The organism is Pseudomonas faucium (genome assembly GCF_021602585.1).
Classification (GTDB): Bacteria; Pseudomonadota; Gammaproteobacteria; order Pseudomonadales; family Pseudomonadaceae; genus Aquipseudomonas; species Aquipseudomonas faucium.
Genome location: NZ_BQIP01000015.1, coordinates 1 through 111158 on the forward strand (window position 1 = coordinate 1; position 111158 = coordinate 111158).

Sequence of the window (111158 nt, forward strand, 5' to 3'; positions counted from 1 at the left end):
CAGGCCCGCGCCAGGCACTGGTGATCGGCGCCGGGCTCGCCGGCAGCGCCACGGCCGCCAGCCTGGCCCGCCGTGGCTGGCAGGTCACCGTGCTGGAGCGCCACGCCGCCCCTGCCCAGGAAGCCTCGGGCAACCCGCAAGGGGTGCTGTACCTGAAGCTGTCGGCCCATGGCACGGCGCTGTCGCAGATGATCCTGTCCGGCTTCGGCTACACCCGCCGCCAGCTCGAACGCTTGCCCAAAGGCCAGGACTGGGACGCCTGCGGTGTGCTGCAACTGGCCTTCGACAGCAAGGAAGCCGAGCGCCAGGCCAAGCTCGCCGAGGCTTTCGACAGCGGCCTGCTGCGCACGCTGGAGCGGGCTGAAGCCGAGGCGATTGCCGGTGTGGTGCTGCCTGCAGGCGGGCTGTTCTATCCGCAGGGCGGCTGGGTGCACCCGCCGGCCTTGTGCCAGGCACAACTGCAGCACCCGAACATTCAAGTGCGGCTGCATCAAGACGTGGTCGAGCTTCGCAAGGTCGACGGCCTCTGGCAAGCCTGGGAGGGCGAACAGCTGCTGGCCAGCGCGCCACTGGTGGTGCTCGCCGGTGCCGCCGACGTGCGGCGCTTCGAGCCGTGCGCGGCATTGCCGCTCAAGCGCATCCGCGGGCAGATCACCCGCTTGCCGGCCACTGCGGCAAGCCGCGCACTGCGCACCGTGGTCTGCGCCGAGGGCTACGTGGCGCCGCCACGGGGCGACGAACACACCCTGGGCGCCAGCTTCGACTTCCACAGCGACGACCTGACGCCGACCGTGGCCGAGCACCAGGGCAACCTGGCGATGCTCGACGAAATTTCCCTCGACCTGGCCGAGCGCCTGGGCACGGCGTCACTGGCACCCGAACAGCTCCAGGGGCGCGCGGCGTTTCGCTGCACCAGCCCGGACTACCTGCCGATCGTCGGCCCGCTCGCCGACGCTGGGGCCTTCGCCGAGGCCTATGCCGCGCTGGCCAAGGATGCACGGCAGGTGCCCGAGGTGCCGTGCCCGTGGCTGGAGGGTTTGTATGTGAACAGCGGGCATGGCTCGCGCGGGCTGATCACGGCGCCGTTGGCCGGCGAGCTGATCGCGGCGTGGGCCAGTGCCGAGCCGTTGCCGCTGCCCCGCGCGGTGGCCGAGGCGTGCCACCCGAACCGCTTTGCGCTGCGCAAGTTGATTCGCGGTAAGTGAACGGGGCTGCTTGGCAGCCCAATCGCCGGCAAGCCGGCTCCACAGCGGTTCCATATGCCTGTGGAGCCCCCTGTGGGAGCCGGCTTGCCGGCGATTGGGCGGCAGCGCGGCCCCTTCCATATAACAGATCGATCTAAAACTCTCGCAATTCACCCAGGTCAGTTCCTTACACGTGCCCTAATCCGGGGCACTGATTCCCCAACGGAAAAACCGGTAAGGACCTATGTGCGGATTAGCAGGAGAGTTGCGTTTCACCCCCATCGACCAAGCCCCTCGCCCGGCGGACCTCGCCGCGGTAGAGCGCATCACCCATCACCTGGCGCCTCGCGGCCCGGATGCCTGGGGCTTCCATAGCCAGGGCCCGATCGCCCTCGGCCATCGACGGCTGAAGATCATGGATTTGTCCGACGGCTCGGCGCAGCCGATGGTCGACAACCCCCTGGGCCTGGCCCTGGCCTTCAACGGCGCCATCTACAACTTCCCGGAGCTGCGCCAGGAGCTGCAGGAGCTGGGCTACAGCTTCTGCTCCGACGGTGACACCGAGGTGCTGCTCAAGGGCTACCACGCCTGGGGCGCGGCCTTGCTGCCCAAGCTCAACGGCATGTTCGCCCTGGCCATCTGGGAGCGCGACAACCAGCGCCTGTTCCTGGCCCGCGACCGCCTGGGCGTCAAACCCCTGTACCTGTCGCGCAACGGCGAGCGGTTGCGCTTTGCCTCGACCCTGCCGGCGTTGCTCAAGGGTGGTGACATCGACCCGATGATCGACCCGGTGGCGCTCAACCACTACCTCAACTTCCACGCCGTGGTGCCCGCGCCGCGCACCCTGCTGGCCAATGTGCAAAAGCTCGAGCCCGGCACCTGGATGCGCATCGACCGCCATGGTGAAGTCGAGCGCCAGACCTGGTGGCAGCTGCACTACGGCCCCCACCCGGACGAGCGCGACCTCGATCTGGAAGGCTGGACCACCCGCGTGCTCGACGCCACCCGCGACGCCGTGGCGATCCGCCAGCGCGCCGCCGTGGACGTTGGCGTGCTGCTCTCCGGCGGTGTCGACTCGAGCCTGTTGGTCGGCCTGCTGCGCGAAGTCGGCGTGGATGACCTGTCGACGTTCTCGATCGGCTTCGAGGATGCCGGCGGCGAACGCGGCGACGAGTTCCAGTACTCCGACCTGATCGCCCGCCACTACGGCACCCGCCACCACAAGCTGCGCATCGCCGAAAGTGAAATCATCGACCAGCTGCCGGCCGCCTTCCGCGCCATGAGCGAACCGATGGTCAGCCACGACTGCATCGCCTTCTACCTGCTCTCGCGGGAAGTGGCCAAGCACTGCAAGGGCGTGCAAAGCGGCCAGGGCGCCGACGAGCTGTTCGCCGGCTACCACTGGTACCCGCAGGTGGACGGCGCCGAAGACGCCTTTGGCGCCTACCGCGCGGCCTTCTTCGACCGCAGCCACGACGAATACCGCGACACCGTGCAAGCGCCGTGGCTGCTGGAAACCGACGCCGCCGGCGATTTCGTCCGCGAGCATTTCGCTCGCCCCGGCGCGCCGGATGCCGTGGACAAGGCGCTGCGCCTGGACAGCACGGTGATGCTGGTCGACGACCCGGTCAAACGGGTCGACAACATGACCATGGCCTGGGGCCTTGAGGCGCGCACGCCGTTCCTCGACTACCGCCTGGTGGAGCTGTCGGCGCGCATTCCGGCCCGCTTCAAGCTGCCCGATGGCGGCAAGCAGGTGCTCAAGCAGGCCGCACGGCGGGTGATCCCCCACGAGGTGATCGACCGCAAGAAAGGCTACTTCCCGGTCCCCGGCCTCAAGCACTTGCAAGGCGCCACGCTGGACTGGGTGCGCGAGCTGCTGACCGACCCAAGCCAAGATCGCGGGCTGTTCAACCCGGCCATGCTCGACCGCCTGCTGAGCAACCCGCACGGCCAGCTCACCCCACTGCGCGGCTCCAAGCTGTGGCAGCTGGCGGCGCTGAACCTGTGGCTCAGCGAACAAGGAATCTGACCGATGAAAGCCCATGAAATCGCTTACGGCCAGCGCCTGCTGCGTGGCCAGGCGCCGTCCTACGAGCGCCTGCAGGCGCGCCTGGCCGGCGACGGCAGCGAGCCCCACGACCAGCCGCGTGCCCTGCACTGCGGCTGGGGCCGCCTGCTGATCGGGCACACCTACCCGGACCCGGCGAGCCTGGCCGAGGCGCTGCAGCAAGAGCAACCCGGCGAGCGCGACATCGCCCTGTACGTGGCGGCCCCCCAGCAACTGCTGGCCCAGGCGCCGCACCAGCTGTTTCTCGACCCCTCCGATACCCTGCGCCTGTGGTTCACCGACTACCGCCAGGCGCAGCGGGTGTTCCGCGGCTTTCGCATCCGCCGCGCGCAGGCCGAGGCCGACTGGCAGGCCATCAACGGCCTGTACCAGGCCCGGGGCATGCTGCCGGTGCAGCCCGAGCTGCTCACCCCACGCCACCTAGGCGGGCCGGTGTACTGGCTGGCCGAGGATGAAGACAGCGGTGCGGTGATCGGCAGCGTGATGGGCCTGAACCACAGCAAGGCGTTCGACGACCCGGAACACGGCAGCAGCCTGTGGTGCCTGGCCGTGGACCCGCAGTGCACCCGCCCGGGCGTCGGCGAAGTGCTGGTGCGCCATCTGATCGAACACTTCATGAGCCGTGGCCTGGCCTACCTCGACCTGTCGGTGCTGCACGACAACCGCCAGGCCAAGCGGCTGTACAAGAAGCTCGGCTTTCGCGACCTGCCGACCTTCGCCGTCAAGCGCAAGAACGGCATCAACCAGCAACTGTTTCTCGGCCCGGGCCCGGAGGCCACGCTCAACCCCTATGCCCGCATCATCGTCGACGAAGCCTACCGACGCGGCATCGAGGTGCAGGTCGACGACGCCGCCGGCGGCTTGTTCACCCTGAGCCTGGGCGGGCGCCGGGTGCGTTGCCGCGAATCGCTCAGCGACCTGACCAGCGCGGTCAGCATGACCCTCTGCCAGGACAAGCGCCTGACCCAGCAAGCCCTGCATGCGGCCGGCCTGCAGGTGCCGATGCAGCAACTGGCCGGCAATGCCGACGACAACCTGGCCTTTCTCGACGAGCATGGCGCGGTGGTGGTCAAGCCGGTGGATGGCGAACAGGGCCAGGGCGTGGCGGTGAACCTAACCAATTATGACGAAGTCAGCCAGGCCATCGACCAGGCCCGGCGCTTCGACAGCCGGGTGCTGCTGGAGAGCTTCCACCCAGGCCATGACCTGCGCATCGTGGTAATCGGCTACGAGGTGGTGGCCGCCGCCATCCGCCACCCGGCCCAGGTGGTGGGCGACGGCAAGCACAGCGTCAAGGCGCTGATCGACGCCCAGAGCCGCCGCCGCCAGGCCGCCACCGGCGGCGAAAGCCGCATCCCGCTGGACGACGAGACCGAGCGCACGCTGCGTGATGCCGGCTTCGACTACGCCAGCGTGCTCCCCGCCGGCCAGCGCCTGGCCGTGCGCCGCACCGCCAACCTGCATACCGGCGGCACCTTGGAAGACGTGACCGAACGCCTGCACCCGGTGCTGGCCGACGCCGCCGTGCGGGCGGCCCGGGCGCTGGAGATTCCGGTGGTGGGGCTGGACCTGATGGTGCGCGATGCCGAAAGCCCGGACTACGTGATCATCGAAGCCAACGAGCGGGCCGGGCTGGCCAACCACGAACCGCAACCTACCGCCGAACGCTTCGTCGACCTGCTGTTCCCCCATAGCCGGCCGTTGGCGTGATCTTCACTGGCCCTATCGCCGCCACAAAGGCCCCGCCCAACCCTGTGGGAGCCGGCTTGCCGGCGATAGGGCCAACGCTGAACCAAGGAGTACCCATGCCTGAACACCTCCCCGAACCCGACCTCGACTACCTCAAGCGCGTGCTCCTGGAGATGCTCGCGATCCCCAGCCCCACCGGCTTCACCGACACCATCGTGCGCTACGTGGCCGAACGCCTGGACGAGCTGGGCATCCCCTTCGAGCTGACCCGGCGCGGCACCATCCGCGCCACCCTCAAGGGCCGGCAGAGCTCGCCCGACCGCGCCGTCTCGGCCCACCTCGACACCATCGGCGCCAGCGTGCGCCAGGTGCAGGACAACGGCCGGCTGGCCCTGGCGGCGGTGGGCTGCTGGTCGAGCCGCTTCGCCGAAGGCAGCCGGGTCAGCGTGTTCACCGACACCGGCGTGTACCGCGGCAGCGTGCTGCCGCTGATGGCCAGCGGGCACGCCTTCAACACCGCCATCGACCAGATGCCGATCAGCTGGGAGCACGTGGAAGTGCGCCTGGATGCCTACTGCACCACCCGCGCCGACTGCGAGGCGCTGGGCATCGCAGTCGGCGATTTCGTCGCCTTCGACCCGCTGCCGGAGTTCACCGAAAGCGGCCACATCAGCGCCCGCCACCTGGACGACAAGGCCGGCGTGGCGGCCTTGCTGGCAGCGCTCAAGGCGGTGGTGGAAAGTGGCCGCCAGCCGCTGATCGACTGCCACCCGCTGTTCACCATCACCGAGGAAACCGGCTCTGGCGCTGCCGCCGCCCTGCCCTGGGACGTCAGCGAATTCGTCGGCATCGACATCGCCCCGGTGGCGCCCGGCCAGGCCTCCAGCGAACACGCCGTGAGCGTGGCGATGCAGGACTCCTCCGGCCCCTATGACTACCACCTGTCGCGCCACCTGCTGAAGCTCGCGGGCGACCAGGACCTGCCGGTACGCCGCGACGTGTTCCGCTACTACTTCAGCGACGCCCATTCGGCCGTGACCGCCGGCCACGACATCCGCACCGCGCTGGTGGCGTTCGGCTGCGACGCCACCCACGGCTACGAGCGCACCCACATCGACAGCCTGGCCGCGCTCAGCCGCCTGCTGTCGGGCTACCTGCTGAGCCCGCCGGTGTTCGCCAGCGATTCGAACCCGGCCAATGCCTCGCTCGAGCGCTTCAGCCACCAGCTCGAACACGATGCGCAGATGGAGAGCGACACCCGGGTGCCGGCCGTCGACAGCCTGGTGGGGAACAAGGGATGAGCAAGGGGTACCGGGTTTGGCGTAGCATTGGCCGATTCTTCCACGAAGCCGAACGCTGCCATGCTGATCCCTTATGACCAACTGCAAGCCGAAACCCTGACCCGCCTGATCGAGGATTTCGTCACCCGCGACGGCACCGACAATGGCGACGACACGCCGCTGGAAACCCGCGTGCTGCGGGTGCGCCAGGCGTTGGCCAAGGGCCAGGCGTTCATCCTCTTCGACCTGGAGAGCCAGCAGTGCCAGCTGCTGGCCAAGCATGATGTGCCGCGCGAGTTGCTCGACTGATCAGTGCCGGCCCTTTCGCTCCACAGGCACCCCACTGCCCTCAAATGCAGCGGTGAACCTGTGGGAGCCGGCTTGCCGGCGATGGCGCCATCACTGACACACCTAGCCCGGCTTGCGCCCCTCCCCCGCCTTGATCCGCTTGTACACCTCGGCCCGATGCACCGACACGTTGCGCGGCGCACTGACGCCGAAGCGCACCATGCCATCGCGGGTTTCCACCACCTTGATCTGGATGTCGTCACCGATGGTGATGACCTCCCCCACTTCGCGCCCTATGACCAACATGCTGCACCCTCCGGCAACAGGAAAAACCGGAGATTGCATGGGTAAATTCCGCAACTCAACGCCTCCAGGGAAATCCAGAAGCGCCCTACGCGCGCGGGTAAAATTCCCTACAGACGCTTCCTGCAATCAGCGTGTTTGCGCCTTGGCGCGCATCTTCACGGCCATGTCCGCCATCTCGTCGTACAGCTTCTCCGGCGCCTGCCGCTTGAGCTGCCACGCCTGGCGCCCGGCCTCGTGGGGCAGGATCAGGAACTCGCCCGCCGCCACCTGCTTGTGAATGTAATCGGCGATATCCGCCGCGCTGATGGGCGAGCCTTCGAGCAGTTTGCCAACCTGGGCCTTCATCGCCGGGTTCGGGCCGCGGAACGAGTCGAGCAGGTTGGTCTGGAAGAACGACGGGCACACCACATGCACCGCCACTTCCACCTGGCGCAGCTCCACCAGCAGGCTTTCCGACAGCGCCAGCACGCCGGCCTTGGCCACGTTGTAGTTGCTCATGCCCGGCCCCTGCATCAACGCGGCCATGGACGCCACGTTGACGATGCGCCCTTTGCTGCGCTCGAGCAGCGCCAGGAAGGCCTTGCAGCCCTTGACCACGCCCATCAGGTTGACCGCGATCTGCCAGTCCCAGTCCTCCAGCGACAGCTCGGCGAAGAACCCGCCCGAGGCAACGCCGGCGTTGTTGACGATCACATCGATGCCGCCGAACTTCTCCTCGCAGGCCTGGGCCAGGGCCGTGAGCTGGCTGTAGTCGCGCACATCGCAGCGCTGCACGAAGCCCTCGCCGCCTGCTTGGCGCACAAGCTCCAGGGTGTCGCGCAGGCCAGGCTCGTTGACGTCGGCCAGCGCCAGGCGCCAGCCCTCGCGCGCCCAGCGCAGGGCGATCTCGCGGCCAAGGCCGGACCCGGCGCCGGTGATCATGATGCGGTTGTGCATGGTGGCAAGCCTTGTGCTGATGGGTTGTCAGGCCAGTCTAATCAAGGCGTTGGCGCGTGGCAGGGTCCATCAGGGTAGTGAATGGGCGAGCATGACCTGGCGGTCAGTGCCTTGCCGATGGAATCTTTCGCAAGCGGCACCGGTCCGAATTACAAGAGGCCAGTTGTACGAGGCCCTGCCCCCCCACCACGCAAGGACTTCGCCCATGACCACGATCCTCATCATCATCCTGATCCTGCTGCTGATCGGCGGCTTGCCGGTCTTCCCCCACTCGCGCAGCTGGGGCTACGGCCCATCCGGCATCGTCGGCGTGGTGCTGGTGGTGCTGTTGGTCCTGTTGTTGCTCGGCCGCATATGACCGAGGGCAGGCCTGGGCTGGCTCACCGCTGGCCAGCCCAGGTCAGCCCATCGGCTTGGCCGGCTTCTGCCGCAAGTTGGCCTGATAACGCCGCACGCGAACCTCAAGGCAGATGACCGCATTGATCAGCTCGCGCAGCTTGCAGGCCACTTCGGCGTTCACCTGCGACACCTCTTGGCACACGGCTTCGAGCCCCTCGCAGGCATCCATCACCTCCTGCGCACGAATCATCCTGACCGCCCCCTTGATCCTGTGCGCCATGGCCGCCAGGCCTCCAAGGTCACGCCGGGCCAGGTACTGACGCAAACGGCGCAGGTCATCGCGGTTGACCCGCAACAGTTCCTGCAGCAGCGTGCCCAGCACGCGCCGGTCCCCTCCTGTCAGCCGCCTCAACTCATCAAGGTCGAAACCCAGGCCCTCGGCCCGTGCCGCCACGTTGCGCTGCGGCGGGCGCCTCAGCTTGGCCAAAGGCGGTGGCTTGAAGCAGCACACGTCCATGCCTGCCCCCAGACAGCATTGTTCACTCAAATCACGCCGTTGCGGCGCGCGAAGTCGGCCAGGTCGATCAGCGAGGCCACCTTGAGCTTCTCGATCAGGCGGGCCTTGTAGGTGCTGATGGTCTTGTTGCTCAGCAGCATGGCCTCGCCGATCGCCTTGTTGCTCATGCCCTTGGCCAGTTGCTGCAGGATCACCAGTTCGCGGTCGCTCAAGCGGGCGATGCTTTGCGCCTCGTCGTCCTCGAGCTCGCGGCGGTTGACCGTGCTCAGCGCCACCGCCGGGAAGAAGGTGTAGCCCGATAGCACCGCCACCACGGCCTTGCTCAGGGCAACCAGGTCGTCGGTCTTGGAGACGAAGCCCGAGGCGCCGGCCTTCATGCAGCGCAGCGAATAGTTCTCGGCCGGCTGCGAGGTCAGCACCAACAGCTTGCAAGGCCGCTCCAGCCCCTTGATCCGGCTGATCACCTCCAGGCCGTCCAGGCCTGGGATGAGCAGGTCGAGAATGACGATGTCGGGGCTGCATTCGCGGGCCAGGCGCACGGCATCGACGCCATTGTCAGCCTGGCCGACCACCTCATGCTGGTCCTGGCGCAGTTGCATGCACACGCTGGCGCGTATGAAGGGGTGATCATCGACGACCAGGACCTTGGACATGGGCACCCCTCAGCCGCCGATCGCCAGTTCACGCCGGCGATCGCCCTCGATCAGCTCGAACTGGTAGGCCCAGCCGGCCTGGCGCGGGAACACCCGGTCGCGGCCCGGCAGCAGGTGGTGCTTGGTGGTGGTGTCGCAGCGCTGGCCATCGTTGCTGCAATGGCGAACGTGGTCGAGGATCACCGTGCTGTTGCCGCTGTTGCGCACGGAGAACTGCGCCGGCTGCTCGTCGATCGGGGTGTCGAAACGCATCTGGTTGGGCCGCACGAACAACAGCGTGCCATAGCCGGCCAGCAGGTTGACGCCGGCCTTGAGCCCTTCGCGGTACTCCTCGGCCTGCGCCTCGGAGAGGTTGAAGCCGTCCTGGGTTTCCGGGAGCACGGGCACGAAGCGCAGGCGGAAGTAGCGCTCGGCCTGCCGGTCGCCGCGGTACAGCAGGCGTACCGCCTGCATACCCTTGGCGGGCACGATCAGCCGTGCCGGGCTCGCCACCACGCCACGCTCGGCCAGGGGCAGGCTCTCCTGGTCGATTTCCCGCGGGTTGCCCTCGCGGTCGTAGACCAGCTCGGCAACGCTGACCTTGACGAAGGCAGTGGTATCGCCACCATTGCGCACGCGCTTGAGCAGGGTGCTCTTGCCTGCGCCGAGGTAGTCATACAGCGCACCCACATTGATTTCGGGCGCGGCCAGGGTAATCGAGGGCAACCACAGCAGAACAGCGATCATGCAACGGGCATTCATTTCAAGCCTCCAGCGAGAACGAGTGATGTCATATTGATATTATCGAGTGAATTCGCCCGAGCGTCCCTTGCGCACCAGTAGGAAAAGTCGCCCACGCGAGTAGGACGGATCCCAAACTGCCCCTCACATCTCGGCATCGAACACCACCGTCACATCACCGCGATACGTACTGCCCGGGTGCTCGAGCATCTCTTGCACATGCTCGCGCTCCACCTCGAAGTTCAGCTGCCCGGCACGGTTGAACACGGTCGCCACCGCCTCGAACGACAGCGCCGAGCCACGCCCGGTGGGCAGGTCGAGCTTGCGTACGTCATTGCCGGCGTGGCGCACGCCATTGGGCATGCTCACCCCCACCTTGACCGGCACCTCGTGGTTGGCCGCATTGCGGATCCCGCAGCGCTCGCCCACCGGGTACTGGCACATCTTGTAGGCGGTGAACGGCCCGCTCGACCAGATCTGGAACAACAGGTCGCGCGACAGGCGCTGCGGCGGCTGCCCGCGCGACAGCCAGCCCGACCAGCCGCCAGGCGGCTCGAGCACCGCACGTTCCGAACCAGGGGGGAAGTCGATGACGAAGGCATGCTGCACGTCCAGCTCGAAGTTCAGGGTCATGCTGTTGGTGTTAAGGCTTTCGACGTTGTTGCCGAAGTCGAAGTCCATGCCCGCGCCGACCGTGTAGGTTTCGCTGCCCTGATACAGGCCAGGCTTCATGGCCAGGGGCGAAGGCATGCTCAGGCGGTAGGCCACTGCCAGATCGCTCACGTAGGTGCGCACGGTTTCGCCGTAAGCGGCATCCGTGGCGTGCGAGGTACAAGGCTGGGGCTGTTGCGGGGTGCGCACATCCCACAGGTACATGGTCCAGCCTATATCGGTCCAGTAGGTGACCTTGTAGCTGCAGCCACCTTGGGGGTAGCGCGTGAATACCGGGTTCTTCTCGCTCGCCTCGTACACCCTCTGGCTGACGGACAAGATCTCGAAGGTCATCGGATACGAGTCGCCTGTCTGTGGGTTGGTCACCTGGATCGTGCGCCGGCCCGGCAACTTGACGTAGTACTGGTCGCGCAGGTCCGGTGCACGGGCGATCGACGTTTTCATATAGGAGACCGGCAGGCCGACCGTCTGCACACCCATGCAGTGGGTGGGCCACTGGCCACAAAAGCCCGCCTGGCGCGTGGTGTTCTCGAAGCGGCCACTGGCTTCGCCGCGGTACTTGGCGGTGAAGGTGACCTGCGCCGCGTCGGCTGGCAGCAGCGCCGACAGGCCGAGCAAGGCCAGGAGCCAGCGCGCCAGGCGCGGGCGTGGTACAGGTACAGCGGGCATCGGCAGGTTCCTTGTGTGTGCGATGGCGTGCGGGGCTCGGCCCGGCACTGGCTGGGCGCCAACGGTAAGCAGCCTCATCAGCTCTCCCCTCCCTCGCCGTTGGCCGCCGTGCTGGCCCAACCTTTGGGCACGCAGCGCAAGTCGCCGGCCAGCAGTACGTCGTCTTCGCGCTGCAGGCCCGCCGGGTCGAGTTTCAGCAGGCAGGCAGCGGCGCCAGCGCTGCGGATCTCCAGGGTCGGGGTGGACTCGCTCATTTCCACGGTGAAGTGCCCGTCCACCTCGCTGACCCCGCGGCTGGCGTGGTTCATCACCAGCGCACCGCGCATGGGTTGCCCCTGGGCATCGAGCAGGCGCCCCAGCACGGTGACCGTGCGCATCACGTGCAGTTGGCGATACTCCACGCCGCCGCGGTTGAGGTGGTAGTCGACGCTCGAGGGCTGGATCACCGCCGCCGTGCTCTCGCCTTCTTCGAAGTCGAACTGCACATGGCCCGATTTGAACGCGGTGACCGGGATGATGTTGCGCCCTGGATGCAGCCGTGCGCTGCTTCCCAAGTGGTCATCGGCACGCAGGCGCAGGTCGGGCAAGTCGGTGTCGACGTCGACGATCAGGCCGGCTTCGTGGGGCAGGTACTGGCCGCTCATGGCCACCTTGCCAGCGCCGACCGCCACCATGCTTTCCAGGTTCAGCCCGCCACTGACCTCGCCGTTGTAGGACGACTGCTGGACATAGGCATCACCATGCAGCAACGGGTTCTCGAAGTTGGCATGGCCCGCCAGGCCTGCGCCGTAGCGGTCCAGCGTGGTGGTGGCGGTGAGCGTTCGCAGCGCGCCGAGCTCGACGTCCTGCTGGTACGACACCGAGGCGTTCTGGTCGCGGCCACCATCGCGCGAGGTACGGCTGCCGACGCTCGCCGAAATGCGCTTGCCCGGCTCGCCCAGGCTCATGCTCAGGCTCAGGTTGACGCCGCGGCTGCGCTGCTCGTCGGTGGCACGGGTACCCGGCCGGTCGAACAGCGACAAGCGCCAGGTGGCATCGGAGCCGCCGAGCTTGCCGAAGTACGACCAGCCCACGTCATAGCTCATGCCGCTGGACTCACCGCTGCTGCGCGCCACCCGCACGGTCGCGGTGTGGCGTGAGTCCAGGCGCTGGTTCAGCGACAGCGAGGTCTGGCTGTTCTGCTGGCGGATCGGGCCGCCATCGAGGTCGCGCGCCGCTTCGATCCACGAGCGGTTGTGGCTGAGCACCAGCGACCCCAGGTCGTGGCTGAAGATGCCCTGCAGGTCGTATCCGGTGCCGTAGCCTTGGGTCTCGAAGACGTTGGCGTACAGCGTGGTGCGGTCGCGCGGGGTCCAGTCCAGCGAGGTGCCGTATTGCAGGCGATCGTCGATGCGCTGGGCCGAAAGCCCCAGCACGGCGCGCGGGTGCAGCAGGTAGTTGGCCATGAGGCCGGCGCTGAGGCTGTCCTGGTAATCGTCCTGCCAATTGTTCAGCAGGCTGTCCTGGCGCCCGAGGTACGCGTTGTAGCGCCAGCGTGAATCGGTGGCGCTCCAGTTGGACGGCTTGTAGATGAATTCCTGGGTGCGTGAACTGACCTGGCCATCTTCGACCAGGCGCACCTCGACCTCGTAGATGCCGCCGGGCAGCACCCGCGTGTCCAGGGTCTGCAGGCCGGGTTGTACCGGCTGGCTGTTGATCAGCACGCCATTGCGGTAGATCTCCACCACGCCCGGGCGGTCCGGGGTGACGTAGATGGGGGTGGCGCTGGGGCTGGCGATGTCGATGGCAAGGCTGTCGCTGCTGCCGAACATCACGCCCAAGGTGGTATCCGGGCTGCTGCCGAATGAACGCGGTTGGCGCGCCAGGCCTTGAGCGGCCGGGGTGAAGTAGCCCAGGCGGTAGAAGTGGTCCTCGTGCAGCCGTTCGCTGTACAGCTGGTCGAGGCGGTAGCGGGTGCCCTGCTCGCTGTCGCTGCCGCGGTCGAGCTGGCCATCGGCGACGCCGGTCCAGTTGCCGAGGCTGGTCTGGCCTTGCAAGGCATAGCGGCCGCTGGTCTCGCGGCCATCGCCAACCAGGTTGAGCTGGTTGCGCAGCAGCAGGCCATGGCTGCCCTGTTCAGGCAGGCGGTGATAGCGGGCGGCAACGTCCTTGGCTTCGGCCTGGTCGGTGAGCACCGACAACTGCGAGTTGACCAGGCTGTAGTGCAAGGCACGCAAGCCATCGACGCAGTCGCTTTGGCAATCGCCCAACGGCCGGCCGTCAGCCAGCCGCTCCTGCCAGCGACGGCGCAGGCTTTCAGGCTCGGTGCTGTCCAGGGTTTCGGTGAATTCGAGCAGTTGCACGCGCTGGTCGCGCGACAGCACCACCATCGCGTCGCCCAGGTAGCGGCCATCGAGGTCGACCCGGACCGCCAGCGGCACCTCGAAAAAGTGCCCTTCGAATTCGCGCGGCAGGCCCTCGGCCTGAACCAGGCCGGGGACCACCGAGCGGGGTGCATCTGCCCACGCAGGCAAGGCAGCGGACAACGCGCCTACGCCAAACAAACCGCGCAGCGCAGCGATGAATGAGTTCTTGGTCATTTTCTTATTGGCAGGCAGGCCCCACCTTCACCGCCGAGGCAACCCCCGGGGTGAAGGACGGGTAACACAACGAATGAAAGGTTGAGCCGTCGCAGGCCTTACGGCGCGGCGGTTTCGAACATCATGCTGACAAGGCCTTGGTAGCTGCCCGGTACATAGCCGGTGGAAGGTGCCGCTTGAGCGGCGATCTCGAAGCCAACCAGCGCGCCCGGTGCAGCCTGGGCTTGCGAGATCACTTCGGTGGGGGTGGTGGACAGGGTGGTGTCGGCCACTTTCACATCCAGGCCGATGCTGTTGACGCCACTGGTGATGGCTGCAGGCGACAGCAGGTAGGCCGAGATCGGGCCGATGGTGCTCTTGACCTGCAGCTGCTTGCTGACCGGTTGCAGCTCGCTGCGGAACGAGTTCCAGGCGAGTTCCTGCGGGTCGTTCATCCAGTTGCCGCCCACCGGCTCAACGTAGAAGCTGTCGGTCGGTACCTGGGCAGTGACTTGAACCTGCTTTTCGATGGGGTCAGCGGCATGGGCGGCGGCGGCGGTGAACAATGCCAGGGGAAGGGCCATGAAAAGACGTTTCACGAATAGATCTCCTTGAAAGGGGGTGTTGGTGCAACTGCGTTATTGCAGTTGGCAAGGCGAATTATTCGTGGTTGCCCAGGTGCGTTGAGTAAGACCGTTCCCAGCGAATGTAAGAAATTTCCCAAGCGATGCAAAATGCCACCACCCAGAAACGACAACGCCCCGGCAAGCCGGGGCGTGGTTCAGGTGCAGCCAGGTATCAGTGCGAAACCGCGCCACTGGCCCCAAGGCCGGTTTGCGAGCGGACGAACTGCGGGTAGAACAGCGCACGCTCGTCGTCGGCCGCCTTGGACTTGTCGGTGACCGAGAAGAACCAGATGCTGACGAAGGCGATGGCCATCGAGAACAGCGCCGGGTACTCGTAGGGGTAGATGGGCTTCTCGTGGCCGAGGATCTGCACCCAGATGGTCGGGCCGAGAATCATCAGCGTCACTGCACTGATCAGGCCCAGCCAGCCGCCGATCATGGCGCCGCGGGTGGTCAGTTTCTTCCAGTACATCGAAAGCAGCAGCACCGGGAAGTTGCAGCTGGCGGCGATGGAGAACGCCAGGCCTACCATGAAGGCGATGTTCTGCTTCTCGAACAGGATGCCCAGGCCGATCGCCAGCACGCCCAGGGCGACGGTGGTGATCTTCGACACGCGGATCTCGTCCTTGTCGTTGGCCTTGCCCTTGCGCCATACGCTGGCGTACAGGTCATGGGACACCGCCGAGGCACCGGCCAGGGTCAGGCCGGCCACCACCGCCAGGATGGTGGCGAAGGCTACCGCCGAGATGAAGCCGAGGAAGATGCTGCCACCCACGGCATCGGCCAGGTGCACCGCCGCCATGTTGTTGCCGCCCAGCAGGGCGCCGGCGGCGTCCTTGAAGTCCGGGTTGGTGCTGACCAGCAGGATCGCGCCGAAGCCGATGATGAAGGTCAGGATGTAGAAGTAGCCGATGAAGCCGGTGGCGTAGAGCACGCTCTTGCGCGCTTCCTTGGCGTCACTGACGGTGAAGAAGCGCATCAGGATGTGCGGCAGGCCAGCGGTACCGAACATCAGCGCCAGGCCCAGGGAGAAGGCCGAGATCGGGTCCTTGACCAGGCCGCCCGGGCTCATGATCGCCTCGCCCTTGGCGTGCACCTTGATTGCCTCGGAGAACAGCGTGTTGAAGTCGAAGCCCACGTGCTTCATCACCATCAGCGCCATGAAGCTGGCACCGGAGAGCAGCAGCACCGCCTTGATGATCTGCACCCAGGTGGTGGCCAGCATGCCGCCGAACAGCACGTACAGGCACATCAGGATGCCCACCAGGATCACCGCCACGTGGTAGTCCAGGCCGAACAGCAGCTCGATCAGCTTGCCGGCGCCGACCATCTGCGCGATCAGGTAGAAGGCCACCACCACCAGCGAGCCGGAGGCCGACAGGGTGCGGATTTCCTTTTGCCCGAGGCGGTACGAGGCCACGTCGGCAAAGGTGTACTTGCCCAGGTTGCGCAGGCGTTCGGCGATCAGGAAGAGGATGATCGGCCAGCCGACCAGAAAGCCGATCGAGTAGATCAGGCCGTCGTAGCCGGAGGTGAACACCAGCGCGGAAATACCCAGGAACGAGGCCGCCGACATGTAGTCGCCGGCAATCGCCAGGCCGTTCTGAAAACCAGTGATCTTGCCGCCGGCGGCGTAGTAGTCGGCGGCCGACTTGTTGCGCTTGGAGGCCCAGTAGGTGATGCCCAGGGTGAAGGCGACGAAGGCCACGAACATGGCGATCGCGGAAATGTTCAGCGGCTGTTTCTGCACCTCGCCGCTGATGGCATCGGCGGCCCATACGGCGGGTGCGAAAGCGCCGCAGGCCAGGACGGCCAGGGCTTTGGCGTGGCGAATCATTGTTGCGCCTCCTTCAGGATGGCCTTGTTCAGCTCATCGAATTCACCGTTGGCGCGGCGCACGTAGATGGCGGTCAGGACGAATGCCGAAACGATCAGGCCGACGCCCAGGGGAATGCCCCAGGTAATCGACGACTCGGGGCTGAGCTTGGCGCCCAGCAGATGAGGACCGTAGGCGATCAGGAGGATGAAGGCGCAGTAGAGGCCGAGCATGATCGCCGAGAGGACCCAGGCGAACCGTTCGCGTTTGCTGACCAGCTCCTTGAAACGGGGGCTGTTTTGTATCGAGAGGTAAATGCTGTCGTTCATTGTTTTTGTCCTAGCAGCACAGGTAGGGGATGGAACCCACACCGTCACTTTATGCTGCCGTTGAACGCCAACCAGACGACCTTAGTCTTAGATGCAACACTGTTTTACAGGATCAGTAACAAAGTAGCGGCCAGTTTGGCCTTATCGCCGGCAAGCCGGCGCCCCCAATGCGGGAGCCGGCTTGCCGGCGACAAGGCCACACTGGCCCTCGAATCAATTACTTACCCGTCCACTCCTTGACCCGGTCCGGGTGCTTGGCCACCCAGTCCTTGGCCGCCTGCTCAGGCTTGGCGCCATCCTGGATCGCCAGCATCACTTCGCCGATCTCATCCTTGGACTGCCACTGGAACTTCTTCAGGAACGCGGCAACTTCCGGCGCCTTCGTGTCCAACTCTTTGCTGCCGATGTTGTTGACGGTTTCCGCCGCGCCATAAACCCCTTTAGGGTCATCCAGGAACTTCAACTTCCACTTGGCGAACATCCAGTGCGGCACCCAGCCGGTCACGGCAATCGACTGCTGCTTGGGGTAAGCGCGTCCAAGTTCGGCGGTCATGCCGGCGCCGGAGCTGGCCTGCAGTTTGTAGCCGGTGAGGTCGTAGTCCTTGATCGCCTGTTCGGTCTTGATCATCACACCCGAGCCTGCGTCGATGCCGACGATCTTCTGCTTGAAGCTGTCGTCGGTCTTGAGGTCGGCGATGCTGGTGGCCTTGACGTACTCGGGGACGATCAGGCCGATCTTGGCGTCCTTGAAGTTGGGGCCGTAGTCGACCACCTTGTCCTTGTTCTTGGCCCAGTACTCGCCGTGGGTGACCGGCAACCACGCCGACAGCATGGCATCGAGCTTGCCGGTGGCCACGCCCTGCCACATGATCCCTGCGGCCACCGCCTGCAGCTTCACGTCATAGCCGAGCTTCTGCTTGATCACTTCGGCAGCCACGTTGGTGGTCGCCACGCTGTCGGCCCAACCATCCACGTAACCGATGCTTACCTCTTTGGCCATTGCCTGCGCAGTGCTCATGGCCAATACCAGGGCAGTACCCACCCCCAGGAAACGTCGCACTTTCTTCGTAGTCATCAAACCATCCCCTCGTCAGGTCTTGGAGATTGCATCATGTGCCTGCAACTTCGCTCGACCTGCTCCAGCTGCGACCTGTACCCCACCCCATTGCGACAGCACTGTGCCATTAGCGGCACCGCACCAGGGGGTTCTGCGCGATCCTTGCATGCCAAAGGTTTGGCGCCGGGCTACTATCTACCGTTTTGCGCCTGACGATGGACCGCCCGATGCCAAACCCTGCCCGTCTGCTGTTGCCGCTCTACCTGCTCGCCTGCCTGCTCGCCCTGCTCGGGCTCGGGGCGCTCTGGTACGGGTTGGGCAAGCCCGTGCAGCTGCCCGACGCCGCCAGCCCCACGCACAAGCTGCAGTGCGCCTCGTACACCCCGTTCGACAAGGACCAGTCGCCCTACGACCAACCCTTCCGCCTGCGCCCGGCACGCATGGACGCCGACCTTGCGCTTTTGGCCGAGCGATTCCAGTGCATCCGCACCTATTCGATGACCGGCCTTGAGGCAATCCCGGCGCTGGCGCGCAAGCACGGCCTGAAGGTGATGCTCGGCGCCTGGGTGAATGCCAACCCGGTCGATACCGACAAGGAAGTGCAGCTGCTGATCGACGCGGCCAATGCCAACCCGGACGTGGTCAGCGCGGTGATCGTCGGCAACGAGGCGCTGCTGCGCAAGGAAGTCACCGGCGAGCGCCTGGCCGCGCTGATCGGCCAGGTCAAGCGCCAGGTCAAGGTGCCGGTGACCTATGCCGATGTCTGGGAGTTCTGGCTGCAGCACCCGCAGGTGGCGCCGGCGGTGGACTTCCTGACCATCCACCTGCTGCCCTACTGGGAAGACGACCCGCGCGGCATCGATGACGCCCTGGCGCATGTGGCCGAAGTGCACCAGGTGTTCGCCAACCGCTTCGCGCCCAAGGACATCTTCATCGGTGAAACCGGATGGCCCAGCGAAGGCCGCCAGCGCGAAACCGCCACCCCCAGCCGGGCCAACGAAGCGCGTTTCGTGCGCGGCTTCGTCGCCATGGCCGAGGCCAACGGCTGGCACTACAACCTGATCGAAGCCTTCGACCAGCCCTGGAAGCGCGCCAATGAAGGGGCCGTGGGCGGCTACTGGGGGCTGTTCGATGCCGACCGGCAAGACAAGGGCGTGCTCGAAGGGCCGGTGAGCAACCTGCACTACTGGCCGCAGTGGTTGCTGGCCAGCGCGGCGCTGATGGCGGCCATGCTGGTGTTCGCCGGGCGCCCCGCCACGGCTGCGGGTGCCCTGCTGCTACCGCTGCTGGCGGCGTTTGGCGCAGCTTGCCTGGGGTTGTGGGGCGAGCTGATGCGCACCCATGCCCGCTTCGCCGGGGAATGGCTGTGGGCGGTGTCGCTGGCCGGGCTCAACCTGCTGGTGCTGGCCCACGCGGTGCTGGCCCTGGCGCGCCGTGCCGGCTGGCGCGAGCGGCTGTTCGCCGGCTTGCAAGCGCGTGCCGGGTGGCTGTTGCTGGCGGCAGGTTTTGCCGCGGCGGTGAGCATGCTGGCGATGGTGTTCGACCCGCGCTATCGCAGCTTCCCCAGCGCGGCGCTGGCCTTGCCGGCCGTGGTGTACCTGCTGCGGCCGGTGCCGGCGGCGCGCGCCGAGGTGGCATTGCTGGCGCTTATCGTGGGGGCTGGGGTGATGCCGCAGCTTTATCGGGAGGGCTTGGAGAATCAGCAGGCCTGGGGCTGGGCGCTGGTCAGTGTGCTGATGACTGCCGCCTTGTGGCGCAGCCTGCGATTGCGCAAGGCCTAGGCACCGCAGGCGAGGACTGCGTACTCGATCGCCGGCAAGCCGGCTCCTACCCCTCTCAATGTGGGAGCCGGCTTGCCGGCGAATGGGCTGCAAAGCAGCCCCTCTCAGCCACGCCGCGGTTGCCGAACCAGGCGCAACCCCGCCAGCACCACCGCAAATACCGCAATGCTCGCGGTATACAAGACCAATGCCGGCACGCCGAACACCAGCCCCAGCACCGCCAACCACCAGCCGGCCCGGCCCGCCACCAGCTGCGCCAGCAAGGCCAGGCCCAACCCGGCCCAGGCCAGCACCTGGAAATGAATCCCCAGCCCCAGCAGCGCGCGCACCTGGCACTGCCAGTACTCCCCAGGCGCGCTACACAGCCCGACCCACTGGCCATCTTCCATCAAGCCATAGCGCACGCCATAACTGGCAGCGAGCCAAAGCGCCAGAAACAGCAGCAGCACAGCGGCCGGCAGCGAACGAGACATCCAGTTCTCCCAATGCGGTGAGCAAAAACAAACATGATCGCCCAAGCCCTGCACTAAGGCAAAATCATGGCCTTGCAGCTATGTTGCAGATAACCCGCACACCAAAGGCCAGCGCACTTGGCAACTTTGATGGCACACCGGTGGTCCTAGCCTGCGTATTGCACGACCTTGTTCCTTCTGGGGGATTACATGCTTCGATCTTGGCGCCTTGCCGCCCTTCTTGGCGGCCTGCTCATGGCTGCAGCCGCATCGGCGCGTGATATCGACGCCGCAAGCTACGGTTTCCCCTTGACCAACCCGTTCGAGGCGACCATCGCCACCACGCCGCCCGACCAGCGGCCGACGCTGCCCAGCGACGATGAAATCGACCAGTCCGACTACAGCCTCAACCTGCGCCCGGAGCGCGAATTCACCCTGCCCGACAACTTCTGGTCGGTGAAGAAGCTCAAGTACCGCCTGGCCCGCCAGGACCACGAGGCGCCGCTGATCTTCCTCATCGCCGGCACCGGCGCGCCCTACTCCAGCAGCATCAACGAATACCTCAAGAAGCTGTTCTACCAGGCCGGTTTCCACGTGGTGCAGCTGTCGTCACCGACCAGCTGGGACTTCATGAGCGCCGCCTCGCGCTTCGCCACCCCCGGCATCAGCCAGGACGACGCCGAAGACATGTACCGGGTGATGCAGGCCGTGCGCGCCCAGCATCCGCGGCTGCCGATCAGCGAGTTCTACCTCACCGGCTACAGCCTCGGGGCGCTGGACGCGGCGTTCGTCAGCCGCCTGGACGAAACCCGGCGCAGCTTCAACTTCAAGCGCGTGCTGCTGCTCAACCCGCCAGTCAACCTGTACACCTCGATCAACAACCTCGACAAGCTGGTGCAAACCCAGGTCAAGGGCATCGACCGCAGCACCACCTTCTACGAGCTGATGCTCAACAAGCTCACCCGCTACTTCCAGGACAAGGGCTACATCGACCTCAACGACGCACTGCTGTACGACTTCCAGCAGTCGCGCCAGCACCTGTCCAACGAGCAGATGGCGATGCTCATCGGTACCTCGTTCCGCTTCTCGGCGGCCGATATCGCCTTCACCTCCGACCTGATCAACCGCCGTGGCCTGATCATTCCGCCGAAGTTTCCGATCACCGAAGGCAGCAGCCTGACGCCGTTCTTCAAGCGTGCCCTGCAGTGCGACTTCGACTGCTACCTGACCGAGCAGGTGATCCCGATGTGGCGCGCGCGCACCGACGGCAACAGCATCCTGCAGCTGGTCAACCAGGTGAGCCTGTACGCGCTGGAGGACTACCTGCGCGACAGTCCGAAGATCGCCGTGATGCACAACGCCGACGACGTCATCCTCGGCCCTGGCGATATCGGTTTCCTGCGCAAGGTGTTCGGCGATCGCCTAACCCTCTACCCCCATGGCGGCCATTGCGGCAACCTCAACTATCGCGTCAACAGCGACGCCATGCTGGAGTTCTTCCGTGGTTAACAAATGCCTCCTCGCCGCTGCCCTGCTGGTTGCCGGCAACGCCCTGGCCGCCGAAACCGCACCCCGCGCCAGCGTGATCGAAGCCGACCCGCAAGTGACCGCGCAGCCCCTGGCACCGGAGCCCGACGGCTTCATCGACCCACTGCGCGAACTGAAATTCAACCCAGGGCTGGACCAGCGCGAATTCGAGCGCTCGACCCTGGAAGCGCTGAACGTGTACGACCCGCTGGAGTCGATGAACCGGCGCATCTACCACTTCAACTACCGCCTCGACCAATGGGTGCTGCTGCCGCTGGTAAGCGGCTACCAGTACGTGACGCCAAGCTTCGTGCGCACCGGGGTGAGCAACTTCTTCAACAACCTGGGCGATGTGCCCAACCTGTTCAACAGCGTGCTGCAGCTCAAGGCCAAGCGCTCGGCGGAAATCACCGCGCGGTTGATGTTCAACACCATCATCGGCGTGGGCGGTTTGTGGGACCCGGCGACCAAGATGGGCCTGCCGCGCCAGAGCGAAGACTTCGGCCAGACCCTGGGCTTCTACGGTGTGCCGGAAGGGCCGTACATCATGCTGCCGGTGCTGGGGCCTTCGAACCTGCGCGACACCACCGGGGTGGTGGTGGACTATGCCGGGGAACAGGCGATCAACTACCTGGGCGTGGCCGAAGCCAGTACCGACCACCCGGAGATCTTCCTGCTGCGGGCGGTGGACAAGCGCTATACCACCAAATTCCGCTATGGCCAGCTCAACTCGCCGTTCGAGTACGAGAAGGTGCGGTATGTGTATACCCAGGCGCGCAAGTTGCAGATAGCCGAGTGATGTGCCGGCTTCGCCTGTAGGAGCGGCCTTGTGTCGCGAAAGGGTCGCGAAGCGGCCCCAGTTTCAATGCTGCTGCAAGGATTGCTAGGGTCTTCTGCTGCAAGGATTGCTGGGGCCGCTTCGCGGCCCTTTCGCGACACAAGGCCGCTCCTACAGCAGGCATCACAGCGCGGCTCAAATCCCCAGAAACTGCTCCAGCTCCCGGCGCTTGGCCAACGCATCGCGCCGCCCCAGCTCGATCAGCTCGCTGCAGTAGCTGGCCTCGAACAGCAGGTAGCTCAACACCCCCGCCCCACTGGTGCGCGTCGCCCCCGGCCCACGCAGGAACAGGCGCAACGCCGCCGGCAACTCACGCCGGTGGCGCGCCGCGATCTCGTCCAGCGGCTGGCTGGGCGCCACCACCAGCACCTCGATCGGCGCCAGGCCCAGGCGCCGGGCATCCAGGTGCGCGGGCAGCAGGTGGCTGAGGTGGTTGAGCCGCTGCAGCAGCTCGATGTCGTCTTCCAGGCTGTCGATGAAGGTGCTGTTGAGCATATGCCCGCCAATCTGCGCCAGGCTCGGTTGCTGGCCGCTGAACACGCGCTGGGATGGCGAGGGCGGCGCCGGCCGCTGCGGGTTGCCGCTGACCCCGACCACCAGCACGCGGCTGGCCCCCAGGTGCAGCGCCGGGCTGATCGGCGCCGACTGGCGCACCGCGCCGTCCCCGTAGTACTCATCGCCCAGGCGCACCGGCGCGAACAGCAGCGGAATCGCCGCGCTGGCCAGCAGGTGGTCGATGCTCAGCGGCGTGGGCACGCCGATACGTCGGTGGCGCAGCCAGGGGTCGATGGTGCCGCGGCCCTGGTAGAAGGTCACCGCCTGCCCGGATTCGTAGCCGAACGCGGTCACCGCCACCGCGCGCAGGTGCTCGGCGGCCAGGGCATGGCCGATGCCATCCAGGTCCAGGCGTGATTCCAGCAGCTGGCGCAGCGGGCTGCTGTCGAGCAAGGCGACCGGTGCGTGGCCGCCCAGGCCCAGCAGGCTGTGGCCGACGAAGCGGCCGGCCTGGCGGATCACCCCTGGCCAGTCGCTGCGCAGCACCAGGTGGCTGCGAAAGGCCTGCCAGAACTGGGTGAGCGCCTGCACCGACTCGCTGAAACGCGTGGCCCCACTCGCCAGGGCCACGGCGTTGATGGCGCCGGCCGAGGTGCCGACGATGACCGGGAACGGGTTGGCCGCGCCAGGAGGCAGCAGGTCGGCGATGCCGGCCAGTACGCCGACCTGATAGGCGGCTCGGGCGCCGCCGCCGGAGAGGATCAGGCCGGTGGTTGGGGTCATCGATTCCTTCCTGGATTCAAGTGGTCAGCACCGGCCCTATCGCCGGCAAGCCGGCTCCCACAGTTACCCGACACTTTTCAAAACCTGTGGGAGCCGGCTTGCCGGCGATCGGGCCGGGCCTGCAAACGCGCCCTCAGCGCTTTTTCTTGTCATACAGCCGCGGCGCACCCTCGGGCCGCGACTTGAAGCGCCGGTGCGCCCACAGATACTGCTCGGGGCACGCGCGCAGCACACCTTCGATCCACTGGTTGATGCGCAGGCAATCGGCCTCTTCGCTTTCACCGGGGAAGTCCTCGAGCGGCGGGTGGATCACCAGACGATAGCCGCTGCCATCCTCCAGGCGCTTCTGGGTGAAGGGAATGACCTGTGCCTTGCCCAGGCGGGCGAACTTGGTGGTGGCGGTCACCGTGGCTGCCGGGATGCCGAACAGCGGCACGAACAGGCTCTGCTTGGCGCCGTAGTCCTGGTCCGGTGCGTACCAGATGGCGCGGCCGGCGCGCAGCAGCTTGAGCATGCCGCGCACGTCCTCGCGCTCCACCGCCAGCGAATCGAGGTTGTGCCGCTCGCGGCCGCTGCGCTGGATGAAGTCGAACAGCGGGTTGCCGTGCTCGCGGTACATGCCGTCGATGGTGTGGGCCTGGCCCAGCAGCGCGGCGCCGATCTCCAGGGTGGTGAAGTGCACCGCCATGAGGATCGCGCCCTGCCCGGCCTGTTGCGCCGCCTGCAGGTGCTCGATGCCCTCGATGTGCGCCAGGCGTGCCAGCCTGGCCTTGGGCCACCACCAGCTCATGGCCATTTCGAAGAAGGCGATGCCGGTGGAGGCGAAGTTCGCCTTCAACAACCGGCGCCGTTCGTCGACGGACAGTTCCGGGAAGCACAGCTCCAGGTTGCGCGCAGCGATGCGCCGACGCTCGCCGGCCACGCGGTACATCAGCGCGCCCAGGGCACTGCCGAGCCACAGCAGGGCCCGGTACGGCAGCTGCACCACCAGCCACAGCAGGCCCAGGCCAAGCCACAGGCCCCAGAACCGTGGGTGCAGGAAATAGGGACGAAAACGCGGGCGTTCCATTGAAGCTTCCGGTAGGACAAAGGCCGAGCATTCTACATCGGATCTGCGCCGGTTGCGGCCAACCGGTCTTATCGTTATAAGTCAGGGCACTTTTTTCGCAACTTGCCGTCTATGCAGACCATGAGCCCAAACCACACACCCGACACCGCCTCCGTGTTCCAGCTCAAGGGCAGCATGCTCGCCATCACTGTGCTGGAACTGGGGCGCAACGACCTGCAAGCCCTCGACCGCCAACTGGCGGCGAAAGTGGCCCAGGCGCCGAACTTCTTCAGCAACACGCCGCTGGTGCTGGCCCTGGACAAGTTGCCGGCCGACGAAGGCGCCATCGACCTGCCCGGGCTGATGCGCATCTGCCGCCACCACGGCCTGCGCACCCTGGCCATCCGCGCCAACCGCATCGAGGACATCGCCGCGGCGATCGCCATCGACCTGCCCGTGCTGCCGCCCTCCGGCGCCCGCGAGCGGCCGCTGGAGCCGGAACCTGAAGTGAAGAAACCCGAACCTGCACCGGCCCCGGCGCCGGTAGTGGAGCCGGAAATCCGCCCGACCCGGATCATTACCGCGCCGGTGCGCGGTGGCCAGCAGATCTACGCCCAGGGTGGCGACCTGGTGGTCACAGCCTCGGTCAGCCCCGGTGCGGAACTTCTCGCCGATGGCAACATCCATGTGTACGGCCCCATGCGCGGCCGCGCCCTGGCCGGCATCAAGGGCAATACCAAGGCCCGTATCTTCTGCCAGCAAATGACGGCCGAAATGGTCTCCATCGCTGGGCAGTACAAGGTCTGCGAGGACCTGCGCCGCGACCCGCTGTGGGGTGCCGGCGTGCAAGTCAGCCTGTCCGGTGATGTGTTGAACATCACCCGTCTTTAACGGATACTTGCCGTCATTTTTAGAGCAACTTTTTTATCTGTTGCCGTTTTTTGCATTTTGCTGGGACACGTGTCCCGACTTATTTAGGGGTGAAACACCTTGGCCAAGATTCTCGTCGTTACTTCCGGCAAGGGGGGTGTGGGCAAGACCACCACCAGCGCCGCCATCGGCACCGGCCTCGCACTGCGCGGCCACAAGACCGTCATCGTCGACTTCGACGTCGGCCTGCGTAACCTCGACCTGATCATGGGCTGCGAACGCCGCGTGGTGTACGACTTCGTCAACGTGGTCAACGGCGAAGCCAACCTGCAACAGGCCCTGATCAAGGACAAGCGCCTCGAGAACCTGTTCGTGCTGGCCGCCAGCCAGACCCGCGACAAGGACGCGCTGACCAAGGAAGGCGTCGAGAAAGTGCTGATGGAGCTCAAGGAGCAGTTCGACTTCGTCGTCTGCGACTCCCCGGCCGGTATCGAAAAAGGTGCTCACCTGGCGATGTACTTCGCCGATGAAGCCATCGTCGTGACCAACCCGGAAGTGTCCTCGGTACGTGACTCCGACCGCATGATCGGCCTGCTGTCGAGCAAGTCGCGTCGCGCAGAGCAAGGCGATGATCCGATCAAGGAGCATCTGCTGATCACCCGTTACCACCCGGAGCGGGTCGAGAAAGGCGAAATGCTGGGCGTTGAAGACGTCAAGGAAATCCTCTCGGTCGAGCTGCTGGGTGTCATCCCCGAATCTCAAGCGGTTCTCAAGGCTTCCAACCAAGGTATTCCGGTCATCCTCGACGACCAGAGCGATGCTGGCCAGGCGTACAGCGACACTGTCGACCGCCTCCTGGGCAAAGAGAAACCCCTGCGTTTCATCGAAGTGCCGAAGCAAGGATTCTTCGCGCGCCTGTTTGGAGGCAAGTAAACCATGAACCTTTTTGACTTCTTTCGTGGCAGACAGAAACAGACCAGCGCGTCGGTAGCGAAAGAGCGTCTACAGATCATCGTGGCGCATGAGCGCGGCCAGCGCAGCGAGCCGGACTACCTGCCGGCGCTGCAAAAAGAACTGCTCGAAGTGATCCGCAAGTATGTGAACATCGGCAGCGATGATGTGCACATCGAACTGGAAAACCAGGGTAGCTGCTCGATTCTGGAACTGAACATCACCTTGCCGGATCGCTGATCTGGCTGAAGCTGGGGCTGCTTTGCAGCCCTTTCGCGACACAAGGCCGCTCCTACAGGGGACTGCGAATACCTGTAGGAGCGGCCTTGTGTCGCGAAAGGGCCGCACAGCGGCCCCAGTCCGTATTTACAGAGAACCCGCAATGCCGCTGTCGAACGTGCAGATCCTCCATGAAGACGCCGCCATCCTGGTGGTCAACAAGCCGACTCTGCTGCTGTCGGTGCCAGGCCGTGCCGACGACAACAAGGACTGCCTGATCACCCGCCTGCAGGAAAACGGCTACCCGGACGCCCTGATCGTGCACCGCCTGGACTGGGAAACTTCCGGCATCATCCTGCTGGCGCGTGACGCCGACAGCCACCGCGAGCTGTCGCGCCAGTTCCATGACCGCGAAACCGAGAAGGCCTATACCGCCCTGTGCTGGGGCCAGCCGGCGCTGGACAGCGGCAGCATCGATTTGCCGCTGCGCTACGACCCGCCAACCAAGCCGCGCCACGTGGTGGACCATGAACAGGGCAAGCATGCCCTGACCTTCTGGCGCATCGTCGAGCGTTGCGGCGATTACTGCCGGGTCGAGCTGACGCCGATTACCGGGCGTTCGCACCAGTTGCGCGTGCACATGCTGTCGATCGGCCATCCCCTGCTGGGCGACCGCCTGTATGCCAACCCCGAAGCGCTGGCGGCCCACGAGCGGCTGTGCCTGCATGCATCGATGCTGAGCTTTACCCACCCGGTTTCCGGGGAGCGGCTCAAGTTCGAGTGCCCGGCACCGTTCTGAGCCCGCGAAGGGCCCGACACAATTTGTATTCCATCTGCGCTAAACTCGCGCCACTGCTGTCTGGAGTGAGTTATGCGCGAAGCACTGAATACCGGCCTGATCGATTTCCTCAAGGCCTCCCCCACGCCCTTCCATGCCACCGCCAGCCTGGCCCAGCGCCTCGAGGCCGCCGGCTACCAGCGCCTGGACGAGCGTGACAGCTGGGCCACGGTGCCTGGCGGGCGCTACTACGTCACCCGCAACGATTCCTCGATCATCGCCATCAAGCTGGGCAAGCAAGCGCCCCTGCTGAGCGGCATCCGCATGGTCGGCGCACACACCGACAGCCCGTGCCTGCGGGTCAAGCCGCAGCCTGAGCTGCAGCGCCAGGGCTTCCTGCAACTGGGTGTGGAAGTGTACGGCGGTGCCCTGCTGGCACCGTGGTTCGACCGCGACCTGTCGCTGGCCGGGCGCGTCACCTTCCGCCGTGACGGCAAGGTCGAGAGCCAGCTGATCGACTTCAAGCTGCCGATCGCGATCATCCCCAACCTGGCCATCCACCTGAACCGCACCGCCAACGAAGGCTGGCAGATCAACCCGCAGAACGAACTGCCGCCGATCCTCGCCCAGGTGGCCGGCGACGAGCGCATCGACTTCCGCGCCCTGCTCACCGAGCAGCTGGCCCGCGAGCACGGGCTCAACGCCGACGTGGTGCTGGACTACGAGCTGAGCTTCTACGACACCCAGGACGCCGCCCTGATCGGCCTGAACGGCGACTTCATCGCCGGCGCCCGCCTGGACAACCTGCTGTCGTGCTATGCCGGCCTGCAGGCGCTGCTGGCGGCCGACAGCGACGAAACCTGCGTGCTGGTGTGCAACGACCACGAAGAAGTCGGCAGCTGCTCGGCCTGTGGCGCCGACGGCCCGATGCTGGAGCAGACCCTGCAGCGCCTGCTGCCGGAGGGCGACGCTTACGTGCGCACGATCCAGCGCTCGCTGATGGTGTCGGCCGACAACGCCCACGGCGTGCACCCCAACTACGCCGACAAGCATGACGGCAACCACGGGCCCAAGCTCAACGCAGGCCCAGTGATCAAGGTCAACAACAACCAGCGCTACGCCACCAACAGCGAAACGGCCGGTTTCTTCCGCCACCTGTGCATGGCCGAGGAGGTGCCGGTGCAGAGCTTCGTGGTGCGCAGCGACATGGGTTGCGGCTCGACCATCGGCCCGATCACCGCCAGCCACCTGGGCGTGCGCACCGTCGACATCGGCCTGCCGACCTTTGCCATGCACTCGATTCGCGAGCTGTGCGGCAGCCATGACCTGGCGCACCTGGTGAAGGTGCTGACCGCGTTCTACCGCAGCCGCGAATTGCCTTGATCCGGTAGCGCCCAAATCGCCGGCAAGCCGGCTCCCACAGGTACAGCATGCATCGCGCCTGTGGGAGCCGGCTTGCCGGCGATTGGGCCAATGAGCTGCCACGGATCAATCCCGCTTCGCTTCCACCCGCTATGCTTAAGGCATGCCCCCACGCAAAAGGATTGCTGTCCATGTCCCCGTTCCTGTCCCTGTTCGTACCGGTGTTCCTGTTCCTGCTGCTGCTGACCATCGGCTTCAGCATGCGCGAGCGCAACATCGGCGTGCTGATGATGTGGATCGGCACCCTGGGTATCTTCGGCCTCACCTGCTGGAAGATCCTTGAGAAACTCCCCACATAAACCTCTACACTCGGTCAATCGTTTGACCTGAGGTAGATTTCCCGGTGCCTGCACTCCTGCGTTGCCTTGCCCTGCTGCTGTTCATCGCCCTTTCCCCGGCCCAGGCGGCGGGGCTGCCGAGCCTGCTCGGCTCCAGTACCCCTGCCCAGCCCGAGGCCACCGAGCCCCTGGGCAAGTCGCTGGACGAAGTGATCAAGAACCTGGAAAACGACCAGCAACGGGCCAAGCTGCTGGCCGACCTGAAAAAGCTGCGCGATGCCACCAAGCAATCGCAACCGGCCGCCGAGCAAGGCGTGCTGGGCCTGATCGGCGGGGCGTTGCATGACCTGGAGAAGCAGTTCAGCGGCGACGCCAGCCCGTTCAACCGCTGGTCGCAGGAAATCGACCAGGCCCAGGCCGAACTCAGCGAACTGATCGTGCCCGTGCACCAGTGGCCGGCGATCCTCTTCGGCTTTGCCGCCATCATCGCCGTCTGGAGCCTGCTGGCCTACGCCTTCAACTGGATCGGCCACCGCGTGCGGGTGCGCTTCGGCCTGACCGAAGAACTGCCCCAGCACCCGCGCACCTGGGACCTGGTGCGCTTCGCCCTGCGCAAGCTCGGGCCGTGGCTGGTGGCGCTGGTGTTCACCGTGTACCTGAGCTTTGCCCTGCCCTCCTCGCTGGGCAAGTCGATGGCCATGGTGCTGGCCTATGCGCTGGTGGTGGGCACCTGCTTCTCGGCCATCTGCGTGATCGCCTTCTCCCTGCTCGATGGCCCGCACCGCCACCGCGCCTTGTACATCCTGCGCCATCAGGCGTTCCGCCCGCTGTGGCTGATCGGCAGTTTCGCCGCCTTTGGCGAGGCGATGAGCGACCCGCGCATGACCGTGGCCCTGGGCACGCACCTGGCGCATGCCCTGGCCACCCTGGCCAACGTCATCGCCGCGGTGTGCACGGGGCTGTTCATCCTGCGTTTTCGCCGCCCGATCGCCCACCTGATCCGCAACCAGCCCCTGGACCGGCGCCTGACCCGGCGCACCTTGAGCGACACCATCGAACTGCTCGGCAGCTTCTGGTTCGTGCCGCCGCTGATCCTGGTGGCGATTTCGCTGATCGCCACCTTCATTTCCGCCGGCGACACCAGCACCGCCCTGCGCCAGTCGCTGATGTGCACGGTGCTGGTGGTGGTGTGCATGGTGCTCAACGGCCTGGTGCGCCGCCACGCCGCCAACCCCAAGCGCGCCAACAAGCGCCAGGCGGTGTACACCGAACGCCTGCGCAACTTCGCCTATGCCCTGCTGCACCTGGGCATCTGGCTGCTGTTCATCGAACTGGGGCTGCGGGTGTGGGGCCTGTCGATGGTCGGCTTCGCCGAAGGCGACGGGCATGAGGTGAGCATGCGCCTGGCGGGGCTGGCTGGCACGCTGATCGCCGCGTGGCTGGTGTGGATCCTCGCCGACACGGCGGTGCACCACGCCCTGGTGCGCTCGCGCCGCGGCCTGGCCAACGCCCGCGCGCAAACCATGATGCCGCTGATCCGCAACGTGATGTTCGTGGCCATCTTCATCATCGCGGTGATCGTCGCCCTGGCCAACATGGGCATGAACGTCACGCCGCTGCTGGCCGGTGCCGGTGTGATCGGCCTGGCCATCGGCTTTGGCGCACAGTCGCTGGTAGCCGACCTGATCACCGGCCTGTTCATCATCATCGAGGACTCGCTGGCCATCGACGACTACGTCGATGTCGGCGGCCACCTGGGCACGGTCGAGGGCCTGACCATCCGCACCGTGCGCCTGCGCGACATCGACGGCATCGTGCACACCATCCCGTTCAGCGAAATCAAGAGCATCAAGAACTACTCGCGCGAGTTCGGCTATGCGATCTTCCGCGTGGCGATCCCGCACAGCATGAACATCGACCAGGCCATCACGCTGATCCGCGAGGTGGGGCAGAAGCTGCGCACCGACCCGCTGATGCGCCGCAACATCTGGTCGCCGCTGGAGCTGCAGGGGGTGGAAAGCTTCGAGTCGGGCTCGGCGATCCTGCGGGCGCGGTTCAAGACGGCGCCGATCAAGCAGTGGGAGGTGTCGCGGGCGTTCAACCTGGCGTTGAAGCGCCAGCTCGATGAGGCGGGGCTGGACCTGGCGACGCCGCGGCTGTCGGTGCAGGTGGTGACCGCCGGGGGTGGCGGGATGACAGAAGCCGGTTCGTCCAGTTAGGTCCCAATCGCCGGCAAGCCGGCTGCCACAAGCTGTGGGAGCCGGCTTGCCGGCGATTGGGCTGCAAAGCAGCCCTACCCCGCCTGGGCACGAATGCAGATCGCATCATGGCGCCAATACTCCAGGTCGCAGTCGATCAGGTGGCCATGCTGGTCACTGTTGACCCGGGTGATGTGCAGCCCCGGGCTGCCCGCCGACACCTTCAAGGCCGCTGCCGCGTCCACCGGCAAGGCGGTGGGCAGGATCTCAAAGCGCACCTGCCCATATTCGATGCCATACACCCGCCCATAAATCTCGGTCAGTGACTGCGCCAGGTCCTGGTCGAGAATCCCCGGGAAGTAGCGCGGGTTGAGGTAGTGCTCGGCATACAGCACCGCCCGCCCATCGATCCGCCGCAACCGGCAGATTCGCACCACGCTGGACAACGCCGGCAGGCACAGGCGCGCGCAGATGGCCGCCGGGGCCGGCTGCAGGCGTGCCGACAGCAGTTCGGTGGTGGGCTGGCGGCCCTGGTCGCGCACCATCGCATGGAAATGGCTGCGCTCGATCAGGTCGTAGGTCAACCGCTGCGGGGCGACGAACCAGCCGCGCCGTTCCTCGCGATAGATCAGGCCCTGGGCCTCCAACTGCACCAATGCCTCGCGCAGGGTGATACGGGTGGTGTCGAACACCTCGCTGAGCTTGCGCTCGGCCGGCAATTTGCCGCCCGGCGCCAGCAGGCCATGCTCGATCTGCTCCTGCAGGGCATGGCAGATGGCTGTTACCGCACGCGGTGGCATCGACTGCATCAAAGGTTACCTATCTGGACTAGTCCAGCCCCAAAACAGGGCATCTGGAGAATAGTGCAAGCCTAGGCACGGCTGATGAACATCCTGTGACAAGGCCTTGGCCAAGGCCCTGCCAGAAGCGCGCCAAGCCCGCAAATTCAAGGGTGTGAACTGGTCTACGCTGTACCTTCAGGCAACCGTGGCCGGCCGCGGCAAGGGCCTCTTACATCAAACTGTCACGCAAGCGGCCTACCTTGGCGCAAGGTTTGCTGACCTAGACCAACGGTTTCCAGCAACGGTTACATGCACGACCACGATCGCTTAAGGCACCCACCCAAGGAGCTTCGGATGAAAAAGTTCTTCATGGCGTCACTGCTCGGTTCTGCTATTGCCCTGTGTACCTCGGCCATGGCCGCAGGCCCTGACCTCACCGCCCTGGAAGCCGCCGCCAAGAAAGAAGGCCAAGTCAACAGCGTGGGCATGCCCGATGCCTGGGCCAACTGGAAAGGCACCTGGGAAGATCTGGCCAGCAAATACGGCCTCAAGCACACCGACACCGACATGAGCTCGGCCCAGGAAATCGCCAAGTTCGACGCCGAGAAAGACAACGCCAGCGCCGATATCGGTGACGTCGGCGCAGCCTTCGGGCCGATCGCCGTGACCAAGGGCGTGAGCCAGCCGTACAAGCCGAGCACCTGGGACCAGGTGCCGGAGTGGGCCAAGGACAAGGACGGCCACTGGGCGCTGGCCTATACCGGCACCATCGCCTTCATCATCAACAAGGACCTGGTCAAGGAAGATCAACGGCCCAAGTCCTGGCACGACCTGGAAAAAGGCAAGTACAAGGTCGCCATCGGCGACGTCAGCACTGCCGCCCAGGCGGCCAACGGCGTGCTCGCCGCCGCGATTGCCTACAAAGGTGACGAAACCAATATCGCACCGGGCCTGCAGCTGTTCACCAAGCTGGCCCAGCAGAAGCGCCTGTCGCTGGCCAACCCGACCATCCAGACCCTGGAAAAGGGCGAAGTGGAGGTCGGCGTGGTGTGGGACTTCAACGGCCTGAGCTACCGTGAACAGATCGACCCCAAGCGCTTCGAAGTGCTGATCCCATCCGATGGCACGGTGATGTCCGGCTATACCACCATCATCAACAAGTACGCCAAGCACCCCAATGCGGCCAAGCTTGCCCGCGAATACATCTTCAGCGATGCCGGGCAGATCAACCTGGCCAAGGGCCACGCCCGGCCGATTCGCGCCGAGCACCTGAAGCTGCCGGAGGATGTGCGGGCCAAGCTGCTGCCTAACGAGCAGTACAGCGCTGCGCAGCCGATCAAGAATGCCGAGGCGTGGGAAAAGACCTCCAAGGAACTGCCGCAGAAGTGGCAGGAGCAAGTGATCATCGAGATGGAGTGAGGGCCTGGTTTTTCTAGTGCCTGAAGCGGCCTCATCGCCGGCAAGCCGGCTCCCACAGGTACAACACCTGTGGGAGCCGGCTTGCCGGCGATGAGGGCAACGCAGTTATTGACTGGAGCCAACATGCAACACAACGTCATCCTGGTCCTGCTCGACGGCCTCAACCACCAGGTAGCCCACCACGCCATGGGCCACCTGCATGCCTATGTCGAAGCCGACCGCGCCGCGCTGTACCGCGTGGAATGCGAGCTGCCTTCGCTGTCGCGCCCCCTGTACGAATGCATCCTCACCGGCGTGCCGCCGATCGACAGCGGCATCGTGCACAACAACGTCAACCGCCTGTCCACCCAGCGCAGCGTGTTCCACTACGCCCGCGAAGCGGGCCTGGGCACTGCGGCGGCGGCCTATCACTGGATGAGCGAGCTGTACAACCGCTCGCCCTTCGACCCGCTGCGCGACCGCCACACCCACGCGCCGAAGCTGCCGATCCAGCATGGCCTGTTCTACTGGGCCGACCACTACCCCGATTCGCACCTGCTGGCCGACGCCGAATACCTGCGCCGGCGCCATGCGCCGAACTTCCTGCTGGTGCACCCGATGAACATCGACGACGCCGGCCACCGCCACGGCCTGGACAGCAGCCAGTACCGCAACGCCGCGCGCAGCGCCGACATCCTCCTGGCCGACTACCTGCCGCGCTGGCTCGAAGAGGGCTACCAGGTGCTGGTGACCGCCGACCATGGCATGAACAACGACCGCTCGCACAACGGCCTGCTGGCCGAGGAACGCGAAGTGCCGCTGTTCGTGTTCGGCGATGCGTTCAGCCTGGACCCGGCCGCCAAGCCGCTGCAGACCGAGTTGTGCGGCACCATCTGCGAACTGCTCGGCGCCGCCCACGACAAGACCGTGTGCCGGGAGCTGCTCAAGTGACTGCCGCCAAACGCAGCCGCGCCAGTGGCCGCTACCTGGCCCTGCTGTGCCTGCTGCCCTTCGCCGTGTTTTTCATCATCTTCCAGATCGCCCCGCTGGCCTGGGTGGCGATCAACAGCGTGCAGTCAGAGGCGGGCTGGGGCCTGGACAACTTCAGCAAGATCTTCGCGTCCAAGTTCTACCTGCAGGCGCTGCAACGCAGCCTGGAGATCAGCTTCTGGTCGAGCCTGTTCGGCATCGTCATCGCCACCCTCGGCGCCTATTCGCTGCGCCAGGTGGACTCGCGCCTGCGCGACTTCGTCAGCGCCTTCGCCAACATGACCAGCAATTTCGCCGGCGTGCCGCTGGCCTTCGCCTTCATCATCCTGCTTGGCTTCAACGGCGCGCTGACCCTGCTGCTCAAGCAGATGGGGCTGCTCGAAGACTTCAGCATCTACTCCAAGAGCGGCCTGATCCTGGTGTACACCTACTTCCAGATCCCGCTCGGCGTGCTGCTGCTCTACCCGGCCTTCGACGCGCTGCGCGAAGACTGGCGCGAGTCGGCCGCGCTGCTCGGCGCCAACCACTGGCAGTACTGGCGGCATATCGGCCTGCCGGTACTGACCCCAGCGCTGCTCGGCACCTTCGTCATCCTCCTGGCCAATGCCCTGGGCGCCTACGCCACGGTGTATGCACTGACCACCGGCAACTTCAACGTGCTGCCCATCCGCATCGCAGGCCTGGTGGCCGGCGACATCAGCCTCGACCCGAACCTGGCCAGCGCCCTGGCCATGGTGCTGGTGGGCTTGATGACACTGGTCACGGTGGTGCACCAGTGGCTGCTCAAGAGGAGCTACCATGCGCGCTGAAAAAAACGCCGCCGGGCTGTACCACCGGCTGATGGTGTACCTGCTGTTTCTGATTTTGCTGCTGCCACTTGCCGGCACCCTGCTCTACTCGCTGGCCACCAGCTGGTCGGCGAGCCTCTTGCCCAGCGGCCTGACCTTCAAGTGGTACCTGGCGCTGTGGAGCGAGCCGCGCTTTCTCGCCGCCTTCGGCCAGTCGCTGCTGGTGTGCGTCGGCGCCCTGCTGCTGTCGGTGGTGCTGATCCTGCCGCTGCTGTTCGTGGTGCACTACCACTTCCCGCGCCTCGACGCGCTGATGAACATCCTCATCCTGCTGCCCTTCGCGGTGCCGCCGGTGGTGTCGTCGGTGGGCCTGCTGCAGCTCTATGGCAGCGGGCCGATGGCCATGGTCGGCACGCCGTGGATCCTCATCGGCTGCTACTTCACCATCGCCCTGCCGTTCATGTACCGGGCGATCACCAACAACCTGCAGGCGATCAACCTGCGCGACCTGATGGACGCCGCCCAGTTGCTGGGCGCCAGCACCTGGCAGGCAGCGTTTCTGGTGGTGCTGCCGAACCTGCGCAAGGGGCTGATGGTCGCCCTGCTGCTGTCGTTCTCGTTCCTGTTCGGCGAATTCGTGTTCGCCAACCTGCTGGTCGGCACCCGCTACGAGACCCTGCAGGTGTACCTGAACAACATGCGCAACAGCAGCGGCCACTTCAACAGCGCCCTGGTGATCTCGTACTTCGCCTTCGTGCTGGTGCTGACCTGGGTCGCCAACCGCTTGAACAAGGACAAGACCTGACATGAGCTTCGTCAGCGTACAGAAACTGCACAAAAGCTATGGCGGCACCCCGGTGTTCGAGCACATCGACTGCCAGATCGAACGCGGGGAATTCGTCACCCTGCTCGGCCCGTCCGGCTGCGGCAAGTCGACCCTGCTGCGCTGCATCGCCGGGCTGACCCCGGTGGACGGCGGGCAGATCCTGCTCGATGGCCAGGACATCGTGCCGCTGAGCCCGCAGAAGCGCGGCATCGGCATGGTGTTCCAGAGCTATGCGCTGTTCCCCAACATGACCGTGGAGCAGAACGTCGCGTTCGGCCTGCGCATGCAGAAGGTCAAGGCCGACGAGAGCCACAGCCGCGTGCGCGAGGCCCTGGCGCTGGTGGAGCTGGGCAGTTTCGCCGGGCGCTACCCGCACCAGCTGTCGGGCGGCCAGTGCCAGCGCGTGGCCCTGGCCCGCTCGCTGGTCACCCGGCCCCGCCTGCTGCTGCTCGACGAGCCGCTGTCGGCGCTGGATGCGCGCATCCGCAAGCACCTGCGCGAGCAGATTCGCGCCATCCAGCGCGAACTGGGGCTGACCACCATCTTCGTCACCCACGACCAGGAAGAAGCGCTGACCCTGTCCGACCGCATCTTCCTGATGAACCAGGGCCGCATCGTCCAGAGCGGCGATGCCGAAACCCTCTACACCGCCCCCGTCGACCTGTTCGCCGCGGGCTTCATCGGCAACTACAACCTGCTCGACCCGGACAGCGCCAGCCGCCTGTTGCAGCGCCCGGTGGCCAGCCGCCTGGCGATACGGCCAGAGTCGATCACCCTTGGCCTGGATGGCGAGCGCGACGGCGAAGTGCGCAGCCACAGCCTGCTTGGCAACGTGATCCGCTACCGGGTGCGGGTGCGCGAGGTGGAGCTGGTGGTCGATGTGCTCAATCGCTCGCCTGCGGACCTGCACCCGGACGGGCAGCGGGTATCCTTGTCGATCGACCCCACCGCGCTACGGGAAGTGGCCTAAGGAGAATCACACATGGCACTGGCAATTTTCGATCTGGACGAAACCCTGATCCACGGTGACTGCGCGTCGCTGTGGAGCGAGCAGATGGCGCGGCTGGGCTGGGTCGACGGCAAGGACTTCCTGCGCCGCGACCATGAGCTGATGGAGGCCTACGGCAAGGGTCACCTGCGCATGGAGGACTACATGGCCTTCAGCCTGGAGCCGATTGCCGGGCGTACGCTGGAGGAAGTCGAGCACCTGGTGGAACCCTGGGTCGAGGATGTGATCGAGCCGATCATCTATGGCGACGCCTGCCGCTGCATTGCCGAGCACCGCAAGCGTGGCGACCGGATCCTGATCATTTCCGCTTCGGGCACGCACCTGGTGGGGCCGATTGCGGCGCGCCTGGGGGTGGACGAGTACCTGGCGATCGAGCTGGAGGCGGTGAACGGGGTGTACACCGGCAAGACCCATGGGGTGCTGACCTACCGCGAAGGCAAGATCACCCGCTTGCTGGAGTGGCTGGATCAGGAGCAGGAGAATCTGGAGGGGGCAAGCTTCTATTCGGATTCGCGCAATGACTTGCCGTTGTTGCTGAAGGTGGACTACCCGCATGTGGTCAATCCTGACCCTGTACTGAGGGAGCATGCAGAGGTCAATGGTTGGCCTATCTTGAGCTGGGCTTGAGGGCCATGGGGGCGCTTTGCGCCCCTTTCGCGACACAAGGCCGCTCCTACAGGAGAATTCATATCCCCTGTAGGAGCGGCCTTGTGTCGCGAAAGGGCTGCAAAGCAGCCCCCAGCAATCTCACCCCAAGCTAGGGTCGATGACCATCACCAGCTTGCCCGACACCTGGTTGCTCTCAAGCTCGGCATACGCCGCCTGGGCAAACTCCACCGGGTAGGTGTCCACCAGCTGCGGCGACAGGCGCCCTTCGCTGAACAGCGGCCACACCTGCTGCTGCAGCTCGCGCAGCAGCTCGGCCTTGAACCCGTCGTCGCGGTTGCGCAGCGTCGAGCCGGTGATTTCCAGGCGCTTGCCCAGCACCTGTGCCAGGTCCAGCTCGAACTTGCGCCCGCCCATCAAGCCAATGATGACCCAACGCCCATCACGGGCCAGCAGCTTGAGGTTGAGCGGGCCATAGCTGGCGCCCACCGGGTCGAGGATCACGTCGAACGGGCCGAACCCTTCGAGCGCCTCGAGGTTCTCGTTGCGCACCACACCGCCGGCCGCCCCCAGGTCCTGGCAGTAGGCCAGGCGGTCCTGCGAGCCGACGCTGACATACACCGGGTTGCCAAAGGCCTTGCACAGCTGGATCGCCGCCGAGCCGACGCCGCTGGCGCCCGCGTGCACCAGCACCTTCTCGCCCGCCTTCAGCGCGCCCAGCTGGAAGATGTTCAACCACGCCGTGGCATACACCTCGGGCAGCGCCGCCGCTTCCTGCAGGCTCAGGCCCTCGGGCACCGGCAGCACATGGCGTGCGTCCACCACCACCTCCTCGGCCATGGCGCCACTGGCCAGCAGTGCGCACACGCGGTCGCCCACGCGCCAGTCGGCACCGGCGCCGACTTCCGCGATCACCCCGGCGCACTCCAGGCCCATGTACGGGCTGGCGCCTGGAGGTGGCGGATAGAGGCCCTTCATCTGCAGCAGATCAGCGCGGTTCAACCCCGCTGCAGCCACCCGAATGCGTACCTGGCCGGCGTCACAGGCCGGGCGTTCGGCCTCGACCCAGGCCACATGTCCGTCTTCGCCTTGCAATGCTTTCACAGTGCCTCCATAGTTGAATCATGACTGAGCCTGGGGAACGCTTGCCCCAGGCTTTTTGCAGTATTTGTCCGGCTCCATGGAACCGGCAACGGAAAAGACGGCCTACTATGCGTGATCAATTGCCTCCACGTCGAATCAGCATGAAGCATTTCCTCCCAAGCACCGCCCTGGCCATGATGATCGGCCTGGGCAGCCTCACGCTCGGCGGCAATGCGGCGGCCGCCAACAAGTGGGACAGCCTGCAGCCCGACCGTGACGAAATCGTCGCCAGCCTCAACGTGGTGGAGCTGCTCAAGCGCCACCATTACAGCAAGCCACCGCTCGATGACGCCCGCTCGGTGATCATCTACGACAGCTACATCAAGCTGCTCGACCCAGCGCGCAGCTACTTCACCGCGGCCGACATCGCCGAGTTCGACAAGTGGAAGACGCAGTTCGACGACTTCCTCAAGAGCGGCAACCTCGACCCCGGCTTCACCATCTACAAGCGCTACCTCGACCGGGTCAAGCAGCGCCTGGACTTCGCCCTGGCCGAGCTGGACAAGGGCGTCGACAAGATGGACTTCACCACCCACGAGACCTTGCTGATCGACCGCAAGGACGCGCCGTGGATGAAGGACCAGGCCGAGCTCGACGACCTGTGGCGCAAGCGCGTCAAGGACGAAGTGCTGCGCCAGAAGCTCGCCGGCAAAGAGCCCAAGCAGATCCAGGAAACCCTGACCAAGCGCTACAAGAACCAACTGGCGCGCCTGGACCAGACCCGTGCCGAGGACATCTTCCAGGCCTACATCAACACCTTCGCCCAGTCCTACGACCCGCACACCAACTACCTGTCGCCGGATAACGCCGAGAACTTCGACATCAACATGAGCCTGTCGCTCGAAGGCATCGGCGCGGTGCTGCAGAGCGACAACGACCAGGTCAAGATCGTGCGCCTGGTGCCGGCCGGCCCTGCCGCCAAGACCAAGCAGGTGGCCACCGCCGACAAGATCATCGGCGTCGCCCAGGGCAACAAGGAAATGGTCGACGTGGTTGGCTGGCGCCTGGACGAAGTGGTCAAGCTGATCCGCGGCCCGAAAGGCTCGGTGGTGCGCCTGGAGATCATTCCGGCGAGCAATGCGCCGAGCGACCAGACCACCAAGATCGTTTCCATCACCCGTGAAGCGGTCAAGCTCGAAGAGCAGGCGGCGAAGAAGTCGGTGCTCAAGCTCAAGCAGGATGGCCGCGACTACAAGCTGGGCATCATCGAGATCCCGGCCTTCTACCTGGACTTCAAGGCCTACCGTGCCGGCGACCCCGAGTACAAGAGCACCACGCGCGACGTGAAGAAACTGCTCACCGAGCTGCAGAAGGAAAAAGTCGACGGCGTGGTCATCGACCTGCGCAACAACGGCGGCGGTTCCCTGCAGGAAGCCACCGAGCTGACCAGCCTGTTCATCGAGAAAGGCCCGACCGTGCTGGTACGCAACAGCGATGGCCGCGTCGACGTGCTCGAAGACGAAAACCCTGGCGCCTTCTACAAAGGCCCGCTGGCGCTGCTGGTCAACCGCCTCTCGGCCTCGGCCTCGGAGATCTTCGCCGGTGCCATGCAGGACTACCACCGTGCGCTGATCATCGGCGGCCAGACCTTCGGTAAAGGCACCGTGCAGACCATCCAGCCGCTCAACCATGGCGAGCTGAAACTGACCCTGGCCAAGTTCTACCGGGTTTCCGGGCAGAGCACCCAGCACCAGGGCGTGCTGCCGGACATCGATTACCCGTCGATCATCGACACCAAGGAAATCGGCGAAAGCGCCCTGCCCGAAGCCATGCCATGGGACACCATCCGCCCGGTGGTCAAGCCTGCGGCCGACCCGTTCAAGCCGTTCCTGGCCCAGCTCAAGGCGCAGCATGAAGCGCGCAGCGACAAGGATGCAGAGTTCACCTATATCCGCGACCGCCTGGCGCTGACCCAGAAGCTGATGAACGAGAAGACCGTCAGCCTCAACGAGCAGGATCGCCGCGCACGCCACGACGAGATCGAGGCCAAGCAGCTTGCGCTGGAAAACACCCGCCGCAAGGCCAAGGGTGAAGAGCCGCTCAAGGAGCTGAAGAAAGAAGACGAAGACGCCCTGCCGGCCGAAGATGAGAACACCAAACCGGAGGACGACGCCTACCTGTCGGAGACCGGGCGTATCCTCATCGACTACCTGAGTGCCAGCACCAAGGTGGCCAAAAAGTAAGGGTTGAGTCATGAAAAAGGGGCCAGGCATGTAAATGCCTGGCCCCTTTTTTTATGCCCGGCGAGCTGGCGCTCAGGCAATTTCCGGATAGCAGTATTCGAACACCCTGACCACCTCGGAGGCATGCCAGGACGCCGCCTCCATGCCATCCACCGGCCCGGAGAAGCGCCCCAGGCGCTCGACGCATTCGAAGAAGCCGGTGCGCGGCAGGCGGCTGGCGCCCTGGCTGATCACCAGCGAGCTGCGCAGCGGCTGCTCGGCGCGGGCATCGAGCACGGCCAGGTACTCCAGCGCCGCGGTCAGCGTCTGCATAGCGGGGCTTGGCAGTTGCAGGCGCTCGATCAGCGCCCGGTAGGTCAGCAAATGGCGTTGTCGTCGGGCCAGGTCAAGCTCATCCAGCAGGCTTTGCCAGTGCTGGCGGCTGATCCTGACCTGGCTCATGACGGCTCGCTCCAGCCGGCGACGCCCAAGTGCCAGGCCAGGGCCCGGCGAATCGCCGCATCCGGCTGGCGTTCGCCGGATTCGATCATGGCCAGGTAGGCCGGGCTGACACCCACATTGCGCGCCAGCTGCTCGGCGGCAATGCCTTTGCCCTGGCGGATCTGCCCGACCTCACTGAATGCAGGCAGGCTGACACTCGCCGCCGGTTGCTCTTGTACGGCTGACACCGCTTCGGCAGGTGCCTGGCCGGCTGCCTTGAGCAGCGCCTGGTACTGCTCCCAGGGAACGACGGCGTACTCGGGCTGACCGTCCCGGCTAATGACCTGAATACCCATTACAACCCCCTTACGTAGGACTACCGCATGTAATCCGTAGGCATAACCCTTATGCCAATTATATTACCAAGTGCGGCAGTCTGTGGGGATCGGTGCGCTTTCAGTGGCTTTTGCGCTCCAGGCGCAGGGCTTCGGGGCTGTCCGGCAGGCGCTCGACCACGCGCAGACGCTCTGGCGCCTGGCTGTCGCGCCAGGCCTTGAAGCGTGCCAGCTCATCGGCCACGGTCTTGAGCACCCAACCGAGCACGGCGATGTCATCGAGGAACCCTACCCCCAGCAACCAGTCGGGAATGGCATCGATGGGGCTGACGAAGTACAAAAGGCCAGCGACGATGGTCACCAGCGCCTTGGGGCTGATTGCCCGGTACTCACCGCGCCACCACGCCAGGCACAGCGCCTGCAGCAATTTGACGTCATCACGCAGCTGGCCCAGGCGCGGCCCTTTGCGGGCCACGGCGAACAGCAAGGCCGGCAACCGGCCACGGCTGAGCAGGCGCTCGGCCAAGGGCAGGAAGCGGGCGAAATTCCAGGGTGCGCTCATGGAGCCTCCAGCAGGGGTTAGGTTATCCACATTTATTGTGGATAACCTTGTGAACAGGGCGAAGTTTCTGACGCCAGGTGCCCATAAGGCAAGGGCCCCGGTCAGATCGGGCGTTTTTTACACAGCGGTTAAAGCCGCGCAAACGATTTGCGCCGCCAGCCCGCCGCAGCTTCACACCGTCCTTGATCGGACAGCCGCACCGCCCCGGGGTTCGTTACAGGCCGCTGGCACAAACAAAAACGCCCCGTCGAAACGGGGCGTCTTGCCGACCTGCCGTGCTTACTTGGCAGGTGCTTCAGCGGCGGCGTCGCCTTCCGGCGCGTCACCTTGCAGCTGGCTCGGGTCCTTGATGGCGATCAGTTCCAGATCGAACACCAGCACCGAGTTGGCCGGGATCAGCGGGCTCGGGCTTTGTGCGCCGTAGGCCAGCTCAGCCGGGATGAACAGCTTGTACTTCTCGCCAACGTGCATCAGCTGCAGGCCTTCGACCCAGCCCGGAATCACGCCGCTGACCGGCAGGTCGATCGGGCTGCCGCGCTCGACGGAGCTGTCGAACACCTTGCCATCGATCAGCTTGCCTTCGTAGTGGACAGTGACCACGTCGGTCGGCTTGGGCTGCGGGCCGTCGGCCTTCTTGACCACTTCGTACTGCAGGCCCGAGGCGGTGGTGACCACGCCTGGCTTCTTGGCGTTTTCTTCGAGGAATTTCTTGCCGGCGCTGGCCGCTTCTTCGCTGGCCTTGGCCAGACGCTCTTCGGCGCGCTTCTGCAGCGAGGTGAAGGCTTCTACCAGCTCTTCATCCTTGATGCGCTGCTCTTTCTTGCCAACGGCGTCTTCGATACCGAGGGCCACGGCTTTGGAATCAAGGTCTTCCATGCCTTCCTGGGCCAGGCTCTTGCCCATGTTCAGGCCGATACCGTAGGAGGCTTTCTGTGCCGGAGTCTTCAGCTCGGGGGTGCTGGCTTGTTGGTCACAGCCGGCCAGTACCAAGCCTACCAGGGCAACCGCAGCCGCCAAACGATGCTGTTTCATGCTATTTCCTTGTTCATGCGCCATGTGGGCAATCAGGGTAAAGCCGCGAGCTTATCAGGCGGCCATTACCAATGGCTACCGGCATAAGAGCGGGTTCTGGTAAGGAAGTTCAGTACTTAAAAGCTTATTCATCCATAGGCCGCAGCCATTGGCCAGTATTGACCCTTCATCGCGGTTTTGCCTGAAATTTGTGGCTATTCATGTCAGGCAGTTCTGAGCCCCGCTGGATCAGGGATACAGCCCATCACGGTACTGCGCTGCCACCTCACGCAACACTTCGCACACCCATTGCCCCGGCACGCTCTGCGGCAACGCTGCATTGCGGCAGATGCCCACCGAACCGCCGGGCTCGCGCACGCCCAGGTCCAGCTCGGCCAGCTCGCCCCGGCGCAAGTCGAGCAACACCGCATCGCGCGGCGCCACCCACACCCCATCGCTACCCAGCAGGTAGCGACGGCTCAAGGCCAGCGACAAGGTCTCCAGGCGCTGCGCCGGCATCTGGATGCCGCACTGCACGAACAGGCTGTCGGCGTGCTGGCGGATGGTGGTGCCCGAAGGTGGCAGCACCAAGGGGTAGCGGCTGACCTGTGCGCGCTCCACCGGCAGCTTGGCCAGCAACGGATGGCCGGGGCGCACCACCAGGGCCATCGATTCGCTGTACAGGTGCTCGAACGACAAGCCCTGGATCTGCGGGCTGTCGGTCATGCGCCCGACCACCAGCTCCAACTCCCCCAGGTGCAGCTGGCCAAGCAGCTGTGCGCTGACCCCGGTGACCACGCTGATCACCAGCGCCTCGTGGCGCTGATGCAGGCGGCACAGCACCTCGGGCATCAACAGGCCTTCGACCGTCGACAGCACGCCGATGCGCACCTGGGATGGCGCCCGCGCCTCGCCCCTCAGGCTGCTCACGCCATCGCGCAGGGCCTGCACGCTAGGCCCGGCGTAGCGCATGAAACGGCTGCCGGCGGGGGTCAGCACCACGCCCTGGCGGCCACGTTCGAACAGGCGCGCCTCGAGCAGGTCCTCGAGCTCCTTGAGGGTCTTGGAAATCGCGGGCTGGCTGATCGCCAGAATATCGGCGGCCCTGGCCAGGCTGCCCTGCCGGGCAATCTCCAGGAAGCACAACAGGTGGCGGTACTTGATGCGGGTATCGAGGTTCATGCCGGCAAGCTTAACGCATGCACCCGCTGTGGATCAGCTGCGGTGGCAGGCCGCCGGCCTATGGCGCTATGCTGGAGCCATTTCCAGCTAGAGCTACTGCCCCCACTCCATGTCCCAGGTGATCCTCAAGACCCCCGCCCAACTCGACCTGATGCGCAACGCCGGCCACCTGCTGGCCCAGGTTTTCGCCGACCTCGACAGTTTCATCCGCCCCGGCGTCACCACCATGCAGATCAACGACCGCGCCGAGGCGTTCATCGTCCAGACCCTCAAGGCACGCCCGGCCAGCAAGGGCCAGTACGGCTTCCCCTACTCGCTCAATACGTCGGTGGACCATGTGGTGTGCCACGGCATGCCCAAAGTGGATGAAGTGCTGCAGGAAGGCTCGATCATCAACGTCGACATCACCCTCGAACAGGGCGGCTACATCGCCGATTCGTCGAAAATGTACAGCATTGGGCAGATCGGCGATGAAGCCCGGCGCCTGGTCGACACCACCTATGAAGCATTATGCAAAGGCATCGCCCAGGTGCGCCCCGGCGCGACGCTGGGCGACATCGGCCATGCGATCCAGGCTCATGCCGAGGCGGCGGGCTACAGCGTGGTACGCGAGTATTGCGGGCATGGCATCGGCCAGCAGATGCACGAAGGCCCCGAAGTGCTGCATTTCGGCCAGCGTGGCATGGGCATGAAGTTGAAACCGGGGATGGTGTTCACCATCGAGCCGATGATCAACCAGGGTGGCCGCGGGACACGGACGCTGAAGGATGGCTGGACCGTGGTTACCCGCGACCACAGCCTGTCGGCGCAGTGGGAGCACACGGTGGCGGTGACCGAGGATGGGGTCGAGGTGCTGACGTTGCGCAAGGAAGAGCGCCGAGGCTGAGACTGCCGGCAATGAGGCCAGCGCAGAAACAAAAAAAGCGACCCTAGGGTCGCTTTCTTTGTGGCTTCCGGGTGTTCAGTGGGCCCTGGAAGCGGAATATGGCGCAGCGGACGGGACTCGAACCCGCGACCCCCGGCGTGACAGGCCGGTATTCTAACCGACTGAACTACCGCTGCGCTATTCAACGAGTGGTGGGTGATGACGGGATCGAACCGCCGACCCTCTGCTTGTAAGGCAGATGCTCTCCCGGCTGAGCTAATCACCCTTCGTCTCGGTGAGGCGCGCATTCTACGTAAGGTTTGGCATTCCCGCAAGCCGTCAGCGCATCTTTTTTTACGCTCGACAACATACGAAATGCATAAACAAAAAAAGCGACCCTAAGGTCGCTTTCTCTGTTACTTCCGGGTGTTCAGTGGGCCCTGGAAGTGGAATATGGCGCAGCGGACGGGACTCGAACCCGCGACCCCCGGCGTGACAGGCCGGTATTCTAACCGACTGAACTACCGCTGCGCTATACATCGAGTGGTGGGTGATGACGGGATCGAACCGCCGACCCTCTGCTTGTAAGGCAGATGCTCTCCCGGCTGAGCTAATCACCCTTCGTCTCGGTGTGGCGCGCATTCTACGGAGGGGTTGCTACCCTGGCAAGCACTTTTTTCAACTTTTTCAAAAAAAATCTCTGCCCTTTCAATAACCTAGCTTCGTCGCCCCTTTCATTACCTCCATAAGCGCTGCTAACCCTATGACAGGGCTGGCCTGGAACGGCTGCTCGGAGAATAATGCCCGGCTTATGCCTTAAGGAGAGATTGCCCCCCATGTGGTTCAAGAACCTGCTGTCCTACCGCCTGACCCAGGATGTCCCCTTCGAGGCTGAAACGCTGGAAGCTGCCCTGGCCAGCAAGCCGGCTCGCCCCTGCGCCAGCCAGGAGCTGACCACCTATGGTTTCGTCGCCCCCTTCGGCAAGGGCGAAGACGCCCCGCTGGTGCACGTCAGCGGCGAGTTCCTGCTGATTGCCGCACGCAAGGAAGAACGCATCCTGCCCAGCAGCGTGGTCAACGATGCGGTGAAGGAAAAGGTCGAAGAGATCGAGACCGAGCAGATGCGCAAGGTCTACAAGAAAGAGCGCGACCAGATCAAGGACGAGATCATCCAGGCCTTCCTGCCGCGTGCGTTCATCCGCCGCTCGATGATCTTCGCCGCGATCGCCCCGCGCCTGGGGATGATCCTGGTCAACTCGGCCAGCGCCAAGCGCGCCGAAGACCTGCTGTCGACCCTGCGTGAAGTGATGGGCTCGCTGCCAGTGCGCCCGGCCACGGTGAAAATCGCCCCGAGCGCGACCATGACCGACTGGGTCAAGTCGCAGCAGGCCGCCGAAGGCTTCTATGTACTGGACGAATGCGAACTGCGCGACACCGCCGAAGACGGCGGCATCGTGCGCTGCAAGCGCCAGGACCTGACGGGTGAGGAAATCCAGCTGCACCTGAGCACCGGTAAGGTGGTCACCCAGCTGGCGCTGGCCTGGCAGGACAAGCTGTCGTTCGTGCTCGACGACAAGATGGTGATCAAGCGCCTGAAGTTCGAAGAGCTGCTGCAGGAGCAGGCCGAACAGGATGGCGGCGATGAGGCTGCGCAGCAGTTCGATGCCAGCTTCCTGCTGATGATGATGACCTTCAGCGAGTTCCTGCCGGTGCTGTTCGAGGCACTGGGTGGCGAAGAGATCCCGCAAGGGGTCTGAGCCAACTGATCTGCCCAATCGCCGGCAAGCCGGCTCCCACAGGCTGTGCTGTACCTGTGGGAGCCGGCTTGCCGGCGATTGGGCACCTGAAAATCACCAAGAACAATAGAAAAGGACTTGCCCATGCGCGCCCTCGCCGCCCTCAGCCGCTTCGTCGGCAACACCTTTGCCCTTTGGGTGCTGGTGTTCGCTTGCCTGGCCTTCGTGCAACCGCAATGGTTCATCGCCCTCAAGGTGGCGATCGTGCCGCTGTTGGGGCTGGTGATGTTCGGCATGGGCCTGACCCTCAAGCTCGACGACTTCGCCGCCCTCGCCCGCCAGCCCTGGCGCGTGGCGCTCGGGGTGGTCGCGCATTTCGTGATCATGCCGGGCATGGCCTGGCTGCTGTGCCAGCTGTTCCAGCTGCCAGCGGAAATTGCCGTGGGCGTGATTCTGGTCGGCTGCTGCCCGAGCGGCACGGCGTCGAACGTGATGGTCTGGCTGTCCAAGGGCGACCTGGCACTGGCCGTGGCGATCGCCGCGGTGACCACCCTGCTGGCACCGCTGCTGACGCCGGCGCTGATCTGGTTCCTGGCCTCGGCCTGGCTGCCGGTATCGTTCATGGACATGTTCTGGTCGATCCTGCAGTTGGTGATGCTGCCGATCGTGCTCGGCGTAGTGGCGCAACGCGTGCTGGGCGCGCGGGTGCAGTTGGCAGTGCAGGTGCTGCCGCTGGTGTCGGTGGTGAGCATCGTCATGATCGTGTGCGCGGTGGTGGCGGCCAGCCAGGCGAAAATCGCCGAATCGGGGCTGCTGATCATGGCGGTGGTGATCTTGCACAACAGCTTTGGCTACCTGCTGGGTTACCTCACCGGCAAGTGCTGCAAGCTGCCACTGGCCCAGCGCAAGTCGCTGGCGCTGGAGGTGGGCATGCAGAATTCGGGGTTGGGGGCGGCCTTGGCGGCGGCGCATTTCTCGCCGCTGGCGGCGGTGCCCAGTGCGCTGTTCAGCGTCTGGCACAATATTTCCGGGGCGTTGCTGTCGACCTGGTTTCGGCGGATGGAAGCGCCTGAGGGTGTATTGGAAGGTGGGGAACCCGCTCGGGATTGATGCTGGCTGTTCAGGCCCTATCGCCGGCAAGCCGGCTCCCACAGGGATTGGGGGAGCCGGCTTGCCGGCGACAGGGCCAGCTCAGGCTTGCCCGGCAATCGCCAAATGTGCACTATAGTGCCCACTGTGAGGACGGCCTCACGACGCACCGCGTGACCACTCCGGGGACGGCCCCATCATTGAAACGATGGAGACTCACACATGTCCTGGATCATCCTGTTCTTCGCCGGCCTGTTCGAGGTTGGCTGGGCGGTCGGCCTCAAGTACACCGACGGCTTCACCCGCCCCCTGCCGACCATCCTCACCGTGGGCGCCATGGTCATCAGCCTGGGCCTGCTGGGCCTGGCCATGAAAGAGCTGCCGCTGGGCACCGCCTACGCCATCTGGACCGGTGTCGGTGCAGTGGGCACGGTGATCGCCGGCATCATCCTGTTCGGTGAATCCATGGCCCTGATTCGGCTGGCCAGCGTGGCGCTGATCGTCACCGGCCTGATCGGCCTGAAAGTCAGCGCCAGCTGACGGCTCCCGCCTAACGCAGGTCGCCGCGCAGGCGGCTGACCTGCTCGCGCAACAACTCCGGTTGCGCCGCCTCCACCGGGATGGCGGCGCCCGCGACGATAGTCACCCGCGACCACAGCCGTTTGAAAAAGCCCTTGCCAGGGTCGCGACTGAAGAAGCTGCCCCACAAGCCCTGCAACGCCAGCGGAATCACTGGCACCGGGGTTTCTTCGAGAATGCGGCTGACGCCCCCCTTGAACACATCGATCTCGCCATCACCGGTCAGCTTGCCTTCGGGGAAGATGCACACCACCTCCCCCGCCGCCAGGTACTCGGCGATGCGGGCGAAGGCGCGCTCGTAGGTGGCCGGGTCTTCACTGCGCCCGGCAATCGGGATGGCGCCGGCCGTGCGGAACACGAAGTTGAGCACTGGCAGGTTGTAGATCTTGTAGTACATGACGAACCGGATCGGCCGGCGGATCGCCCCACCAAGCAGCAGCGCATCGACGAACGACACATGGTTGCACACCAGCAGCGCCGCGCCCTCGTCGGGGATGCGCTCAAGGTCGCGATGCTGCACGCGGTACATCGAGTGGCTGAGCAGCCAGATCAGGAAGCGCATGGTGAACTCGGGCACGATCCTGAAGATGTAGGCGTTGACCAGCACGTTGAGCAGCGACACCACCAGGAACAGCTGCGGGATGCTCAGATCGGCCAGCCCCAGCAGGACCATGGTCAGGATCGCCGAAACCACCATGAACAAGGCATTGAGAATGTTGTTGGCGGCAATCACCCGGGCACGCTGGTCTTCGGCGGTGCGTGCCTGGATCAGGGCGTACAGCGGCACGATATAGAAGCCGCCGAACACGCCCAGGCCCACGATCGACAGCAGGATCCACCAGGCCTGGCTCATGCCCAGCAGCGCCAGCCAGTCGTGCGGGGCTGCAGCCGCCGGCACATCGCCGGAATGCCACCACCAGAGCAGCCCGAACAGGGTCAGGCCGAACGAGCCGAACGGCACCAGGCCGATCTCCACCTTGCGCCCGCTCAAGCGCTCGCACAACAGCGAGCCCAGCGCGATGCCCACCGAGAACAGGGTCAGCACCAGGGTCACGACTGTGCTGTCACCGTGCAGCCAGTCCTTGGCGTAGGCCGGTATCTGGGTCAGGTAGATGGCGCCGAGGAACCAGAACCACGAGTTGCCGACGATCGAACGCGACACCGCCGGGGTCTGCCCCAGGCCCATGTGCAGGATCACCCACGACTGCTTGAAGATGTTCCAGTCCAGCCGCATCTGCGGCGATGCCGCCGCCGCGCGGGGGATCCAGCGGCTGGCGAGGTAACCGAGCACCGCCGTGCCGACCACGCCGCCTGCCACCACCGTGGCGTAGCTGCTGCTGGCCATCATCACCCCGGCACCGATGGTACCGGCGAGGATGGCCAGGAAGGTGCCCATTTCCACCAGGCCGTTGCCGCCGACCAGCTCCTCTTCGCGCAAGGCCTGGGGCAGGATCGAGTACTTCACCGGGCCGAACAGCGCCGAGTGGGTGCCCATGCCGAACAGCGCCACCAGCATCAACGCCAGGTGGTCGCTGACGAAGCCCAGCGCGCCCACGGCCATGATGGCGATTTCGGCCAGCTTGATCGCGCGGATCAGTGCGTCCTTGGCGTACTTCTCGCCAAACTGCCCACCCAACGCCGAGAACAGGAAGAACGGCAGGATGAACAGCAGCGCACAGAGGTTGACCCAGATCGAGCGGTCGCCGTCACCGAGGCTGAGCTTGAACAGGATCGCCAGGATCAGCGATTGCTTGAACAGGTTGTCATTGAACGCGCCCAGCAGTTGGGTGATGAAGAACGGCAAGAAGCGCCGCTTGCCGAGCAAGGTGAATTGCGAGGGGTGACTCATCGTCCTTGTTCCTGAGTGACTTTTGTAGTTGGAGGCACGCAGGCCGCCGCAAGCCACAAATCTGCACGGGAAAGGCCAACCCTGGCAAGCCGCAAAGCCCTGCCGTGTCAGTCGGACCAATCGCCGGCAAGCCGGCTCCCACAAGTACAACAGCGCCCCTGTGGGAGCCGGCTTGCCGGCGATTGGTCCAGCAAGGGCACCACATCAACCAAAGCCGAACAACCCCCGCGCCGTGTCCACCAGCAACGCCCGGCGCAGTTCAGCCGAACAGCCCAGCGCCTCGAACTGCTCGACCACCGCAGCAAAGCTCACCGCCGCCTCATGCTGGGTATGCGGCCAGTCACTGCCCCACATCAGCCGCTCGGCGCCGTAATGCGCCTCCAGCGCACCCAGTGCCTGGCGGGCGAAAGCCAGGTTCTGCAGCACCGTGCCCTCCAGCCGATAGATGCCGGACACCTTCACCCAGACCTTGCCCTTGCCGCCGAGGGTGAGCAACTCGGCAAACCCTGGCTGCCCCAGGCCAAGGCGAGCATCGGGCCGGCCGAAATGGTCGATCACAAGGTCCAGGCCATAGGGCTCCAACGCCCGCACCAGGGTTGGAATGTCCGCCACCTGGCGGTGCAGCTCCAGGTGCCAGCCCTGCTCGCCAATGCGCTCCAGCAACGGCCGCCACTGGGCAGCGGTGAGGTCAGGCAGGGCCTGGCCCATGAGGTTCAAGCGCACACCCTTGACCCCCAGGCGGGCCATGTCGTCCAGGGCCTCACGACCGACGTCCTGCTCGAGCATCACCACCCCGCGCAGCTGCCCCGGCGCGGTCTGCAGGGCGCTGAGCAGGTAGCGGTTGTCGGTGCCCAGGAAACTCGGCTGCACCAGCACGCCATGGCTGAACCCGTGGCCCTGCAGCTGGGCCAGGTAGTCGCCCAGCGGGGCGTCGTAGTTCGGCGCGTAGCGGCGCCCGCTGGCCAGGTTCAAGCCGCGGCTGAACACGTGGGCATGGCTGTCGATGGCGGTGATCGGTGAAGCGGTGGCGTCGGGCATGATGTTCAATCGAAACAAGGTCCAGGTTACTTGGCTGCAGCGCAGGCCACGGTCGGCGCCGGCGTGGCTTCGAGGGTGCGGCCGCGGGTTTCCGGCAGGCACAGTGCGGCGAGCATGGCAACGCCGTAGGCGATGCCGGCGTCGATGCCGATCGCGCTACCCAGCGACATGGATTCGCTCATGTGCCCGACCAGGAACGGGAACACCGCCGACAGTACGCGGCCGAAGTTGTAGCAGAAGCCGACCCCTGCCCCGCGCACGTCGGCCGGGTACAGCTCGTTGAAGAACGAACCGAGGCTGGCCGGGATGCCGGCGGCAAAAAAGCCCAGCGGGAAGCCGAGGAACAGCATCTGCGTGTTGGTCAGCGGGAAGAACACATAAGCCTGCACGGTCAGCACGCAGCACAGGGCGAACAGCAGGATGTTCTTGCGCCGGCCGATGCGGTCGATCAGCAGGCCGCTGATCACACAGCCGCACCAGAAGGCGAAGATGATCACCGCAAGGTAGCCACCGGAGTTCAGCACCGAGAGGTTGCGCTCGGTCTTGAGGAAGGTCGGCAGCCAGGTCATCACCGCGTGGTAGCCGCCGTGGGCACCCAGGCCCAGCAGGCCGCCGAGCAGGGTCACGCGCAACAGTTCGGGGCGGAAAATGCCGGCCATGGACTTGAAGAAGCTGCCGGGGATGGCCTTTTCCTGCTGCCGGCGCTGGAAGCTGTCGGGCTCCGGCACGTTGCGCCGCACCCAGATGATCAAAAGCGACGGCAGCAGGCCGACGAAGAACATCACCCGCCAGGCGTAGTCCGCCGGCACCAGCGAATAGATCAGCGTGAACAGCCCGACCGCCAGGCCCCAACCCACGGCCCAGGCGCTCTGCACCGTGCCCATGACCTTGCCGCGGTATTTCGGGTTGATGGTCTCGGCCATCAGCACCGCGCCTGCGGCCCATTCACCACCGATGCCGAAGCCTTGCATGGCCTTGACGAACAGCAGCGGGTAGAAGCCGGTGACGAACGCCGAGAGGAAGGTGAAGAAGGAGAACCAGAGGATCATCCACTGCAGGGTACGCACACGCCCGTATCGATCCGACAGGGCGCCGCCGAGCCAGCCGCCGATGGCCGACGTGACCAGGGTCAGGCCGCTGATCAGGCCGGCATCGGCCTTGGTCAGCGAGAACGCGGCAATCAGCGCCGGGATGGCCAGGCCGAACATCTGCACTTCCAGCGCATCGAGCGACCAGCCGCCGAAACAGGCCCAGAACGTCTTGCGTTCCCGTGAAGTGATCTGGCGATACCAGCTGAACATGATTGTTATCCTTCTAATTGTGGGTGTTACGGCCGGGCGCGCTGAAGCTCTGGGCACGCTGGCGACCGGGCAGGCGAAGCCACCGCGCCGTGGCAGGACGGCGCAGACGGGTAAACAGGGCGAAGCCGGCGGCTCAGCGGATGTCGATGCGGTAGCGGAAGTGCTGCGCATGGCCGCGCGAGCGGCGCCATTCCAGTGGTTTGCCGGCGTAGTCACGGGCCAGACGCTCGATCACCACCACCGGGCTGTCGGCCGGCAGTTGCAACAGGCGGCCATGCACCGCGTCGACCGCTTCGGCGGTCAGGGTCTCTTCGGCGTAGGCGACCACCTGGCCGCACAGCTCCTCGTAGATCGGATACAGCAGCGGGCCCTTGCTCTGCAGCTCTACCTCCAGCAGCGGCTGGAAGGTCTGGCGCGGCAGCCAGATCTCCTCGGCCAGCACCGGTTGTGCGCCGAGCAGACGGGTACGGACGATGCGGATGACTTCGGCCTCGGCGGCCAGCCCCAGGGCCTGGGCTACCGCAGAGGGCGCCGGTACGGGGTCGATGGAGAGGATGCGGCTTTGCGGCATCACCCGTTCGCCATTGGCGGACTCGAAGCGGAAGAAACGGAACAGCGAAGACTGGAACTGTGGGCGGCGTATGAAGGTGCCACGGCCCTGCTGGCGCTCCAGCACGCCTTCGGCGACCAGCACGTCGACCGCCTTGCGCACGGTGCCGACCGACATGTCGAATTCGCTGGCCAGCGCGGCCTCGGTCGGGATCGCCTCGCCTGGGCGCCAGCGGTTGTTGGCAATCTGCTCGACCAGGTGGTCGCGCAGTTGTTGGTAGCGGGGCAGTCGAGCATCACCGGACAATGGGTGCATGGGTCTCGCTCTCGTCTTGTTATCTAAACATATATATGAATTTTCCGAGAGTATTCCCCGTGGGTGGCGGGGTGTCAATCCTCCGCTGGTCGCCGATTTCGTGGCGCGCCCATCGCCGGCAAGCCGGCTCCCACAGCCAGGCCACAGCCTTTGAAGTGCTGGAGCACCTGTGGGAGCCGGCTTGCCGGCGATGGGCTGCGCAGCAGCCGCCCATGTCTTATGCTCAGCATCGGCAACCTCCCACAACAAGGATGTGGCAATGCTCGCCGCCCTCAAGCACTACCCCCCAGCGGTACGCCTGCTGCTGGCCACCACCTTCATCCTGACCCTGGCCCGCGCGCTCACCCTGCCCTACCTGGTGGTCTACCTGGCCGACACCTTCCAGCTCTCGGTCGGCCACATCGGCCTGCTGATCGGCGGCGCCCTGATCGTTGCCTCGCTGCTGAGCCTGTATGGCGGGCACCTGGTCGACACCCTGCACAACCACAGCCTGATCAGCGCCAGCACGCTGCTGTTCGCCCTGGCCTTCGCCGCCGCCATCGCCAGCCGCTCGGCGCTGCTGTTCTTCCTCTGCCTGGTGCTGATCAACCTGACCCTGGCCGTGGTCGACATCGCCGCCAAGGCTGGCTTCTGCGCGCTGCTGCCGGTGGAGCGGCGCGCCGAGGTGTTCGCCATCAAGTACACCCTGAGCAACGTCGGCTATGCCGTCGGCCCGCTGCTGGGGGTTGCCATGCTGGAGATGGACGAACACCTGCCTTTTATCGCCTCCGCGCTGATCGGCCTGGGCATGTGCCTGGCCTACTGGCGCCTGGGTGATCGCGGGCTGCAGGCCCCGCCCGCACAGGCCGGAGCCGGCTTCGCCCAGGTGGCGCTGGGCCTGGCAGGCGATCGGCGGCTGGTGTGCTTCACCCTCGGCGGCGTGCTCAGCGCGGTGGTGTTCGGGCAGTTCACCGCCTACCTGTCGCAGTACCTGGTGGTGACCACCAGTGCCAGCGAGGCGGCGCGCCTGGTGGGTTACCTGGTAACCACCAATGCCGTGACGGTGATCGCCCTGCAGTACCTGATCGGCAAGCGCATCAGCCGCCAGCGCCTGATGCCTTGGCTGATGGCCGGCATGGCCTTGTTCATCGCCGGGCTGCTGGGTTTTGCGCTGGCGGGGTCGGTGCTGGCCTGGTGCCTGGCGATGCTGGTGTTCACCCTGGGCGAGATCATCGTGATTCCTGCCGAGTACATGTTCATCGACCTGATTGCCCCGGAGCATCTGCGCGGGGTGTATTACGGGGCGCAGAACTTGTCCAACCTGGGGGCGGCGCTGGGGCCGGTGATGGTCGGGTTTGCCCTGGGGCTGTGGTGGCCGGGGGTGATCTTCTATCTATTGGTGATGTCGGTGCTGCTGGCGGGGGTGTTCTACTGGCTGGGTACGCGACGCAATTGATGTAGCCTGCGCTGGCTGAAGCCGTGCCTACAACCATCGTCGGCGCTGACGAACCGGCGCCCGCGTGCCAGACTGACTGATCGGGACCGCGTTACCTTTTTTTGCTCCGGAGTTTTCATGTCGTTGTCCAGCGGGCTGATCGCCGTGGTCGCCCTGGCCTATATGGCCATCATGTTCGCCATCGCCTTCTACGGCGACCGCCGCAGCACGCCGTTGCCGCCGCGCCTGCGTGCGTGGGTGTACAGCCTGTCGCTGGCGGTGTACTGCACCAGCTGGACCTTCTTCGGCGCGGTCGGCCAGGCCGCCGAACAGCTGTGGGCGTTTTTGCCGATCTACCTGGGGCCCATCCTGCTGCTGATCTTCGCGCCCTGGGTGCTGCAGAAGATGGTGCTGATCAGCAAGCAGCAGAACATCACCTCGATCGCCGACTTCATTGCCGCGCGCTATGGCAAGTCGCAGACCCTGGCGGTGGTGGTGGCGCTGATCTGCCTGGTTGGCGTGCTGCCCTACATCGCTTTGCAGCTCAAAGGCATCGTGCTCGGCGTCAACCTGCTGATCGGCGCCAATGCCGACGCCACCGGCACCCGCGTGCAGGACACCGCGCTGGTGGTGTCGCTGGTGCTGGCGCTGTTCGCCATCGTCTTCGGCACGCGCAGCCTGGACGTCACCGAGCACCACCGCGGCATGGTCCTGGCGATCGCCTTCGAATCGATGATCAAGCTGCTGGCCTTCCTCGCCGTCGGCGTGTTCGTGGTGTTCAACCTGTACGACGGCTTTGACGACCTGTTCACCCAGGCACGCCAGTCGATACACCTGGAGAGCTACTGGCAGGAAACCATCAACTGGCCGTCGATGGTGGTGCAGACCGCCGTGGCGATGATGGCGATCATCTGCCTGCCGCGCCAATTCCACGTGACCGTGGTGGAGAACATCGAGCCGCAGGACATGCGCCTGGCGCGCTGGGTGTTCCCGATGTACCTGGCCCTGGCCGCGCTGTTCGTGGTGCCGATTGCCCTGGCCGGGCAGATGCTGCTGCCGGGCACGGTGATTTCCGACTCGTTCGTGATCAGCCTGCCACTGGCCGAGGCGCACCCGAGCCTGGCGCTGCTGGCCTTCATCGGCGGCGCCTCGGCCGCCACCGGCATGGTCATCGTCGAGGCCGTGGCGCTGTCGACCATGGTCTCCAACGACATGCTGCTGCCCTGGCTGCTACGGCGCAACAACGCCGAGCGGCCGTTCGAGGCATTCCGCCACTGGATGCTGTCGGTACGCCGGGTGACCATCGTGGTCATCCTGCTGCTGGCCTATGTCAGCTATCGCCTGCTCGGCTCCACCGCAAGCCTTGCGACCATCGGCCAGATCGCCTTCGCCGCAGTCACCCAGCTCACCCCGGCCATGCTCGGCGCGCTGTACTGGAAGCAGGCCAACCGCCGCGGCGTGTTCGCAGGCCTCGCGGCGGGCATCTTCCTCTGGTTCTACACCCTGGTGTTGCCCATTACCGCCCACAGCCTGGGCTGGCCGCTGGAGCTGTTCCCGGGCCTTTCGTGGCTGCACGGCAACCCGCTGAACCTGCCGATCACCCCGCTGACCCAAGGCGTGGTGCTGTCGCTGGCCGGCAACTTCACCCTGTTCGCCTGGGTGTCGATGCTCTCGCGCACCCGCGTCTCCGAGCACTGGCAGGCCGGGCGCTTCATCGGCCAGCAGACCAGCGCCCGCCCCAGCAGCAAGCCGCTGCTGGCGGTGCAGATCGACGACCTGCTGACCCTGGCCTCGCGCTTCGTCGGCGAAGAACGTGCGCGGCAGAGCTTCATCCGCTTCGCCTACCGCCAGGGCAAGGGCTTCAACCCCAACCAGAACGCCGACGGCGACTGGATCGAGCACACCGAGCGGCTGCTGGCCGGTGTGCTCGGCACCTCCTCGACCCGCGCCGTGGTCAAGGCCGCCATCGAGGGCCGCGACATGCAGCTCGAAGACGTGGTGCGCATCGCCGATGAAGCCAGCGAGGTGCTGCAGTTCAACCGCGCGCTGCTGCAAGGGGCCATCGAGAACATCAACCAGGGCATCAGCGTGGTCGACCAGAACCTGCACCTGGTGGCCTGGAACCGCCGCTACCTGGAGCTGTTCAACTACCCCGACGGGCTGATCAGCGTCGGCCGGCCGATCGCCGACATCATCCGCTACAACGCCGAACGCGGCCTGTGCGGCCCGGGCGAGGCCCAGGTGCACGTGGCGCGCCGGCTGCACTGGATGCGCCAGGGCCGCGCCCATTCCTCCGAGCGGCTGTTCCCCAATGGCCGGGTGATCGAGCTGATCGGCAACCCGATGCCCGGCGGCGGCTTCGTCATGAGCTTCACCGACATCACCCCGTTCCGCGAGGCGGAGCAGGCCCTGCGCGACTCCAACGAAGGGCTGGAGCAGCGCGTAGCCGAGCGTACCCACGAACTGTCGCAACTGAACCAGGCGCTGTCGGAGGCCAAGAGCCAGGCCGAGGCGGTCAGCAAGTCCAAGACCCGCTTCCTGGCGGCCGTCAGCCACGACCTGATGCAACCGCTCAATGCCGCACGGCTGTTCTCCGCCGCCCTGTCGCAGCAGGCCGAAGGCATGAACGAGGAGGCCCAGCAGCTGGTCCAGCACATGGACAGCTCGCTGCGCTCGGCCGAAGAACTGATCAGCGACCTGCTGGACATCTCGCGCCTGGAAAACGGCAAGATCACCCCGGACGCCAAGCCGTTCGCGCTCAATGAGCTGTTCGACACCCTGGGCGCCGAATTCAAGGTGCTGGCAGCGGAAAAGGGCCTGGAATTCCGCCTGCGCGGCAGCCACCTGCGCATCGACAGCGACATGAAACTGCTGCGCCGGGTGCTGCAGAACTTCCTCACCAACGCCCTGCGCTACGGCAAGAGCCCGATCCTGCTGGGCGTTCGTCGCCAGGGCGAGCACCTGTGGCTGGAGGTGTGGGACCGTGGCCCGGGCATCGCCGACGACAAGCTGCAGGTGATCTTCCAGGAGTTCAAGCGCCTGGACAGCCACCAGACCCGCGCCGAAAAAGGCCTGGGCCTGGGCCTGGCGATTGCCGACGGCCTGTGCCGGGTGCTCGGCCACCGCCTCGAAGTGCGTTCATGGCCGGGCAAGGGCACGGTGTTCCGCGTCAATGTGCCGATCGCCCGCCAGGCCGCGGCTGCGCCTGCGGCGCCCGTGGAGCAGGCCAGCCAGCCGCTGGCCGGCCTGCAGGTGCTGTGCGTGGACAACGAAGACAGCATCCTGATTGGCATGAACAGCCTGCTCAGCCGCTGGGGTTGCCAGGTGTGGACCGCGCGCAACCGCGCCGAATGCGAGGCGCTGCTGGCCAAGGGCATGCGCCCGCACCTGGCGCTGGTGGACTACCACCTGGATGACGGCGAGACCGGCACCGGGCTGATGGGCTGGCTACGCACGCGCCTGGGCGAGCCGGTGCCGGGGGTGGTGATCAGTGCCGATGGCAGCAAGGAAACCCTGGCCACGGTGCATGCCGCAGGCCTGGACTACCTGGCCAAGCCGGTCAAGCCGGCGGCCCTGCGCGCCCTGCTCAATCGCCATCTGAGCCTGGTGCAGTAAGGGCGGCATCGGCCGGGGCATCGTCGGACAAGGCCCGCTCCAGCAAGTCGGCCGGCAGGCTCTTGCTGGCCCGGGCGCCAAGCAGCTTGAGCTGCTCGCTGCGGCTGACCAGGTTGCCGCGCCCTTCGCACAGCTTGTTGCGCGCCGCGGCGTAGGCCTTGTCGACCTGCTGCAGGCGCGCGCCCAGCTCGTCCAGATCCTGGATGAACAGCACGAACTTGTCGTACAGCCAACCGGCGCGCTCGGCGATCTCGCGGGCGTTCTGGCCCTGGCGTTCCTGCTTCCACAGGCTGTCGATCACCCGCAAGGTGGCCAGCAAGGTGGTCGGGCTGACGATCACGATCTGCCGGTCGAAGGCCTCCTGGAACAGGTTCGGCTCGGCCTGCAAGGCGGCTGAAAAAGCCGCCTCGATGGGCACGAACAACAGTACGAAGTCCAGGCTGTGCAGGCCTTCGAGGCGGTTGTAGTCCTTGCTCGACAGGCCTTTGACGTGGCTGCGCAGCGACTGCACGTGCTGCTTCAGGGCGCTTTCATCGTTGCCGCTGACGTACTGCTGATAGGCGGTGAGGCTGACCTTGGCATCGACCACCACCTGCCTGTCGCCGGGCAGCATGATCAGCACGTCGGGCTGGAAGCGCTCGCCGTCGGCGCTCTTGAGGCTGACCTGGGTCTGGTACTCGCGGCCCTTCTCGAGGCCGGCATGCTCCAGCACCCGCTCAAGGATCAGCTCGCCCCAGTTGCCTTGGGTCTTCTGGCCCTTGAGCGCCTGGGTAAGGTTGGTGGCTTCGTCGGACAGGCGCAGGTTCAGTTGCTGCAGGCGTTCGAGCTCCTTGCCCAAGGAGAAACGCTCGCGGGCCTCTTGCTGGTAGCTCTCCTCGACGCGCTTTTCGAAGGCCTGGATGCGTTCCTTGAGCGGGTCGAGCAACTGGCCCAGGTGCTGCTGGCTGGTCTGGGCGAAGCGCTGCTCGCGCTCGTCGAAGATTTTCGTGGCCAGGTCGGCGAATTGCGCACGCAGGGTGTCGCGGGCTTCCTGCAGGTCTTCCAGGCGCTGCTGGTGGCTGTCCTGTTGCTCGCGCAGTTCGGCTTCCAGGCGCGCGCATTGGGCCTCCAGGCGGCGCAATTCGGCTTCGCGGCTGGCGCGCTCCAGGTGCCAGGCGTGGGCGGCGTCACGGGCGTTGTCGCGGTCGACCTGCAGCAGCTCCAGCTCACGGCCCTGGGCGGCGAGCTGGGTCTGCTTGACGGTGTTGGCCTCGCTCAGGTCGCTGACCTCGTCACGGCTGGCCTCCAGCTGCGCCTGCAGGCCCGCCTGGGCCAGCAGGGCGCCATTGAGACGCTCTTGGAGCAGGGCCTGCTCGCCCTGCCGGGCGCCCTGGCGACGCTGCACGTGCATGAGCCACCCCAGGCACGGCAAGGCGCCTGCCACCAAGCCCAGCAGAATGCTGGTCAGATCCACTGCCATGCTTACCCCGACGGTCTGTTGCAAATTGCCTGCAGCTTATCAGCCTGCCTGGTCCGACGCCTGCTCCGGCTCGCTGGCCTGGCACAGGCGAGCGTATTCCAGCTGCGCCCGCCGGTCCCCGGCCCGCGCCGCCTGGCGCAGCAGGTCATGGCCGATGCGCCGGTCACGGGCATTGCCGCACTCGCGGCAGAGCATCTGCCCCAGGCGGCTCTGGGCCTCGACCACGCCTTGGCGCGCCGGCTGCTTGAGCAGGCGCCCGGCCAGGTGCTTGACCTGGCGCTTGTCGGCCAGGCGCGGGCTGTCGAGCAGCCACAAGGCCACTTTCAATGAAAAGCGTTTGGGCGTGGGGGCAGACGTCGAAACGGCGGGGCTGGCGAGGTGTTTACCGCGAAACTTCATGAGCAACAGACAGGGCAACTCGAAAGGCGCGCCACTCTACCCTTTTTTGCACGGCATGGCCTGTCGATTTCTGGAGGATTGAAAAAAAATTTCACTGATCTTTTCTTGACGTTTTCAAACAGGTGACTGGGCAGTCGGCAGGTGCCTGTCGATTGTCGGACAGTTCTCCGTTTTGCTGGCACGCCCGTCCTAGAGCAAGCGCTCGGGACAATCCACAGTTCCTGTGGATAACTCGGTGGACAACCTCCCTAAGGACCCTGCAAACCCCTATGAAATGGGGCTTGCAGTCAAACTGACGATTTTTTCACCAGTAAAAATTAGTGTTTTTTTTCATTGACTTAAGGTGCCAGTCAAGTCATTGGCGAGCGTATCGGGCGCTGTTGCCGGGCTGTTACAAGTCGCGCCTCGAATGTGCACAAGTGCACCAAAAACCTGCATTCGGATGCACGAAATCGGTACATCGGGCCATTTGGAGGCCACTTGCCCCTCTTCCCACGTGGGCAAAGACACGCCATACTGCGCGGCTCGCCTGAAGAAACGTGCAAAGGCTTGCAAAGCCCCACGCGTTCCGGTAAGGTGCGCCTCGTTAGTACCAAGCTGAAAGTCAATTCTGGCCAGAAGCGTCCTTGCAGACCTGCTCCCCCCAAGAGCAACTGCTGAAACCAGGACCGGCCCTTTCGATGATTCACTCGCCAGCCAACGCGCTGTTCAAGCACGAATCACGTGACAGATTGATCAGGATTCCATACCGACCGGCCTAGAACCTTGGCCCCGGAATGCTGCCTGCCCTCTGAAGTACCTACCAGTCAGCCCAAGCGCCCACATTTGATTGCGCTCTCTCTGGCTGCTTTGTTCCAGTCAGGTTCGTTCGTCCCTTAATAAAGGCGTCACTGGAACGTTTCTATCATGCACGGATCATATCCCCCGTGTTTAAAGCAGGAACCTCCAACAATATGCATACCCATCATCAGATTCAGGCTGCCATTGGCACCCTCTCCCAGGCCTTCTCGCCGTTGAAGTGCCTTATCACTGCCCCACGCAAGGGCAACTTCAGCTTCACCCTGGTGGACGAACACGGCGTCGCCTGCCACACCGAACGCCTGTATCCCGAGCAGTACACCCGCTCGGAACCGCTGCAGGCGGTGATCGCCCGGACGCGCCAGTCGCTCACCGCGTGAGCGGTGAATGCCAGGGCATTCAGCCATTGAATGCCGGCCTCGGCGAGCTGCCTGATGGTTCTTGGCCTAATTGCCGCAAGGCATATGGCTTCCGACCTCAGGCAGCAATCGATTTAAAAACAGCTCTTTACATCACGCTTATCACACTACACTTCAACTCGAGCGGTCCGATCCGCTTCCGGCGGGCCTGATCATTCACCAGCTGCCAAGCTCCAGCGCCCGTCGGCCCCTTACTGCTCGAGGGCATCATGGGTATCGCGGCGAATGAATTGTGTCAGTATGTGATCCGACCGACCCTGGTCTACCTGAATCGTCATTGCGCCAGTGCCGAAGCCCTGCTATTGGGGATTGCGGCCAGCCAGTCGGCGCTCGGCTCGGCGCTGCACGACCGCCGGGGGCACGGCCTCTATCGCATTGGCGAAAGCCGGCATCAGGCGGTGTGGGACGACTTCCTCGCGCGTGACCCGGAACTTGCCAGCCTGGTCCGCGGCCTGGCGAGCCAGCACGCCTTCCTGGGCGGCCCGCACCTGGAACTCGCGGTCAATTTGCGCTACGCCACCGCCATTGCCTGGATGCTCATCGAAGCCCAGGCGACCGCGTTGCCTGACGCCGACGACCTGTTGGGCCAGGCGCGCATCTGGCGTCAGATTTTTCACCCTCAGGGTCGCCTGCGCGACTTCACCCAAGCCTGGCAACTGTGCATTGCTCAGAAATTGCCAGAGGTATCTTGAGAACTGTCCTACAGTATTACCGGAAAAAAAGGAATTTTGGTCGGATTGTCCTACAAAACCGCTCTATCTCCTGTGATACAGGCTATAGCGCAGAGCGTGATTTGTTGGTAGCTTTTCGCCCCGGAGATCCCAAGGAGTTTCTAATAATGAAAAAAGTAATGCTCAAAACCTCCCTCGGCGTTGCCGTTGCTCTCGCTTCCAGCCAACTGTTCGCTGCCGGCTTTGCCCTCAACGAACAGAGCATCAGCGGCATGGGGACAGGTTTCGCGGGTCGTTCTTCCGCTGCCGATGATGCCAGCACGGTGTATGGCAACCCTGCCGGCATGTCTCGCCTGAAGCGCCAGGAAGTGACCGTGGGGGGCGCAGCCATTATCGCCAAGACCGATATTTCGGGCCCGGGCAGCAGCCCACTGCCGGGTGAAACCGACGGTGACATGGTGCCAACGGTGGGGGTACCGATGGGCTACTACGTCAAGCCGATCGATGAGCACTGGAGCGTCGGTTTCGGCGTCTACGTGCCCTTCGGCCTGGTCACTGACTACGGCAGCGGCGACGCCGCACGCTACTGGGGCAAGAAGAGCCACGTCGAGGTCATCACCTTCCAGCCAACCGTCAGCTACGCCTTCAACGACAAGGTGTCGATCGGTTTCGGCCCGACCATCAACAAGATCAAGGGCGAGCTGGGGTCGAACACCATCAACCCGCGTTCTCCTGGCTTCAATGATGGCGAAGTGAAGATCAAGGGCGACGACACTGCCGTGGGCTACAACATCGGCATCCTGGTTCAGGCCACCGACCGTACCCGCGTCGGCCTGACCTACCACTCGATGGTCGACTACAAGCTCGAAGGCAACACCAAGGTCAACAACGCCCTGATCGGGCCGTTCAGCGGCAGCAAGTTCGACGCCACGCTGAAGATCAAGACCCCGGAGTCGGTGGACTTCTCGGTTACCCACGAGCTGGATGACCAGTGGACCCTGTACGCAGGCAGCACCTGGACGCGTTGGAGCCGCCTGAAGGACATCACTGTCAACAACGATGTACCCGCTCCGCTGGTGGGCCAGTTCGGCACCATCACCGAAGAGCAGAACTGGCATGACACCTGGGCCCACGCCATTGGCGCGTCCTACAAGGTCAACAAGGAGTGGGTACTGCGTACCGGCTTCTCCGTCGACCAGTCGCCGACCAACAACCACGACCGTTCGCCGCGCATCCCTACGGGTGATCGCAAGGCAATCAGCTTCGGTGCCGGCTACAGCCCAACCGACGACATGACCATCGACGTGGCCTACTCCTACCTGTGGGAAGAGGACACCAAGGTCAACCTGGCCAGCCCGACCAAGGGCCGTTACCAGGCCAAGTACGAGAACAGCGCTCACGGTATCGGTGCTTCCCTCACCTACCGTTTCTGATTCGTACCTGCTGTATGAAAAACCGCCCTCGTGGCGGTTTTTTCATGCCTGCACCTGCCAGGTTTCGCCCAATGCTTCGTGCAGGTAATCCATGAAGGCGCGCGTCTTGGGCGTCAGGGCAAAACGGTCTGCCAGGCACAGGTAGATATCCATCGGCTCGGTCTGGGCGTAGGCCTGCCCCTGCTCGCTGTACTCGAACAGCGGCACCAGTGCGCCGGTGGCCAGATGTGGCCGGACCACGAATTCGGCAAGCCGAGTGATGCCACCATCGTTGAGCGCCATCTGGGTCAGGGCGTCGATGTCGTCGCTGATCAGCACCGTGCCGAACTGCGCATCGAAGCGCAGGCCATCGCGCACGAAGCCCCAGCGCAGGAAGCGGCCGTCCACCGGGTAGCGGAACACCAGGCAGCGGTGCTCACGCAGCGCCTCTGGTGTGGCTGGCAGGCCCGCCTGCGCCAGGTAGCCTGGGGATGCACAGCAGATGAACGGGACGCGGGCGATGTGCCGTGCGAGCAGATGGTCTTCCAGCTGTGGGGTGATGCGCAGGCTGATGTCGACGTCTTCGCGGGCGTGGTTGACGCGTCGGTCAGTCGTTACCAACTCTATCGAAAGCAAGGGGTAGCGGGCGCTGAAGCCTGGGATCAACGGAGCGAGGACATGGCGGCCAAATGCCGAGGTGGAGGCAATGCACAGGCGCCCCTGGGGTTCGCTGTCGGGCGTGGTGATGGCTTGCTCGGCCTGCAGGAGGTCGCGTTCGATATGCCGGACACGTTCGTAATACTGCGCGCCTGCCGGCGTGAGGGCCATGCTGCGGGTGGTGCGGCTGAGCAGCCGCACCTGCAGGTGGCTTTCGAGCCGTGCGAGGTTCTGGCTGACCGCGGCCGGGCTGAGGCCGAGGGTGCGGGCGCCGGCGGCAATGCTGCCGGCTTCGACGACCTTGATGAAGCTGCGGATGGTGTTGAGCAGGTCCATGGCGAGCCTTGGGATTCGTAAGAATCTCTTTATAAAGAACTCACCGTTACCGGTCTACAGGTGTCGACTGCCGGCTTGATAACCTGCGCTTCCAGCCATTTTCCAGGAGTTTGCATGAGCGACCTGTCCCAGCCGCGCAGCCGGCGCAAATTGCGCCCTAGCGCCACGCCCTACGTGTTTGCGTTGTATATGTCATCGATCATGGCGTTGTTGATGTGCTTCGTGATTACCGCTGCCAATGCGGGCGTGGATGCGCAGTATTTGAATAACGTGCTCAAGGCTTACCAACTTGCTATGCCGGTGGCATTCATCTGCGTACTGATGGTCCGGCCGGTGGTGATTCGATTGGTGGCACTTACAGTCCATCCTCACTAACCCCTCCCCTGCTCTCGCCGTTGCTCTTGCCGTTGCTTTCGCTTTCGCTTTTGCCTTTGCCTTTGCTTTTGCTTTTCGTGCGCGCAAGTCCAGGCGACACAGATCGCGACTTCAGGAGGCCGAGCGGAGGACTTGCGGAGGGAGGCGACGGGCATGGATGCCCGTCGAGCGCTGAGGCCCCATGGATGGGGCCTGCAGCGCGTACTCCCGGGAGCAAGGCCGGAGCGAGGGAACCCCGGAGCGTAGCGCAGGGGCCGGATGATGGGAGCAGGCGGTTTTTGGTTACTTTTTGCCAAGACAAAAAGTGACCCGCCGTAAGGGCGGAAAGGTGAGTAAGCGTCGCTATTGATTTCGGATATGCATGAGCACTTCAGCACCACCACCTGAGCTTTTAGGGCCTTTGGCCTTTGGCTTTTGGCTTTTGGCTTTTGGCTTTTGGCTTTTGGAGCGAGTGAATATCCATTTACCAAGGCGGCGCATAATCACCCTTCCGCCCTTACGGCGGGTTACTTTTTGTCTTGGCAAAAAGTAACCAAAAACCGCCCGCTCCCATCATCCGGCCCCTCCGCTTCGCTCCGGGGTTCCCTCTCTGCGGTCATGCTCCCGGGAGTACGCGCTGCAGGCCCCATCCATGGGGCCTCAGCGCTCGACGGGCATCCATGCCCGTCGCCTCCCTCCGCATGACCTCCGTTCGGCCTCCTGAAGTCGCAATCTGTGGCGCCTGAACTTGCGCGCATGAAGAGCAAAAGCAACGGCAAGAGCAAGAGCAATCGACTTGGATGCTCAAGGGTGGGAGGCGATCGCCTTCTCGATAGCTGAGCGGAACGCTGGATCATCCGGCTTGGTCAGGCTTGAGAAGTTGCCGATGACCTTGCCCTTGCGATCGACCACGTACTTGTAGAAATTCCACTTCGGCGCACTACTCTGATGCGCCAGCTCCACGAACAATGGAATCGCATCCTTGCCCCGCACCGCCTGCGCCTTGGTCATGGTGAAGGTCACACCATAATTGGCATAGCAAACCTTGGCCGTCTTCTGCGCGTCGGCATCTTCCTGCTTGAAGTCATTCGAAGGCACACCCAGCATCTCCAGCCCCTGCCCGTGGTACTCCTTGTAGGTCGCCTCAAGCCCCTCGAACTGCGGCGCAAACCCGCAATAGCTCGCCGTATTGATCACCACCAGCGGCTTGCCCGCAAAGCGCTGGCACAGGTCGACCTGCTCCTTGCCCCGCAGCTCGGGCAAGCTGCTCTGCAACAGCGCCGGGCACTCGGCCGCCCAGCTCGAAGTGGCCGCCAGCAACGCCAGCAACGGCATCGTCAACCAATGTGCACGCATCGTCAGGTTCTCCCGCTAGACAATTGCTTGAACTTGCAGGGTAGCGCTTAACAAACACCCATGCCCAGTTGCATCAACGCCAAGCCGCCACGGTGCCAACCCCACCACACCAGCGCCACCACTAACGCCGCGGCCACCAGCAGCAGCCCGCGGGCCAGGTGCCGGTTCATGCGGCTTGCGCCTGCAGGCGCGCCACCGGGCGCTCGCGCACCGGCCAGTTGAGCGCAGCCGCCAGCAGGCTGAGCAGGATCGAGATCTGCCAGACCAGGTCATAGTTGCCAGTCTGGTCATACACCACCCCCCCCAACCAGCCGCCCAGGAAGGCGCCCAACTGGTGGAACAGGAACACGATGCCACCGAGCATGGACAGGTTGCGCACACCGAACAGCGTGGCCACGGTGCCGTTGGTCAACGGCACGGTAGACAGCCACAGCAGCCCCATGGCGATGCCGAACAGATAGGCGCTGACCGCACTCACCGGCACCCACAGGAACAAGCCGATCACCACCGCCCGCAGCAGGTACAACGCCGTCAGCAGGCGTGGCTTGGACATCCGCCCACCGAGCCAGCCAGCGGTATAGGTGCCAACGATATTGAACAGCCCCACCAGCGCCAGCACCGTGGTGCCGGTAGTTGCCGGCAGATGCTGGTCGACCAGGTAGGCCGGCAGGTGCACACCGATGAATACCACCTGGAAGCCACACACGAAAAAGCCCAGGGCCAGCAGCCAGAAGCCGGAATGCGAGCACGCCTCGCGCAGGGCCTGGCCCAGCGTCTGCTCGACGCCATGGCTGGGCAGCGGGCGATCCTTGAGCATGCTGACCAAGGGCACGATCAAGGCGACCAGCAAGCCCAGCACCAGCAAGGCGGCCGACCACCCCAGCCATTCGATCAAGCCCAGGGTGCCGGGGAGCGTGGCGAACTGGCCGAAGGAGCCCGCGGCGCTGGCGATGCCCATGCCCATGCTGCGTTTTTCCGCCGGCACCGCGCGGCCCACCACGCCCAGGATCACCGAGAACGAGGTGCCGGACAGGCCGATGCCAATCAGCAGGCCCGCACTGAGCGACAGTGACCAGGCCGAATCGGCGGTACTCATCAGCAACAGGCCAGCGGCGTAGAGAATGCCGCCGATGATCACCACCCGCGCCGCGCCAAGACGGTCAGCCAGCGCACCGGCAAAGGGCTGGGCCAGGCCCCAGATCAGGTTCTGCAGGGCGATGGCGAAGGCGAACACCTCGCGGCCCCAGCCGAAATCGGCGCTCATCGGCGCCAGGAACAGGCCGAAGCCATGCCGGACACCCAGTGACAGGGCGAGGATCAATGCCGCCCCGACCAGAACCCACCCGCTGGTTCGCCACACCGAAGTCATTGTCGTTATCTCCAGCACATCGCAAGGTTTATGCGGGTATATACCCGCGTTTAATCGTGGTCGATCAGGCCAGCCGCTCCAGCAGCCGCACCAGTTCATCGCGCGGCCCTTCGCCCAGGTGCTCGACCAATGCCTGCTGCGCCAGCTCCCAAGCGGGGTACGCCACCTGCAGGCGCGCAGCGCCCGCCTCGGTCAGCAGCACCACGCGGTTGCGCTGGTCGTCACCGTCGGCCAATGCCACCAGGCCCTCGGCTTCCAGCACCCGCAGGTTGCGGCCCAGGGTGCTGCGCTCCAGGCCCATGGCCTCGGCCAGGGTGGTGATACTGGGGCGGTCGAGCCGCTGCAGGTGGCGCAGCAGGGAAAACTGGGCGACATTGATGCCGAAGCCGGCAAGAGCCTCGTCGTAATGCCGGCTCACCCCACGGGCGGCGCGACGCAAATGGGTGCAGATGCATTCACTGGTCAACATGGATACGTGTATATACCCGCAACTTGGATGTTGCAAGAAATTTCAGGGTGCCAGGCGCTGCCGGATCGGCTCGAACTCGACGGTTGCGCGGCGGGGCAAGGGGTCCGGGGTGCCTTGCTCGATGGCCTGCCAATAGCGCCATGGCACCTTGGCCGAGCCGAGTTCGTAATCCATGCCATCCCAGCTGTCTTCACGAAAGCTGTAGAAGGCCCAATGCAGCCGCTCGCGCTCCAGCACCGTGAGCACGTCCTCCAGGTACTGCCGACACCCCGCCAAACGCCGCATGCAGCCGAATTCGCCGACAACCAGCCGTGAACGCGGCACCTTCATCGCATCCACCCACGCCACAGGCTTGGCAAGGTACTCGGCGACGCGCTGGCCATCCCAGTGCTGGCGCTGCCCGGCGAAGGGCACCGGGCCAGGATAGGCAAGCGGCGGCTGGCGCGTCATGTTCGGCGCGCTGGTGGCAGCATAGGGCTCGTACATGTGCACGCTGTAGAGCACGCGTTGGTCCGCAAGCGCCTCGGGCCAGTAGCTGAACGCATCGGCGCCGGCGTACCAGCCAGCGTCGACCATGACCGGGGTGTGAGGGTCCACTTCGCGAATGGCTGCCAGCAGCTGGCGGTACAGCGCCGGCAAGTCGCGCGCACTGCCCCGGGCTTGCTCGTACCACGCCCGCATCTGCTGCGCCGACGCATGTTCGGCCAGGCCGCCGTGCTTCTCTGGGGCCGGTTCGTTGATCAGGTTGTAGGCGACGATGGCCGGATGATCCTTCAGCTCGCCGGCCAGGTCGCGCCAGAACGCGGCGGCCTGTGACCAGTAGCGTTTGTCCTGCCACAAACGGTCGTCGAACTGGCCCTGGTTGTTCTGCGACCAGCGCATGCCCGGCAGTGACAGCGGCGCAATGACCACCTTGAGCCCTGCCTGATGGGCACGGTCGAGGGCCTCGCGCAGGCGTTGCAGGTCCGCCTTGGCAAGGCCATGGTAATGGTCGGCATCGCCCAGCAGAACATCGCGCTGCGCCGGCTGCCATTTATCGTAGGACAACCGCACCCAAGTGGCGCCGTACCCACGCAGGGCTTCGAAATAGGCCTGATCAGGCGGCAGGCGGTTGAAGCTGTTGCCACCGTGGCGGGGGGTGTTCCAGAAGTCGATGAGGTCTGCGGCGCTGGCCAGCGGCGAAATCAACATCAACAAGGCGACAAGCATCAAGCGGTGCATGGCATGGCCTCCTTGGCCGATTGGGAAGGAGGCCGAGGATACCCGCGCAAGGCCGCGGCAAGGGGGACTGATGCGTTGCTGAAAATGACCAGCCGCTGCGGGCTCAAGGCATCAGCGCCAGCCCCAGCAACACCGTGAGTTCAAGCAGCTCCAGCAACGCCCCGGCCGTATCCCCGGTGCTCCCGCCCAGGCGCTGGCACATCAGCCGCCGCAGCCAGCAGAACACCCCAAACGCGCCAAGCAGCACCCAGGCCACGCTCCATCCGCCCAGCACCAGGCACGCCAGCAGGCTGGCCAGCAGCACCCAAATCGCGGCACGCCGCGGCAAGTGTTCGGCCAACGCTTGGCCCAGGCCGCCCTTGCGCACGTAGGGGGTGGCGAGGAACAAGCCGAGCATCGCCGCCCGCCCCACCACCGGCGCCAGTACCAGCAGCGCGCCCACGCCACGCTCGACCAGCACCCACAGCGCGCAGAACTTCAGCAGCAGCACCAGCACCAGGGTCACCACCGCAATCGGTCCGCTGCGTGGGTCCTTCATGATCTGCAGCGTGCGCTCGCGATCGCCGAAGCCGCCCAGCCAGGCATCGGCGCTGTCCGCCAGGCCGTCCAGGTGCAAGGCGCCGCTGAGCAGCACCCACAGCGTCAGCAGCAGGGCCGCGTGCAGTGGTGCCGGCGTGCCCTGCAGCAGGTGGCTGGCAAGCCACAGCAGCAGGCCGAACAGCAGGCCGACCAAGGGATAGAACAGTATTGAGCGGCCGACCTGCCGGGGCTCGGGCATGCCCGGCAAACGTACCGGCAAACTGCTGAGAAACTGCAAGGCGATCCACAAAGGCAGCATCTCAAACCTCCTCTCGCAGGCGCTCGCCGGTCAGCTCCAGTTGCACCAGGGCGCCATGGCCGACCTCGACCTGCAACAGCTGCTCCCGTGGCAAACCTCGGGCACGCGCCAGCAGCAGGCGCATGACGCCGCCATGGGTGACCAGCAGCACGCGCTTGCCCGCATGCAGCGAGCGCAGCCGCTCGATACCCGCCAGCACACGTTGTTCGAAGGCGCTCACCGGCTCGCCACCAGGCGGCGTATAGGCATAGGGGTCGGCCCAGAAGCGCCCAAGCTCGTCTGCCTGGGTCTGCATGATCTGCAGCGCGCTGCGCCCCTCCCACTCGCCGAAATGCAGCTCTTGCAGGTCGGCTTCGCGCTGCACCGGCAGCCCAAGGCGCACGCCCAGTTCATCGGCGAACCGCGCACAGCGCTGCAAGGGCGAGCTGACCAGCACCTGCCAAGGCCCACCTTCGCCCACGGCCTCGCGCATCTGCGCCCAGCCGTTGTCGGTCAGGGCGTCGTCGAGGCTGCCGCGCAGGCCGCCGCCCTGCTCGGTTTCACCGTGGCGCAGCAAATCGAGGATCATGCCGGGCGGTCCGCCACCGCCGCTTCGGCGAAGGTCGCCATCTGCCCGTGCAGGGCACAGGCCAGGCGCAGCAATGGCACCGCCAGCGCCGCACCGCTGCCCTCGCCCAGGCGCAGGCCCAGGGCCAGCAGCGGCTCGGCGTCCAGCGCCGCGAGCAAGGCCTTGTGGCCCGGCTCAGCGCCTTGGTGGGCGAACAGCAGCCAGGCCCGGCATTGCGGGTTGAGGCGCACGGCAACCAGTGCCGCGACGCTGCAGATGAAGCCGTCCACCAGCACTGCGATGCCCTGCTGCGCACACGCCAGGTAGGCGCCGGCCAGTGCGGCGATCTCGAAGCCGCCGACGCAGGCCAGGGCCTGCTCGGGCTGGTCGGCGCGCAGGCCGTGCAGCACCAGGGCACGCTCGATCACTTCGGCCTTGTGCCGCACCCCAGCGGTGTCCAGGCCGGTGCCGGGGCCGCTGAGGTCGCGCGCCGGGCAACCCAGCAAGGTGCTGGCCAGCGCCGCGGCGGCCGTGGTGTTGCCAATGCCCATCTCGCCGCCGATGAACAGCTGTGCGCCGTTTTGCCCGGCGCGCAATGCGCTGTCACGGCCCGCTTGCAGCGCGGCCTGCAGCTGCGTATCGGTCATCGCCGGCTGGCGTGCGAAGTTGGCGGTGCCGGCGCCCAGGCGCAGGTGGCGCACCCCGGCCAGCTCCAGCTGCGGGTCGATGGTGCCGAGGTCGACCACTTCGAGGCTGGCCTGCAGCTGGCGCGCCAGCACGCTGATCGCCGCACCACCGCCGACGAAATTGCGCAGCATCTGCCCGGTCACCGCCTGCGGGTAGGCCGAGATGCCCTCCTCGACCACGCCGTGGTCACCGGCAAAAATAGTGATGGCGACCTGATCCAGGTTCGGCCGCTCACAGCCCTGCAGCCCGGCCAGCGTCACCGCCAGGCCCTCTAGCTGGCCAAGCGAACCTGCGGGTTTGGTCAGCTGCTGCTGACGGGCACGGGCCTGGTCCATGGCGGCGTTGTCGAGGGGTTGGCAGGCGTCACGCCACCAGGGTTGGTTCATAGTGCAGGTCCTTTGAGCATCAGAGGCAGGCCAGCGACGGTCAGTACCACGCGCTGGCAACGTTCGGCCACGGCCTGGTGCAGCTCGCCGGCCAGGTCGACGTAACGCCGGGTGAGTTCGCCCATGGGCACCACGCCCAGGCCGGTTTCGTTGCTGACCAGTATCACCGTGCCGGGCAACTGCGCCAGGCAGGCCAGCAGCGCGTCACGCTCCTGGGCCAGGCGCTGCGGGTCTTCGAGCATCAGCAGGTTGGTCAGCCACAGGGTCAGGCAATCCACCAGCAGGCAGCGGCCTTCGGCGGCTTCGGTGCGCAGCACGCTGGCCAGCGCCAAGGGTTCTTCGACCAGCCCCCAGTGGGCGGGCCGGCGCTGGCGGTGCAGGCGCACCCGTTCGTTCATTTCACCGTCCAGGGGTTGGCTGGTGGCGATGTAGGTCACTGGCAGGCCGCTGTCGCTGGCCAGCTGTTCGGCCAGGCGGCTCTTGCCCGAGCGGGCGCCGCCGAGGATCAGGTTGAGCATGTCAGGCGGCTCCGCACAGTTGGCGCAGGTATTCGGTATCCAGGTGCTGCTCGACCAGGTCGGCCAGGCGTTCGATGTCGCGTTCGCGCAAGGCTTGATAATCGATGGGCTGCACATCGGCCAGGCCCGCCCAGCGCAACAGTGCGGCGCACGACTGGCTGCCTTCGAACAGGCCATGCAGGTAAGTGGCAAGGATCTGGCCATCGGCGCTGATCGCACCATCTGCGCGGCCATCGGCAAGCTGCACGGCGGGCTGCTCAAGCGCCGCGCCCGTGGTGACGCCGGCATGGATTTCGTAGCCGGCCACTGGCGAATCTTCCAGGCTCAAGGTGCCGGCGACATTGCGCAGTTGCTTGTCGGCTTCGAGCACCGTGGCGTAGTCGAGCAGCCCAAGCCCCGGGCTTGAGCCGGCCGGCCCTTCCAGGCCGAGCGGGTCGTGCACTTGCTGGCCGAGCATCTGCAGGCCGCCGCAGATGCCGATGAGCTTGCCGCCATAGCGCAGGTGCCGAGCGATGGCCGCGTCCCAACCGCGCGCGCGCAGTTGCGCCAGGTCGCCGCGCACGCTCTTGGAGCCCGGCAGGATGATCAGGTCGGCCGGCGGGATCGGCTGGCCAGGGCCGATGAACTGCAAATCCACCTGGGGGTGCAGGCGCAGGGGGTCGAAATCGGTGTGGTTGCTGATGCGCGGCAGCACCGGGACGATGACCTTGAGCACCCGCTCGTGCTTGCTGCCCTGGCGCACGTCGATGCCGTCTTCGGCTTCCAGGTGCAGGTCGGTGACGTAGGGCAGCACGCCCAGCACCGGTTTTCCGGTACGCGCCTCCAGCCAGTCCAGGCCGGGCTGCAGCAAGGCGATGTCGCCGCGAAAACGATTGATGACGAAGCCCTTGACCCGCGCCTGCTCGCTCGGCGACAGCAGCTCCAGGGTCCCGACCAGGTGGGCGAACACGCCGCCACGGTTGATGTCGGCGACCAGGATCACCGGGCAGTCGACCGCTTCGGCAAAGCCCATGTTGGCGATATCGCCCGCGCGCAGGTTGATCTCCGCCGGCGAGCCGGCCCCTTCGACCATCACCACCGGGTAGGCCGCGCTCAGGCGCTGGTGCGAGGCCAGCACGGCTTGCATGGCGATGGCCTTGTAGTCGTGGTAGGCCACCGCATTCATGCTGGTGACCGCACGGCCGTGGATGATCACCTGGGCGCCGGTGTCGCTGTTGGGCTTGAGCAGCACCGGGTTCATGTCGGTGTGCGGCGCCAGCCGGCAAGCCTGGGCCTGCACCGCCTGGGCGCGGCCGATCTCGCCGCCGTCGGCGGTCACCGCGCTGTTGAGCGCCATGTTCTGCGGCTTGAACGGCACCACGTTGATGCCCTGGCGCAGCAGCCAGCGGCACAGGGCGGTGACCAGCGTACTCTTGCCGGCATCGGAGGTGGTGCCTTGCACCATGAGGGTGGTCATGCCGTTTCCTTCTGATAGGCGGCCAGGGCCTGGGCCAGGCGCTGTTCGTCCGCGGCGCAGGCGGGCAGGCCCAGGCGCACGGCAGCGGGCTGCTCGAACAGGCGCACGAGGATGCCGCGGCGGGCGAGAAAATCATGCAGGTGCGCGGCCCGCTCGCTGCGCACGTACTGGAACAGGTCGCAGCCGCCGCTGGGTGCCAGGCCATGGGCCTGCAGCAAGTTGGCCAAGCGCTGGCTGGCCTGGGCGCAGCGGGCGATCTGCAGCTGATGGGTGGCTTGGTCGGCGAAGCAGGCCTGGGCCACGACCCGCGCCGGGCCACTGACGGTCCACGGCCCAAGCCGGTCGGCCAGGCGCTGCAACAGCGGCTGTTCAGCCATCACGGAGCCCAGGCGTACCCCGGCCAGGCCGAAGAACTTGCCGAACGAACGCAGCACGATCAGGCCAGGGCGCTCGGCGCAATCCACCACGCTGTACTGCGGTGTGTTGTCCATGAACGCTTCGTCGACCAGCAGCCAGCCGCCGCGCGCGGCCAGGCGGGCGTGCCAGTGCAGCAGGCGTTCGCGGGGCACGCGCAGGCCGGTGGGGTTGTTGGGGTTGACCAGCACCAACACGTCGAGGCTGTCGAGGACCGCCTCGACCTCGGCTTCCTGCAGCTCGACCAGGCTATGCCCGGCGCGCTGCCAGGCCTGCGGATGCTCGGCATAGCACGGCGACAACACCCCGACCCGGCCGCTCGGGCGCAGGTGCGGCAATGCCTGGATCGCCGCCTGGGAACCGGCCACCGCCAACACCTGATGGACCCGATAATAGCGGCAGGCCGCAGCTTCCAGGCCGTCGTCCGTTTCCGGCAGGCGCGCCCAGGCCTCCACGGGGATGGCCGGAATCGGGTAAGGCCAGGGCGCGATGCCGCTGGACAGGTCCAGCCAGTCTTCACGGGCAATTGCGTAGTGCCGTATCGCCCGCAGCAGGCGGCCGCCATGTTCAAGCATCGAGGTACGCTCCCAGGCAAATCAGCAGCAGCCACAGCCACACGCCGCGCTGCACCAGGCTCCAGCCGCGCTCGATGGCGTCGGCATCGGCCATCGGCCCCTCGCCCAGGCGCGGGCGCTCGTGCAGCTCGCCGTGGTACACCGCCGGGCCGCCGAGCTCGACGGCCAGCGCACCCGCACCTGCGGCCATCACCGGCCCGGCATTGGGGCTGTCCCACAACGGCGCCTGCTTGCGCCAGCAGGCCAGCGCCAGGCGGGTCTTGCCGAGCACTGCGTAGGTCAGCGCCACCAGCCTGGCGGGAATATAGTTGAGCACGTCGTCGATGCGTGCCGCGCACCAGCCAAAGCGCTCGAAGCGCTCGTTGCGGTAGCCCCACATGGCATCCAGCGTATTGCTCAGGCGGTACAGCACCACCCCGGGCGCGCCGGCGACGATGAACCAGAACAGCGCGGCAAATACCGCATCGCTGCCGTTCTCCAGCACCGATTCGGTGGCCGCCCTGGCCACGGCGGGCTCATCCAGCTCGCGGGTTTCGCGGCTGACCAGGTAGCCCACCCGCCGCCGTGCCTCTTCCAGGTCGCCCTGGCGCAAGGCATTGGCCACCGGCAGCACGTGCTCGCCAAGGCTGCGCAGGCCCAGCGCGCAATACAGCGCCAGCACGTCCACCAGCCAGCCGATGTAAGGCAGCCAGGACAGGATCAAGGCCACCAGGGTCAAGGGCACCACGGCCAAAAACCAGGCGCTCACGCCATGGCTGCGCCAGCCACGGCCACCGGCGTTCAGGCGCCGCTCCAGGCTCGCGGCAAAGTTACCAAAGGCCACCAGCGGGTGGCGCCGCTGCGGCTCGCCCAGCAAGGCATCCAGGGCCACGCCGGCCACGGTCAGCAAGGCCACGCTCATGGGCGCTCTCCCCATTGGTTTTCGAACAGCATGTCACCCAAGGGCCGTTCTTCGGCCCAGTGTTCCAGCGCCAGCATCGGCGCCGGGTAGAACGCCGCCACCGGCCCCAGGCACAGCACCGCCACCGGCTTGGCGCCCGCGGGCATGCCGAGCAGCTCGGCCAGCGCCAGCGGGTCGAACAGCGATACCCAGCCCATGCCCAACCCTTCGGCCCGGGCTGCCAGCCACAGGTTCTGGATGGCGCAGGCCAGCGAGGCCAGGTCCATTTCCGGCAAGGTGCGGCGGCCGAAAATATGCGGTTCGCGGTTGTCCATCAAGGCCGCCACCAGCACTTCGGCGCAGTCGTTGATGCCTTCGACCTTGAGCTTCATGAAATCGTCCGAGCGCTCGCCCAGGGCCTCGGCAGTGCGTGTGCGCTCCTGCTCGACCAGCGCCTGGATGCGCTGGCGCAGGTCACGCTGGCTGATGCGGATGAAGCGCCAGGGCTGCATCAGGCCGACACTGGGCGCCTGGTGCGCGGCGGCCAGCAGGCGGCCGAGCAGTTCGGGGGCGACCGTGCCGCCGGCGAAGTGGCGCATGTCGCGGCGCTCGCCGATCGCCCGGTAGATCGCGGCGCGCTCGGCAGCGCTGAAAGCATGTTCGCTCATGGTTGCAGCAGCGCCGCCGTCGCATCGGGGTTGGAGGGGAAGTAGAAGTGCACGTAGGAGGCGGTCAAGCGCCCCAGGCGGTAGACCGCCTCGTTGCCGCGCCCGCCATTGGGGCTCAGGCCGCGGGCGATTGGCGCAAGTTCGGTGCTGGTCAGCGAATGATGGTAGGTGTGCCCGCGCAGGGTGCCTTCCGGCAGTTCCACCGCCTGCAGGGCCAGGGCGGCCAGGCGCTTCTGCATGGTCGCTTCGCCCGCCAGCAGGCCGAGCAGTTCGGCGCGCTCGCCAGCCACATCGGTCAAGGCATCGAGCAGGTAGAGCATGCCGCCGCATTCGGCCAGCAGCGGCTTGCCGGCCTCATGGTGGGCGCGGATCGCCTGGCACATCGGCGTGTTGGCGGCCAGCGCGTGGTGGTGCAGCTCGGGGTAGCCACCGGGCAGGTACAGGCTGTCCACCACCGGCAGTTCGCGGTCGTGCAGTGGCGAGAAGAACTCGAGCTGGGCGCCGAGCTGGCGCAACAGGTCGAGGTTGGCGCCATAGATGAAGGCAAAGGCTTCGTCCCGCGCCACGCCGATGCGCACCCCGGCAAGCGATGCGCGCCAGGCCTGCGGCTCGGCTTCGGCGAAGCTCACCGGCGGCGGCAAGGCCGCATCGCAACTGGCGCCCAGGGCCTCGGCGGCAGCGTCCAGGCGGGCATCCAGGTCATTCAGTTCGCTGGCCTGCACCAAGCCCAGGTGGCGGCTGGGCAGCTCGATGCCGCGTTCGCGCGAGAGGCCGCCATACCAGCGCAGGCCCTCGGTCAGGCTGCCTTCGAGCAGTTGCGCATGGCGCAGTGTGCCAACCCGGTTGGCCAGCACGCCGGCGAACGGCAGGTCGGCCTGGTAACGCGCCAGGCCCAAGGCCAGGGCGCCGAAGGTCTGGGCCATGGCGGTGCCATCGATCACCGCCAGCACCGGCACGCCGAAGTGGCGAGCCAGGTCGGCGCTGGACGGCGTGCCGTCGAACAGGCCCATCACCCCTTCGATGAGGATCAGGTCGGCCGCGCCGGCTGCTTCCCACAACAGGCGGCGGCTTTCCTGGGCGCCGATCATCCACAGGTCGAGCTGGTACACCGGCGCACCACTGGCGCGCTCGAGGATCATCGGGTCGAGAAAGTCCGGCCCGCACTTGAAGACCCGTACCTTGCGCCCGAGGTTGCGGTGCAGGCGTGCCAGGGCGGCGGTGACGGTGGTCTTGCCCTGGCCGGAGGCGGGTGCCGCAATCAATACGGCCGGGCAATGGCGGGGTTGGCTCACAGTTCCACGCCCTTCTGTGCGCGGATACCGGCCTGGAAAGCGTGCTTGAGCATGCCCATCTCGGTGACGGTATCGGCCAGCTCGATCATCTCGGGCTTGGCCGCGCGGCCGGTGACGATCACATGCTGCATCGGCGGCCGGGCCTGGATGTCGCCGAGTACCTGGTCGAGGTCGAGGTAGCCGTGCTTGAGGGCGATGTTCAGCTCATCGAGCACCACGAACTGCACCGAGGGGTCCTGCAGCAGCTGGCGCGAGACGGCCCAGGCGGCTTCGGCGGCGGCAATGTCGCGCTGGCGGTCCTGGGTTTCCCAGGTGAAGCCCTCGCCCATCACGTGGTAGCGCACCTGTTCGGGGAAACGGCGGAAGAACAGCTCTTCGCCGGTGCTGTTGCGGCCTTTGATGAACTGCACCACGCCACACTGCATGCCATGGCCCAGGGCGCGGGCGAGCATGCCGAAGGCCGAGCTGCTCTTGCCCTTGCCATTGCCGGTCAGCACCAGCAGCAGGCCGCATTCGTTAGGGGAATTGGCGATGCGCTCGTCGATGATCGCCTTCTTGCGCTGCATGCGCGCCAGGTGGCGTTCGTCGCGGTCGGTGGTTTCGCTCATGGGGTTCTCCGCAGGCTGGCGCCACGCAAGCGGCGGCGACAGGTCGATAGGCGGGCAGACGGAGAACGCGCAGGGCCGCGGCGGCTGGCCACGGTGCACCGCGCATCACCCTCCGTGATGCCGTTGGCAGTATCAGGCCGGTCTCCGGGCTCGTGAGCGGGCCTTGGCCCCAGCCTGCGCGCCTTCCCGGATGCTGGCATCCAGTGGCCCTGCGCGGCCTTTGTACTCACCTACCGTTGCGGGGGCAGCGCCGGAATCGCACCTTTGCGGCGCCCACCGGCTTCCCAGTTTCACCCTGCCCAGACGGGGCTGGCGGGGCACCTGAAACACGCGCGAAGGTTAGAGGGTTGAATGGGGAGCGTCAATCGAACCGGGGCGATTTCACCCAGCCCAGCGCCGGCTGGCCGACGATGGGCTGTGCGCTTCAGCGGCGCGGTGCCTTGGACGCCTGCACCGTTACTGCGGGAAGAAACGTTGCGCCAGCGCCGGCGTGCGAATACGTGCACGGTAGGCGGCCAAGTCGAACGCCAGACCGGTGCGCAGGTCGTACACGGCGCCTTCGGCAGGCTTGCTCACCTGGCCGAGCGTCACCAGGATGAAGCGGTAGTCGACGCCGTGCACCTGCTCGATCTTGTCGATGCGAAAGTAATGCCCAGGCAGGAACAGCGTCTCGGCTTCGTCCCAGTACAGCGAGAAGGCACTGACCGGCGTGCCGTCATGGTAGTGGCCGGCCGGCAGCCCGAAAATCACCGAACTGTCGTCGAAGGTGCGCGCCGTCGCGCTGCCCTGGCCCGTGACTTGCGACGCGAAGTCGGTGGCTTTGTACGGGTTTTCGGTAAACGAAGTCAGGTCGCTATTGACCAGCACATCGCCGACCTTCAAATGACCGCTGCGGTATAACCGGCCGCCCGTGCCGCGCGACACATGCCCGCCGCGGTACAGATTGACGGCGTTGCTCTTGGGCAGGCGGTCGAGCGAGTCGGCCAGGTTGCCCAGGTAGCTGTCTTCGTCACCGTAGTGATAGACACCATGGCGCAACACCTCGTTAACCCTCGATTCATCGCTGGTGTAGTACTCGATCAGCGAGTTGTAGTACTCGCGCTGATAGCGATAGGAGTATTCGGGCAAGCCGTGGACCATGACGCAATCCAGGCCGTTGCCATCCAGGTCCGGGCGCTTGTCGGCCGCAAGCGTCGGAATCATCCAGGTTTCGAGCAGTTTTTTCTGCCGCCGCAAGGCGCCGGCGGACAGCCTGCTGCTCTGGGTGCCGTCAGCCGTGGCGTAGACATCCCAGAACGGCGAGCCGATGTCAGCCACGTCAGCGATCGGCGATGAGCCGCCGCCCCGCAGGCCCGGTGCAACCAGTAGCTCCCATTGCCCATTGGCATTCAGGCGCACCGGCAACAGTGGCCCGAAGGCATAGGGGTTGTTGTTGGGCACGATCAGCCAGCAGGACAGTTCGTGGCTGTAGCGCACATGAAAGGACAACCCGTTCAGGGTGATCCAGCAAATGCCGTCATCGCTGACACCGACGCCTCTGAGCCGGCCCGCCTGCCCCACCTCGCCGGTCAGCAGCACGTTGCTCTCCTGCCCCTCGAGCGGCAGTTGCGCCGGCTGCGCTACCTGCCAGTGCTCCAGCGAAACGCCGGACTCGTGTGGCGCAGCGGGCCGCGCCAGGGAGGCGAAGCTCGATTGAAAGCCGAAGTCGACCATGTTGAAGGCCGCGAGCACGCTGTCGAGGATGGCCGTGCGCAGCGCTTCCCTGCGGCTTTGATCGTCGCCGGCACGTGCGGCGGCCTGCACATCCAGGCCGACCTTGGCCACGCTGGCACCGAGCAAGGCCAGCGACATCGGCCAGCCCAGCGGCGCGAAACCACCGAACACCTTGAGAAAGGCGGCGAGGTAGCCACGCCAGATCGCGTTGCGCAAATCCGCATTGTTGGTCATCAAGCTGGCGGTTTCGCGCAGCTCGCGGGCAACCAGGCCAATCAGGTAGGTGAACATGTCTTGCGTGATCGGGCGCTTCAGGTAATTGAGCAGCACCAAAGCGGCCTGCTCCGAGGCGCTGCTGGCAATGCCCTGCAGATGCGTTGCCACCGCGTGGGTGCGCGCAGGGTCACGTGCATCGCCATAGGCTGCCGCCTTGAAGGCGTCGAGCTTTTGGCTGTCCTGCAGGTGTTCACGCAACCAGCAGGCCATGGCCAGGGCCGAGCCGAACGCCCTGAGCGCTTCCCCGGCCCAGGGCAGATACAGCACCACCCGCCCATCGGCGGCTTCCAGGCTGTACATGCAGCCGCCATCCGCGGGGTCGAGCACATAGCGACTGAGCGTCAAGGTACTGGTGGTGCTGTCGCGCTCAAGCGTGGCCAAGGTGGGTAGTTGATCGGCCGGCAAGCCATCGGCGATCAACGCTCGCAGGCGCTCGCCGTCATCGCGGGTAATGCGCGCGGCAGCCAGAGCCTCGGCGATATGGCCAAGCAGGCAGATCTTGGCCAGGACGCGAAAATGCTGGCGCTGGGTGGTCAGAAAGTGCTCGACCTTGGCGCGATAGGCCACGGCGAAATCCAGTGCCCACAGGTCACTTTGCACATCGCTGCCCAGCATGCCCACTTCGTTGTGGGTATCGAACTGCAGGGCCTGCGGCCCCTGCCGGTAGAAGCCGCCATAGACCGCCAACTGGTCCGGCGCCTGCTGAAAGGCCGCGTCGAAACGATGCACCACCAGCTCGGTGAGATGCATGGACTTGCTGGGCGGCCCTCTGTGTTGCCAGCCCGTGAAGCTGGTCGAACTGCTGGCACTGGTGCCTTCGAACTGGTGCCACCAGACGAACCGCGGGTCTATCCGCTTGCCGGTATGGGTAAGCAGGATGCGCCTCGCCTGCTCGGTTGCCAGCACGCTGGGGTCTGGGTATTCACGGACGATTTCCTCGATCAGGTCGGTGAGAGGCCGCAGGGCCTGCGAGGCATCGAGCTGGCGTTCGATTGTTTCATTGACGGTGTTCATCACCCACTCCAAAGCCATCTGCATAGGGATGGCCATGCTGGACAGGGCAACGAACGGCTGGCAGTAGATGTGTAGGGCGCCCATGCAACGCGGTGTCGATTGAACCTGGCAGCGCTGGCGCCCCTCACAATCAATACAGACCTGCTCGCGAGGGTGGCACACATGAACGGATCCGCAATCACGAAGGTGTTGTTGCTGGTCGCCAGCCTCGCAGGCTGCGCTGAAACCGCGCAGCTGCAGGTCGCCGACGGCAGTGGCCCGACACCTCGCCTGCCAGCACCGAACAACACCCTAATACCGACCGTGAACATCGCGCCGGCGGTGGGCTGGCCCCAAGGCGCCAAGCCCAAGGCCGCGCCTGGCACGCAAGTGACGGCGTTCGCCAGCGGCCTGGACCACCCCCGCTGGCTGTACGTGCTGCCCAATGGCGATGTGCTGGTGGCCGAAACCAATGCCCCGGCTAGGCCCGATGAGGGCAAAGGCATACGGGGCTGGGTAATGGGCAAGGTGATGCAGCGCGCAGGGGCCGGCGTGCCCAGCGCCAACCGCATCACCCTGCTGCGCGACGCCGATCATGACGGCGTGGCCGAAACCCGCAGCACTTTCATCGAAGGGCTCCACTCACCGTTTGGCATGGCGTTGGTGGGCAACGACTTCTATGTCGCCGACACCGACAAACTGCTGCGTTTTCGCTACGTGCCAGGGGCCACGCAGATCCGCGAGGCCGGCACCCAGGTCACCGACTTGCCCGGCGGCCCGCTCAACCACCACTGGACCAAGAACGTGATCGCCAGCGCCGATGGCAGGAAGCTGTACGTGACGGTGGGCTCGAACAGCAATGTCGGCGAGAACGGGCTGGACCAGGAGCAAGGCCGCGCGGCGATCTGGGAAGTGGATGCGGCCAGCGGCGCCCATCGGGTTTTCGCTTCAGGCTTGCGCAACCCCAATGGCCTGGCCTGGGAACCACGCAGCGGCGCGTTGTGGACTGCGATCAACGAGCGTGACGAGATTGGCAGCGACCTGGTGCCGGACTACATCACCTCGGTCAAGGATGGCGGTTTCTATGGCTGGCCCTACAGCTACTACGGGCAGCATGTTGATCAACGCGTGCAGCCGCAAAACCCGCAGAAGGTCGCCCAAGCCCTGGTGCCGGACTACGCCGTCGGCCCGCATACCGCCTCATTGGGCCTGGCGTTCGCCGAACCGGGTGCACTGCCGGCGCCCTTCGACCACGGGGCATTCGTCGGCCAGCACGGTTCATGGAACCGCAAGCCGCACAGTGGCTACAAGGTTATTTTCGTGCCGTTCGACAGCAGCGGCAAACCCAGCGGGCAACCGCTGGACCTGCTCACCGGCTTTCTCGACAGTGATGCCAAGGCCATGGGCCGGCCCGTTGGGGTTGCCAATGACAGGCGCGGTGGCGTGCTGGTGGCAGACGATGTCGGCAACGTGGTGTGGCGGGTCAACAAGGCGCCGTAGCGCCTGGCGTGATCAGGGGTTCTGGGCCAGATGGCCCTGGGGGATGACCCGCTTTGCCTGCAGGTAGGCCTTGGCCCAATAGCTGTTGGACAGGTAGTCCAGGCGGACCGTACCGCCGGTCGAAGGTGCATGCACGAAGCGGCCCTCCCCGACGTAGATACCGGCGTGGCTGACCTGCGAACCACCACCGGTGGCGAAGAACACCAGGTCACCCGATTGCAGAGACTTCGCGTCCACGGTCGGCGCGCGCATGACGATCATCTCGCGCGTGGAGCGTGGCAGGCTGATACCCGCCGCATCACGGTAGACGTAGCCGATCAGGCCGCTGCAATCGAACCCGGAATCCGGCGTGTTGCCGCCCCATCGGTAAGGCGTGCCCACCAGGCCGATCGCGCGGATCAGCACGTCGTCGGCAATGGGCGAGCCATCCGGTTGGCTGTAGGTGACCTTGGGCTGCACCACAGGAGCGGGCGCAGGCGCACGGCTGGAGCAGGCAGCCAGCAATGCCACCAGGGAAAAGAATGCGAAACGCGCCATTATCGCCATGGCCAGAACATCCTGTCTGAGACCGCACGGCCGCAGCCGAAAAGAGTTGAGAATTTAGATTAGACGCTTTCTGTAAATGCGCACGGCGGCGAGCTTTTTAAGCTCGCCGCCGTGGGAGAATATAGCATTTTGATATCAGTTGCGCGCGATATCGCTGGTCGGCGCCATGGCCAAGGCACGCTTGGCTTCGATGAAGGTCTTGCTCCAGTAGCGGTCACCGAGGTTGTCGATGCGCACGCCACCGCTGCGGCGGCTGCTGGAATGGATGAACTGGTTGTCACCCAGGTAGATGCCGGCATGGCTGACGCGGCCACGGCCGTTGGTGCTGAAGAACAGCAGGTCGCCTGGCTTGAGCTTGTTGCGGGCTACCTTGGGCGCGTCGACGTTGATCATTTCGCGGGTCGAGCGCGGCAGGTTCATGCCAGCTTCCTCGCGGAACAGGTAGCCGATGAAACCGCTGCAGTCGAAGCCCGCCTCGGTGGTACCGCCAAAGCGGTAGCGGGTGCCGATCAACGACATGCCGCGCTCGAGGATACTGTCGGCCAGAACCGGCAGTTGGTAAGGCTTGCTGCTGGAGAAGGCCTCCAGGTCATCTTCGGTTGCCTGCTCTTCTTCACCGAATACCGACGAAGCAGAAGCCTTGGCTTTGATGGCCGCCTGGCTGGCGACCGGGGTGTGATCCTGGGGCTGGGAAACCGGGCCTTGGGCCGCGCAGCCGATCAGCAGGGTCACGAGTGCGAGTGGCACGAGGGGTGCGAAGCGCTTGAGCATGGGCACGACCGTGTCTGTAATCCTTTAGAAGGGGGAAACTATGCCTTCTATCGGGACCATTTGCAAATTTTATCGAAAAAGATGTGACTTTTTCGTTTTGCCGCTCAAAGCCCTGTAATCACGGGGTTTACCAGCCGAGCGTTTCCTTCAGGAACGGGATCGTGAGCTTGCGTTGTGCCTGCAAGGACGCCTGATCGAGGCGCTCGAGCAGGTCGAACAGTGCGCTCATGCTGCGGGTACCGCGGGTGAGGATGAAATGGCCGACTTCGTCGGTCAGGTGCAGGCCACGGCGCGAGGCACGCAGCTGCAGGGCGCGCAGCTTGTCTTCATCGGACAGGCCACGCATCTGGAACACCAGCGCCAGGGTCAGGCGCGACTTGAGGTCGGGCAGCTTGATCGGCAGCTCGCGCGGCGAAGCCGAGGCCGCCAGCAGCAGGCGCCGGCCGCTGTCGCGCAGGCGGTTGAACAGATGGAACATGGCCTCTTCCCAGTCCGCCTTGCCGGCGATCACGTGCAGGTCATCGATGCACACCAGCTCGTACTGGGCCAGGTAGTCGAGCAGTTCCACGCCACGCTCGAGCAACTGCGCCAGCGGCAGGTACACGGCAGGCTCGCCGCGCTGCTGGAAGCGGTGGGTGGCAGCCTGCAACAGGTGACTGCGGCCGACACCCTGCTTGCCCCACAGGTAGATGAGGCTCTCGGTCCAGCCGGCGTCGGCTTCGCAAAGCCGCTCGACATAGCCCAATGCCGCGGCATTGGCGCCCGGGTAGTAGTTGATGAAGGTGGCGTCGTCGCGCAGACGCACACCCAAGGGCAACTGGATCGGTGGTTTCATGCTGGCGGGCGGTCGGGAGGACCACAGGGGGCCTTAAATGAACGGTGTGCAAAGTCTATACCCGCAACGCGGGTGGGCACAATCGCGCACGCACATAGCACAAGCAAAATCAACGAGTTGCAGTGGACGGGGCGGCGCTGCAGCCCTTTCGCCGGCAAGCCGGCTCCCACAGTGAGAGCACCGTCGCGCCGGCGAAAGAGCCGCAACGCGGCCCCGCTGTCACAACTCAGGGTCGATATCCCCGGCATACATGTCCGACTCCTTGTACAGGTCATGCACATGGCGCAGCAGCACCATGATCACCGCCGCCACCGGCAGCGCCAGCAACACGCCGGTAAAGCCGAACAGCTCGCCACCGGCAAGGATGGCGAAGATCACCGCCACCGGATGCAGGCCGATCCGGTCGCCGACCAGCAGCGGCGTCAGCACCATGCCTTCCAGCGCCTGCCCGACCATGAACACGGCAACGATGCCCAGCATCGGGTAGAGATCGCCGCCAAACTGGAACAGCCCGGCCACCAGCGCCGCGCCGATGCCGATGATGAAGCCCATGTACGGCACGATGGCCGCGAGGCCCGCCAGCATGCCGATCAGCAGGCCCAGCTCCAGCCCCACCAGCATCAGGCCGGCGGAGTAGATGACGCCCAATGCCAGCATCACCATCAACTGGCCACGCACGAACGCCCCCAGCACTTCATGGCACTCACCGGCCAGGCCCACCACCTGCGCCTCTCGCTGGCGCGGCAGCAGGCTGCGCAGCTTGGCCATCATCACGTCCCAGTCGCGCAGCAGGTAGAAGCCCACCACCGGGATCAGCACCAGGTTGGCCAGCCAGGCCATCAGCGCCAGGCTCGAGGCGGTGGCCTGGGACAGCACGATGCCGACGATGTCGGTGGTCTGGCCCATGTGCTCGCCAATCGCGGCCTTGATCTTGTCGAACTTCCAGAAGCCATCGGCCAGGCCCAGGCGGTGCTGTACCCAGGGCAGCGCCACATGCTGCAGCCAGTCGAGCATCTGCGGCGCCAGTTCATACAGGCGCAGCAACTGCTTGGCCAGCATGGGTACCAGTACCAGCAGCAAGGCCAGCAGGATGAGGGTGAACAGGCCGAACACCACGACCACGCCCCAGGTGCGTGAAAGCCCCAGGCGCTCGAGGCGATCGACCAGCGGATCGGCCAGGTAGGCGAGCAGGATGCCGATCAGAAACGGTGAAAGAATGTTGTGCAGGCTATAAAGAAGCACGGCAATCAGCAGGGCTGCGCCCAGCCAGATCCAGCGACGGGTATCGAGCATGTGCATCACTCCTTACCAGCGAAAGCGCAAGCCGTCGAACGGCTTGGCTGCAGGCTGGGCGGCGGCGGGCTGGCCCGGCGCCGGCGGGGTGCCCGTGGCGGGCGGTGCAGCCAGGGCGGGGGCCTGTTCGGCCGGCACTTCCTGCAACTTGGCCAGGCCAAGCTGGGCGCGCAGTTGCTCGCGGTCGGCGGTCACGGCGTAGGTCAGGGTATTGCCGTCGGCGAGCTGCAGGCGCGGCCCGTAGGGTTCGAGCACACGGCCCAGTTCGGCATAACGCTGCAGGTTCATGCCCTGCACCTGCAGCTGCAACTGGCTGCTGGCGCCCGGCCGGGTCACGTAGCGTGGCGCCAGGCGGTTGCTCACGGCGAGCATGACCGCGTCGGCCAGCGCGGCCTGGTCGGCCCCTTCGGCATTGCCTTGTTCGTGCTGCTTGCCCAGCCACAGCTGCCACTTGCCTTGCCACTTGCCGTCGGCCTCCTGGGCGTGCACCGCCAGCAGCGCATCGGCGCCGTAACGCTCGGCGGCCTGGCGCAGCGGCGCGGGGTCGCTGCCTTCCAGTTGCTTGGCATTGGCCACCAGCTGCTCCTGCAGGTCGGCCAGCGGCAGGCGCAGTGGCAGGCCACGGTGCTGGGCGGCGCGGCGCAGGGGTTGGGCGCTGGCCTGGCCATCGCCAACCAGGTTGCTGCCTTCGGCGTTGTCGTTGAGCCACCAGCCGAGGATCGATGGCCGGTTGCTGCCCCACAGGGCTAGCCCGGCCTTGCGCAAGGCGCGCTCGGTGCTGCCGGGGTCGAACTCGACCATCACCGATTCGGGCGGGCCCGCGTCGGTGCCGACCTGGTTGATGATTTGTTGCGGGTCCTTGCGCAGCTCGGCCAGCGCCGGGCTCTGCGCCGCCTTGGGGTCGCCGGTCAGGCGCAGCACCAGGGTATCCAGGGCCTTGGCGGTGGCGGCGGTACGGGCTTCGGCGCCCTGCCCTTCGACGGCCTCGCGCACCTGGTAGAGGCCGGAGACGTTTTCCGCCTGGGCGGCGAGGCTGGCAAGGGCGAGACAACCCGCTGCCAGGTAATTGAGAAGTCGCATGCAGGATTCCTGTCCAGATAACACGGAACAACGTGAGCGTAGCGCAGGGTGGGACCGTTGCTGAGGGCAAAGTGCTCCCACTACCTTATAGAGGGTTGGCCGTGGCAACCAGTGAGCGTGGGTGAAATGGCTGTCACCCAGCCTGTGGCGCCGCCATCGCCGCCAGGCTGGCTCCCACAGGTTTGCATTGCCGCTCGATCGGCCATGATTTTCAGCATTTCCTGCCCTGCCCGTCGGCCTGAGGATGGCCGCTGCCCGGCAACCCTGATAAAATCGCGCGCCTTCACAGACCTCTGACGTTTCAGGCAGCCGCCGCCTCCCAGCCGGCCTTGGCCGTCACGGTCGTTTTTACGAATCCCTCCCTCTTAAAGGCCTGGATCAATGAGCAAGCAACCCTCCCTGAGCTACAAGGACGCCGGTGTAGACATCGACGCCGGCGAAGCACTGGTCGAACGCATCAAGGGCGTGGCAAAACGCACCGCACGCCCTGAAGTCATGGGTGGCCTGGGTGGCTTCGGCGCCCTCTGCGAGATCCCGGCCGGCTACAAGCAGCCTGTGCTGGTCTCCGGCACCGACGGCGTCGGCACCAAGCTGCGCCTGGCGCTGAACCTGAACAAGCACGACAGCATCGGCCAGGACCTGGTCGCCATGTGCGTCAACGACCTGGTGGTCTGTGGCGCCGAGCCGCTGTTCTTCCTCGACTACTACGCCACCGGCAAGCTCAACGTCGACGTGGCCGCCACCGTGGTCACCGGCATCGGCGCCGGCTGTGAACTGGCTGGCTGCTCCCTGGTTGGCGGCGAAACTGCCGAGATGCCGGGCATGTACGAAGGCGAAGACTACGACCTGGCCGGCTTCTGCGTCGGCGTGGTGGAAAAGGCCGAAATCATCGACGGCTCCAAGGTCGCTACCGGTGACGCGCTGATCGCCCTGCCGTCCTCCGGCCCGCACTCCAACGGCTACTCGCTGATCCGCAAGATCCTCGAAGTGTCGGCCACCGACATCGAGAACACCCAGCTCGACGGCAAGCCGCTGACCGACCTGCTGATGGCGCCGACCCGCATCTACGTCAAGCCGCTGCTGCAACTGATCAAGAACACCGGTGCCGTCAAGGCCATGGCCCACATCACCGGTGGCGGCCTGCTGGACAACATCCCGCGCGTCCTGCCGGCCAACGCCCAGGCCGTGATCGACGTGGCCAGCTGGCAGCGCCCGGTGGTGTTCGACTTCCTGCAGGAAAAAGGCAACGTCGATGAGCACGAAATGCACCGTGTGCTGAACTGCGGCGTGGGCATGGTCATCTGCGTGGCCCAGGACCAGGTCGAAGCGGCCCTGAACGAACTGCGCGCCGCCGGCGAGCAGCCATGGGTCATCGGCCGCATCGAACAGGCCGCCGAAGGCGCAGCCCAGGTCGAGCTGCAGAACCTCAAGGCACACTGATGCCGAGTTCGCCCTGCAATGTCGTGGTACTGCTGTCGGGTTCCGGCAGCAACCTGCAAGCCCTGATCGACAGCAGCCGCGGTGAAGCCAGCCCAGTACGCATCGTCGCGGTGATTTCCAACCGCGCCGATGCCTATGGCCTGCAACGGGCCGCGGCGGCGGGCATCGCCACTGCGGTGCTGGATCACACCGGCTTTGACGGGCGCGAGGCCTTCGATGCGGCGCTGATGGCGCGCATCGACGGTTTCAACCCCGACCTGGTGGTGCTGGCCGGTTTCATGCGTATCCTCAGCGGCGGCTTCGTGCGCCACTACCAGGGCCGCCTGCTCAACATCCACCCGTCGCTGCTGCCCAAGTACAAGGGCCTGCATACCCACCGCCGGGCCCTGGAAGCAGGCGACGCCGAGCACGGCTGCAGCGTACACTTCGTCACCGAGGAACTCGATGGCGGGCCTCTGGTCGTACAGGCTGTGGTACCGGTAGTGCCAGGCGATAGCGCTGAAAGCCTCGCGCAGCGGGTACACCACCAGGAACACCAGATCTACCCGCTGGCGATGCACTGGTTTGCCGAGGGGCGCTTGCGCCTGGGCGAACAGGGTGCGTTACTGGATGGCCAGCCGTTGCCGGCCAGTGGTCATTTGATCCGACCCTAGGAGAATTTATGCGTCGCGCCCTGCTCTTGGCTCTTGCCGTGCTTGCCCTGCCGCTCCAGGCAGCTGACCTGAAGCCTTTCTCGGCCAGCTACACCGCCGACTGGAAACAACTGCCCATGAGTGGCACTGCCGAACGCAGCCTGGTGAAAAACGCCAACGGTACATGGGACCTTAACTTCAAGGCGTCCATGATGATCGCCAGCCTGACCGAGCAAAGCACCCTGCGCCTGGACAACGACACCCTGCAGCCGCAGAAGTACCACTTCGAACGCGGTGGCCTGGGCAAGGCCAAGAAGGTCGACCTGACCTTCGACTGGAACGCCAAGAAAGTGACCGGCAGCGACCGCGGCGACGCGATCAGCCTGCCGCTCAACCGTGGCGTGCTGGACAAGTCGTCCTACCAGCTGGCCCTGCAGCACGATGTGGCCGCCGGCAAGAAAAGCATGACCTACCAGGTGGTCGACGGTGACGAAATCGACACCTACGACTTCCGCGTGCTGGGCACCGAGAAAGTCACCACCAAGACCGGCCAGGTCGATGCGGTGAAGGTCGAGCGCGTGCGCGACCCTAGCCAGAGCAAACGCATCACCGAGCTGTGGTTTGCCAAGGACTGGGATTACCTGCTGGTGCAACTGCGCCAGGTCGAGACCGACGGCAAGGAGTACGTGATCGTGCTGCAGGATGGCACGGTCGATGGCCGCACGGTGAAGGGTAACTGAAGCGCTGCAGCCTGCTTGCCTGAAACCCCGCCTGGTGCGGGGTTTCTTTTTGTCGGCGCGCCAACATGAAACTTGTTTCATCGCCGTTTTATTTACTTAGCCTGCTAACAAACTCTATAAAAGGGGTGTGCGACACAGTGTCGCAACCAACCCAAGAAGTGGAGTTTACCGATGACTGTCCAAGTAACCGAACGCGACGAATCGAGAATGTCCCACGAAGGCCTGGCCGCTGGCGTGCGGATCTGGGATGTGCACCAGCAAGGCCAGCTGGTAGGCATGTTCCACAATGAACACGAAGCTCACCAGTACCGCGTAGAGCTCGAAGACCTGGAAAACCAGCGCACCACGCAATGACCCCGTCTTCCATGAAAAAGCCCCGCCTAGGCGGGGCTTTTTGCATTTACCACATCAGATCGTCAGGGATCTTGTAGGCCGCGTAGGGGTCATCCTCGTCCGCTTCCTCGACATGGGTGTTGAGCAGCAGGATGCGGTTAGGGTCGCGCTCCTGGATCTTCACCGCCGCCTCACGCGGGATCACTTCGTAGCCACCGCCATGGGCAACGATTGCCAGTGCGCCATTGCTCAGCTTGCTGCGCATCAGGGCGTTGACGGCGATGCGCTTGACCTTCTTGTCATCGACGAAGTTGTAGTAATCCTCGGTGTTCAGCTTGGGCAGGCGGGTCGCCTCGATCAGCTGCTTGACCTGTGCGGCGCGGGCCTTTTGCTCGGCCTTTTCCTGCTGCTGGCGGTTCAGCTCCTGGTCGCGCTTGGCCTTCTCGGCCATGGCTTCCTTGGCCAGGCGCTGCTGGCTGTCGTCGACTTCGACCTGGCCTTTGTGCTCCAGGCGTTTTTGTTTCTTTTCGGCCTTGTTGGCCTGGGAGACCTGTTTCTGGTTGACCAGACCGGCCTTGAGCAATTGATCGCGAAGGGAAAGACTCATGGATGTTCACTCACTTATGCAGCTACTCAGCCGCAGCTGGGCAGGTTCTTTTCCTGACGTTTGGCTTCCCCCCAAAGGGCGTCCAGTTCGTCAAGGTTACATGCTTCAATCGCCCGACCACTGTCGCGCAATGCCTGTTCGATGAAGCGGAAACGCCGCTCGAACTTGCGGTTGGCGCGGCGCAGGGCGTTTTCCGGGTCTTGCTTGAGGTGGCGTGCCAGGTTGACCGCGGCGAACAGCAGGTCGCCGACTTCATCTTCCAGCGCGTCGGCATCGCCGTCGGCCATGGCCTGCAGCACTTCGTCGAGTTCCTCGCGGACCTTGTCGAGCACCGGCAGGGCCTCGGGCCAGTCGAAACCGACGGTGGCCGCGCGCTTTTGCAGTTTGGCTGCCCGCGACAGGGCCGGCAAGGTTGCAGGCACGTCATCGAGCAGCGAAAGCTGCTGCGGGTCGCTGTTTTCGGCACGCTCTTCGGCCTTGATCTCTTCCCAGCGCGACTTGACCTGGGCCTCGCTCAGGCTGGGGGTGTCCAGCGGCGCATACAGCTCGCCCGTGGGGAATACGTGGGGGTGGCGGCGGATGAGCTTGCGGGTGATGCCGTCGACCACGCCGTCGAACTCGAAACGCCCCTCCTCCCGGGCCAGCTGGCTGTAGTAGACCACCTGGAACAGCAGATCGCCGAGTTCGCCCTGCAGGTGCTCGAAGTCGCCGCGCTCGATGGTGTCGGCGACTTCGTAGGCTTCCTCGATGGTGTGCGGGACGATGCTCGCGTAGTTCTGCTTGAGGTCCCATGGGCAGCCATATTGCGGGTCGCGCAGGCGGGCCATGAGGTGCAGCAGGTCTTCGAGGGTGTAGGTCATTTAGGCAGGTCCTTCGGTGGTGCCTGTATCGCGGACGAATCCGCTCCTACCGGGTAGGAGCGGATTCATCCGCGAAGAAGGCACCGCAGTCTCAAGGGGTTCGATTACGCCGCGTCTCGATGATGTTCGGCAACTGCGAGATCCTGCCCAGCAGGCGCCCCAGCGCATCCAGGCCGGGAATCTCGATGGTCAGCGACATCAGCGCGGTGTTGTCTTCCTTGTTCGAGCGGGTGTTCACCGCCAGCACGTTGATCTTCTCGTTGAGCAGCACCTGCGACACGTCGCGCAGCAGGCCCGGGCGGTCGTAGGCACGGATGACGATATCGACCGGGTAGGTCTGCACCGGGATCGGGCCCCAGCTCACCTGGATCATCCGCTCCGGCTCGCGCCCGGCCAGCTGCAGCACCGAGGCGCAGTCCTGGCGGTGAATGCTCACGCCGCGGCCCTGGGTGATGTAGCCGACGATGGCGTCGCCCGGCAGTGGCTGGCAGCAGCCGGCCATCTGCGTCAGCAGGTTGCCCACGCCCTGGATCTGGATATCGCCCCGCTTGCCGGTGCGCGGGCCGGTAGGCTTGCGCGGCACCAGTTCGATCTGCTCGATGCGCTCGGGCTCGAGCAGCTGCTGGGCGGCGTTGACCAGGTGCGCCAGGCGCAGGTCGCCAGCACCGAGCGAGGCGAACATGTCTTCGGCGGTCTTGACGTTGGTCTTCTCGGCAAGGCGCTCGAAGTCCACCTGGGGCAGGCCCAGGCGGCTCAGTTCGCGCTCAAGCAAGGTCTTGCCGGCGGCGACGTTCTGGTCGCGTGCCTGCAGCTTGAACCAGTGGACGATCTTCGCCCGCGCCCGCGAGGTGGTGACGTAGCCGAGGTTGGAGTTCAGCCAGTCGCGGCTCGGGTTGCCGTGCTTGCTGGTGATGATCTCCACCTGCTCGCCGGTCTGCAGGCTGTAGTTGAGCGGCACGATGCGCCCGTTGATCTTGGCGCCACGGCAGTTGTGGCCGATCTCGGTGTGCACGCGGTAGGCGAAGTCCAGCGGCGTGGCGCCTTTGGGCAGGTCGATGGCATGGCCGTCGGGGGTGAACACATAGACCCGGTCCGGCTCGATATCGACGCGCAGCTGCTCGGCCAGGCCACCGATGTCGCCCAGCTCTTCGTGCCATTCGAGGACCTGGCGCAGCCAGGAGATCTTCTCTTCGTAGTGGTTGGAGCTGGGCTTGACGTCGGTGCCCTTGTAGCGCCAGTGGGCGCAGACACCGAGCTCGGCCTCTTCGTGCATGCCGTGGGTACGGATCTGCACTTCCAGCACCTTGCCCTCGGGGCCGATCACCGCGGTGTGCAGCGAGCGGTAGCCGTTCTCCTTGGGGTTGGCGATGTAGTCGTCGAATTCCTTGGGGATGTGCCGCCAGAGGGTGTGGACGATGCCCAGCGCGGTGTAGCAGTCGCGCACCTCCGGCACCAGCACGCGCACCGCGCGCACATCGTAGATCTGGCTGAATTCCAGGCCTTTGCGCTGCATCTTGCGCCAGATCGAATAGATGTGTTTGGCCCGGCCGCTGATGTCGGCGTTGACGCCGGTGGCCAGCAGCTCGTTTTGCAGCTGGTTCATCACGTCGCTGATGAAGCGCTCGCGATCCAGCCGGCGCTCGTGCAGGAGCTTGGCGATCTGCTTGTACTGATCGGGTTCGAGGTAGCGGAAGGACAGGTCTTCCAGCTCCCACTTGATATGGCCGATGCCCAGGCGGTGCGCCAGTGGTGCGTAGATGTCGAACACCTCGCGGGCCACGCGCAGGCGCTTTTCGTCATCGGCGGACTTCACCGCACGGATCGCGCAGGTACGCTCGGCCAGCTTGATCAAGGCCACGCGCACGTCGTCGACCATGGCCACAAGCATCTTGCGCAGGTTCTCGACCTGCGCCTGGGAGCCGAGCACCAGCGACTGGCGCGGGCTGAGGCTGGCGCTGATGGCGGCCATGCGCAGCACGCCGTCGATCAGCTTGGACACCACCGGACCAAAACGCTGGCCGACTTCGGCCAGGGTCACCTTGCCTTCGCGCACCGAACGATAGATGACCGCCGCCACCAGGGAGTCCTGGTCGAGCTTGAGGTCGGCGAGGATTTCGGCGATTTCCAGGCCTGCCTGGAAGCTGGAAGTACCGTCGGCCCATGAATGCTTGGCCGGGTTGCCCTTCTTCTCGATTTCCTGGGCGAACTCGCAGGCCTCCTTGAGTGCCACGCGATCCAATGCCGAATCGACGCTCACCACATGATCCAGCCATGCTTCGAGATTGATACTGCCGTCGGTGTTGACCGGCTGGTGCACTCTCACCTGTACCATCTTTGTTTTACCTTTCCATACAGCGCACTACACGGGTGCGCTGGCTATCACCGTGTGGCTTCCAGTCCGTGGAAACCGCACCAAGGGGCGCCCAATTGGCTAGCCCGCTTCGAATAACGCCATGGCCTCGACATGTGCCGTCTGAGGAAACATGTCGAGAATCCCGGCCCTTTTTAACCGGTACCCCTGGCCGACCAGCACCTGGGCGTCTCGCGCCAGCGTGGCCGGGTTGCACGATACGTAGACCAGACGTTTGGCCTTGAGGCGGGCGATGCCTTGCACCACCTCGAACGCACCGTCGCGCGGTGGATCCAAGAGTACCGCAGAAAAGCCCTCGGCGGCCCATCCGGCGCCCGCCAAAGGCTGCGATAAATCGGCCTGAAAAAACGCTGCGTTATGCACATCGTTGTTTCGGGCATTGGCCGCGGCCCGATCGACCATGGCCTGCACACCTTCCACTGCCACCACTTCGCGCGCCTGGCGGGCCAGCGGCAGGGCGAAGTTGCCCAGGCCGCAGAACAGGTCCAGCACGCGCTCGTCGGCTTGCGGTGCGAGCCAGGCCAGGGCCTGCTCGATCATTGCCGTGTTGACCTGGGCGTTGACCTGGACGAAATCGCCCGGGCGCCAGGCCAGCTCCAGTTGCCAGGGCGCCAGGGCAAAGCCGAGTTTCGCCTCGGCCTCCACCGGCGCAGGCTCGCCCTCGCCTTGCAGCCAGAGCTGCGCCTTGGCTTCATGGCAGAACGCCTCGAGGCGCGCCAGGTCTTCTGCCGGCAACGGCATCACGTGGCGCACCAGCACCGCCTCGGCGGTGCCGCTGAACAGCTCCACATGGCCGATCGCCTGCGGCTTGCCGAGCGAGCGCAGCACGGTCGGCAAGTGGCGAAGAATAGATTGCAAAGGCTGTACCAGCACCGCGCAGTCATCGATGGAAACAATGTCCTGGCTGGCCTCGGCACGAAAGCCCACTTCCAACTGGCGTGCCTTCACATCCCAGCGCACCGCGACCCGCGCCCGGCGCCGGTAGCCGAACTCAGGCCCGCTCAACGGCGCGGCCCACTCCTCGGGCTGCACGCCGGCAACCCGCTGCAGTTGCTCGGCCAGGGTGCGCTGCTTGAGCGCCAGCTGGGCCTCGTGGGGCAGGTGCTGCAAGTTGCAGCCACCGCAGCGGTCATAGTGACGGCACGGCGCCTCGCGGCGCTCGGGGCTGGCCTGCAGCACCCGCTCCAGGCGCGCCTCGACCACCTTGCCGCGGGCATTGAGCACCCGCGCCTCGACCGCCTCGCCGGCCAGTGCGCCACTGACGAACCAGGTGCGCCCTTCGAGGAAGGCGATGCCGCGGCCGTCACCGGCCAGGCGCTCGATTTCCAGGCGCTGTTTCTTGCCCACGGGGACCTGGGGGGTGCGGTTACCGCCGGCCGGCTGGAAGCGCAGGCCGCTGTTGCTTTTCTTTCTGGACATTTAGCTCGGGTCGAACAGGCCGGTGGACAGGTAACGGTCGCCGCGGTCACAGATGATCGCGACCATCACCGCGTTTTCCACTTCGCGGGACAGGCGCAGCATGGCTGCCACCGCACCACCGGAAGACACGCCGCAGAAAATGCCCTCTTCGCGGGCAAGACGGCGGGTGGTGTCTTCGGCTTCCTGCTGGGACATGTCGACCACGCGGTCGACACGGGTGGCGTCGAAGATTTTCGGCAGGTACTCCTCGGGCCAGCGGCGAATGCCCGGGATCGCCGAGCCTTCCATCGGCTGCAGGCCGATGATCTGCACCGCCGGGTTCTGCTCCTTGAGGTACTGCGAACAGCCCATGATGGTACCGGTGGTGCCCATGGAGCTGACGAAATGGGTGATGCTGCCCTGGGTCTGCTGCCAGATCTCGGGGCCGGTGCTGTTGTAGTGGGCGATCGGGTTGTCGCCATTGGCGAACTGGTCGAGGACCAGGCCACGGCCTTCGGCCTGTAGCTTCTCGGCCAGGTCGCGGGCGCCTTCCATGCCCTCCTCCTTGGTCACCAGGATCAGCTCGGCGCCATAAGCGGTCATGGCGGCCTTGCGCTCGGCGGTGGAGTTGTCGGGCATGATCAGGATCATCTTGTAGCCCTTGATCGCCGCCGCCATGGCCAGGGCGATGCCGGTGTTGCCGGAGGTGGCTTCGATCAGGGTGTCGCCGGGCTTGATCTGGCCACGCAGTTCGGCGCGGGTGATCATCGACAGGGCCGGGCGGTCCTTCACCGAGCCGGCGGGATTGTTACCTTCGAGCTTGAGCAGGAGGGTATTGCTGGTTTCTCCAGCGATGCGCTGCAGGCGAACCAGGGGCGTATTGCCGACGCAATCGGCGATGGTTAGGTACTGCAAGGTCATGGTGTATTTCACAATCCGGACGGCAGGGGCGACTATCATACCGGCAAACCCCTCGCCGCCATATCACGCAATCTGTAGTCGCTATAGCTACAAGCTATATGCAGCAGGAGATGGGGCCGCGACGGGTTGCACATGCACCGGCAAGCGCATGCACAGGCGCAGCCCGCGCTTGCCATTCTCGGCCCACAAGGTGCCGCCCTGGCGCTGGATTGCACTGCGGGCGATGCTCAACCCCAGGCCGAAACCGCCGTCCCCGGGGCGCGAGCCGTCGAGGCGGGAAAACGGCGCGAAGATGCGCTCAAGATCAGCCTCGGCCACGCCACCGCCCTCGTCCTCCAGCCACAACCGCCAGTAGCCGCCCTCTCGCTGGCCGCCCAGGCGCACCAGGGCGTTTTCCGGCGAATGGCGGATGGCATTGCGCAGCATGTTCTCCAGGGCCTGGGCCAGGTGGTTGAGGTTGCCGTGCACCCAACAGTGGGCCGGCAGCTCGCAGCGCAGGCGTTCGGGCGACCAGCCGCTTTCATAGCAGGCATCTTCGACCAGCAGCTCCCACAAGGCCTGCAGCTGGATCGGCTCAAGGTTCATCGGCGCCCGCTCGGCATCCTGCCAGGCCAGTTGCAAGGTGTCTTCGACCAGTTGCTGCATGCAGTCCACTTCGCGGCCCAGCCGTTCGCGCAGGCGGGCCAGGTCGGTTTCACCGTCACAGGCCACGCGCAGGCGGCTCAAGGGCGTGCGCATTTCGTGGGACAGGTCGCGCAGCAGTTGCTGCTGCATGGCCACCGTGCCCTGCAGGCGCTCGGCCATCTGGTCGAAGGCGCGGGCCAGCTCGCCCAGCTCGTCATGCCGGGCGATGGTGCGCGAGTCCAGGCGTGCCGAAAGCTGGTCGGCGCGCCAGGCGTTGGCCTGTTCGCGCAGCTGGTTGAGCGGCACGATCAGCATGCGGTACAGGCCGATGCACAGCAGCAAGGTGAACAGGCCAGGGATGATGCCGTTGGTGACGATGCGCCAGGCCAGCAGGTACTGGCCAGGGGTGAAGCGGGTCGGCAGCTCGATCACCAGCATGCCCTGCTCCGGCGCCCCGGGAAACGGAATGCGCAGCCAGGGCTGGTCGACGCTGCGCCGGCTCATGGGCCAGTCGACGCCGCGCAGGCGGGTCAGGCGCTGCATGATCTGCGGGCTCAGGGTGGCACTGTTCAAGGGCCGCAGGTTGCTGTCGAGCACCCCCACCCAGCCCTGCTCGCGCCCGTGCATGCCTTCCAGCCAGCGGTCCAGCCCGGCTTGCCCGCCGCGGCGCCAGGCCTGCTCGGCCTCGCTGGCATAGCCACGCAGCACTTGGCGGGCGGGCTCATCGAGAAAGGCGTTCTGGGTATCCATGTGGCGGCCCCAGGTGTAGCTGAGGCCGATCATCAACAAGCAGAAGCCGACCAGCAGGATGGCCAGTTTCCAGAACAGCGAATGGCGGTCGAGCATCGCTCACTCCGCCTCGCCGACGCTGAGCACGTAGCCTTTGCCCCAGACGGTACGGATCTGCCGCTCGTGGTAGCCGATGGCCTTGAGCTTGCGGCGGATCTGGCTGACGTGCATGTCCAGGCTGCGGTCATGCCGCGAATAGCCGCGCTGCAGCACCTGCTGATAAAGGAAGGGTTTGCTCATCACTTCGTCGAAGTTGCGGTTGAGGATGTCGAACAGGCGGTATTCGCTTGGCGTCAGCCCGGCGTGCTGGCCGCCCAGGCTGACATCGCAGAGGTTCTCGTCGAAGCGCAGTTCGCCACTGGCCAGGTCCTGCGCAGGCTGGTGGCGGCGCTCGAGGGCGACGCGGCGCAGGATGGCTTCGATGCGCACCTGCAATTCGGCCATGCTGAAGGGCTTGGGCAGGTAGTCGTCGGCGCCGCGCTGGAAGCCGCAGATGCGGTCGGCCTCAGCCCCCAGCGCCGACATCAGGATCACCGGCGTGGCACTGCGCCTGCGCAGTTGGGCCAGGGCGTCCAGGCCGTTGAGGCCGGGCAGGAGGATGTCCATCAGCACCACGTCGAACATCTGCCGGCCGGCTGTTTCCAGGCCTTCGAGGCCGTTGCGGCACCAGGTCACCTGGAAGCCGCCACGCTGCAATTCTTCGTGCAGATAGGCGCCCAGCACCGGGTCGTCCTCGATGGCCAGGATACTGGAAGTGTGATTCGCTACGGGATTCATTGGCAACTGCCATGCATTCTCAATTACGAGGGATTATTGGGCATGCTTCCGATCTAGGCAACCGCCCCGCGACCGGCGCCGCGGCGCCTTGGCAAAATCACCGGCAAAAGGGTGCATTCATGCCGCAGGCGGAGTAACTTTCCGCTTTGGTTCGTGGCGCAGGCCACGGCGTACAGGCACATGACAGGAGGCTGGTGTGCTCGATCGTTTGGGAATCCGCAGCCGGGTTCTGCTGCTGGCATTGCTGCCCGCCATCCTGATGGCCCTGGTGCTGGGCTGCTATTTCACCTGGTTGCAGCAAAATGAATTGCGCACCCAGTTGCTCCAGCGCGGCAAGATGATTGCCGAGCAGCTGGCCCCGCTGGCTGCCCCGGCCCTGGCCAGGCAGGCGCCTGCACAGCTCGAGCGGATTGCCGCGCAAACCCTGGAGCAGGCCGATGTGCGCGCCGTAGCGTTCCTGGCCCCGGACCGCAGCCGCCTGGCCCATGCCGGCCCGAGCATGATCAACCAGCCGCCCAGCGGCGGCACCGGCACCCAGTTGCTGCAGCGCAGCGGCAACGATGCCACCCGCTACCTGATGCCGGTGTTCGGCCATCACCGCGACCTGGCCACCGATGCCGTGCCAGCGGAAGCCGAGCGCCTGCTGGGCTGGGTCGAAATCGAGCTGTCCCACGACGGCACCCTGCTGCGCGGCTACCGCAACCTGTTCACCAGCGTGCTGCTGATCCTCGTCTGCCTGGGCCTCAGCGCCCTGCTGGCGATACGCATGAGCCGCACCATCAACGACCCGATCGCGCGCATCAAGCACGCGGTCAACCAGCTCAAGGACGGCCACCTCGAAGAACGCCTCCCGGCCATGGGCAGCCACGAGCTGGACGAACTGGCGCGGGGCATCAACCGCATGGCCGAAACCCTGCACAGCGCCCACGAAGAGCTGCAGCACAGCATCGACCAGGCCACCGAGGACGTGCGCCAGAACCTGGAAACCATCGAGATCCAGAACATCGAGCTGGACATGGCGCGCAAGGAGGCCCTGGAGGCCAGCCGCATCAAGTCCGAGTTCCTGGCCAACATGAGCCACGAGATCCGCACGCCGCTCAACGGCATCCTCGGTTTCACCCACCTGCTGCAGAAAAGCGAGCTCACGCCGCGCCAGCTCGACTACCTGAACACCATCGAAAAGTCCGCCGACAACCTCTTGGGGATCATCAACGAGATCCTCGACTTCTCCAAGATCGAGGCCGGCAAGCTGGTGCTCGACAGTATCCCGTTCAACCTGCGCGACCTGGTCCAGGACACCCTCACCATCCTCGCCCCCGCCGCCCATGCCAAGCAGCTCGAGCTGCTTAGCCTGATCTACCGCGACACGCCGACCTCGCTGATCGGCGACCCGCTGCGGCTCAAGCAGATTCTCACCAACCTGGTGAGCAACGCCATCAAGTTCACCCGCGAAGGCACCATCGTCGTGCGTGCCATGCTCGAGGACGAACAGGAAGACAGCGCTCAACTGCGCATCAGCGTGCAGGACACCGGCATCGGCCTGTCGCCGCAGGATGTGCGCACGTTGTTCCAGGCCTTCAGCCAGGCCGACAACTCGCTGGCCCGGCAACCCGGCGGCACCGGCCTGGGGTTGGTGATTTCCAAGCGCCTGATCGAGCAGATGGGCGGCGAGATCGGGGTCGACAGCACGCCGGGCGAAGGCTCGCAGTTCTGGATCAGCCTGAGCCTGCCCAAGGCCCACGACGATATCGAGGAGCACCCGCTGCAACCCCTGCTGGGCCGCCGCGCCGCGGTGGTCGATGGCCACGAGCTGGCGCGCCAGGCCCTGGAGCACCAGCTGGAGGATTGCGGCCTGAGCGTGAGCCTGTTCGCCTCCTACGAACAGCTGCTGCAAGGCGTGCAGGCGGGCTTCCAGGGCGGCATGCCGTTCGAGTTCGCGGTGTTTGGCGCAAGCCTTGGCAACCTCTCGCCGGAGCAGCTGGGTGACTATCACCAGCAGCTGGAGCGCTATCACTGCCAGTGCGTGGTGCTGTGCCCGACCACCGAGCAGGCGCTGTACCACCCCTACCTGCCTAATGGCCACGGCCAGCTGCTGTCCAAGCCGACCTGCACGCGCAAGCTGCGCCGCCTGTTGCTGGAGCTGGTGCAGCCGCGCCGCCCGCTGGGCGAAGCAGGCCCCGGGCACAAGGGCGAGCGCCAGGCGAAGATCCTCTGCGTCGACGACAACGCCGCCAACCTGCTGCTGGTGCAGACCTTGCTCGAGGACCTGGGCGCCGACGTGCTGGCGGTCGACAACGGCCATGCCGCGCTGCAGGCGGTGCAGAGCGAAAGCTTCGACCTGGTGCTGATGGACGTGCAGATGCCGGGCATGGATGGCCGCGCCTGCACCGAGCAGATCCGCCTGTGGGAAAACACCCAGAGCGGCAACCCGCTGCCGATCGTCGCCCTCACCGCCCACGCCATGGCCAACGAGAAACGCGCCTTGCTGCACAGCGGCATGGACGACTACCTGACCAAACCGATCAGCGAGCGCCAGCTGGCCCAGGTGGTGATGAAGTGGACCGGCCTGAGCCTGGGCGCCGCGCCCCTGGAGCGTGCCGACGAGCAGCAGGCCGAAGGCCACGAACTGCAGGTGCTCGACCCTGACGAAGGGCTGCGCCTGGCCGCCGGCAAGCCGGACCTTGCGGCCGACATGCTGGCCATGCTGCTGGCCTCGCTGGACAGCGACCGCGAGGCGATCCGTGCGGCGCGCGAAGCCGAGGACCGCACGGCGCTGATCGAGCAGGTGCACCGGCTCAACGGCGCCTCTCGCTATTGCGGCGTGCCGCAGCTGCGCGCAGCCTGCCAGCGCAGCGAAACCTTGCTCAAGCAGGACCATCCGCAGGCGCAGCAGGCCCTGGATGACCTGGACGGGGCGATCTGCCGGCTGGCGGCCCAGGCGCGGCTCAGCGCCTGAGTTCAAGGGCCCTGTCGCCGGCAAGCCGGCTCCCACAGGTACCTCACGGTTCTTCATGTGGGAGCCGGCTTGCCGGCGATAGGGCCGGCACAGGTCAACATCCATCCCTGGCAGCCGGCTACACTCCCCACTCTCGAAATAGGAAGCCCCACCATGCGCGCCCTGTTGTTCAGCAGCCAGCACTACGACCAGGAAAGTTTCACCCAGGCCGGCCGCGACCTGGCCGTGGAGCTGCACTTCCAGCCCGCCCGGCTGACCCTCGACACGGCCGCCCTGGCCCAGGGCTTCGAGGTGGTGTGCCCGTTCATCAACGACGAGCTCGACGCCCAGGTGCTGCAGCGCCTGGCGGCCGGCGGCACGCGCCTGATCGCCCTGCGTTCGGCCGGCTACAACCACGTCGACCTGGCCGCCGCGCAGCGCCTGGGCCTGGCGGTGGTGCGGGTGCCGGCCTATTCGCCGCATGCCGTGGCCGAACATGCCGTGGCGCTGATCCTGGCCCTGAACCGCCGCCTGCACCGCGCCTACAACCGCACCCGCGAAGGCGATTTCACCCTGCATGGCCTGACCGGCTTCGACCTGCACGGCAAGACCGTGGGCGTGGTCGGCACCGGGCAGATTGGCGCTGCCTTCGCCCGCATCATGGCCGGTTTCGGCTGCCAGCTGCTGGCCTACGACCCCTACCCCAACCCGCAGCTGCTGGCGCTGGGTGCGCGCTACCTGGAGCTGCCCGAACTGCTGCGCGAGGCACGCATCATCAGCCTGCACTGCCCGCTGACCGAGCACACCAAGCACCTGATCAACGCCCGCAGCCTGGCCGAACTGCAACCCGGCGCCATGCTGATCAACACCGGCCGCGGCGCGCTGGTGGACACCCCGGCGCTGATCGATGCACTGAAAAGCGGGCAGCTGGGTTACCTGGGCCTGGACGTCTATGAAGAGGAAGCGCAGCTGTTCTTCGAGGACCGCTCCGACCTGCCGTTGCAGGACGATGTGCTGGCGCGCCTGCTGACCTTCCCCAACGTGATCATCACCGCGCACCAGGCGTTCCTCACCCGCGAAGCGCTGGACGCCATCGCCGCCACCACCCTGGACAACATCATCCGCTGGGCGGCGGGCAAACCGCAGAATCAGGTCTCGGGTTAATGCTAGGATACGCGGCATTTCTGGAGGACCCATGGTCGAGCACGATTTCCGCTACACCCTTTTCAACCCGCAACACACCCTGATCGAGTGCCGCGCGCTGCTGCCGGGCCGTTACCAGGTGACCGGCAACGGCGGATCGATGCACAAGGGCGACACCCTGCTGGTGACCCTCAAGGGCAGCAAGGACCTGGCCATGCGCCTGACCGTGGAAAGCGTGCGCCACCTGATCAACCCGCGTGGCCAGTGGGTAGCCGTGGCCAGCGGCCCGGTATTCAACGAGCTGGAAATCCTCACCTGGCAGGTCGAATGCGACAGCTGCGACGCCGTGCTGGACTTCGAGTTCGCCGTGGACGCCAAGCTGGGCAAGAAAGCCCGCCAGCCGGCCGCCACCGCACGTATCACCGAGCTGGGCTGGGCCAGCCGTGGCGACAAGCATCTGTGCCCGCAATGCCAGGAGAGCGCCGCGTGAAGAATGTGTTGTCCGGGGTGCTGATCGCCAGCGCCCTGCTGGGTTGCGCCGCCGAACCTTCCAAGCTGCAGCAGGAACGCAGCTATGTGCTGGAGTGGATCGGCGAACGCCCGCTGATCGACTACAGCCACCTGACCCTGACCTTGGCCAGCGACGGCCGCGCCTACGGCAATGCGGGCTGCAACCATTGGTTTGCGCCGTATACGCTCGATGGCGAGCACCTGAGCTTCGGCAAGGTCGGCAAGACCCGCAAGCTGTGCGCGCCGGCGCTGATGGAGCAGGAGAAGCACTTCTTGCAGGCGCTGGAGACCGTGCAGCGCTGGGATGTGTCGCCCATCGAGCAGATGCGCTTCTGGCCGGCTGAAGGCAAGCCTTTGCGCTTCTGGCCTGAGGAAGGCTGAGGAAATTTGGGGCCGCTTTGCGGCCCTTTCGCGACACAAGGCCGCTCCTACAGCGGGCATGCAATCTCGGGTAGGAGCGGCCTTGTGTCGCGAATGGGCTGCAAGGCAGCCCCCAAAGCATCAAGCGCCTTTCAGGGCCTTGATCTTGGCGTTCAGCCCTTCCAGGGTCTGCTCGCCCAGCAGCTGCTCGCGCACCTTGCCCTTGTCATCGATGATGTAGGTCACCGGCAGCGCCTCGCTGCGCGGCAGGTCGTAGCGTTCAGCAGGGTCCTGCGCCAGCACGGTGAAGCCGATGCCCAGCGTCTCGGTCGCCTGCTTCAGGTCCTGCCCCTGCAAGCCGTCGAAGTTCACCCCGACCACCTTGATGCCCTCGGCCGCCCATTGCTTGGCCGCGGTGTTCAATTCCGGTATTTCGGTACGGCACGGGCCACACCATTCGGCCCAGTAGTTGAGCACCAGCCAGTGCCCGTCGAGCTGCTCGGCTTTCACCGTATTACCGTGTTGGTCCACGCCGTAGTCGGCACCGCAACCACCGAGCAACAGGCTCGCGGTGATGGCCAGTACTGCTGCCAAACGCCTTGCCATGGGTCAATCCTTCTCAAGTTTTCAAGCAAATGGTTCAGTCGCTGCGGTTAGAATAGCCGCCACACCCAGCTGGATGCGACCCGACATGACTGACCTGACGCTCTATCATAACCCGCGCTGCTCGAAATCCCGCGGCGCGCTGGAACTGCTCGAACAGCGGGGCCTGGCACCGACCATCGTGCGTTACCTGGAAACCCCGCCCGACGCCGCCACCCTCAAGGCGCTGCTCGGCAAGCTGGGCATCGCCCCGCGCCAGCTGCTGCGCACCGGCGAAGACGAATACAAGGCACTGGACCTGGCCAACCCGGCGCTCAGCGATGCGCAACTCATCGACGCCATGGCCGCGCACCCGAAACTGATCGAACGGCCGATCCTTGTCGCCGGTGACAAGGCGGTGATCGGCCGCCCGCCAGAGAAGGTGCTGGAGATCCTGCCGTGAGCGCGCCCTACATCCTGGTGCTGTACTACAGCCGTCATGGCTCGACCAGCGAGATGGCCCGGCACATTGCCCGTGGCATCGAGCTCGCGGGCATGGAAGCGCGCCTGCGCACGGTGCCGGCGATTTCCACCGAATGCGAAGCCGTGGCCCCGGACATCCCGGCCAGCGGCGCGCTGTACGCCACCCTCGACGACCTGCGCCACTGCGCGGGCCTGGTGCTGGGCAGCCCGACCCGCTTCGGCAACATGGCCGCGCCGTTGAAGTACTTCCTCGACGGCACCAGCAGCCTGTGGCTGGGCGGCGAACTGGTGGGCAAGCCCGCCGCAGTGTTCACCTCCACCGCCAGCCTGCACGGCGGCCAGGAAACCACCCTGCTGTCGATGATGCTGCCGCTGATGCACCACGGCATGCTGGTGATGGGCCTGCCCTACAGCGAGTCGGCGCTGCTCGAGACCCGCGGTGGCGGCACGCCTTATGGCGCCAGCCATCACGCCGGTGCCGATGGCAAGCGTGAACTGGATCAACACGAAATTGCCCTGTGCCGCGCCCTTGGCCAACGCCTGGCGACCACGGCCAAGGCTCTGGAGGCCTGAGGTGGCGAGAAAGCCCAAGGTGTTGCCGGCGCTGGCCTGGCTGGAGCCACGCGTGCGCCTGACGCGGGCGCTGAGCCTGGCCTGCTTCTTCGGCCTGATCGCGTTGCTGGTGGTGAACAACCTGTGGTTCGCCAACCTGCACGGGGCGCGGGTCGAGGTGATTCTGGCGATCGAGCTGGTGCCTTTGCTGTTGCTGCTGCCGGGCATGCTGATGGGCAGCGCCCGGGCGCATGCCTGGACCTGCTTCGTGGTGAACATCTATTTCATCAAGGGCGTGCTGGCGGCGTTCGACCCGGCCCGGGCGGTGTTTGGCTGGGTAGAGGTGCTGGTCAGCCTGGGGTTGTTCGTCAGTGGGCTGCTGTTCGTGCGCTGGAAGTTTCAGCAGGAGCGGCGGATGGCGGGCGAAGGGAGCTGAAGTCTGGGGCTGCTTTGCAGCCCTTTCGCGACACAAGGCCGCTCCTACAGAGGAATGCGTATCCCTGTAGGAGCGGCCTTGTGTCGCGAAAGGGCCGCAAAGCGGCCCCCGACGGCCTCAATGATTGACGGTATGCGCCAGCATCACCGACAACTGGCACAGCGGCCGCCCGCTCTGTTCGTGCCACTGGTTGAACGCCTGCTGCACCAGTGCCAGGTCGCGCTGGCTGGTCGGCGGCTTGTCGATGACCTTCTGCGCAATCAACGCAGCCGCCATGTCGTCGGTGGGGATGAAGGTGTCCTTGCCGACCATGCGCAGGAAGCGCGGCGCCGACAACCCACCCATCTGGTTGCCCTGCTTGGCCAGGTACTTCCACAGCCCGACGATATCGTTCACCGGCCAGTCGGCGATGAACGCGCCGAAACTGCCCTTCTCCTTCGCCACGTCGAGAATCATCTGCGCATTGCGCGGCACGCTCTTGAGCTTGCCCAGGTGGCGGATGATGCGCTCGTCGTGCATCAACCGCTCCAGGTGCTCGGCGCCCATCAGCACCACCTTTTCCGGGTCAAAACCGAAGAACACCTGCTCGAACGCCGGCCACTTGGCATCCACCAGGCTGTGCTTGAGGCCTGCGCGGAACACGCGCAGGGCCAGGGTCGACAGGTAGCGGTCGTCGGCGATGTCGCGCAACTGCGCCGGCGTGCGCGGCTGCGGCAGGAAGGCTTCCAGCGCCTGGGCCGAGCCGAAGCGGTTCAGGCAGTACTCATGCAGCCACTGGTAATCGCGCATGGGCTCAGAGGTTCACCACGTCGAGAAAGCGCGGGGTGGCGTTCTCGTCGATCTTCAGGCTGGTGAAGTCGAACAGGTTGCGGTCGGCCAACTGCGACGGGGCCACGTTCTGCATGGCGCGGAAGATGCTCTCGGTACGGCCCGGGTGCTTGCGCTCCCACTCCACCAGCATGTCCTTGACCACCTGGCGCTGCAGGTTTTCCTGCGAACCGCACAGGTTGCACGGGATGATCGGGAATTCCTTCATGTCCGAGTAGGCCTGGATGTCCTTCTCGCTGCAGTAGGCCAGCGGGCGGATTACCACGTTGCGCCCGTCATCGGCCCGCAGCTTCGGCGGCATGCCCTTGAGCGCGCCGTTGAAGAACATGTTGAGGAAGAAGGTTTCGACGATGTCGTCGCGGTGGTGCCCCAGGGCCATCTTGGTCGCGCCGATTTCGTCGGCGAAGGTGTACAGGGTGCCACGGCGCAGGCGCGAGCACAGCGAGCAGGTGGTCTTGCCCTCCGGCACCAGCTCCTTGACCACCGAGTAGGTGTCCTTCTCGACGATGTGGTACTCGACGCCCAGTTCCTTGAGGTAGGCCGGCAGCACATGCTCGGGGAAGCCCGGCTGCTTCTGGTCCATGTTCACCGCGACGATCTCGAACTTGATCGGTGCCACCTTCTGCAGGTGCAACAGAACGTCGAGCATGGTGTAGCTGTCCTTGCCGCCGGACAGGCAGACCATGACCTTGTCGCCATCCTCGATCATGTTGTAGTCGGTGATGGCTTCGCCAGCGAGGCGACGCAGGCGTTTTTGCAGTTTGTTCTGGTTGACCGAGAGGGTGCCCATAGCGCTTGAATCCGCGAGGTGTGACAAAAGGCGGCTATTTTACGCACAAACCAGGCGCGGCTGTAGGGCTAACCGATAAAGACTTCAATGTAATCAGCAGTGCCACTGACAGCGCAATTTGCTCTAAAAAGCCGGTTTTATGCTGGGAACGGCTTCCTATACTGCGACATAAGGCCACATTACCGCTCGCTTCGGTGCCCTGGCCTCGGGCCGCTTGCGCTCCATCTGGGGGGCGACTGGCAACACAGAGAGGAGTGACAGGCATGATTCATCACGTTGTGGGGCTTTTTACTCATCCTGACCAGGAATGGCGGGAAATTCGCGGGGAAGAAGAAAGCATCAGCCACATGTACCTGACACACACGCTGATCCTGGCGGCGATCCCCGCCATTTCGGCATTCATCGGCACCACCCAGGTGGGCTGGGTGATCGGTGGCCGGCCGGCGGTCATGCTGACCCTGGAAAGCGCCTTGTGGATGAGCGTCATGTCCTACCTGGCGATGCTCGCCGGGGTGGCGGTAATGGGCGCATTCATCCACTGGATGGCCCGCACCTACGACGCCAACCCATCCCTGGCCCAGTGCATCGCCTTCGCCACCTACACCGCCACCCCACTGTTCCTCGGCGGCCTGGTGGCGCTCTACCCGCACTTGTGGCTGGGCATGCTGGTGGGCACTGCCGCCATCTGCTACACCGTTTACCTGCTGTATGTCGGCCTGCCGACCTTCATGAACATCCCATCGGATGAAGGCTTCCTGTTCTCCAGCTCGGTGCTGGCGGTGGGCCTTGTGGTACTGGTGGCGATCATGGCGGCGACCGTGATCATCTGGGGCTTGGGCGTGGGGCCTGTGTATACCAACTAGATCCAACCAACACTGGGGCATCAAGCCAGGGGCCGCCGCAAGGCGGCCTTTGACTGCCTGCTGACCAGTGGCCTCGGCAGCGCCGCCGAGGTTGCGGCATAATGCCTGGTCAGGAGAATTGCCCCGCCATGCCCGAGCTGCTCAAACAACGCGTCGAAACCTGTTACCAGCAAGCCGAAGCCTTTTTCAAACGCCCCTTCCCGCGCCCGCAGGTGAGCTTCAAGCTGCGCGGCCAGAAAGCCGGCGTCGCCCACCTGCACGAGAACCTGCTGCGCTTCAACCTGCAGCTGTACCGCGAAAACCACGACGATTTTTTGCGCCAGACCGTTGCCCACGAGGTGGCGCACCTGGTGGCCCACCAAGTGTTTGGCGAGCGCATCCAGGCCCATGGCGAGGAGTGGCAGCTGATCATGCGCGGGGTGTACGAACTGCCGCCCAATCGCTGCCACAACTACGAAGTGCAGCGCCGCGTGACGACCCGCTACATCTACCGCTGCCCGTGCCCGGAAAGTGACTTTGCGTTCACGCCGCAGCGGCACAAGCTGGTGCACCAGGGGCGGCGCTACCTGTGCCGGCGGTGCCGGGCGATATTGGTGTACAGCGGTGAGACGCGGGTTGAATGAACCGGCCCTATCGCCGGCAAGCCGGCTCCCACTAGGTTCAACGCTGCCCTAGGCCGCAGCAGGCACAAAAAAAGGCGACCCTAGGGTCGCCTTTCTCATCACTGCATCACACTCAGCGAGCCGGGCCTTCGGCAACGCCCAGGTCGTCGGTCGGGCGGGTGTCGATCAGCGGCGCACCACCGGAAGCCAGCTCCGAGGCGAGCTTGTCGTTGTCCATTTCCTTGACCCACTTGGCCACTACCACGGTGGCAACGGCGTTGCCGATCAGGTTGGTCAGGGCGCGGGCTTCGGACATGAAGCGGTCGATACCCAGGATCAGCGCCAGGCCGGCAACCGGCAGGTGGCCGACGGCGGAGAGGGTGGCGGCGAGCACGATGAAGCCCGAACCGGTCACGCCCGCAGCACCTTTGGAAGCTACCAGCAGCACCAGCAGCAGGGTGATCTGGTGGGTGATGTCCATGGTGGTGTCGGTGGCCTGGGCGATGAACACCGCAGCCATGGTCAGGTAGATCGAGGTGCCGTCCAGGTTGAACGAGTAGCCGGTCGGGATCACCAGGCCCACCACCGATTTCTTCGCGCCCAGGCGCTCCATCTTGGCCAGCATGCGTGGCAGGGCCGACTCCGAGGACGAAGTACCCAGCACGATCAGCAGCTCTTCACGGATGTAGCGGATCAGCTTGATCACGCTGAAGCCGTGGGCGCGGCAGATGCCGCCCAGCACCACCAGGACGAACAGCAGGCAGGTGATGTAGAAGCAGGCCATCAGGTAGCCCAGCTGCACCAGCGAACCCACGCCGTATTGGCCGATGGTGAAGGCCATGGCACCGAAGGCACCGATCGGCGCGAGCTTCATGATCATGTTGATGATGTTGAACATGACATGGGCGAAGCGGTCGATCAGGTCCAGCACCGGCTTGCCGTAGCTGCCCAGGCGGTGCAGGGCGAAACCGAACAGCACCGAGAACATCAGCACCTGCAGGATATCGCCGTTGGCGAAGGCGCCGACGATGGTGTTGGGGATGATGTTGAGCAGGAAGCCGACGGTGGTCTGCTGCGCGCCGGCGGCGGCGTAGGCAGCCACGCTGCTGGCGTTCAGGGTGCTGACGTCGACGTGCATGCCGGCACCCGGCTTGACCACGTTGACCACCACCAGGCCGATGATCAGGGCCACGGTGGAGACGATTTCGAAGTACAACAGCGCGTAGCCGCCGGTCTTGCCGACCGACTTCATGCTCTGCATGCCAGCGATGCCGCTGACCACGGTACAGAAGATGATCGGGGCGATGACCATCTTGATCAGTTTGACGAAGCCATCACCCAAGGGTTTGAGGGCAACGCCGGTTTCCGGGTAGAAGTGGCCGAGCAGGATACCGATGGTGATCGCGACGATCACCTGGACATACAGGGATTTGTACAGCGGCTGACGTGTCGTCATGGCTCATTTTTCCTCGAGTGTGCCGGTTCACCCTTCCCAGGGTGGTTGGGCACCTGAATCGCTAACCCTCCTGCACCTGGAGGGATTTGTCGTTGTGTTCGAGCTGCCTGGGCAGGCCTCTGCCAACGGAGATAGCAAGGGCGATGCCAAAATGCCCATGAAGGGTGCAGAGGCCGTATTTGCTAGAGGAAAATGCCCAATGAGGGGGCGAATGCGCGGGAGTTGATGGCGGATTTCCGCCCGGTGGCGGAATTTGAACAGGGGTGATGGCGGGAATCCGCCCGTCACCCTCAGTTGAGCGCGAAGGTGATGCAGAACGCCGCGCCACCCAGCGGCGAGTCGCCGAGGCTGAGCTGGGCGTCATAGCTGTCGACGATGTCCTTGACCACCGCCA

General features: G+C 65.4%; 107 protein-coding genes, 4 tRNA genes, 1 pseudogene and 1 riboswitch (1 of these 113 running past the window's edge). Of the genes and pseudogenes, 47 read left to right on the forward strand and 65 right to left on the reverse strand.

The genetic code is table 11. The features are described from left to right. The 5 genes from mnmC1 to L6D75_RS17575 form a co-directional block, all read left to right on the forward strand. Window positions 1–1205: FAD-dependent 5-carboxymethylaminomethyl-2-thiouridine(34) oxidoreductase MnmC1 (gene mnmC1 / locus L6D75_RS17555; protein WP_236193735.1), on the forward strand; the 1205-nt coding region annotated here is incomplete at its 5' end. Between the two features lie 223 nt (window positions 1206–1428). Beyond that, the gene (locus tag L6D75_RS17560) at window positions 1429–3216 is read left to right on the forward strand and encodes an N-acetylglutaminylglutamine amidotransferase (RefSeq protein ID WP_176517233.1); all 1788 of its coding nucleotides are present in this window, start codon (window positions 1429–1431) and stop codon (window positions 3214–3216) included. Window positions 3217–3219: 3 nt separating this feature from the next. Then, entirely contained in the window at window positions 3220–4965 is a 1746-nt protein-coding gene (gene ngg, locus L6D75_RS17565) for an N-acetylglutaminylglutamine synthetase (protein WP_176517232.1), read from the forward strand. Window positions 4966–5060: 95 nt separating this feature from the next. After that, entirely contained in the window at window positions 5061–6245 is a 1185-nt protein-coding gene (locus tag L6D75_RS17570) for an osmoprotectant NAGGN system M42 family peptidase (protein WP_176517231.1), read from the forward strand. A gap of 60 nt (window positions 6246–6305) precedes the next feature. Further along, complete coding sequence (locus tag L6D75_RS17575) at window positions 6306–6533, forward strand: YheU family protein (RefSeq protein WP_003252629.1); 228 nt, start codon at window positions 6306–6308, stop codon at window positions 6531–6533. Between the two features lie 102 nt (window positions 6534–6635). On the opposite strand, the gene csrA is transcribed toward L6D75_RS17575, so the two are convergent. Further along, complete coding sequence (csrA, locus tag L6D75_RS17580; protein WP_176517230.1) at window positions 6636–6818, reverse strand: carbon storage regulator CsrA; 183 nt, start codon at window positions 6816–6818, stop codon at window positions 6636–6638. 126 nt (window positions 6819–6944) lie between these two features. After that, window positions 6945–7754 (reverse strand): SDR family oxidoreductase, encoded by an 810-nt coding sequence (locus tag L6D75_RS17585; protein WP_176517229.1) that lies wholly within the window; start codon window positions 7752–7754, stop codon window positions 6945–6947. Window positions 7755–7959: 205 nt separating this feature from the next. Here L6D75_RS17585 and L6D75_RS17590 point away from each other — a divergent pair, with 205 nt between their 5' ends. Beyond that, complete coding sequence (locus tag L6D75_RS17590; RefSeq protein ID WP_009682861.1) at window positions 7960–8112, forward strand: DUF3309 family protein; 153 nt, start codon at window positions 7960–7962, stop codon at window positions 8110–8112. Window positions 8113–8154: 42 nt separating this feature from the next. Here L6D75_RS17590 and L6D75_RS17595 read toward each other — a convergent pair whose 3' ends face one another. The 9 genes from L6D75_RS17595 to L6D75_RS17635 form a co-directional block, all read right to left on the reverse strand. After that, the gene (locus L6D75_RS17595) at window positions 8155–8610 is read right to left on the reverse strand and encodes an Hpt domain-containing protein (protein ID WP_176517228.1); all 456 of its coding nucleotides are present in this window, start codon (window positions 8608–8610) and stop codon (window positions 8155–8157) included. A 26-nt stretch (window positions 8611–8636) separates the two neighbouring features. Then, window positions 8637–9263 (reverse strand): response regulator transcription factor, encoded by a 627-nt coding sequence (locus tag L6D75_RS17600; protein WP_176517227.1) that lies wholly within the window; start codon window positions 9261–9263, stop codon window positions 8637–8639. Window positions 9264–9272: 9 nt separating this feature from the next. Then, on the reverse strand, window positions 9273–10004 hold the full coding sequence (locus L6D75_RS17605; RefSeq protein WP_176517226.1) for a fimbrial biogenesis chaperone: 732 nt from the start codon (window positions 10002–10004) through the stop codon (window positions 9273–9275). Between the two features lie 123 nt (window positions 10005–10127). Next, window positions 10128–11324, reverse strand: coding sequence for a hypothetical protein (locus L6D75_RS17610; protein ID WP_176517225.1), 1197 nt, complete (start codon window positions 11322–11324; stop codon window positions 10128–10130). A gap of 77 nt (window positions 11325–11401) precedes the next feature. Next, window positions 11402–13903 carry a TcfC E-set like domain-containing protein gene (locus tag L6D75_RS17615; RefSeq protein WP_176517224.1) on the reverse strand — a complete coding sequence of 834 codons (2502 nt, stop codon included), beginning with the start codon at window positions 13901–13903 and terminating at the stop codon, window positions 11402–11404. A gap of 98 nt (window positions 13904–14001) precedes the next feature. Beyond that, entirely contained in the window at window positions 14002–14481 is a 480-nt protein-coding gene (locus L6D75_RS17620; protein WP_176517223.1) for a CS1 type fimbrial major subunit, read from the reverse strand. Window positions 14482–14680: 199 nt separating this feature from the next. Continuing rightward, complete coding sequence (locus L6D75_RS17625) at window positions 14681–16345, reverse strand: cation acetate symporter (RefSeq protein ID WP_176517222.1); 1665 nt, start codon at window positions 16343–16345, stop codon at window positions 14681–14683. Next, window positions 16342–16653, reverse strand: a complete 312-nt coding sequence (locus tag L6D75_RS17630) for a DUF485 domain-containing protein (RefSeq protein WP_176517221.1) — start codon at window positions 16651–16653, stop codon at window positions 16342–16344. Before L6D75_RS17630 ends, L6D75_RS17625 begins: the two co-directional genes overlap by 4 nt. A gap of 217 nt (window positions 16654–16870) precedes the next feature. After that, entirely contained in the window at window positions 16871–17731 is an 861-nt protein-coding gene (locus tag L6D75_RS17635; protein ID WP_176517220.1) for a glycine betaine ABC transporter substrate-binding protein, read from the reverse strand. Window positions 17732–17925: 194 nt separating this feature from the next. Between L6D75_RS17635 and L6D75_RS17640 the strand changes: the two genes are divergently transcribed. Beyond that, complete coding sequence (locus L6D75_RS17640) at window positions 17926–19491, forward strand: glycoside hydrolase family 17 protein (protein WP_176517219.1); 1566 nt, start codon at window positions 17926–17928, stop codon at window positions 19489–19491. 104 nt (window positions 19492–19595) lie between these two features. On the opposite strand, the gene L6D75_RS17645 is transcribed toward L6D75_RS17640, so the two are convergent. Beyond that, window positions 19596–19964, reverse strand: coding sequence for a hypothetical protein (locus tag L6D75_RS17645; RefSeq protein ID WP_176517218.1), 369 nt, complete (start codon window positions 19962–19964; stop codon window positions 19596–19598). A 189-nt stretch (window positions 19965–20153) separates the two neighbouring features. On the opposite strand from L6D75_RS17645, the gene L6D75_RS17650 reads away from it, so the two are divergent. Both L6D75_RS17650 and L6D75_RS17655 read left to right on the forward strand, forming a co-directional pair. Continuing rightward, entirely contained in the window at window positions 20154–21452 is a 1299-nt protein-coding gene (locus L6D75_RS17650) for an alpha/beta fold hydrolase family protein (protein WP_176517217.1), read from the forward strand. Continuing rightward, window positions 21445–22269, forward strand: a complete 825-nt coding sequence (locus L6D75_RS17655) for an MlaA family lipoprotein (RefSeq protein WP_176517216.1) — start codon at window positions 21445–21447, stop codon at window positions 22267–22269. Before L6D75_RS17650 ends, L6D75_RS17655 begins: the two co-directional genes overlap by 8 nt. A 174-nt stretch (window positions 22270–22443) precedes the next feature. Here L6D75_RS17655 and L6D75_RS17660 read toward each other — a convergent pair whose 3' ends face one another. Beyond that, complete coding sequence (locus tag L6D75_RS17660; protein WP_176517215.1) at window positions 22444–23586, reverse strand: patatin-like phospholipase family protein; 1143 nt, start codon at window positions 23584–23586, stop codon at window positions 22444–22446. 133 nt (window positions 23587–23719) lie between these two features. Then, complete coding sequence (locus tag L6D75_RS17665) at window positions 23720–24655, reverse strand: lipid A biosynthesis lauroyl acyltransferase (RefSeq protein WP_176517214.1); 936 nt, start codon at window positions 24653–24655, stop codon at window positions 23720–23722. Window positions 24656–24766: 111 nt separating this feature from the next. Here L6D75_RS17665 and minC point away from each other — a divergent pair, with 111 nt between their 5' ends. The 7 genes from minC (at window position 24767) to L6D75_RS17700 (ending at window position 31371) form a co-directional block, all read left to right on the forward strand. After that, window positions 24767–25525: a septum site-determining protein MinC gene (gene minC / locus L6D75_RS17670; protein ID WP_176517213.1), complete on the forward strand. Its 759-nt coding sequence runs from the start codon at window positions 24767–24769 to the stop codon at window positions 25523–25525. A gap of 99 nt (window positions 25526–25624) precedes the next feature. Beyond that, the gene (minD, locus tag L6D75_RS17675; RefSeq protein WP_176517212.1) at window positions 25625–26437 is read left to right on the forward strand and encodes a septum site-determining protein MinD; all 813 of its coding nucleotides are present in this window, start codon (window positions 25625–25627) and stop codon (window positions 26435–26437) included. A 3-nt stretch (window positions 26438–26440) separates the two neighbouring features. Beyond that, window positions 26441–26695 carry a cell division topological specificity factor MinE gene (gene minE, locus L6D75_RS17680; RefSeq protein ID WP_012313197.1) on the forward strand — a complete coding sequence of 85 codons (255 nt, stop codon included), beginning with the start codon at window positions 26441–26443 and terminating at the stop codon, window positions 26693–26695. Between the two features lie 142 nt (window positions 26696–26837). Beyond that, window positions 26838–27473 (forward strand): RluA family pseudouridine synthase, encoded by a 636-nt coding sequence (locus L6D75_RS17685; RefSeq protein WP_176517910.1) that lies wholly within the window; start codon window positions 26838–26840, stop codon window positions 27471–27473. A 72-nt stretch (window positions 27474–27545) separates the two neighbouring features. Then, window positions 27546–28835, forward strand: a complete 1290-nt coding sequence (locus L6D75_RS17690) for a M18 family aminopeptidase (protein ID WP_176517911.1) — start codon at window positions 27546–27548, stop codon at window positions 28833–28835. Window positions 28836–29005: 170 nt separating this feature from the next. After that, entirely contained in the window at window positions 29006–29173 is a 168-nt protein-coding gene (locus tag L6D75_RS17695) for a hypothetical protein (protein ID WP_012271002.1), read from the forward strand. A gap of 44 nt (window positions 29174–29217) precedes the next feature. After that, a complete protein-coding gene (locus tag L6D75_RS17700) occupies window positions 29218–31371 on the forward strand; it encodes a mechanosensitive ion channel family protein (protein WP_176517912.1) in 2154 nt (717 codons plus the stop codon). A 74-nt stretch (window positions 31372–31445) separates the two neighbouring features. On the opposite strand, the gene L6D75_RS17705 is transcribed toward L6D75_RS17700, so the two are convergent. Beyond that, window positions 31446–32159 carry a UTRA domain-containing protein gene (locus tag L6D75_RS17705; RefSeq protein WP_176517913.1) on the reverse strand — a complete coding sequence of 238 codons (714 nt, stop codon included), beginning with the start codon at window positions 32157–32159 and terminating at the stop codon, window positions 31446–31448. 327 nt (window positions 32160–32486) lie between these two features. On the opposite strand from L6D75_RS17705, the gene L6D75_RS17710 reads away from it, so the two are divergent. The 6 genes from L6D75_RS17710 to L6D75_RS17735 all read left to right on the forward strand — a co-directional run bounded on the left by L6D75_RS17710 (window position 32487) and on the right by L6D75_RS17735 (window position 37770). Continuing rightward, window positions 32487–33551 (forward strand): ABC transporter substrate-binding protein, encoded by a 1065-nt coding sequence (locus L6D75_RS17710; RefSeq protein WP_176517914.1) that lies wholly within the window; start codon window positions 32487–32489, stop codon window positions 33549–33551. Between the two features lie 123 nt (window positions 33552–33674). Next, window positions 33675–34481, forward strand: coding sequence for an alkaline phosphatase family protein (locus L6D75_RS17715; protein ID WP_176517915.1), 807 nt, complete (start codon window positions 33675–33677; stop codon window positions 34479–34481). Further along, the gene (locus L6D75_RS17720) at window positions 34478–35329 is read left to right on the forward strand and encodes an ABC transporter permease (RefSeq protein WP_176517916.1); all 852 of its coding nucleotides are present in this window, start codon (window positions 34478–34480) and stop codon (window positions 35327–35329) included. Before L6D75_RS17715 ends, L6D75_RS17720 begins: the two co-directional genes overlap by 4 nt. Continuing rightward, the gene (locus L6D75_RS17725) at window positions 35319–36113 is read left to right on the forward strand and encodes an ABC transporter permease (RefSeq protein WP_176517917.1); all 795 of its coding nucleotides are present in this window, start codon (window positions 35319–35321) and stop codon (window positions 36111–36113) included. Before L6D75_RS17720 ends, L6D75_RS17725 begins: the two co-directional genes overlap by 11 nt. A 1-nt stretch (window position 36114) precedes the next feature. Next, a complete protein-coding gene (locus L6D75_RS17730; protein ID WP_176517918.1) occupies window positions 36115–37104 on the forward strand; it encodes an ABC transporter ATP-binding protein in 990 nt (329 codons plus the stop codon). Window positions 37105–37116: 12 nt separating this feature from the next. Beyond that, window positions 37117–37770: an HAD family hydrolase gene (locus L6D75_RS17735; protein ID WP_176517919.1), complete on the forward strand. Its 654-nt coding sequence runs from the start codon at window positions 37117–37119 to the stop codon at window positions 37768–37770. A 120-nt stretch (window positions 37771–37890) separates the two neighbouring features. Here the strand turns inward: L6D75_RS17735 and L6D75_RS17740 are convergent, their stop codons facing one another. Further along, a complete protein-coding gene (locus tag L6D75_RS17740; protein WP_176517920.1) occupies window positions 37891–38853 on the reverse strand; it encodes an NAD(P)H-quinone oxidoreductase in 963 nt (320 codons plus the stop codon). A 140-nt stretch (window positions 38854–38993) separates the two neighbouring features. On the opposite strand from L6D75_RS17740, the gene L6D75_RS17745 reads away from it, so the two are divergent. Beyond that, window positions 38994–41075 (forward strand): carboxy terminal-processing peptidase, encoded by a 2082-nt coding sequence (locus L6D75_RS17745; protein ID WP_176517921.1) that lies wholly within the window; start codon window positions 38994–38996, stop codon window positions 41073–41075. A gap of 72 nt (window positions 41076–41147) precedes the next feature. On the opposite strand, the gene L6D75_RS17750 is transcribed toward L6D75_RS17745, so the two are convergent. The 5 genes from L6D75_RS17750 to pcaQ all read right to left on the reverse strand — a co-directional run bounded on the left by L6D75_RS17750 (window position 41148) and on the right by pcaQ (window position 44585). Continuing rightward, window positions 41148–41516 carry a hypothetical protein gene (locus tag L6D75_RS17750; protein ID WP_176517922.1) on the reverse strand — a complete coding sequence of 123 codons (369 nt, stop codon included), beginning with the start codon at window positions 41514–41516 and terminating at the stop codon, window positions 41148–41150. Beyond that, a complete protein-coding gene (locus L6D75_RS17755) occupies window positions 41513–41851 on the reverse strand; it encodes a helix-turn-helix domain-containing protein (RefSeq protein ID WP_176517923.1) in 339 nt (112 codons plus the stop codon). Before L6D75_RS17755 ends, L6D75_RS17750 begins: the two co-directional genes overlap by 4 nt. A gap of 100 nt (window positions 41852–41951) precedes the next feature. Next, window positions 41952–42392 (reverse strand): YkvA family protein, encoded by a 441-nt coding sequence (locus tag L6D75_RS17760; RefSeq protein WP_176517924.1) that lies wholly within the window; start codon window positions 42390–42392, stop codon window positions 41952–41954. A gap of 279 nt (window positions 42393–42671) precedes the next feature. Beyond that, window positions 42672–43424, reverse strand: a complete 753-nt coding sequence (locus L6D75_RS17765; RefSeq protein ID WP_176517925.1) for a BamJ family beta-barrel-assembly machinery protein — start codon at window positions 43422–43424, stop codon at window positions 42672–42674. A 228-nt stretch (window positions 43425–43652) separates the two neighbouring features. Then, on the reverse strand, window positions 43653–44585 hold the full coding sequence (gene pcaQ, locus L6D75_RS17770; protein WP_176517926.1) for a pca operon transcription factor PcaQ: 933 nt from the start codon (window positions 44583–44585) through the stop codon (window positions 43653–43655). Between the two features lie 109 nt (window positions 44586–44694). On the opposite strand from pcaQ, the gene map reads away from it, so the two are divergent. Next, complete coding sequence (gene map, locus L6D75_RS17775; RefSeq protein ID WP_176517927.1) at window positions 44695–45471, forward strand: type I methionyl aminopeptidase; 777 nt, start codon at window positions 44695–44697, stop codon at window positions 45469–45471. Between the two features lie 99 nt (window positions 45472–45570). Here map and L6D75_RS17780 read toward each other — a convergent pair. The 4 genes from L6D75_RS17780 to L6D75_RS17795 form a co-directional block, all read right to left on the reverse strand. Further along, window positions 45571–45647: transfer RNA gene (locus tag L6D75_RS17780), tRNA-Asp, on the reverse strand. Between the two features lie 13 nt (window positions 45648–45660). Continuing rightward, window positions 45661–45736, reverse strand: a tRNA-Val gene (locus L6D75_RS17785). Between the two features lie 168 nt (window positions 45737–45904). Continuing rightward, window positions 45905–45981: transfer RNA gene (locus L6D75_RS17790), tRNA-Asp, on the reverse strand. A gap of 13 nt (window positions 45982–45994) precedes the next feature. Further along, window positions 45995–46070: transfer RNA gene (locus L6D75_RS17795), tRNA-Val, on the reverse strand. Between the two features lie 216 nt (window positions 46071–46286). Here L6D75_RS17795 and rdgC point away from each other — a divergent pair. The 3 genes from rdgC to sugE all read left to right on the forward strand — a co-directional run bounded on the left by rdgC (window position 46287) and on the right by sugE (window position 48815). Next, window positions 46287–47207 carry a recombination-associated protein RdgC gene (gene rdgC / locus L6D75_RS17800; RefSeq protein ID WP_176517928.1) on the forward strand — a complete coding sequence of 307 codons (921 nt, stop codon included), beginning with the start codon at window positions 46287–46289 and terminating at the stop codon, window positions 47205–47207. Window positions 47208–47330: 123 nt separating this feature from the next. Then, the gene (locus tag L6D75_RS17805) at window positions 47331–48296 is read left to right on the forward strand and encodes a bile acid:sodium symporter family protein (protein ID WP_176517929.1); all 966 of its coding nucleotides are present in this window, start codon (window positions 47331–47333) and stop codon (window positions 48294–48296) included. Window positions 48297–48497: 201 nt separating this feature from the next. Next, entirely contained in the window at window positions 48498–48815 is a 318-nt protein-coding gene (sugE, locus tag L6D75_RS17810; RefSeq protein WP_176517930.1) for a quaternary ammonium compound efflux SMR transporter SugE, read from the forward strand. Window positions 48816–48825: 10 nt separating this feature from the next. On the opposite strand, the gene L6D75_RS17815 is transcribed toward sugE, so the two are convergent. The 4 genes from L6D75_RS17815 to L6D75_RS17830 all read right to left on the reverse strand — a co-directional run bounded on the left by L6D75_RS17815 (window position 48826) and on the right by L6D75_RS17830 (window position 53907). Next, entirely contained in the window at window positions 48826–50703 is a 1878-nt protein-coding gene (locus tag L6D75_RS17815; RefSeq protein ID WP_176517931.1) for a 1-acyl-sn-glycerol-3-phosphate acyltransferase, read from the reverse strand. Window positions 50704–50907: 204 nt separating this feature from the next. Further along, complete coding sequence (locus L6D75_RS17820; RefSeq protein WP_176518257.1) at window positions 50908–51741, reverse strand: amidohydrolase family protein; 834 nt, start codon at window positions 51739–51741, stop codon at window positions 50908–50910. A 26-nt stretch (window positions 51742–51767) separates the two neighbouring features. Further along, a complete protein-coding gene (locus L6D75_RS17825; protein ID WP_176518258.1) occupies window positions 51768–53042 on the reverse strand; it encodes an MFS transporter in 1275 nt (424 codons plus the stop codon). Window positions 53043–53175: 133 nt separating this feature from the next. Next, on the reverse strand, window positions 53176–53907 hold the full coding sequence (locus tag L6D75_RS17830; RefSeq protein ID WP_176518259.1) for a GntR family transcriptional regulator: 732 nt from the start codon (window positions 53905–53907) through the stop codon (window positions 53176–53178). Between the two features lie 259 nt (window positions 53908–54166). Between L6D75_RS17830 and L6D75_RS17835 the strand changes: the two genes are divergently transcribed. Both L6D75_RS17835 and L6D75_RS17840 read left to right on the forward strand, forming a co-directional pair. Continuing rightward, the gene (locus L6D75_RS17835) at window positions 54167–55342 is read left to right on the forward strand and encodes an MFS transporter (RefSeq protein ID WP_176518260.1); all 1176 of its coding nucleotides are present in this window, start codon (window positions 54167–54169) and stop codon (window positions 55340–55342) included. A gap of 117 nt (window positions 55343–55459) precedes the next feature. Continuing rightward, a complete protein-coding gene (locus L6D75_RS17840) occupies window positions 55460–58936 on the forward strand; it encodes a hybrid sensor histidine kinase/response regulator (protein WP_176518261.1) in 3477 nt (1158 codons plus the stop codon). Here the strand turns inward: L6D75_RS17840 and L6D75_RS17845 are convergent. Further along, window positions 58908–60281, reverse strand: a complete 1374-nt coding sequence (locus L6D75_RS17845) for a DNA recombination protein RmuC (RefSeq protein WP_176518268.1) — start codon at window positions 60279–60281, stop codon at window positions 58908–58910. The two genes, L6D75_RS17840 and L6D75_RS17845, sit on opposite strands and share 29 nt — an antisense overlap. Before the next feature lie 171 nt (window positions 60282–60452). Further along, window positions 60453–60794: pseudogene (locus tag L6D75_RS17850) on the reverse strand (sel1 repeat family protein); the annotation flags it as partial. Between the two features lie 953 nt (window positions 60795–61747). Between L6D75_RS17850 and L6D75_RS17855 the strand changes: the two are divergent. The 3 genes from L6D75_RS17855 (at window position 61748) to L6D75_RS17865 (ending at window position 64115) form a co-directional block, all read left to right on the forward strand. Further along, window positions 61748–61972, forward strand: a complete 225-nt coding sequence (locus L6D75_RS17855) for a hypothetical protein (RefSeq protein WP_176518263.1) — start codon at window positions 61748–61750, stop codon at window positions 61970–61972. A 248-nt stretch (window positions 61973–62220) separates the two neighbouring features. Then, complete coding sequence (locus L6D75_RS17860) at window positions 62221–62703, forward strand: hypothetical protein (RefSeq protein WP_176518264.1); 483 nt, start codon at window positions 62221–62223, stop codon at window positions 62701–62703. 146 nt (window positions 62704–62849) lie between these two features. Then, entirely contained in the window at window positions 62850–64115 is a 1266-nt protein-coding gene (locus L6D75_RS17865) for an OmpP1/FadL family transporter (RefSeq protein ID WP_176518265.1), read from the forward strand. A 42-nt stretch (window positions 64116–64157) separates the two neighbouring features. On the opposite strand, the gene L6D75_RS17870 is transcribed toward L6D75_RS17865, so the two are convergent. Beyond that, window positions 64158–65087, reverse strand: coding sequence for a LysR family transcriptional regulator (locus tag L6D75_RS17870; protein WP_176518266.1), 930 nt, complete (start codon window positions 65085–65087; stop codon window positions 64158–64160). 114 nt (window positions 65088–65201) lie between these two features. Here L6D75_RS17870 and L6D75_RS17875 point away from each other — a divergent pair, with 114 nt between their 5' ends. Next, window positions 65202–65462 carry a DUF2798 domain-containing protein gene (locus tag L6D75_RS17875; protein WP_176518267.1) on the forward strand — a complete coding sequence of 87 codons (261 nt, stop codon included), beginning with the start codon at window positions 65202–65204 and terminating at the stop codon, window positions 65460–65462. 783 nt (window positions 65463–66245) lie between these two features. On the opposite strand, the gene L6D75_RS17880 is transcribed toward L6D75_RS17875, so the two are convergent. From L6D75_RS17880 to L6D75_RS17950, 16 genes are all read right to left on the reverse strand, one after another. Next, window positions 66246–66797: a glutathione peroxidase gene (locus L6D75_RS17880; protein WP_176515661.1), complete on the reverse strand. Its 552-nt coding sequence runs from the start codon at window positions 66795–66797 to the stop codon at window positions 66246–66248. 47 nt (window positions 66798–66844) lie between these two features. After that, window positions 66845–66967, reverse strand: coding sequence for a hypothetical protein (locus tag L6D75_RS27325; RefSeq protein ID WP_276574739.1), 123 nt, complete (start codon window positions 66965–66967; stop codon window positions 66845–66847). Continuing rightward, window positions 66964–68166, reverse strand: a complete 1203-nt coding sequence (locus tag L6D75_RS17885) for an MFS transporter (protein WP_371871973.1) — start codon at window positions 68164–68166, stop codon at window positions 66964–66966. Before L6D75_RS17885 ends, L6D75_RS27325 begins: the two co-directional genes overlap by 4 nt. Window positions 68167–68230: 64 nt before the next feature. Further along, complete coding sequence (locus L6D75_RS17890) at window positions 68231–68635, reverse strand: MarR family winged helix-turn-helix transcriptional regulator (protein WP_176515663.1); 405 nt, start codon at window positions 68633–68635, stop codon at window positions 68231–68233. 42 nt (window positions 68636–68677) lie between these two features. Beyond that, window positions 68678–69844, reverse strand: coding sequence for a glycoside hydrolase family 5 protein (locus L6D75_RS17895; protein WP_371871974.1), 1167 nt, complete (start codon window positions 69842–69844; stop codon window positions 68678–68680). Between the two features lie 115 nt (window positions 69845–69959). Further along, window positions 69960–70694 (reverse strand): adenosylcobinamide-GDP ribazoletransferase, encoded by a 735-nt coding sequence (locus L6D75_RS17900; protein ID WP_176515667.1) that lies wholly within the window; start codon window positions 70692–70694, stop codon window positions 69960–69962. Window position 70695: 1 nt separating this feature from the next. Continuing rightward, window positions 70696–71262, reverse strand: coding sequence for an alpha-ribazole phosphatase family protein (gene cobC, locus L6D75_RS17905; protein WP_176515668.1), 567 nt, complete (start codon window positions 71260–71262; stop codon window positions 70696–70698). Then, window positions 71259–72314, reverse strand: coding sequence for a nicotinate-nucleotide--dimethylbenzimidazole phosphoribosyltransferase (cobT, locus tag L6D75_RS17910; RefSeq protein ID WP_176515669.1), 1056 nt, complete (start codon window positions 72312–72314; stop codon window positions 71259–71261). Before cobT ends, cobC begins: the two co-directional genes overlap by 4 nt. After that, complete coding sequence (gene cobU / locus L6D75_RS17915; protein WP_176515670.1) at window positions 72311–72832, reverse strand: bifunctional adenosylcobinamide kinase/adenosylcobinamide-phosphate guanylyltransferase; 522 nt, start codon at window positions 72830–72832, stop codon at window positions 72311–72313. Before cobU ends, cobT begins: the two co-directional genes overlap by 4 nt. A 1-nt stretch (window position 72833) precedes the next feature. Then, window positions 72834–74288, reverse strand: coding sequence for a cobyric acid synthase (locus L6D75_RS17920; RefSeq protein ID WP_176515671.1), 1455 nt, complete (start codon window positions 74286–74288; stop codon window positions 72834–72836). Further along, the gene (gene cobD / locus L6D75_RS17925) at window positions 74285–75277 is read right to left on the reverse strand and encodes a threonine-phosphate decarboxylase CobD (protein WP_176515672.1); all 993 of its coding nucleotides are present in this window, start codon (window positions 75275–75277) and stop codon (window positions 74285–74287) included. Before cobD ends, L6D75_RS17920 begins: the two co-directional genes overlap by 4 nt. Further along, complete coding sequence (gene cbiB, locus L6D75_RS17930; RefSeq protein ID WP_176515673.1) at window positions 75270–76178, reverse strand: adenosylcobinamide-phosphate synthase CbiB; 909 nt, start codon at window positions 76176–76178, stop codon at window positions 75270–75272. Before cbiB ends, cobD begins: the two co-directional genes overlap by 8 nt. Beyond that, window positions 76175–76825 (reverse strand): 5,6-dimethylbenzimidazole synthase, encoded by a 651-nt coding sequence (bluB, locus tag L6D75_RS17935; RefSeq protein ID WP_176515675.1) that lies wholly within the window; start codon window positions 76823–76825, stop codon window positions 76175–76177. The genes cbiB and bluB overlap by 4 nt, the downstream gene beginning before the upstream one ends. Next, window positions 76822–78117, reverse strand: a complete 1296-nt coding sequence (locus L6D75_RS17940; protein ID WP_176515677.1) for a cobyrinic acid a,c-diamide synthase CobB — start codon at window positions 78115–78117, stop codon at window positions 76822–76824. Before L6D75_RS17940 ends, bluB begins: the two co-directional genes overlap by 4 nt. Further along, the gene (gene cobO, locus L6D75_RS17945; protein ID WP_176515679.1) at window positions 78114–78725 is read right to left on the reverse strand and encodes a cob(I)yrinic acid a,c-diamide adenosyltransferase; all 612 of its coding nucleotides are present in this window, start codon (window positions 78723–78725) and stop codon (window positions 78114–78116) included. The genes L6D75_RS17940 and cobO overlap by 4 nt, the downstream gene beginning before the upstream one ends. 118 nt (window positions 78726–78843) lie before the next feature. After that, window positions 78844–79065, reverse strand: a riboswitch (cobalamin riboswitch). 116 nt (window positions 79066–79181) lie between these two features. Then, window positions 79182–81812, reverse strand: coding sequence for a dermonecrotic toxin domain-containing protein (locus tag L6D75_RS17950; protein ID WP_236193738.1), 2631 nt, complete (start codon window positions 81810–81812; stop codon window positions 79182–79184). A 78-nt stretch (window positions 81813–81890) separates the two neighbouring features. Between L6D75_RS17950 and L6D75_RS17955 the strand changes: the two genes are divergently transcribed. Then, window positions 81891–83207: a PQQ-dependent sugar dehydrogenase gene (locus L6D75_RS17955; RefSeq protein ID WP_176515681.1), complete on the forward strand. Its 1317-nt coding sequence runs from the start codon at window positions 81891–81893 to the stop codon at window positions 83205–83207. 12 nt (window positions 83208–83219) lie between these two features. On the opposite strand, the gene L6D75_RS17960 is transcribed toward L6D75_RS17955, so the two are convergent. From L6D75_RS17960 to L6D75_RS17980, 5 genes are all read right to left on the reverse strand, one after another. Beyond that, a complete protein-coding gene (locus L6D75_RS17960; protein WP_176515683.1) occupies window positions 83220–83753 on the reverse strand; it encodes a C40 family peptidase in 534 nt (177 codons plus the stop codon). A 135-nt stretch (window positions 83754–83888) separates the two neighbouring features. Continuing rightward, a complete protein-coding gene (locus L6D75_RS17965; protein WP_176515685.1) occupies window positions 83889–84524 on the reverse strand; it encodes a C40 family peptidase in 636 nt (211 codons plus the stop codon). 127 nt (window positions 84525–84651) lie between these two features. Beyond that, complete coding sequence (gene hda / locus L6D75_RS17970) at window positions 84652–85359, reverse strand: DnaA regulatory inactivator Hda (RefSeq protein WP_145193312.1); 708 nt, start codon at window positions 85357–85359, stop codon at window positions 84652–84654. 219 nt (window positions 85360–85578) lie between these two features. Next, window positions 85579–86652 (reverse strand): AI-2E family transporter, encoded by a 1074-nt coding sequence (locus L6D75_RS17975; protein ID WP_176515687.1) that lies wholly within the window; start codon window positions 86650–86652, stop codon window positions 85579–85581. Window positions 86653–86664: 12 nt separating this feature from the next. Further along, window positions 86665–87732: a DUF2066 domain-containing protein gene (locus L6D75_RS17980; protein WP_176515689.1), complete on the reverse strand. Its 1068-nt coding sequence runs from the start codon at window positions 87730–87732 to the stop codon at window positions 86665–86667. A 381-nt stretch (window positions 87733–88113) separates the two neighbouring features. Here L6D75_RS17980 and purM point away from each other — a divergent pair, with 381 nt between their 5' ends. The 4 genes from purM to L6D75_RS18000 all read left to right on the forward strand — a co-directional run bounded on the left by purM (window position 88114) and on the right by L6D75_RS18000 (window position 90898). Then, a complete protein-coding gene (gene purM, locus L6D75_RS17985) occupies window positions 88114–89172 on the forward strand; it encodes a phosphoribosylformylglycinamidine cyclo-ligase (protein WP_176515691.1) in 1059 nt (352 codons plus the stop codon). Beyond that, window positions 89172–89825 carry a phosphoribosylglycinamide formyltransferase gene (gene purN / locus L6D75_RS17990; protein WP_176515693.1) on the forward strand — a complete coding sequence of 218 codons (654 nt, stop codon included), beginning with the start codon at window positions 89172–89174 and terminating at the stop codon, window positions 89823–89825. The genes purM and purN overlap by 1 nt, the downstream gene beginning before the upstream one ends. Window positions 89826–89833: 8 nt before the next feature. Further along, window positions 89834–90544 carry a DUF3108 domain-containing protein gene (locus L6D75_RS17995; RefSeq protein ID WP_176515695.1) on the forward strand — a complete coding sequence of 237 codons (711 nt, stop codon included), beginning with the start codon at window positions 89834–89836 and terminating at the stop codon, window positions 90542–90544. Window positions 90545–90715: 171 nt separating this feature from the next. Continuing rightward, window positions 90716–90898 (forward strand): hypothetical protein, encoded by a 183-nt coding sequence (locus tag L6D75_RS18000; protein WP_176515697.1) that lies wholly within the window; start codon window positions 90716–90718, stop codon window positions 90896–90898. A 46-nt stretch (window positions 90899–90944) separates the two neighbouring features. Here the strand turns inward: L6D75_RS18000 and L6D75_RS18005 are convergent, their stop codons facing one another. The 7 genes from L6D75_RS18005 to L6D75_RS18035 form a co-directional block, all read right to left on the reverse strand. Beyond that, a complete protein-coding gene (locus tag L6D75_RS18005) occupies window positions 90945–91484 on the reverse strand; it encodes a DUF2058 domain-containing protein (RefSeq protein WP_176515699.1) in 540 nt (179 codons plus the stop codon). 26 nt (window positions 91485–91510) lie between these two features. Beyond that, a complete protein-coding gene (gene mazG / locus L6D75_RS18010) occupies window positions 91511–92344 on the reverse strand; it encodes a nucleoside triphosphate pyrophosphohydrolase (protein ID WP_176515701.1) in 834 nt (277 codons plus the stop codon). A 91-nt stretch (window positions 92345–92435) separates the two neighbouring features. After that, complete coding sequence (relA, locus tag L6D75_RS18015; RefSeq protein ID WP_176515703.1) at window positions 92436–94676, reverse strand: GTP diphosphokinase; 2241 nt, start codon at window positions 94674–94676, stop codon at window positions 92436–92438. A gap of 99 nt (window positions 94677–94775) precedes the next feature. Next, window positions 94776–96134: a 23S rRNA (uracil(1939)-C(5))-methyltransferase RlmD gene (gene rlmD / locus L6D75_RS18020; RefSeq protein ID WP_176515705.1), complete on the reverse strand. Its 1359-nt coding sequence runs from the start codon at window positions 96132–96134 to the stop codon at window positions 94776–94778. Further along, window positions 96135–97034, reverse strand: a complete 900-nt coding sequence (gene cysM / locus L6D75_RS18025) for a cysteine synthase CysM (RefSeq protein ID WP_176515707.1) — start codon at window positions 97032–97034, stop codon at window positions 96135–96137. A gap of 87 nt (window positions 97035–97121) precedes the next feature. Further along, window positions 97122–98504 (reverse strand): sensor histidine kinase, encoded by a 1383-nt coding sequence (locus L6D75_RS18030; protein WP_176515709.1) that lies wholly within the window; start codon window positions 98502–98504, stop codon window positions 97122–97124. 3 nt (window positions 98505–98507) lie between these two features. Next, window positions 98508–99224 carry a response regulator transcription factor gene (locus L6D75_RS18035; RefSeq protein ID WP_176515711.1) on the reverse strand — a complete coding sequence of 239 codons (717 nt, stop codon included), beginning with the start codon at window positions 99222–99224 and terminating at the stop codon, window positions 98508–98510. A 196-nt stretch (window positions 99225–99420) separates the two neighbouring features. Between L6D75_RS18035 and L6D75_RS18040 the strand changes: the two genes are divergently transcribed. The 4 genes from L6D75_RS18040 (at window position 99421) to L6D75_RS18055 (ending at window position 104193) form a co-directional block, all read left to right on the forward strand. After that, window positions 99421–102180, forward strand: a complete 2760-nt coding sequence (locus tag L6D75_RS18040; RefSeq protein WP_236193739.1) for a response regulator — start codon at window positions 99421–99423, stop codon at window positions 102178–102180. Window positions 102181–102333: 153 nt separating this feature from the next. Continuing rightward, entirely contained in the window at window positions 102334–103323 is a 990-nt protein-coding gene (locus L6D75_RS18045) for a 2-hydroxyacid dehydrogenase (RefSeq protein ID WP_236193740.1), read from the forward strand. 31 nt (window positions 103324–103354) lie between these two features. After that, entirely contained in the window at window positions 103355–103792 is a 438-nt protein-coding gene (locus L6D75_RS18050; protein ID WP_176518345.1) for a hypothetical protein, read from the forward strand. Beyond that, on the forward strand, window positions 103789–104193 hold the full coding sequence (locus tag L6D75_RS18055; protein ID WP_236193741.1) for an META domain-containing protein: 405 nt from the start codon (window positions 103789–103791) through the stop codon (window positions 104191–104193). The genes L6D75_RS18050 and L6D75_RS18055 overlap by 4 nt, the downstream gene beginning before the upstream one ends. A 120-nt stretch (window positions 104194–104313) precedes the next feature. On the opposite strand, the gene L6D75_RS18060 is transcribed toward L6D75_RS18055, so the two are convergent. Continuing rightward, the gene (locus L6D75_RS18060; RefSeq protein WP_176518367.1) at window positions 104314–104778 is read right to left on the reverse strand and encodes a TlpA disulfide reductase family protein; all 465 of its coding nucleotides are present in this window, start codon (window positions 104776–104778) and stop codon (window positions 104314–104316) included. An 85-nt stretch (window positions 104779–104863) separates the two neighbouring features. Between L6D75_RS18060 and arsC the strand changes: the two genes are divergently transcribed. Genes arsC through L6D75_RS18075 form a run of 3 tightly spaced genes read left to right on the forward strand, consistent with a single transcriptional unit; the run spans window position 104864 to window position 106225 of the window. Continuing rightward, on the forward strand, window positions 104864–105217 hold the full coding sequence (arsC, locus tag L6D75_RS18065; protein WP_176518366.1) for an arsenate reductase (glutaredoxin): 354 nt from the start codon (window positions 104864–104866) through the stop codon (window positions 105215–105217). After that, window positions 105214–105810 carry an NAD(P)H:quinone oxidoreductase gene (gene wrbA / locus L6D75_RS18070; protein WP_176518365.1) on the forward strand — a complete coding sequence of 199 codons (597 nt, stop codon included), beginning with the start codon at window positions 105214–105216 and terminating at the stop codon, window positions 105808–105810. The genes arsC and wrbA overlap by 4 nt, the downstream gene beginning before the upstream one ends. 1 nt (window position 105811) lies before the next feature. Continuing rightward, window positions 105812–106225, forward strand: coding sequence for a DUF2069 domain-containing protein (locus tag L6D75_RS18075; RefSeq protein WP_176518364.1), 414 nt, complete (start codon window positions 105812–105814; stop codon window positions 106223–106225). A gap of 117 nt (window positions 106226–106342) precedes the next feature. On the opposite strand, the gene L6D75_RS18080 is transcribed toward L6D75_RS18075, so the two are convergent. Together L6D75_RS18080 and ttcA are read right to left on the reverse strand one after the other, a co-directional pair. Beyond that, window positions 106343–107014, reverse strand: coding sequence for a DNA-3-methyladenine glycosylase I (locus L6D75_RS18080; RefSeq protein ID WP_176511460.1), 672 nt, complete (start codon window positions 107012–107014; stop codon window positions 106343–106345). Between the two features lie 4 nt (window positions 107015–107018). Further along, entirely contained in the window at window positions 107019–107843 is an 825-nt protein-coding gene (gene ttcA, locus L6D75_RS18085) for a tRNA 2-thiocytidine(32) synthetase TtcA (RefSeq protein ID WP_176511459.1), read from the reverse strand. A gap of 263 nt (window positions 107844–108106) precedes the next feature. Between ttcA and L6D75_RS18090 the strand changes: the two genes are divergently transcribed. After that, the gene (locus tag L6D75_RS18090; protein WP_176511458.1) at window positions 108107–108706 is read left to right on the forward strand and encodes a Yip1 family protein; all 600 of its coding nucleotides are present in this window, start codon (window positions 108107–108109) and stop codon (window positions 108704–108706) included. 128 nt (window positions 108707–108834) lie between these two features. Next, a complete protein-coding gene (locus tag L6D75_RS18095; RefSeq protein WP_176511457.1) occupies window positions 108835–109329 on the forward strand; it encodes a SprT family zinc-dependent metalloprotease in 495 nt (164 codons plus the stop codon). Between the two features lie 112 nt (window positions 109330–109441). Here the strand turns inward: L6D75_RS18095 and L6D75_RS18100 are convergent, their stop codons facing one another. Next, complete coding sequence (locus tag L6D75_RS18100) at window positions 109442–110764, reverse strand: dicarboxylate/amino acid:cation symporter (RefSeq protein ID WP_176511456.1); 1323 nt, start codon at window positions 110762–110764, stop codon at window positions 109442–109444. Between the two features lie 290 nt (window positions 110765–111054). Then, a protein-coding gene (locus tag L6D75_RS18105) for an ATP-binding protein (protein ID WP_176511455.1) crosses the window boundary here: on the reverse strand, window positions 111055–111158 show its final stretch. The gene runs 1243 nt beyond the window's last position; only the last 104 of its 1347 coding nucleotides appear in the window; its start codon lies off the right edge, out of view; its stop codon occupies window positions 111055–111057.

What these genes read in the sequence shown, in the direction of transcription:
- L6D75_RS17560 (WP_176517233.1), top strand. Translation starts at nt 1,429, where the DNA reads ATGTGCGGATTAGCAGGAGAGTTGCGTTTCACCCCCATCGACCAAGCC.
- ngg (WP_176517232.1), top strand. Translation starts at nt 3,220, where the DNA reads ATGAAAGCCCATGAAATCGCTTACGGCCAGCGCCTGCTGCGTGGCCAG.
- L6D75_RS17570 (WP_176517231.1), top strand. Translation starts at nt 5,061, where the DNA reads ATGCCTGAACACCTCCCCGAACCCGACCTCGACTACCTCAAGCGCGTG.
- L6D75_RS17575 (WP_003252629.1), top strand. Translation starts at nt 6,306, where the DNA reads ATGCTGATCCCTTATGACCAACTGCAAGCCGAAACCCTGACCCGCCTG.
- csrA (WP_176517230.1), bottom strand. Translation starts at nt 6,818, where the DNA reads ATGTTGGTCATAGGGCGCGAAGTGGGGGAGGTCATCACCATCGGTGAC.
- L6D75_RS17585 (WP_176517229.1), bottom strand. Translation starts at nt 7,754, where the DNA reads ATGCACAACCGCATCATGATCACCGGCGCCGGGTCCGGCCTTGGCCGC.
- L6D75_RS17590 (WP_009682861.1), top strand. Translation starts at nt 7,960, where the DNA reads ATGACCACGATCCTCATCATCATCCTGATCCTGCTGCTGATCGGCGGC.
- L6D75_RS17595 (WP_176517228.1), bottom strand. Translation starts at nt 8,610, where the DNA reads ATGGACGTGTGCTGCTTCAAGCCACCGCCTTTGGCCAAGCTGAGGCGC.
- L6D75_RS17600 (WP_176517227.1), bottom strand. Translation starts at nt 9,263, where the DNA reads ATGTCCAAGGTCCTGGTCGTCGATGATCACCCCTTCATACGCGCCAGC.
- L6D75_RS17605 (WP_176517226.1), bottom strand. Translation starts at nt 10,004, where the DNA reads ATGAATGCCCGTTGCATGATCGCTGTTCTGCTGTGGTTGCCCTCGATT.
- L6D75_RS17610 (WP_176517225.1), bottom strand. Translation starts at nt 11,324, where the DNA reads ATGCCCGCTGTACCTGTACCACGCCCGCGCCTGGCGCGCTGGCTCCTG.
- L6D75_RS17615 (WP_176517224.1), bottom strand. Translation starts at nt 13,903, where the DNA reads ATGACCAAGAACTCATTCATCGCTGCGCTGCGCGGTTTGTTTGGCGTA.
- L6D75_RS17625 (WP_176517222.1), bottom strand. Translation starts at nt 16,345, where the DNA reads ATGATTCGCCACGCCAAAGCCCTGGCCGTCCTGGCCTGCGGCGCTTTC.
- L6D75_RS17630 (WP_176517221.1), bottom strand. Translation starts at nt 16,653, where the DNA reads ATGAACGACAGCATTTACCTCTCGATACAAAACAGCCCCCGTTTCAAG.
- L6D75_RS17640 (WP_176517219.1), top strand. Translation starts at nt 17,926, where the DNA reads ATGGACCGCCCGATGCCAAACCCTGCCCGTCTGCTGTTGCCGCTCTAC.
- L6D75_RS17645 (WP_176517218.1), bottom strand. Translation starts at nt 19,964, where the DNA reads ATGTCTCGTTCGCTGCCGGCCGCTGTGCTGCTGCTGTTTCTGGCGCTT.
- L6D75_RS17650 (WP_176517217.1), top strand. Translation starts at nt 20,154, where the DNA reads ATGCTTCGATCTTGGCGCCTTGCCGCCCTTCTTGGCGGCCTGCTCATG.
- L6D75_RS17660 (WP_176517215.1), bottom strand. Translation starts at nt 23,586, where the DNA reads ATGACCCCAACCACCGGCCTGATCCTCTCCGGCGGCGGCGCCCGAGCC.
- L6D75_RS17665 (WP_176517214.1), bottom strand. Translation starts at nt 24,655, where the DNA reads ATGGAACGCCCGCGTTTTCGTCCCTATTTCCTGCACCCACGGTTCTGG.
- minC (WP_176517213.1), top strand. Translation starts at nt 24,767, where the DNA reads ATGCAGACCATGAGCCCAAACCACACACCCGACACCGCCTCCGTGTTC.
- minE (WP_012313197.1), top strand. Translation starts at nt 26,441, where the DNA reads ATGAACCTTTTTGACTTCTTTCGTGGCAGACAGAAACAGACCAGCGCG.
- L6D75_RS17685 (WP_176517910.1), top strand. Translation starts at nt 26,838, where the DNA reads ATGCCGCTGTCGAACGTGCAGATCCTCCATGAAGACGCCGCCATCCTG.
- L6D75_RS17690 (WP_176517911.1), top strand. Translation starts at nt 27,546, where the DNA reads ATGCGCGAAGCACTGAATACCGGCCTGATCGATTTCCTCAAGGCCTCC.
- L6D75_RS17695 (WP_012271002.1), top strand. Translation starts at nt 29,006, where the DNA reads ATGTCCCCGTTCCTGTCCCTGTTCGTACCGGTGTTCCTGTTCCTGCTG.
- L6D75_RS17705 (WP_176517913.1), bottom strand. Translation starts at nt 32,159, where the DNA reads ATGCAGTCGATGCCACCGCGTGCGGTAACAGCCATCTGCCATGCCCTG.
- L6D75_RS17710 (WP_176517914.1), top strand. Translation starts at nt 32,487, where the DNA reads ATGAAAAAGTTCTTCATGGCGTCACTGCTCGGTTCTGCTATTGCCCTG.
- L6D75_RS17715 (WP_176517915.1), top strand. Translation starts at nt 33,675, where the DNA reads ATGCAACACAACGTCATCCTGGTCCTGCTCGACGGCCTCAACCACCAG.
- L6D75_RS17725 (WP_176517917.1), top strand. Translation starts at nt 35,319, where the DNA reads ATGCGCGCTGAAAAAAACGCCGCCGGGCTGTACCACCGGCTGATGGTG.
- L6D75_RS17730 (WP_176517918.1), top strand. Translation starts at nt 36,115, where the DNA reads ATGAGCTTCGTCAGCGTACAGAAACTGCACAAAAGCTATGGCGGCACC.
- L6D75_RS17735 (WP_176517919.1), top strand. Translation starts at nt 37,117, where the DNA reads ATGGCACTGGCAATTTTCGATCTGGACGAAACCCTGATCCACGGTGAC.
- L6D75_RS17745 (WP_176517921.1), top strand. Translation starts at nt 38,994, where the DNA reads ATGAAGCATTTCCTCCCAAGCACCGCCCTGGCCATGATGATCGGCCTG.
- L6D75_RS17750 (WP_176517922.1), bottom strand. Translation starts at nt 41,516, where the DNA reads ATGAGCCAGGTCAGGATCAGCCGCCAGCACTGGCAAAGCCTGCTGGAT.
- L6D75_RS17755 (WP_176517923.1), bottom strand. Translation starts at nt 41,851, where the DNA reads ATGGGTATTCAGGTCATTAGCCGGGACGGTCAGCCCGAGTACGCCGTC.
- L6D75_RS17760 (WP_176517924.1), bottom strand. Translation starts at nt 42,392, where the DNA reads ATGAGCGCACCCTGGAATTTCGCCCGCTTCCTGCCCTTGGCCGAGCGC.
- L6D75_RS17765 (WP_176517925.1), bottom strand. Translation starts at nt 43,424, where the DNA reads ATGAAACAGCATCGTTTGGCGGCTGCGGTTGCCCTGGTAGGCTTGGTA.
- pcaQ (WP_176517926.1), bottom strand. Translation starts at nt 44,585, where the DNA reads ATGAACCTCGATACCCGCATCAAGTACCGCCACCTGTTGTGCTTCCTG.
- map (WP_176517927.1), top strand. Translation starts at nt 44,695, where the DNA reads ATGTCCCAGGTGATCCTCAAGACCCCCGCCCAACTCGACCTGATGCGC.
- rdgC (WP_176517928.1), top strand. Translation starts at nt 46,287, where the DNA reads ATGTGGTTCAAGAACCTGCTGTCCTACCGCCTGACCCAGGATGTCCCC.
- L6D75_RS17805 (WP_176517929.1), top strand. Translation starts at nt 47,331, where the DNA reads ATGCGCGCCCTCGCCGCCCTCAGCCGCTTCGTCGGCAACACCTTTGCC.
- sugE (WP_176517930.1), top strand. Translation starts at nt 48,498, where the DNA reads ATGTCCTGGATCATCCTGTTCTTCGCCGGCCTGTTCGAGGTTGGCTGG.
- L6D75_RS17815 (WP_176517931.1), bottom strand. Translation starts at nt 50,703, where the DNA reads ATGAGTCACCCCTCGCAATTCACCTTGCTCGGCAAGCGGCGCTTCTTG.
- L6D75_RS17820 (WP_176518257.1), bottom strand. Translation starts at nt 51,741, where the DNA reads ATGCCCGACGCCACCGCTTCACCGATCACCGCCATCGACAGCCATGCC.
- L6D75_RS17825 (WP_176518258.1), bottom strand. Translation starts at nt 53,042, where the DNA reads ATGTTCAGCTGGTATCGCCAGATCACTTCACGGGAACGCAAGACGTTC.
- L6D75_RS17830 (WP_176518259.1), bottom strand. Translation starts at nt 53,907, where the DNA reads ATGCACCCATTGTCCGGTGATGCTCGACTGCCCCGCTACCAACAACTG.
- L6D75_RS17835 (WP_176518260.1), top strand. Translation starts at nt 54,167, where the DNA reads ATGCTCGCCGCCCTCAAGCACTACCCCCCAGCGGTACGCCTGCTGCTG.
- L6D75_RS17840 (WP_176518261.1), top strand. Translation starts at nt 55,460, where the DNA reads ATGTCGTTGTCCAGCGGGCTGATCGCCGTGGTCGCCCTGGCCTATATG.
- L6D75_RS17855 (WP_176518263.1), top strand. Translation starts at nt 61,748, where the DNA reads ATGCATACCCATCATCAGATTCAGGCTGCCATTGGCACCCTCTCCCAG.
- L6D75_RS17860 (WP_176518264.1), top strand. Translation starts at nt 62,221, where the DNA reads ATGGGTATCGCGGCGAATGAATTGTGTCAGTATGTGATCCGACCGACC.
- L6D75_RS17865 (WP_176518265.1), top strand. Translation starts at nt 62,850, where the DNA reads ATGAAAAAAGTAATGCTCAAAACCTCCCTCGGCGTTGCCGTTGCTCTC.
- L6D75_RS17870 (WP_176518266.1), bottom strand. Translation starts at nt 65,087, where the DNA reads ATGGACCTGCTCAACACCATCCGCAGCTTCATCAAGGTCGTCGAAGCC.
- L6D75_RS17875 (WP_176518267.1), top strand. Translation starts at nt 65,202, where the DNA reads ATGAGCGACCTGTCCCAGCCGCGCAGCCGGCGCAAATTGCGCCCTAGC.
- L6D75_RS17880 (WP_176515661.1), bottom strand. Translation starts at nt 66,797, where the DNA reads ATGCGTGCACATTGGTTGACGATGCCGTTGCTGGCGTTGCTGGCGGCC.
- L6D75_RS27325 (WP_276574739.1), bottom strand. Translation starts at nt 66,967, where the DNA reads ATGAACCGGCACCTGGCCCGCGGGCTGCTGCTGGTGGCCGCGGCGTTA.
- L6D75_RS17885 (WP_371871973.1), bottom strand. Translation starts at nt 68,166, where the DNA reads ATGACTTCGGTGTGGCGAACCAGCGGGTGGGTTCTGGTCGGGGCGGCA.
- L6D75_RS17890 (WP_176515663.1), bottom strand. Translation starts at nt 68,635, where the DNA reads ATGTTGACCAGTGAATGCATCTGCACCCATTTGCGTCGCGCCGCCCGT.
- L6D75_RS17895 (WP_371871974.1), bottom strand. Translation starts at nt 69,844, where the DNA reads ATGCTTGTCGCCTTGTTGATGTTGATTTCGCCGCTGGCCAGCGCCGCA.
- L6D75_RS17900 (WP_176515667.1), bottom strand. Translation starts at nt 70,694, where the DNA reads ATGCTGCCTTTGTGGATCGCCTTGCAGTTTCTCAGCAGTTTGCCGGTA.
- cobC (WP_176515668.1), bottom strand. Translation starts at nt 71,262, where the DNA reads ATGATCCTCGATTTGCTGCGCCACGGTGAAACCGAGCAGGGCGGCGGC.
- cobT (WP_176515669.1), bottom strand. Translation starts at nt 72,314, where the DNA reads ATGAACCAACCCTGGTGGCGTGACGCCTGCCAACCCCTCGACAACGCC.
- cobU (WP_176515670.1), bottom strand. Translation starts at nt 72,832, where the DNA reads ATGCTCAACCTGATCCTCGGCGGCGCCCGCTCGGGCAAGAGCCGCCTG.
- L6D75_RS17920 (WP_176515671.1), bottom strand. Translation starts at nt 74,288, where the DNA reads ATGACCACCCTCATGGTGCAAGGCACCACCTCCGATGCCGGCAAGAGT.
- cobD (WP_176515672.1), bottom strand. Translation starts at nt 75,277, where the DNA reads ATGCTTGAACATGGCGGCCGCCTGCTGCGGGCGATACGGCACTACGCA.
- cbiB (WP_176515673.1), bottom strand. Translation starts at nt 76,178, where the DNA reads ATGAGCGTGGCCTTGCTGACCGTGGCCGGCGTGGCCCTGGATGCCTTG.
- bluB (WP_176515675.1), bottom strand. Translation starts at nt 76,825, where the DNA reads ATGAGCGAACATGCTTTCAGCGCTGCCGAGCGCGCCGCGATCTACCGG.
- cobO (WP_176515679.1), bottom strand. Translation starts at nt 78,725, where the DNA reads ATGAGCGAAACCACCGACCGCGACGAACGCCACCTGGCGCGCATGCAG.
- L6D75_RS17950 (WP_236193738.1), bottom strand. Translation starts at nt 81,812, where the DNA reads ATGGGCGCCCTACACATCTACTGCCAGCCGTTCGTTGCCCTGTCCAGC.
- L6D75_RS17955 (WP_176515681.1), top strand. Translation starts at nt 81,891, where the DNA reads ATGAACGGATCCGCAATCACGAAGGTGTTGTTGCTGGTCGCCAGCCTC.
- L6D75_RS17960 (WP_176515683.1), bottom strand. Translation starts at nt 83,753, where the DNA reads ATGGCGATAATGGCGCGTTTCGCATTCTTTTCCCTGGTGGCATTGCTG.
- L6D75_RS17965 (WP_176515685.1), bottom strand. Translation starts at nt 84,524, where the DNA reads ATGCTCAAGCGCTTCGCACCCCTCGTGCCACTCGCACTCGTGACCCTG.
- hda (WP_145193312.1), bottom strand. Translation starts at nt 85,359, where the DNA reads ATGAAACCACCGATCCAGTTGCCCTTGGGTGTGCGTCTGCGCGACGAC.
- L6D75_RS17975 (WP_176515687.1), bottom strand. Translation starts at nt 86,652, where the DNA reads ATGCTCGATACCCGTCGCTGGATCTGGCTGGGCGCAGCCCTGCTGATT.
- L6D75_RS17980 (WP_176515689.1), bottom strand. Translation starts at nt 87,732, where the DNA reads ATGCGACTTCTCAATTACCTGGCAGCGGGTTGTCTCGCCCTTGCCAGC.
- purM (WP_176515691.1), top strand. Translation starts at nt 88,114, where the DNA reads ATGAGCAAGCAACCCTCCCTGAGCTACAAGGACGCCGGTGTAGACATC.
- purN (WP_176515693.1), top strand. Translation starts at nt 89,172, where the DNA reads ATGCCGAGTTCGCCCTGCAATGTCGTGGTACTGCTGTCGGGTTCCGGC.
- L6D75_RS17995 (WP_176515695.1), top strand. Translation starts at nt 89,834, where the DNA reads ATGCGTCGCGCCCTGCTCTTGGCTCTTGCCGTGCTTGCCCTGCCGCTC.
- L6D75_RS18000 (WP_176515697.1), top strand. Translation starts at nt 90,716, where the DNA reads ATGACTGTCCAAGTAACCGAACGCGACGAATCGAGAATGTCCCACGAA.
- L6D75_RS18005 (WP_176515699.1), bottom strand. Translation starts at nt 91,484, where the DNA reads ATGAGTCTTTCCCTTCGCGATCAATTGCTCAAGGCCGGTCTGGTCAAC.
- mazG (WP_176515701.1), bottom strand. Translation starts at nt 92,344, where the DNA reads ATGACCTACACCCTCGAAGACCTGCTGCACCTCATGGCCCGCCTGCGC.
- relA (WP_176515703.1), bottom strand. Translation starts at nt 94,676, where the DNA reads ATGGTACAGGTGAGAGTGCACCAGCCGGTCAACACCGACGGCAGTATC.
- rlmD (WP_176515705.1), bottom strand. Translation starts at nt 96,134, where the DNA reads ATGTCCAGAAAGAAAAGCAACAGCGGCCTGCGCTTCCAGCCGGCCGGC.
- cysM (WP_176515707.1), bottom strand. Translation starts at nt 97,034, where the DNA reads ATGACCTTGCAGTACCTAACCATCGCCGATTGCGTCGGCAATACGCCC.
- L6D75_RS18030 (WP_176515709.1), bottom strand. Translation starts at nt 98,504, where the DNA reads ATGCTCGACCGCCATTCGCTGTTCTGGAAACTGGCCATCCTGCTGGTC.
- L6D75_RS18035 (WP_176515711.1), bottom strand. Translation starts at nt 99,224, where the DNA reads ATGAATCCCGTAGCGAATCACACTTCCAGTATCCTGGCCATCGAGGAC.
- L6D75_RS18045 (WP_236193740.1), top strand. Translation starts at nt 102,334, where the DNA reads ATGCGCGCCCTGTTGTTCAGCAGCCAGCACTACGACCAGGAAAGTTTC.
- L6D75_RS18050 (WP_176518345.1), top strand. Translation starts at nt 103,355, where the DNA reads ATGGTCGAGCACGATTTCCGCTACACCCTTTTCAACCCGCAACACACC.
- L6D75_RS18060 (WP_176518367.1), bottom strand. Translation starts at nt 104,778, where the DNA reads ATGGCAAGGCGTTTGGCAGCAGTACTGGCCATCACCGCGAGCCTGTTG.
- arsC (WP_176518366.1), top strand. Translation starts at nt 104,864, where the DNA reads ATGACTGACCTGACGCTCTATCATAACCCGCGCTGCTCGAAATCCCGC.
- L6D75_RS18080 (WP_176511460.1), bottom strand. Translation starts at nt 107,014, where the DNA reads ATGCGCGATTACCAGTGGCTGCATGAGTACTGCCTGAACCGCTTCGGC.
- ttcA (WP_176511459.1), bottom strand. Translation starts at nt 107,843, where the DNA reads ATGGGCACCCTCTCGGTCAACCAGAACAAACTGCAAAAACGCCTGCGT.
- L6D75_RS18090 (WP_176511458.1), top strand. Translation starts at nt 108,107, where the DNA reads ATGATTCATCACGTTGTGGGGCTTTTTACTCATCCTGACCAGGAATGG.
- L6D75_RS18095 (WP_176511457.1), top strand. Translation starts at nt 108,835, where the DNA reads ATGCCCGAGCTGCTCAAACAACGCGTCGAAACCTGTTACCAGCAAGCC.
- L6D75_RS18100 (WP_176511456.1), bottom strand. Translation starts at nt 110,764, where the DNA reads ATGACGACACGTCAGCCGCTGTACAAATCCCTGTATGTCCAGGTGATC.